This is a genomic window from Kribbella sp. VKM Ac-2571 (assembly GCF_004362255.1).
GTDB classification, from domain to species: Bacteria; Actinomycetota; Actinomycetes; order Propionibacteriales; family Kribbellaceae; genus Kribbella; species Kribbella pratensis.
Window position 1 is genome coordinate 228349 of the sequence record NZ_SNWS01000007.1, and the last position, 115343, is coordinate 343691.

General features: G+C 68.9%; 110 protein-coding genes, 1 tRNA gene, 1 pseudogene and 1 riboswitch (2 of these 113 only partly in view). Of the genes and pseudogenes, 81 read left to right on the plus strand and 31 right to left on the minus strand.

Going from position 1 to position 115343, the window contains the following annotated elements; genetic code table 11:
- On the plus strand, positions 1–1145 hold the 3' portion of the coding sequence (locus tag EV651_RS17725) for a prolyl oligopeptidase family protein (protein ID WP_133786299.1). It extends 913 nt beyond the left edge of the window; the window shows 1145 of its 2058 coding nt (coding positions 914–2058); the start codon falls outside the window, past its left edge; it ends in the stop codon at positions 1143–1145.
- A 10-nt stretch (positions 1146–1155) separates the two neighbouring features.
- Here EV651_RS17725 and EV651_RS17730 read toward each other — a convergent pair whose 3' ends face one another.
- The gene (locus tag EV651_RS17730; protein WP_133786300.1) at positions 1156–2520 is read right to left on the minus strand and encodes an aminotransferase class V-fold PLP-dependent enzyme; all 1365 of its coding nucleotides are present in this window, start codon (positions 2518–2520) and stop codon (positions 1156–1158) included.
- A 17-nt stretch (positions 2521–2537) separates the two neighbouring features.
- Positions 2538–2651: riboswitch (SAM riboswitch) on the minus strand.
- A gap of 96 nt (positions 2652–2747) precedes the next feature.
- Here EV651_RS17730 and EV651_RS17735 point away from each other — a divergent pair.
- The 8 genes from EV651_RS17735 (at position 2748) to pgsA (ending at position 11338) form a co-directional block, all read left to right on the plus strand.
- Positions 2748–3263 (plus strand): DinB family protein, encoded by a 516-nt coding sequence (locus EV651_RS17735; RefSeq protein ID WP_133786301.1) that lies wholly within the window; start codon positions 2748–2750, stop codon positions 3261–3263.
- A gap of 31 nt (positions 3264–3294) precedes the next feature.
- On the plus strand, positions 3295–4083 hold the full coding sequence (locus EV651_RS17740) for a DUF4184 family protein (protein WP_133786302.1): 789 nt from the start codon (positions 3295–3297) through the stop codon (positions 4081–4083).
- 73 nt (positions 4084–4156) lie between these two features.
- A complete protein-coding gene (locus EV651_RS17745) occupies positions 4157–6772 on the plus strand; it encodes a DNA translocase FtsK (protein WP_202870373.1) in 2616 nt (871 codons plus the stop codon).
- 4 nt (positions 6773–6776) lie between these two features.
- On the plus strand, positions 6777–7343 hold the full coding sequence (locus tag EV651_RS17750) for a hypothetical protein (protein WP_133786303.1): 567 nt from the start codon (positions 6777–6779) through the stop codon (positions 7341–7343).
- 117 nt (positions 7344–7460) lie between these two features.
- Positions 7461–8225 (plus strand): helix-turn-helix domain-containing protein, encoded by a 765-nt coding sequence (locus EV651_RS17755; protein WP_238156994.1) that lies wholly within the window; start codon positions 7461–7463, stop codon positions 8223–8225.
- Between the two features lie 147 nt (positions 8226–8372).
- The gene (locus EV651_RS41880) at positions 8373–8615 is read left to right on the plus strand and encodes a hypothetical protein (protein ID WP_202870374.1); all 243 of its coding nucleotides are present in this window, start codon (positions 8373–8375) and stop codon (positions 8613–8615) included.
- Positions 8616–9044: 429 nt separating this feature from the next.
- Positions 9045–10718, plus strand: a complete 1674-nt coding sequence (gene rimO / locus EV651_RS17765) for a 30S ribosomal protein S12 methylthiotransferase RimO (RefSeq protein ID WP_133786304.1) — start codon at positions 9045–9047, stop codon at positions 10716–10718.
- Complete coding sequence (gene pgsA / locus EV651_RS17770) at positions 10715–11338, plus strand: CDP-diacylglycerol--glycerol-3-phosphate 3-phosphatidyltransferase (RefSeq protein ID WP_133786305.1); 624 nt, start codon at positions 10715–10717, stop codon at positions 11336–11338. Before rimO ends, pgsA begins: the two co-directional genes overlap by 4 nt.
- On the opposite strand, the gene EV651_RS17775 is transcribed toward pgsA, so the two are convergent.
- Both EV651_RS17775 and EV651_RS17780 read right to left on the minus strand, forming a co-directional pair.
- Complete coding sequence (locus tag EV651_RS17775; protein WP_133786306.1) at positions 11339–12544, minus strand: DUF2332 domain-containing protein; 1206 nt, start codon at positions 12542–12544, stop codon at positions 11339–11341.
- Between the two features lie 260 nt (positions 12545–12804).
- Positions 12805–13590 (minus strand): hypothetical protein, encoded by a 786-nt coding sequence (locus EV651_RS17780; RefSeq protein ID WP_238156996.1) that lies wholly within the window; start codon positions 13588–13590, stop codon positions 12805–12807.
- Positions 13591–13730: 140 nt separating this feature from the next.
- Between EV651_RS17780 and EV651_RS17785 the strand changes: the two genes are divergently transcribed.
- The 6 genes from EV651_RS17785 to EV651_RS17810 all read left to right on the plus strand — a co-directional run bounded on the left by EV651_RS17785 (position 13731) and on the right by EV651_RS17810 (position 16636).
- Positions 13731–14168: an Hsp20/alpha crystallin family protein gene (locus EV651_RS17785; protein ID WP_370352863.1), complete on the plus strand. Its 438-nt coding sequence runs from the start codon at positions 13731–13733 to the stop codon at positions 14166–14168.
- A gap of 54 nt (positions 14169–14222) precedes the next feature.
- Positions 14223–14510, plus strand: a complete 288-nt coding sequence (locus EV651_RS17790; protein WP_133786308.1) for a hypothetical protein — start codon at positions 14223–14225, stop codon at positions 14508–14510.
- Between the two features lie 339 nt (positions 14511–14849).
- Positions 14850–15269: a J domain-containing protein gene (locus tag EV651_RS43270; RefSeq protein WP_133786309.1), complete on the plus strand. Its 420-nt coding sequence runs from the start codon at positions 14850–14852 to the stop codon at positions 15267–15269.
- Positions 15259–15483, plus strand: coding sequence for a DUF2188 domain-containing protein (locus EV651_RS17800; RefSeq protein ID WP_133786310.1), 225 nt, complete (start codon positions 15259–15261; stop codon positions 15481–15483). Before EV651_RS43270 ends, EV651_RS17800 begins: the two co-directional genes overlap by 11 nt.
- 204 nt (positions 15484–15687) lie before the next feature.
- Positions 15688–16185, plus strand: coding sequence for a CinA family protein (locus tag EV651_RS17805; protein ID WP_133786311.1), 498 nt, complete (start codon positions 15688–15690; stop codon positions 16183–16185).
- Between the two features lie 163 nt (positions 16186–16348).
- A complete protein-coding gene (locus tag EV651_RS17810) occupies positions 16349–16636 on the plus strand; it encodes a helix-turn-helix domain-containing protein (protein WP_133786312.1) in 288 nt (95 codons plus the stop codon).
- Between the two features lie 8 nt (positions 16637–16644).
- Here the strand turns inward: EV651_RS17810 and EV651_RS17815 are convergent, their stop codons facing one another.
- From EV651_RS17815 to EV651_RS17825, 3 genes are all read right to left on the minus strand, one after another.
- Positions 16645–17106, minus strand: coding sequence for a DUF4262 domain-containing protein (locus EV651_RS17815; protein ID WP_133786313.1), 462 nt, complete (start codon positions 17104–17106; stop codon positions 16645–16647).
- A 124-nt stretch (positions 17107–17230) separates the two neighbouring features.
- A complete protein-coding gene (locus tag EV651_RS17820) occupies positions 17231–18016 on the minus strand; it encodes an Fpg/Nei family DNA glycosylase (RefSeq protein WP_133786314.1) in 786 nt (261 codons plus the stop codon).
- Positions 18017–18027: 11 nt separating this feature from the next.
- Complete coding sequence (locus tag EV651_RS17825; RefSeq protein ID WP_133786315.1) at positions 18028–22680, minus strand: ATP-dependent helicase; 4653 nt, start codon at positions 22678–22680, stop codon at positions 18028–18030.
- A 109-nt stretch (positions 22681–22789) separates the two neighbouring features.
- Between EV651_RS17825 and EV651_RS17830 the strand changes: the two genes are divergently transcribed.
- Positions 22790–23917 carry a hypothetical protein gene (locus EV651_RS17830; RefSeq protein WP_133786316.1) on the plus strand — a complete coding sequence of 376 codons (1128 nt, stop codon included), beginning with the start codon at positions 22790–22792 and terminating at the stop codon, positions 23915–23917.
- The gene (locus EV651_RS17835) at positions 23914–24108 is read left to right on the plus strand and encodes a DUF3046 domain-containing protein (RefSeq protein WP_133786317.1); all 195 of its coding nucleotides are present in this window, start codon (positions 23914–23916) and stop codon (positions 24106–24108) included. Before EV651_RS17830 ends, EV651_RS17835 begins: the two co-directional genes overlap by 4 nt.
- Here EV651_RS17835 and EV651_RS17840 read toward each other — a convergent pair whose 3' ends face one another.
- From EV651_RS17840 to EV651_RS17850, 3 genes are all read right to left on the minus strand, one after another.
- A complete protein-coding gene (locus EV651_RS17840) occupies positions 24109–26223 on the minus strand; it encodes an MMPL family transporter (RefSeq protein ID WP_133786318.1) in 2115 nt (704 codons plus the stop codon).
- A 129-nt stretch (positions 26224–26352) separates the two neighbouring features.
- Positions 26353–26913 carry a GrpB family protein gene (locus EV651_RS17845; protein ID WP_133786319.1) on the minus strand — a complete coding sequence of 187 codons (561 nt, stop codon included), beginning with the start codon at positions 26911–26913 and terminating at the stop codon, positions 26353–26355.
- A 40-nt stretch (positions 26914–26953) separates the two neighbouring features.
- Positions 26954–27745: a hypothetical protein gene (locus EV651_RS17850; protein ID WP_133786320.1), complete on the minus strand. Its 792-nt coding sequence runs from the start codon at positions 27743–27745 to the stop codon at positions 26954–26956.
- Between the two features lie 249 nt (positions 27746–27994).
- On the opposite strand from EV651_RS17850, the gene recA reads away from it, so the two are divergent.
- The 6 genes from recA (at position 27995) to EV651_RS17885 (ending at position 35716) form a co-directional block, all read left to right on the plus strand.
- Positions 27995–29065 carry a recombinase RecA gene (recA, locus tag EV651_RS17855; RefSeq protein WP_133786321.1) on the plus strand — a complete coding sequence of 357 codons (1071 nt, stop codon included), beginning with the start codon at positions 27995–27997 and terminating at the stop codon, positions 29063–29065.
- A 1708-nt stretch (positions 29066–30773) separates the two neighbouring features.
- The gene (locus EV651_RS17865) at positions 30774–31241 is read left to right on the plus strand and encodes a regulatory protein RecX (protein ID WP_238157000.1); all 468 of its coding nucleotides are present in this window, start codon (positions 30774–30776) and stop codon (positions 31239–31241) included.
- A 32-nt stretch (positions 31242–31273) separates the two neighbouring features.
- Positions 31274–31657, plus strand: a complete 384-nt coding sequence (locus tag EV651_RS17870; protein ID WP_238157002.1) for an MmcQ/YjbR family DNA-binding protein — start codon at positions 31274–31276, stop codon at positions 31655–31657.
- Positions 31658–32180: 523 nt separating this feature from the next.
- Complete coding sequence (locus EV651_RS41885; protein ID WP_202870375.1) at positions 32181–32645, plus strand: antitoxin; 465 nt, start codon at positions 32181–32183, stop codon at positions 32643–32645.
- A gap of 852 nt (positions 32646–33497) precedes the next feature.
- Positions 33498–35225, plus strand: a complete 1728-nt coding sequence (rny, locus tag EV651_RS17880; RefSeq protein ID WP_238157005.1) for a ribonuclease Y — start codon at positions 33498–33500, stop codon at positions 35223–35225.
- Between the two features lie 35 nt (positions 35226–35260).
- Positions 35261–35716 carry a GNAT family N-acetyltransferase gene (locus EV651_RS17885; protein WP_255512203.1) on the plus strand — a complete coding sequence of 152 codons (456 nt, stop codon included), beginning with the start codon at positions 35261–35263 and terminating at the stop codon, positions 35714–35716.
- A 3-nt stretch (positions 35717–35719) separates the two neighbouring features.
- On the opposite strand, the gene EV651_RS17890 is transcribed toward EV651_RS17885, so the two are convergent.
- From EV651_RS17890 to EV651_RS17900, 3 genes are read right to left on the minus strand one after another with little or no spacing between them, the layout of a single operon-like run.
- Entirely contained in the window at positions 35720–36883 is a 1164-nt protein-coding gene (locus tag EV651_RS17890) for an acyl-CoA dehydrogenase family protein (protein WP_133786323.1), read from the minus strand.
- 55 nt (positions 36884–36938) lie between these two features.
- Entirely contained in the window at positions 36939–37514 is a 576-nt protein-coding gene (locus tag EV651_RS17895) for a DUF1707 domain-containing protein (protein ID WP_133786324.1), read from the minus strand.
- A 21-nt stretch (positions 37515–37535) separates the two neighbouring features.
- The gene (locus tag EV651_RS17900) at positions 37536–38240 is read right to left on the minus strand and encodes a type 1 glutamine amidotransferase (protein ID WP_166658641.1); all 705 of its coding nucleotides are present in this window, start codon (positions 38238–38240) and stop codon (positions 37536–37538) included.
- Between the two features lie 108 nt (positions 38241–38348).
- Here EV651_RS17900 and EV651_RS17905 point away from each other — a divergent pair, with 108 nt between their 5' ends.
- The 8 genes from EV651_RS17905 (at position 38349) to EV651_RS17940 (ending at position 45323) form a co-directional block, all read left to right on the plus strand.
- On the plus strand, positions 38349–39182 hold the full coding sequence (locus tag EV651_RS17905) for an FHA domain-containing protein (protein WP_166658642.1): 834 nt from the start codon (positions 38349–38351) through the stop codon (positions 39180–39182).
- A gap of 29 nt (positions 39183–39211) precedes the next feature.
- Positions 39212–40438 (plus strand): 1-deoxy-D-xylulose-5-phosphate reductoisomerase, encoded by a 1227-nt coding sequence (gene dxr, locus EV651_RS17910; protein WP_133786327.1) that lies wholly within the window; start codon positions 39212–39214, stop codon positions 40436–40438.
- On the plus strand, positions 40435–41751 hold the full coding sequence (locus EV651_RS17915) for an RIP metalloprotease (protein WP_133786328.1): 1317 nt from the start codon (positions 40435–40437) through the stop codon (positions 41749–41751). The genes dxr and EV651_RS17915 overlap by 4 nt, the downstream gene beginning before the upstream one ends.
- A 5-nt stretch (positions 41752–41756) precedes the next feature.
- Complete coding sequence (gene ispG / locus EV651_RS17920) at positions 41757–42908, plus strand: flavodoxin-dependent (E)-4-hydroxy-3-methylbut-2-enyl-diphosphate synthase (protein WP_133786329.1); 1152 nt, start codon at positions 41757–41759, stop codon at positions 42906–42908.
- 87 nt (positions 42909–42995) lie between these two features.
- On the plus strand, positions 42996–43250 hold the full coding sequence (locus EV651_RS17925; RefSeq protein WP_133786330.1) for a DUF2191 domain-containing protein: 255 nt from the start codon (positions 42996–42998) through the stop codon (positions 43248–43250).
- Complete coding sequence (locus EV651_RS17930) at positions 43247–43669, plus strand: PIN domain nuclease (RefSeq protein WP_133786331.1); 423 nt, start codon at positions 43247–43249, stop codon at positions 43667–43669. The genes EV651_RS17925 and EV651_RS17930 overlap by 4 nt, the downstream gene beginning before the upstream one ends.
- Before the next feature lie 183 nt (positions 43670–43852).
- Positions 43853–44734: a trypsin-like serine protease gene (locus EV651_RS17935; protein WP_133786332.1), complete on the plus strand. Its 882-nt coding sequence runs from the start codon at positions 43853–43855 to the stop codon at positions 44732–44734.
- A 40-nt stretch (positions 44735–44774) separates the two neighbouring features.
- Positions 44775–45323 carry a nucleosidase gene (locus EV651_RS17940; protein ID WP_133786333.1) on the plus strand — a complete coding sequence of 183 codons (549 nt, stop codon included), beginning with the start codon at positions 44775–44777 and terminating at the stop codon, positions 45321–45323.
- Here the strand turns inward: EV651_RS17940 and EV651_RS17945 are convergent.
- Complete coding sequence (locus EV651_RS17945; RefSeq protein ID WP_133786334.1) at positions 45304–45810, minus strand: NUDIX domain-containing protein; 507 nt, start codon at positions 45808–45810, stop codon at positions 45304–45306. The genes EV651_RS17940 and EV651_RS17945 overlap by 20 nt on opposite strands.
- Before the next feature lie 64 nt (positions 45811–45874).
- Here EV651_RS17945 and EV651_RS17950 point away from each other — a divergent pair, with 64 nt between their 5' ends.
- Positions 45875–46237: a MerR family transcriptional regulator gene (locus EV651_RS17950; RefSeq protein ID WP_130379618.1), complete on the plus strand. Its 363-nt coding sequence runs from the start codon at positions 45875–45877 to the stop codon at positions 46235–46237.
- Positions 46234–46569, plus strand: a complete 336-nt coding sequence (trxA, locus tag EV651_RS17955; RefSeq protein WP_133786335.1) for a thioredoxin — start codon at positions 46234–46236, stop codon at positions 46567–46569. Before EV651_RS17950 ends, trxA begins: the two co-directional genes overlap by 4 nt.
- A gap of 91 nt (positions 46570–46660) precedes the next feature.
- Here trxA and EV651_RS17960 read toward each other — a convergent pair whose 3' ends face one another.
- Positions 46661–47023: a VOC family protein gene (locus tag EV651_RS17960; RefSeq protein ID WP_133786336.1), complete on the minus strand. Its 363-nt coding sequence runs from the start codon at positions 47021–47023 to the stop codon at positions 46661–46663.
- A gap of 55 nt (positions 47024–47078) precedes the next feature.
- Here EV651_RS17960 and EV651_RS17965 point away from each other — a divergent pair, with 55 nt between their 5' ends.
- From EV651_RS17965 to EV651_RS17990, 6 genes are all read left to right on the plus strand, one after another.
- Positions 47079–47243 carry a CopG family transcriptional regulator gene (locus EV651_RS17965; RefSeq protein ID WP_202870376.1) on the plus strand — a complete coding sequence of 55 codons (165 nt, stop codon included), beginning with the start codon at positions 47079–47081 and terminating at the stop codon, positions 47241–47243.
- On the plus strand, positions 47240–47884 hold the full coding sequence (locus EV651_RS17970) for a VOC family protein (protein WP_133786337.1): 645 nt from the start codon (positions 47240–47242) through the stop codon (positions 47882–47884). The genes EV651_RS17965 and EV651_RS17970 overlap by 4 nt, the downstream gene beginning before the upstream one ends.
- A 49-nt stretch (positions 47885–47933) precedes the next feature.
- The gene (locus EV651_RS17975) at positions 47934–49190 is read left to right on the plus strand and encodes an MFS transporter (protein WP_166658643.1); all 1257 of its coding nucleotides are present in this window, start codon (positions 47934–47936) and stop codon (positions 49188–49190) included.
- Between the two features lie 61 nt (positions 49191–49251).
- A complete protein-coding gene (locus EV651_RS17980; protein WP_133786339.1) occupies positions 49252–50076 on the plus strand; it encodes a GNAT family N-acetyltransferase in 825 nt (274 codons plus the stop codon).
- Between the two features lie 113 nt (positions 50077–50189).
- Complete coding sequence (locus EV651_RS17985) at positions 50190–51953, plus strand: proline--tRNA ligase (RefSeq protein ID WP_133786340.1); 1764 nt, start codon at positions 50190–50192, stop codon at positions 51951–51953.
- Positions 51954–52097: 144 nt separating this feature from the next.
- Positions 52098–53456 carry an FAD-binding oxidoreductase gene (locus EV651_RS17990; protein ID WP_166658644.1) on the plus strand — a complete coding sequence of 453 codons (1359 nt, stop codon included), beginning with the start codon at positions 52098–52100 and terminating at the stop codon, positions 53454–53456.
- Between the two features lie 162 nt (positions 53457–53618).
- Here the strand turns inward: EV651_RS17990 and EV651_RS17995 are convergent, their stop codons facing one another.
- Positions 53619–54833 (minus strand): RNA polymerase sigma factor, encoded by a 1215-nt coding sequence (locus EV651_RS17995; protein ID WP_133786342.1) that lies wholly within the window; start codon positions 54831–54833, stop codon positions 53619–53621.
- A 49-nt stretch (positions 54834–54882) separates the two neighbouring features.
- Positions 54883–55272 carry a YciI family protein gene (locus EV651_RS18000; protein WP_166658645.1) on the minus strand — a complete coding sequence of 130 codons (390 nt, stop codon included), beginning with the start codon at positions 55270–55272 and terminating at the stop codon, positions 54883–54885.
- A 105-nt stretch (positions 55273–55377) separates the two neighbouring features.
- On the opposite strand from EV651_RS18000, the gene EV651_RS18005 reads away from it, so the two are divergent.
- The 3 genes from EV651_RS18005 to EV651_RS18015 all read left to right on the plus strand — a co-directional run bounded on the left by EV651_RS18005 (position 55378) and on the right by EV651_RS18015 (position 58064).
- Positions 55378–56154, plus strand: a complete 777-nt coding sequence (locus tag EV651_RS18005; protein ID WP_133786344.1) for a TSUP family transporter — start codon at positions 55378–55380, stop codon at positions 56152–56154.
- A 42-nt stretch (positions 56155–56196) separates the two neighbouring features.
- Complete coding sequence (locus EV651_RS18010; protein WP_133786345.1) at positions 56197–56646, plus strand: hypothetical protein; 450 nt, start codon at positions 56197–56199, stop codon at positions 56644–56646.
- Positions 56647–57305: 659 nt separating this feature from the next.
- Positions 57306–58064: a class I SAM-dependent methyltransferase gene (locus EV651_RS18015; protein WP_133786346.1), complete on the plus strand. Its 759-nt coding sequence runs from the start codon at positions 57306–57308 to the stop codon at positions 58062–58064.
- On the opposite strand, the gene EV651_RS18020 is transcribed toward EV651_RS18015, so the two are convergent.
- Positions 58048–59160 (minus strand): cytochrome P450, encoded by a 1113-nt coding sequence (locus EV651_RS18020; RefSeq protein ID WP_133786347.1) that lies wholly within the window; start codon positions 59158–59160, stop codon positions 58048–58050. The two genes, EV651_RS18015 and EV651_RS18020, sit on opposite strands and share 17 nt — an antisense overlap.
- Positions 59161–59280: 120 nt before the next feature.
- Here EV651_RS18020 and priA point away from each other — a divergent pair, with 120 nt between their 5' ends.
- The 9 genes from priA (at position 59281) to EV651_RS18065 (ending at position 69692) form a co-directional block, all read left to right on the plus strand.
- Complete coding sequence (priA, locus tag EV651_RS18025) at positions 59281–60018, plus strand: bifunctional 1-(5-phosphoribosyl)-5-((5-phosphoribosylamino)methylideneamino)imidazole-4-carboxamide isomerase/phosphoribosylanthranilate isomerase PriA (protein WP_133786348.1); 738 nt, start codon at positions 59281–59283, stop codon at positions 60016–60018.
- Positions 60015–62324 carry an HAD-IB family hydrolase gene (locus EV651_RS18030; protein ID WP_238157007.1) on the plus strand — a complete coding sequence of 770 codons (2310 nt, stop codon included), beginning with the start codon at positions 60015–60017 and terminating at the stop codon, positions 62322–62324. Before priA ends, EV651_RS18030 begins: the two co-directional genes overlap by 4 nt.
- Entirely contained in the window at positions 62321–63520 is a 1200-nt protein-coding gene (locus EV651_RS18035; protein WP_133786349.1) for a zinc-binding dehydrogenase, read from the plus strand. Before EV651_RS18030 ends, EV651_RS18035 begins: the two co-directional genes overlap by 4 nt.
- Before the next feature lie 33 nt (positions 63521–63553).
- Positions 63554–65134, plus strand: a complete 1581-nt coding sequence (locus EV651_RS18040) for a lactate racemase domain-containing protein (RefSeq protein WP_133786350.1) — start codon at positions 63554–63556, stop codon at positions 65132–65134.
- Positions 65134–66066 (plus strand): lysophospholipid acyltransferase family protein, encoded by a 933-nt coding sequence (locus EV651_RS18045; RefSeq protein WP_133786351.1) that lies wholly within the window; start codon positions 65134–65136, stop codon positions 66064–66066. Before EV651_RS18040 ends, EV651_RS18045 begins: the two co-directional genes overlap by 1 nt.
- Positions 66067–66248: 182 nt before the next feature.
- Positions 66249–67010, plus strand: coding sequence for an imidazole glycerol phosphate synthase subunit HisF (gene hisF / locus EV651_RS18050; RefSeq protein ID WP_133786352.1), 762 nt, complete (start codon positions 66249–66251; stop codon positions 67008–67010).
- Positions 67007–67522 carry a MarR family winged helix-turn-helix transcriptional regulator gene (locus EV651_RS18055; protein WP_238157008.1) on the plus strand — a complete coding sequence of 172 codons (516 nt, stop codon included), beginning with the start codon at positions 67007–67009 and terminating at the stop codon, positions 67520–67522. The genes hisF and EV651_RS18055 overlap by 4 nt, the downstream gene beginning before the upstream one ends.
- Positions 67523–67602: 80 nt before the next feature.
- A complete protein-coding gene (locus EV651_RS18060) occupies positions 67603–68109 on the plus strand; it encodes a MarR family winged helix-turn-helix transcriptional regulator (protein ID WP_133786353.1) in 507 nt (168 codons plus the stop codon).
- Positions 68109–69692, plus strand: coding sequence for an MDR family MFS transporter (locus tag EV651_RS18065; RefSeq protein ID WP_133786354.1), 1584 nt, complete (start codon positions 68109–68111; stop codon positions 69690–69692). The genes EV651_RS18060 and EV651_RS18065 overlap by 1 nt, the downstream gene beginning before the upstream one ends.
- Here EV651_RS18065 and EV651_RS18070 read toward each other — a convergent pair.
- From EV651_RS18070 to dacB, 5 genes are all read right to left on the minus strand, one after another.
- Positions 69689–70945 carry an MFS transporter gene (locus EV651_RS18070; protein ID WP_133786355.1) on the minus strand — a complete coding sequence of 419 codons (1257 nt, stop codon included), beginning with the start codon at positions 70943–70945 and terminating at the stop codon, positions 69689–69691. The two genes, EV651_RS18065 and EV651_RS18070, sit on opposite strands and share 4 nt — an antisense overlap.
- Before the next feature lies 1 nt (position 70946).
- Positions 70947–71534 carry a helix-turn-helix transcriptional regulator gene (locus EV651_RS18075; protein WP_133786356.1) on the minus strand — a complete coding sequence of 196 codons (588 nt, stop codon included), beginning with the start codon at positions 71532–71534 and terminating at the stop codon, positions 70947–70949.
- A gap of 135 nt (positions 71535–71669) precedes the next feature.
- Positions 71670–72614: a GNAT family N-acetyltransferase gene (locus EV651_RS18080; RefSeq protein WP_133786357.1), complete on the minus strand. Its 945-nt coding sequence runs from the start codon at positions 72612–72614 to the stop codon at positions 71670–71672.
- Positions 72611–73564 carry a GNAT family N-acetyltransferase gene (locus EV651_RS18085; RefSeq protein WP_133786358.1) on the minus strand — a complete coding sequence of 318 codons (954 nt, stop codon included), beginning with the start codon at positions 73562–73564 and terminating at the stop codon, positions 72611–72613. Before EV651_RS18085 ends, EV651_RS18080 begins: the two co-directional genes overlap by 4 nt.
- A 62-nt stretch (positions 73565–73626) precedes the next feature.
- Positions 73627–75180, minus strand: a complete 1554-nt coding sequence (gene dacB / locus EV651_RS18090) for a D-alanyl-D-alanine carboxypeptidase/D-alanyl-D-alanine-endopeptidase (RefSeq protein WP_238157010.1) — start codon at positions 75178–75180, stop codon at positions 73627–73629.
- A 148-nt stretch (positions 75181–75328) separates the two neighbouring features.
- Here dacB and EV651_RS18095 point away from each other — a divergent pair, with 148 nt between their 5' ends.
- The 5 genes from EV651_RS18095 (at position 75329) to EV651_RS18110 (ending at position 80158) form a co-directional block, all read left to right on the plus strand.
- Positions 75329–76276, plus strand: a complete 948-nt coding sequence (locus EV651_RS18095) for a glycoside hydrolase family 43 protein (RefSeq protein ID WP_238157011.1) — start codon at positions 75329–75331, stop codon at positions 76274–76276.
- Positions 76225–76611, plus strand: a complete 387-nt coding sequence (locus EV651_RS42400) for a CBM35 domain-containing protein (RefSeq protein ID WP_238157012.1) — start codon at positions 76225–76227, stop codon at positions 76609–76611. Before EV651_RS18095 ends, EV651_RS42400 begins: the two co-directional genes overlap by 52 nt.
- A gap of 68 nt (positions 76612–76679) precedes the next feature.
- On the plus strand, positions 76680–78779 hold the full coding sequence (locus EV651_RS18100; RefSeq protein ID WP_133786359.1) for a phage holin family protein: 2100 nt from the start codon (positions 76680–76682) through the stop codon (positions 78777–78779).
- 36 nt (positions 78780–78815) lie between these two features.
- Positions 78816–79580: an MBL fold metallo-hydrolase gene (locus EV651_RS18105; RefSeq protein WP_133786360.1), complete on the plus strand. Its 765-nt coding sequence runs from the start codon at positions 78816–78818 to the stop codon at positions 79578–79580.
- On the plus strand, positions 79577–80158 hold the full coding sequence (locus EV651_RS18110; protein WP_133786361.1) for a DedA family protein: 582 nt from the start codon (positions 79577–79579) through the stop codon (positions 80156–80158). Before EV651_RS18105 ends, EV651_RS18110 begins: the two co-directional genes overlap by 4 nt.
- On the opposite strand, the gene EV651_RS18115 is transcribed toward EV651_RS18110, so the two are convergent.
- Positions 80144–80785, minus strand: a complete 642-nt coding sequence (locus tag EV651_RS18115; RefSeq protein WP_133786362.1) for a TIGR03085 family metal-binding protein — start codon at positions 80783–80785, stop codon at positions 80144–80146. The genes EV651_RS18110 and EV651_RS18115 overlap by 15 nt on opposite strands.
- Positions 80786–80885: 100 nt before the next feature.
- Here EV651_RS18115 and EV651_RS18120 point away from each other — a divergent pair, with 100 nt between their 5' ends.
- Both EV651_RS18120 and EV651_RS18125 read left to right on the plus strand, forming a co-directional pair.
- The gene (locus EV651_RS18120; RefSeq protein WP_370352885.1) at positions 80886–82739 is read left to right on the plus strand and encodes an ABC transporter ATP-binding protein; all 1854 of its coding nucleotides are present in this window, start codon (positions 80886–80888) and stop codon (positions 82737–82739) included.
- Positions 82736–84532 (plus strand): ABC transporter ATP-binding protein, encoded by a 1797-nt coding sequence (locus EV651_RS18125; RefSeq protein WP_133786364.1) that lies wholly within the window; start codon positions 82736–82738, stop codon positions 84530–84532. Before EV651_RS18120 ends, EV651_RS18125 begins: the two co-directional genes overlap by 4 nt.
- Before the next feature lie 119 nt (positions 84533–84651).
- Here the strand turns inward: EV651_RS18125 and EV651_RS18130 are convergent, their stop codons facing one another.
- Both EV651_RS18130 and EV651_RS41395 read right to left on the minus strand, forming a co-directional pair.
- Positions 84652–84966, minus strand: a complete 315-nt coding sequence (locus tag EV651_RS18130; protein WP_133786365.1) for a Fe-S cluster assembly protein HesB — start codon at positions 84964–84966, stop codon at positions 84652–84654.
- Between the two features lie 223 nt (positions 84967–85189).
- Positions 85190–86149: a hypothetical protein gene (locus EV651_RS41395; protein ID WP_166658647.1), complete on the minus strand. Its 960-nt coding sequence runs from the start codon at positions 86147–86149 to the stop codon at positions 85190–85192.
- 238 nt (positions 86150–86387) lie between these two features.
- Between EV651_RS41395 and EV651_RS18145 the strand changes: the two genes are divergently transcribed.
- Positions 86388–87254, plus strand: a complete 867-nt coding sequence (locus EV651_RS18145; protein WP_238157013.1) for an N-acetyltransferase — start codon at positions 86388–86390, stop codon at positions 87252–87254.
- An 18-nt stretch (positions 87255–87272) separates the two neighbouring features.
- On the opposite strand, the gene EV651_RS18150 is transcribed toward EV651_RS18145, so the two are convergent.
- Positions 87273–88379: a dipeptidase gene (locus EV651_RS18150; RefSeq protein ID WP_133786368.1), complete on the minus strand. Its 1107-nt coding sequence runs from the start codon at positions 88377–88379 to the stop codon at positions 87273–87275.
- A gap of 64 nt (positions 88380–88443) precedes the next feature.
- Between EV651_RS18150 and hisI the strand changes: the two genes are divergently transcribed.
- The 12 genes from hisI to EV651_RS18210 all read left to right on the plus strand — a co-directional run bounded on the left by hisI (position 88444) and on the right by EV651_RS18210 (position 97661).
- Positions 88444–88773 (plus strand): phosphoribosyl-AMP cyclohydrolase, encoded by a 330-nt coding sequence (gene hisI / locus EV651_RS18155; RefSeq protein ID WP_133786369.1) that lies wholly within the window; start codon positions 88444–88446, stop codon positions 88771–88773.
- Complete coding sequence (locus EV651_RS18160; protein WP_133786370.1) at positions 88770–90272, plus strand: anthranilate synthase component I; 1503 nt, start codon at positions 88770–88772, stop codon at positions 90270–90272. The genes hisI and EV651_RS18160 overlap by 4 nt, the downstream gene beginning before the upstream one ends.
- Complete coding sequence (locus EV651_RS18165) at positions 90269–90811, plus strand: Trp biosynthesis-associated membrane protein (protein ID WP_133786371.1); 543 nt, start codon at positions 90269–90271, stop codon at positions 90809–90811. Before EV651_RS18160 ends, EV651_RS18165 begins: the two co-directional genes overlap by 4 nt.
- A gap of 56 nt (positions 90812–90867) precedes the next feature.
- Complete coding sequence (locus EV651_RS18170) at positions 90868–91122, plus strand: HGxxPAAW family protein (RefSeq protein WP_133786372.1); 255 nt, start codon at positions 90868–90870, stop codon at positions 91120–91122.
- Positions 91123–91135: 13 nt separating this feature from the next.
- Positions 91136–91942, plus strand: a complete 807-nt coding sequence (gene trpC, locus EV651_RS18175) for an indole-3-glycerol phosphate synthase TrpC (RefSeq protein ID WP_133786373.1) — start codon at positions 91136–91138, stop codon at positions 91940–91942.
- Positions 91943–92017: 75 nt separating this feature from the next.
- Positions 92018–93220 carry a tryptophan synthase subunit beta gene (gene trpB / locus EV651_RS18180; RefSeq protein WP_133786374.1) on the plus strand — a complete coding sequence of 401 codons (1203 nt, stop codon included), beginning with the start codon at positions 92018–92020 and terminating at the stop codon, positions 93218–93220.
- Positions 93213–94037, plus strand: a complete 825-nt coding sequence (gene trpA / locus EV651_RS18185; RefSeq protein WP_202870377.1) for a tryptophan synthase subunit alpha — start codon at positions 93213–93215, stop codon at positions 94035–94037. Before trpB ends, trpA begins: the two co-directional genes overlap by 8 nt.
- Before the next feature lie 7 nt (positions 94038–94044).
- Entirely contained in the window at positions 94045–94701 is a 657-nt protein-coding gene (locus tag EV651_RS18190; protein ID WP_133786375.1) for an SCO family protein, read from the plus strand.
- Positions 94698–95204 carry a DoxX family protein gene (locus EV651_RS18195; RefSeq protein WP_133786376.1) on the plus strand — a complete coding sequence of 169 codons (507 nt, stop codon included), beginning with the start codon at positions 94698–94700 and terminating at the stop codon, positions 95202–95204. The genes EV651_RS18190 and EV651_RS18195 overlap by 4 nt, the downstream gene beginning before the upstream one ends.
- Positions 95201–95905 (plus strand): thioredoxin domain-containing protein, encoded by a 705-nt coding sequence (locus EV651_RS18200; RefSeq protein WP_133786377.1) that lies wholly within the window; start codon positions 95201–95203, stop codon positions 95903–95905. The genes EV651_RS18195 and EV651_RS18200 overlap by 4 nt, the downstream gene beginning before the upstream one ends.
- 51 nt (positions 95906–95956) lie before the next feature.
- Entirely contained in the window at positions 95957–96943 is a 987-nt protein-coding gene (gene lgt, locus EV651_RS18205; RefSeq protein WP_202870378.1) for a prolipoprotein diacylglyceryl transferase, read from the plus strand.
- Entirely contained in the window at positions 96936–97661 is a 726-nt protein-coding gene (locus EV651_RS18210) for a VIT1/CCC1 transporter family protein (RefSeq protein ID WP_238157014.1), read from the plus strand. The genes lgt and EV651_RS18210 overlap by 8 nt, the downstream gene beginning before the upstream one ends.
- On the opposite strand, the gene EV651_RS18215 is transcribed toward EV651_RS18210, so the two are convergent.
- From EV651_RS18215 to EV651_RS18225, 3 genes are all read right to left on the minus strand, one after another.
- Positions 97622–98671: a 1-aminocyclopropane-1-carboxylate deaminase gene (locus EV651_RS18215; RefSeq protein ID WP_133786378.1), complete on the minus strand. Its 1050-nt coding sequence runs from the start codon at positions 98669–98671 to the stop codon at positions 97622–97624. The two genes, EV651_RS18210 and EV651_RS18215, sit on opposite strands and share 40 nt — an antisense overlap.
- A 126-nt stretch (positions 98672–98797) precedes the next feature.
- The gene (locus tag EV651_RS18220) at positions 98798–99616 is read right to left on the minus strand and encodes an aminoglycoside phosphotransferase family protein (protein ID WP_166658649.1); all 819 of its coding nucleotides are present in this window, start codon (positions 99614–99616) and stop codon (positions 98798–98800) included.
- A 51-nt stretch (positions 99617–99667) separates the two neighbouring features.
- Positions 99668–100516, minus strand: coding sequence for a phosphotransferase (locus EV651_RS18225; protein WP_133786380.1), 849 nt, complete (start codon positions 100514–100516; stop codon positions 99668–99670).
- A 252-nt stretch (positions 100517–100768) separates the two neighbouring features.
- Between EV651_RS18225 and gltB the strand changes: the two genes are divergently transcribed.
- From gltB to pyk, 4 genes are all read left to right on the plus strand, one after another.
- Entirely contained in the window at positions 100769–105307 is a 4539-nt protein-coding gene (gene gltB, locus EV651_RS18230; protein WP_133786381.1) for a glutamate synthase large subunit, read from the plus strand.
- Positions 105307–106773, plus strand: a complete 1467-nt coding sequence (locus EV651_RS18235) for a glutamate synthase subunit beta (RefSeq protein ID WP_133786382.1) — start codon at positions 105307–105309, stop codon at positions 106771–106773. Before gltB ends, EV651_RS18235 begins: the two co-directional genes overlap by 1 nt.
- Before the next feature lie 86 nt (positions 106774–106859).
- A complete protein-coding gene (locus EV651_RS18240) occupies positions 106860–108416 on the plus strand; it encodes a metallophosphoesterase (RefSeq protein ID WP_238157015.1) in 1557 nt (518 codons plus the stop codon).
- A 99-nt stretch (positions 108417–108515) separates the two neighbouring features.
- The gene (gene pyk, locus EV651_RS18245) at positions 108516–109967 is read left to right on the plus strand and encodes a pyruvate kinase (RefSeq protein ID WP_133786383.1); all 1452 of its coding nucleotides are present in this window, start codon (positions 108516–108518) and stop codon (positions 109965–109967) included.
- A gap of 62 nt (positions 109968–110029) precedes the next feature.
- Here pyk and EV651_RS18250 read toward each other — a convergent pair whose 3' ends face one another.
- Together EV651_RS18250 and EV651_RS18255 are read right to left on the minus strand one after the other, a co-directional pair.
- Entirely contained in the window at positions 110030–110779 is a 750-nt protein-coding gene (locus EV651_RS18250) for a transcriptional regulator (protein WP_133786384.1), read from the minus strand.
- Between the two features lie 36 nt (positions 110780–110815).
- Positions 110816–110889: transfer RNA gene (locus EV651_RS18255), tRNA-Leu, on the minus strand.
- A gap of 176 nt (positions 110890–111065) precedes the next feature.
- Between EV651_RS18255 and EV651_RS18260 the strand changes: the two genes are divergently transcribed.
- The 6 genes and pseudogenes from EV651_RS18260 to EV651_RS18285 form a co-directional block, all read left to right on the plus strand.
- Positions 111066–111407, plus strand: coding sequence for a hypothetical protein (locus EV651_RS18260; RefSeq protein ID WP_202870379.1), 342 nt, complete (start codon positions 111066–111068; stop codon positions 111405–111407).
- Positions 111408–111422: 15 nt separating this feature from the next.
- Positions 111423–112010, plus strand: coding sequence for a response regulator (locus EV651_RS18265; protein WP_133786385.1), 588 nt, complete (start codon positions 111423–111425; stop codon positions 112008–112010).
- Between the two features lie 353 nt (positions 112011–112363).
- Positions 112364–113593 carry a branched-chain amino acid ABC transporter substrate-binding protein gene (locus tag EV651_RS18270; protein WP_133786386.1) on the plus strand — a complete coding sequence of 410 codons (1230 nt, stop codon included), beginning with the start codon at positions 112364–112366 and terminating at the stop codon, positions 113591–113593.
- Between the two features lie 84 nt (positions 113594–113677).
- Positions 113678–114031, plus strand: a pseudogene (locus EV651_RS43275) (branched-chain amino acid ABC transporter permease); the annotation flags it as partial.
- A gap of 30 nt (positions 114032–114061) precedes the next feature.
- Positions 114062–114994: a branched-chain amino acid ABC transporter permease gene (locus tag EV651_RS18280; protein WP_370352910.1), complete on the plus strand. Its 933-nt coding sequence runs from the start codon at positions 114062–114064 to the stop codon at positions 114992–114994.
- Positions 114991–115343 carry the 5' end (the start) of a branched-chain amino acid ABC transporter permease gene (locus EV651_RS18285; RefSeq protein ID WP_133786387.1) on the plus strand. Its footprint extends 1363 nt past the window's final position, so 353 of the gene's 1716 nt are visible here — the first part of the coding sequence; its start codon is at positions 114991–114993; its stop codon lies beyond the right edge, outside the window. The genes EV651_RS18280 and EV651_RS18285 overlap by 4 nt, the downstream gene beginning before the upstream one ends.

The window sequence follows — 115343 nt, forward strand, 5'->3', positions numbered from 1 at the left end:
GCATGGTGCTCTCCACGCTGGACGGCGAATTCACCGACCTCATCCCGGAGGGAGAGTCGACACTGCAGGCAGTCCGCGGTACGGCGGACGGCCTGGCAACGCTGACGCTCGTCGACGCACAGCCCGTGCTGACGCTCTACGCGTTGGACGGGTCGGGCCGGCGTGTGATCGACGTACCTGGCGGGGGAGTGGTCGGCCTCAACGCCGGGGCCGAGTACGACGAGCTCTTCATCGGGCTGTCGACGACAACCGACCCCACGCTGTCGTACGCCGTTTCCACCGGGTCAGGCGACGTACGCGCACTGCCGGAGCTGGTCCGTGGCTCCGGCGGATTCACGTCGCCGCAGGTCACCGTGACGCGCCGGATGGCTCCTGGCCGCGACGTGCCGTACTTCCTGATCACCCGGTCCGACCTGGACTTCGAGGCGCCGCGTCCGACGCTTATGTGGGGGTACGGCGGATTCCGCATCCCGGTCGAGGCCGACTACCGTCCCGGCTGGCCGGCGTGGCTTGCCGCAGGCGGCGTACTGGTCATCACGAACCTGCGGGGTGGCGGTGAGTACGGGGCCGAGTGGCACGACGCAGGGCGGCTCAAGAACAAGCAGAACGTGTTTGACGACTTCATCGCGGTCGCTGAACACCTGCGGGACACCGGCGTGACCACACCGGAGCAGCTGGCCATTCACGGTCGCAGCAACGGCGGACTGCTCGTAGGCGCGGTCATGACGCAACGGCCGGACCTGTTCGCAGTCGCACTGCCCGGCGTGGGCGTCATGGACATGCTGCGGTTCCACCTGTTCACCGTGGGAGCGGCGTGGGCGTCCGACTTCGGTCTGCCGGACGATCCGGAGCAGTTCGAGGACCTGTTGGCGTACTCGCCACTGCATCGCATCAGCGACGGTACGGCGTACCCGGCGACTCTCGTGGTCACCGGTGACCACGACGACCGCGTAGTTCCGTTGCACAGCCACAAGTTCATCGCCGCGCTGCAGCATGCCCAGTCCGGGCCGCGGCCTGTCTTGACCCGGGTTGAGGTCAACACCGGCCATGGCTTCGGAAAGCCCGCTGCGATGGTCGCGGCGGAGTGGGCGGACCTACTGGCGTTCGCTGCTCACCATGTAGGTCTCGTACCTCCCGAGCAGTAGGAGGGCTGCTTCACCAGATGCGGGGTGCTTGGAGATCGCGCGGGTCGTCGGCCGGCTGACAGCCGTGCGCGCTCTCCGTGTACTCCGTGCGCGGGCCGCTCGTGGCGAGCGTGCGCACGGCGTCGACGAGCCGGTCCACGTGCTCACGGGTCGTCCCGAGGCCGAGGCTGGCGCGGACCGCCGTACCGTGCTCGGGGGAGCCGGCCAGGAGGTGGCCGACCAGCGGGTGTGCGCAGAACTTGCCGTCCCGGACACCGATGCCGTACTCCGCGCTCAGCGCCGCGGACACCAGCGTCGAGGTCAGACCGGCGACCGTGAAACAGACGGTGCCGACCCGGTCCGCGTCCTCGCCGAAGATCGAGTACGTCGTGACGTTGTCGATCTGAGCAAGCCCGGCGCGCAAGCGGGCCAGCAGGCTGCGCTCGTGCTGCTCGATGGCGTCGCGGTGCTTGCTGATCGCGGCACACGCACTCGCCAGGGCAATGGCGCCGATGACGTTCGGGGAGCCGCCCTCGTGGCGGGCCGAACCGGTCGTCCACACCACGGTGTCGCTCGTGACGGCGTGGGTCGCTCCGCCGCCGTGCAGGTACGGGTCGGCGGCGTCGAGCCAGTCGGAGCGGCCGATCAGCGCACCCGCGCCGTACGGCGCGTAGAGCTTGTGACCGGACAGGGCGACCCAGTCGACGTCCAGGGTGGCGATGTCGACCGGACGGTGCGGGGCGAGCTGCGCGGCATCCAAACAGACGCGTGCACCGTGTGCCTTGGCCACCTTGGCGATTTCGGCGATCGGGAAGATCTCGCCGGTGACGTTGGACGCGCCGGTGATCACCACGAGCCGCGGTCCCTCGGGCGCCTGACGGAGCGCGTCGGCGACATGGGTCACGGCCTCGGCCGGGCTCGCCGGCGCGGCCAGGCGAACGGTCCGCTCGGCCGGCCAGGGCAGCAGCGCCGCGTGGTGCTCGGACTCGAACACGATCACGGTCGTGTCCGCCGGCACCGCGCGGGCCAGCAGGTTCAGGGCGTCGGTGGTCTGCCGGGTGAAGATCACCTGGTCGTCGGCACGCGCCCCGACGAAGGCGTGCACCTCGGCGCGCGCCCGCTCGTACCACTGGGTGGTGATCCGCGAGGCGTACCCGTTGCCGCGGTGCACCGACGCGTACGACGGCAGTGCGGCCTCGACACTGGCCCGCACGGACTCCAGACACGGCGCGCTCGCACCGTGGTCGAAGTTCGCGTAATCGGTGACCCGGCCGTCGGCGAGCGGGACCAGGAGGTCCGATCCGACCGTGGCGGGGATGCTGCCGGTCGCGAGCCGGGCGATCGCCGGCCGCGGGGTCGTCGTACTGGCCGGCTCGAGAATGGACAGGATCGACATGATGCTGCTCCCAGGGAAGTCCGCACTTGCCGAACGGGGTATCCGCACGGCCTGGTCTTCACCCGGGGCACCCCACCGCGGAGGAGGGTTGCCGGCCAGCTAGCCGGGGCTTGTCGCTGACACTCATGACCTGCCGAGAACGGTAACGAAGGGGACACGGTGACCGCCAGTGGCTATCTCATGTGATGAGATGGGCGAACACATCGTGGGACAACGTGAGGAAGTCGATGACCTGGAGAGCACCTGCCGTCGAGCGACCGGACGGCTCGCTGACCGCACCCGAAGCGGAACTGCTGCACGGCTACCTGCAGTTCTACCGCACCACGCTGCTCTTCAAGTGCGCGGGGCTGACCGCCGAGCAACTGGCCGAACGGCCGTCGCCGCCGTCCAACCTGTCGCTGCTGGGCCTGATCAGGCATCTCACGAAGGTCGAGCGGATCTGGTTCCGCATCCACTTCGCCGACGAGCCCGCCGAGCCGCTGTTCGCGCCGGAGCTCGGCAAGGACGCGGACTTCGAGTTGATCGACCCTGCTGACGCGCAGGCGGCGTACGACGGTCTAGTCGCCGAGTGGAAGCTCTCGGACGACGCTGCCGCCGGTCACTCGCTGGACGACCGCTTCACGTTCAACGGCACGGAGTCGACGCTGCGGATGATCTACATTCACCTGATCGGCGAATACGGTCGCCACTGCGGCCACGCCGACCTCTTGCGGGAGCAACTCGACGGCACCACAGGCGCGTAACGACGACCTTGAGGGCTTCGAAGGTGCGGGGGTGCCGTTCACCCTCGCCCACCCCGCGGTAGTCCTCCCGCTGGTCCGTCGCCCCTTCGTGGCGTCGGCTCTGGTGGCTGGTGCGGTGGCACCCGACCTGCTGTACGTCGGTCCGATCTACCGGATCGCCACACAGCAGATCAACGGCAACTTCACACTGACCCTCACCCACGAGCTCACCTCTGCTTTGTGGCTGGACCCGCTGCAGGCTCTGTTGCTGCTCGCTGTCTTCAACCTGGGCCTCAAGCGACCCCTGATGGCTCTCGCGTCATCTGCGCTCGCTGGCCGGTTGAAGCCTTCACGCTTTCGCCTCCCCAGCGTCGCCGTCGTGCTCTGGACGGTCGCATCAGCCGTCGTCGGCGCGGTCACTCACGTCGTCTGGGACTCGTTCACCCACGGTGACGGCTACTTCGTCCGCCAGTTCCCCGGGATCTTCCGGGCTCAGGTGACAGGAGCGTGGGACGTCAACCGCATCCTCCAGTACGTCAGCACACTGGGCGGCTGCCTCGTTCTCGCGGTGTGGCTCTATCGCTGGTACCGCCGTACGGCACCGCAGCCTGTCGACGAGCGCATGCCGACCTGGCTGCGATACCTCGTTTATGTCGCGGCCATCGGTCTGGCGGTCGGGGGAGCGGTCGTGGAACTCGGCAGGGTCGACGGCGGGTTCAGCGGCGAAATCGGCGTACGGACGGTGCTCACAGGCCTCATGTCCGGCGGTCTGATCGCTGTCGGTGCGTACGTCGTCGTGTGGCACCTCGAGCGGTTACGACGACGAACACACGTTTCGTGACGCTACGGATGGGGCAGCGTGACCGGCGTGTGACACGTGGGACTCAAGGGGTAGTCGGGGTAGCCTGATCGATATGGCGACCCGCACGTCTTCCCCGGCGCGGGCGCAGAAGTCGGCAGCTAAACGGCCGAGCACGGCCCGTTCGGCTGCCGGTGGACGCCCCCGTCCGTCAGGCGCCCAGAAGCGTGGGCAGACCACGAAGCGCAGCGGTGGATCCACCGCCGCGCGGACCAGTACGCCCAAAAACAGCGGACCGGGCCCGTTCGCGGCCGCCATGCTCGCGCTCTGCCGCGGGGTGGTGAAGGTCTGGATCGGTATCGCGCACCTGCTCGGCAGCATGGTGCGGGGCATCGGCCACAGCGCCCGTGACCTGGAGCCGGAGCATCGCCGTGACGGCGCCGGCCTGCTCCTGATCGGCCTGGCGGTCGTCGTGGCCGCCGCCATCTGGTGGGACCTCCCGGGCTCGGTCGGCGACGGCGTACGGACGGTGGTCGGCGGCAGCATCGGCATGCTCGGCTGGGCCCTGCCGTTGATGCTGGTGGTCATCGCGATCCGCACGCTGCGTCACCCCGACCGCAACGGCCCGGCCGGCCGTCAGGTCATCGGGTGGACCGCGGTGAGTCTCGGCGTACTGGGCCTGATCCACATCGCCAACGGTCTGCCGCGGCCGAGCAACCCGGCCGACGGACCGCTGCGAGACGCCGGCGGCGCGATCGGGTACTTCGTCTCGTCGTTCCTCTCGGACCTGCTCACGCAGTACGTCGCAGCACCGCTGCTGGTGCTGCTGTCGATCTTCGGCGCCCTGGTGATCACCGGGACGCCGGTCTACGCGATCCCGCTGCGGTTCCGGGCGGCGTTCGACGTACTGATGGGGCGGACCGAGTTGCCTGAGGACGCTCCGTCCGTGATGGCGGCTCCGACCGACGACACGGTCCGTCTGACCCGCAAGCAGCGGCGCGCCAAGGCCGAGCTCGAGGAGGACGGCGAGCCGACCATCAAGCCGTACGACTCACCGGTGCTCGAGGAGACCCCGAAGCGCGGGCGCAAGGCGAAGGCGCAGCCGGTGGTCGAGGAGTCCGACGACGTCGACGACGCACCCTCCGCAGCCGCGGTCGAGCCCGCCTTCGAAGCACCCGCCCCGACCAAACCGCCTGCACCGGCGCCCGAGCCGCCGCCGCACACCCCGCTGCCGCAGCGCGTCGAGCAGCTCAGCCTGTCCGGCGACATCACGTACACCCTGCCCGACGGGCAGATGCTCAAGCCGGGTTCGGTGCACAAGGCGCGGACCAAGGCGTCCGATGCGGTGGTCGACCGGCTGACCGAGGTGTTCGAGCAGTTCGGCATCGACGCGCAGATCACCGGCTACACCCGCGGCCCGACAGTCACCCGGTACGAGGTCGAGCTCGGCTCCGCGGTCAAGGTCGAGAAGGTCACCGCGCTGTCCAAGAACATCGCGTACGCCGTCGCGTCGGCCGATGTCCGGATCTTGTCGCCCATCCCCGGCAAGTCCGCGATCGGCATCGAGATCCCGAACACCGACAAGGAGATCGTCAGCCTCGGCGACGTCATCCGGAGTGCAACGGCTCGCAACGATCATCACCCGATGGTGGCCGGCCTCGGCAAGGACGTCGAGGGCGGCTTCGTGGTCGCGAACATGGCGAAGATGCCGCACCTGCTGGTCGCGGGTGCCACCGGTTCGGGTAAGTCGGTGTTCGTCAACTCGCTGATCACCTCGGTCCTGATGCGGGCCACACCGGACGAGGTGCGGATGATCCTGGTCGACCCCAAGCGGGTCGAGCTGAACCACTACGAGGGCATCCCGCACCTGATCACGCCGATCATCACGAACGCCAAGAAGGCGGCGGAGGCGCTGCAGTGGGTCGTGCGCGAGATGGACATGCGGTACGACGACCTTGCGGCGTTCGGGTTCCGGCACGTCGACGACTTCAACAAGGCGGTCCGTAGTGGGAAGGTGAAGCCGCTCCCGGGATCCGAGCGCGTGCTGACGCCGTACCCGTATCTGCTGGTGATCGTCGACGAGCTCGCCGACCTGATGATGGTCGCACCGCGCGACGTCGAGGACTCGATCGTCCGCATCACCCAGCTGGCCCGGGCCGCCGGCATCCACCTGGTCCTCGCCACGCAGCGGCCGTCGGTGGACGTCGTCACCGGTCTGATCAAGGCGAACGTGCCGTCGCGACTGGCGTTCGCGACCTCGTCGCTGGCCGACAGCCGGGTCATCCTCGACCAGCCGGGCGCGGAGAAGCTGGTCGGTCAGGGTGACGGCCTGTTCCTGCCGATGGGCGCGAGCAAGCCGATGCGTATCCAGGGCGCGTGGGTGACGGAGTCCGAGATCCACGGCGTCGTCGAGCACTGCAAGGCGCAACTGGAGCCGACCTACCGCGAGGACGTCACCGCGGCGCCGGGGCCGAGCAAGGACCTCGACGACGAGATCGGCGACGACCTCGACCTGGTGGTGCAGGCAGCGGAGCTGATTGTTTCCACCCAGTTCGGCTCGACGTCGATGCTGCAACGTAAGCTCCGCGTCGGCTTCGCCAAGGCCGGGCGGCTGATGGACATCCTGGAGAGCCGCGGCGTCGTCGGTCCCAGCGAGGGTTCGAAGGCCCGCGACGTCCTGGTCAAGCCCGACGACCTAGAGGACTTCATCACCACCCTCCGAGGAGAGTGAGACCGTGACCGCCGCGAGCGCACTGCCCAGGCACGACAGATTCGACGTCGACCCCGAGCCCGTGCCGTTCACCGTTCGCGCTTCGCAGCGGGTGCACGGCGGACTCGCCGCCGGCGCGGCCCTGGTCGCGATCGGTTTCGCGGCGTCGGCGTCCACGAGCCCGGCCGGCATCCTGCGCTGGATCGTGGCGGCCGCGTTCGCCGTACTCGCCGTGGTGTGCGCCCGAGCGCTGACCGTGGGGGACATGCTGGTCGCCGACGACGTCGGCATCCGGCTGCGCATCGGCAGCGAGTGGGTGGGTACCCGGTGGGAGGACATCGAAGAGGTGACGGTGCTGCAGCGGCGGCATCCGCTCGACGACGGGCGGATCGCCGTACATCTGCAGGATCCTGGGCCCGTCCTCGGTGCGCTGCCGAGTTCGACCCGCAAGACAACCGATGCGAACCGCCGCCTGACCGGATCCTCACTCGCGATACCGTTCGGTCTGACGGCTCGGCCGTCCAACGGGGAAGTGGTGCAGGCACTGCACATGCTGGCCGATGCCAGATGTCCGGTCAGGGAACAGCTCTGACTCGTCCGTGACCCCGACGAACCCAAGCCGTTGAGTTGATGTCGTTGTGTTGAGATCGACGCACCGGCTGTCGATGGTCCGCGCGAACAGATCGGACGAGGAGAGGATGGTGGGGACGTGAGCATCGGCAGCGAGCTCACGGCGGCCCGGATGAGGGCGGACATGACGATCGAGCAACTGAGCGCCGCCACCCGGATCAGATCCGGGCTGCTGATCGCCATGGAGGCCGACGACTTCTCCCGCTGCGGCGGGAACTTCTACGCCCGTGGGCACATCCGGTCGATCGCCCGCGTGGTCAAGGCCGACCCCGCACCGTTGCTCGCCAGCTTCGACGCCGAACATGCCGTCGAGGAGGAGAAGTCCCGGCGCGAGGAACGCGCCGCGGCCAAGGCCCCGACCCTCCGCCCGGCCCGCCCGCGCTGGGCCCTCGTGGTCGGCGCCATCCTGGTGATCCTGATGGGCTGGGGGATGGTGCGGCTCTTCACGCTGCCCAGTGACATCGAGGCCAACGCTTCCAAGACCGCGACCACCACGGCAACGGTCACGACGCCGACCCCGAAGGCATCGCCGCAGCCGACGGTGCGACCCACGAAGAAGCCGACGTCGGCCAAACCACCGGCGCTGCAGACCGCGCTGAGGCTGACGGCGACTGGCGACGGCACCTACCTGACAATCCGGGACCGGAAGGATCGCCGCCTCTTCCAGGGTCGCCTCAGCCCGGGCATCGCGCAGTCCGTCACCAGCGCCGGCGACATCCGCGTGACCGTGGGCAACCCCGGCAACCTCGTCGTCGTCCTCAACGGCAAGCGGATCCCCACCAAGCTCTACAAGTTCACCGCGCACCCGAACGGCACCCTCAGCAAGACCACCGCCAACCAGTAATCGGCCTTCTGAGTTGATATAGGTCGGGTTAGCCCTTCCTAAGCGCCTCCGGAGGTGTCAGAAGGGATCCGTTATGGGGTCCTTGGAGGATCTGGCGTTTGGTAGCGCCGGGGTTCTCTTGACGTTTGCTGGAGGTGGGTTGCGTCTGTGCATGCTGCTCCTGTCACGTCGTCGACGGTCGTGGTTGCGGTGGATGTGGGTAAGAGGTCGGTCGCGTTGTCGGTGACCGATGCTGGGCGTCATCGGGTGCTGGGGCCGGTGGAGTTCGAGATGACGAGATCGGCGTTGGCGTCGGTGGTGGGCCAGGTCCGTGGCGTGCTGCCCGACGCCGGGCGCGTGGGAACGGTCAAGGTGGAGCGCCCGCAGCGCAGCGAGGACGAACGACGTTGACCGCGACGAGCACCGGCGTACAACCCGCAGCGGCGAGGAAGGGCGCGCTCTCACCGTCAACCTCCGCCCGAGCCAAGGAGCAGACCCCTTCACAACTCCAGCCGGTGGGTGCCACGCTGGACGAGACGAAGGGCCGGATCAGACGCCGCATGAGTTATGGCGCACCCCACGGTGACGCCGCATCTAACTTGGCGCCCGGCCCTTCGCCCATCACGACAGCCCGAACGACGCCAGATGACCCCACAGCGAAGGTCGCATACGTCAACGTGGGCGTCCGGCACCCGGACCAGCACCCCACCTTCACCGGTCAAGACCGAACAACAAACCCCGCAACACCCCGCGGAGTCGCTGCCACACGCCCACACGAGAGGTTTGACTGACTTACAGCCAGTTAGGTACGGACGTGCACAGCGCGTCATACTCGTGGGGATGACTACGCCACCCACCACCGTCGCCCTGGTCACGCTGGGCTGTGCCCGTAACGATGTCGACTCCGAGGAACTCGCCGGCCGGCTCGAAGCCGGCGGATTCCAACTGGTCGACGACGCCGCCGAGGCGGACACGGTGGTGGTGAACACCTGCGGTTTCGTCGAGGCCGCGAAGAAGGACTCCGTCGACACGCTGCTCGCGGCAGCCGACTACAAGGACTCCGGCCGCACACAGGCCGTCGTCGCGGTCGGCTGCCTTGCCGAGCGGTACGGCGAGCAGCTCGCGGACGCTCTCCCGGAGACGGACGCCGTACTCAGCTTCGACGACTACACCGACATCTCGGACCGCCTCCGCGCGATCCTCGCCGGCACCAAGCACCAGGCCCACGTACCGCGCGACCGCCGCAAGCTCCTCCCGCTGGCTCCGGCCGATCGCCACACGACTGCCGGTGTCGCAATCCCCGGCCACGGCGACACCACCGCCACCACAGCTGCCGCCGCGGAGATCTCCACCGGAAACACCGAGACTTCCGCAGGCGGCGGGCGGACGGCTGTGCTCGGTGACCACGTCCCGGATGCGCTCCGGCCGGTCGGCTCCTCCGCTCCTGGCGAACTCAAGGGACGTTTCGTCACCGGTGCACCGGAAGAGCTGAAGATCGATGCCCCCGACCTCGCGACCGCCCCCGCCAGCGGCCCCCGCGTCATGCGCCGTCGCCTCGACGGCGGCCCGATGGCCCCGCTGAAACTCGCCTCGGGCTGCGACCGCCGCTGCGCGTTCTGCGCGATCCCGATGTTCCGCGGCGCCTTCATGTCCCGCCGTCCGGCCGAGGTACTCCGCGAAGCCGAGTGGCTCGCCGAGAACGGCGTACGGGAGCTCTTCCTGGTCTCCGAGAACTCCACCTCCTACGGCAAGGACCTCGGCGACCTCCGCCTCCTCGAGACCCTGGTCGGTGAGATCGCCCAGGTCCCCGGCATCACCCGCGTCCGCGTCTCGTACCTGCAGCCCGCCGAGATGCGCCCCACCCTGATCACCGCGATGACCGCCACCCCCGGCGTCGTCCCGTACTTCGACCTGTCCTTCCAGCACGCCTCCGGCCCGCTCCTGCGCCGGATGCGCCGCTTCGGCGACTCCGAGCGCTTCCTCGAACTCATCGCCCAGGTCCGCGCCGCCGCCCCGACCGCCGGCATCCGCAGCAACGTCATCGTCGGCTTCCCCGGCGAGACCCAAGAGGACGTCGACATCCTCTGCGACTTCCTCTCCCGCGCCGGCTTGGACGCGATCGGCGTCTTCGGCTACTCCGACGAGGACGGCACGGAGGCCGAGACGTACGACGGCAAACTCGACGAGGACACCATCGCCGAGCGCCTGGACCGCGTCACCCGCCTCGCCGAAGACCTCACCTCCGCCCGCGCCGAATCCCGTATCGGCGAACTCCTGGAGGTTCTCGTCGAGTCCTTCGACTCGACGGACTCCGGCGAGGCTGAGGGCCGCGCCGCGCACCAAGGCCCCGAGGTGGACGGCATGACGACGGTGACCGGCCTCCCGGAGGGGATCCGGGTCGGGGATCTGGTCTCCGCGAAGGTGGTGTCGAACGACGGTGTCGACCTGATCGCCGAGTTCGCCGCACTCGTGGACACCCCAGACGCCCGCTCGGCAGCTAACCTGACCGCGTGACCAACCCGGAGACGAACCCGGCGCCGCACGCAGCCGGCGGCCATCTCCACGCGCCCAGCGCCTGGAACGTGCCGAACGCGCTCACGGTCCTCCGGCTGGTCCTGGTACCGCTGTTCGTCTGGCTCCTGCTCCGCGACGGCGGCCACGCCACCGGCGACCGGCTCCTCGCGACCGCCGCGTTCGTCGTCGCCATCGTCACCGACCGCTTCGACGGCGACATCGCCCGCCGCTGGAACCTGGTCACGAACTTCGGCAAGATCGCCGACCCGATCGCCGACAAGGCCCTGACGGGCGCCGCGTTCCTCGGCCTCTCGTACCTCGGCGAACTCCCGTGGTGGGTCACCATCGTCGTCATGGTCCGCGAGTGGGGCGTCACAGCCCTCCGCTTCTGGGTCATCCGCCACGGCGTCATGCCCGCCAGCCGAGGCGGCAAGCTGAAGACGGTCCTCCAGGCGGTTGCCCTGGGCCTCTACCTCCTCCCATGGCAACACCTGGCCCTGGTCCACTGGCCCGCAATAGCCATCATGGCCGCCGCCGTCGTGGTAACGCTCGCCACCGGCCTCGACTACCTCTCCCGGGCCCTCCGCCTCAGAGCCGCGGCCAAACGTCCGCTCCCGTAGCTACGAATCGGCCAGCCAGGCAAGCATTTCGCCGCGGAGCCAGCAGCGGCCGACCGCCGTGGCCTGCAGCGAGGCGTGCTCGAACACGCCCAAGCCGATGATGCTGTGCCCTGAAGCCCGTCGATCGCCGAACGTCGGCATCCCCGGCGCGACCCCAACCCCCTCGACCGACACCCACGCCACCGGCCGCCGGGTGGCCGCCTCGTCGAGCCGCTGCAGGAACCGCAACCGCCCCTCGAGATCCAGCCCCGACAAGGCCCAGGTCGTGATCACCACCGGGAGTACGTCGTCAGGCACCGAGGCGATCGCATCCGGCAGTACGTCGACCACGCCACCTCGCACCAGCACCGGAGGAGCCGCCTCCGCCAACGCCAGTTCCGCCTCGAGCCTCGCCAACCGCTGCACCTGATCCGGCGGCACGCACGCCAGCAGCCAGCGCGCCTCGTCCACCTCAATCACATCAATCGGATCAACATCGACCAGAACCCGAGCCGCAACCTCCGGCATCGCATGTAGCGGCACGCGCCCGTCGCCCACAACTGACGCCGACACTTGCACCGCAGAACGCGCGTCACCCAACGACTGCCCGTTGGAGTACGAGATCCCTACCCGATCAACCGTCAGATTCAGCCCAGCCGACCGCCCCACATCGACCAGCCCAACCGAACCCGCCCCGACCCGCCGCGCCACCTCGGCAACAGCCGGAAACAACACCGCGTGCCGCCCACCCTCGTCGCCCCGAACCTTCCGACCAGCACCAACCTCCAAAACCAAGTCCCCCGCCCGCCGAACCACCTCAACCCCCACCGCCCCAACCACATCCAGCCCGCCTCCATCCAGCCCGGCTGCATCCGCCGTGGCAGCGGCTGTGGCTGTGGCAGCGGCTGTGGCTGTGGCGGCTGTGGCGGCGGTGGTGCTGGCGTTGGTGTTGGCATTTGTGGCGGCGATGGCTTCGGCCAGGTCAGGGGCGTGCCCGGACAGCGCGAGATAGTGAAGCGCGGCGAGGATCGCGGTCGGATACCGGCGTCGGGCCGGCGCGCCCTCGATCACTCGTAGCGCATCAGGTGACTCGCTCAGTGCAATCGCCATCCGCGCGTACAGCGGCGAAATCTTCAGCGCCTCGCCTTCACCGAACCGCCGATACACCTGCACGAGAGCACGCCCGCGCACCCCACTCTTCGTGCTCCCACCAGTCACCTCCGGCATTCAAGCGAGTCTAGCCACGCACACCCCACCCTCCAGCCCGCAAACCTGAACCGACCCACGGCCCCCACGGCAGTCCTCGACCCGGAGAGCCACCCGCCCTCGAGACAACCACCGCCCGGCGCGCGGCCCCGCCGCCGGATCGGCATCTGCTCTGACTGGCTCACGCGGCGCCGGAGCTGGCCCGGGGCGGCCGGTGTTGGGGAGGTGGCTGGCGGGTGCTGGGGTTGGGTCTGCGGGGCGGCCGGTGTTGGGGCGGTGGCTCAGCCGGTGCGAGAGTTGGGCCTGCGGCGCAGGCGGTCGGTGGTTCGGCCGATCTCCGCGATCTCCCCGGCCAGGTGCGGGTGGGATTCCTGCAGGTGCGGTTCGGCCTTGACCAGCAGACCGAGGAGGGCCGCGGTGTCCGCGTCGCCGAGAGCATCGAAGACTTGGTCGACGCTGTCCTGGGTGGCGGGGTCGAGGTCTTCCAACGCGGCGATCTGCGCGGCGAGCCGGCGCAGCTCCGCAGCGTTTGCATCGGCCCATCGGGAGACCGCGCGTTGGCCGGCGCGGCGGTCGCGGGCGGCCTGGACCCGTTCCTCACCGGTCATCCCGGCGCGGTCCGCGCTGTGGGGATTCAGGCGTAGGAAGCGGCGCTCGGCCGCCTGGCGGCTGGCCACCCCGAGCACCGGGGCGATCGCTGCCCAACTCGCGCCCTCGGCGCGCGCCGCTCCGATCAGCAGCGGCTCCCAGGCGGCGAGCTGGGTCTGCACCGCATGAAGCTTGGTCAGCGCCGCCAGCAGGTGCTCCGCGCCGGCCCCGTCCGGGCTCGTGGACGCGACGCGCTCGCCGGCGGGAGCGAGTTGTCGCACGGTCCTCTCCACCGCAGCGATATCGGCGGCCGCCGAGGTCTGCGTGTCATCTCTGTCGCCCGTGTCGCCCCGCTCGCCCGTGTCGTCCCGCTCACCCGCGTCGTTCCGCTCCTGCGAGCCGTTCCGCTCGTGCGAGTTGTCTGCGTGGTGCGTGGCGTCTGGATCGTGTGGGTCGTCCGGTGTGTCGGTGCCTCTCACCTGATCACCTCCTTCGGCTCAGTATGTCAGCGATTCGATGACAAATTCTGCTTGTCATCGTTTCGTTGACATGTTATAAGGGAAGTGCGTGTTGACACCACTGTTTAAGCGATCACTCAGGAGGTGCAAGGACGATGTTGATGCGCACTGACCCGTTCCGCGAGCTGGACCGGTTTGCCCAGCAGTTCTTCGGAAGCCAGACGCCGGGCACGTGGTCACGCCCGACCCCGATGCCGATGGATGCCTACCGGCAAGGCGAGCAGTACGTCGTTTCATTCGACCTGCCCGGGGTCGCACCGGACGCGATCGACCTCGACGTCGAGCGCAACGTACTGACGGTGAAGGCCGAGCGCCGGCCGCTCGAGCTCGGCGACAACGTGGAGATGCAGGTCTCCGAACGGCCGCTCGGCGTGTTCTCCCGGCAGCTGTTCCTGGGCGACACCCTCGACGCCGACCGGATCGAGGCGAGCTATGAAGCCGGCGTGCTGACCCTCAAAATTCCGATCGCCGAGAAGGCCAAGCCGCGCAAGATCGCGATCACGGAGACCGGCAGCGACCGCAAGCAGATCGACGCCTGACCAGCAACCTGACACCGCCGTTTCCGGCGGGCACTTGTCGATGAGGTGAGATCGATGAGGGCGACCAGCGCAGAGCGCACACTCGACGAGGCCGACGTCTTCACGGACCTCGTGCTCGGCGACGACGAGCTGGTGCGCGCGGAGTTCGACGCCCTGATCGCTGCCTGCTGGGAAGCACCGTGCGAACCACCCACCCGGCTGCCCGGTCCGGCCGCCGGAGCCTGGGCTTGGCGGCCACCACACCGATGGCCGCGCCGGGTGGGCTTCCGGCACAGTCGCGTGCCACGGCGGCGGCCGCACAGCCGCCAGCGCGGGCCTCCGCGGCAGCGAAGCAACTGCTGACACAGACCTGATCGAAACGGCCCTGTGTACGGAGGAGGTGAGGTTCTCCGACATCGATGGAACCTTGACCCGGTGATGCGGCCGCCCGCCAATCACACCCTCGACCCAGCGGCGTTGACCGACGTTCCGCCGCCTGTCCTTCCTAGGACGTACATCTACGGCGGGTCGCCGCATCACTCGGGTTCGATCCGAACGAGCCGTTCGCCCACTTCGAAGACATTCACCGCCAGCTGGACCTGACCCACGGCGTTCTCACCGTTCACGCAGCCGAGGCCCGCCCGCCCACCCCACGCACAGCGTCGGCCCCGACGACCTCGGCGACTCTGGTGGAGCACAGCCATGACCACCTCACCGACACCCGACCCCTACGCGGTCCTCGGCGTAACCCGCGACGCCACCGACGATGACCTCGACCGCGCCTTCCGCAGCGCCGTCCGCCAACTCCACCCCGACACCCGCACACCATCGGAGCTGGATGCTGACGCCGACCGGCGTCTGCAGGAACTCCTGACCGCCTACGCCACCTTGCGCGATCCGATCCGCCGAGCCGCCTACGAGCGCTCCCGGCCAGCGACCGCAAGCGACGGTGCCACAGTCCGGCCTCGCGTCCGGCACGCACCTCGGGGGCCCGCGGCAGTTCGCGTTGGGGCGGCGCTGCGGGTTGGATCAGTGCATTGGGACCCGCTACCGACCACCACGGACGGGTCGAGCGGAGTGGTGGGCTCGGGCCGTACGAGAGAAGCCCACGATGGCCGTTGACGACGTCGAAACCTACTGCGAGAACGGCGTCTGGAAGACCCGCCGGCGGCACAGCACCAAACCTTTCGCCGTCGGCGGCGAGAAGGAACGCCAGGTCAGCCAAGGCGCCACCGTGGCCAGCTGGTACGGAGTGGACCACATCATCACCAACCCTGACGGCACGATCGCCGAACACAACTCCTACCGCTACCGGCGAGAATCGGACGCCAGCTGACCACACCGCACTGGAGCCGCACGAGATCCACCAACTCGCCACCGATTTCGGGCCCCACGTCGGACGGGTCGGTGCCGTCGGGGGCTGTGCGAGCCTCGTCCTGCTGCCGCCTTCCCGGCCGCCTCGTGGGTGGCGTGTCATGGGCTGGGTGCCGTGGTGGTGTTGGGTGGTGGGTACCGAGTTGGCGCGGGTTGGGAGTGAGAGATGGCCGTGGGCGGTGGAGTTGAGCTGGCGGTTGAGCGGCTGGTGGGGTTGTTGCTGGAGCGTCGCATGACGCTGGCAACTGCTGAGTCGTTGACCGGTGGGATGGTCGCGGCGGTTCTGACGGATGTGCCGGGAGTGTCGGCCGTGTATCGGGGTGGCGTGGTGGTCTACGCGACTGACCTGAAGGCCAAGCTTGCGGGCGTTCCGGAGGAGCTGCTGGCGGCTGTAGGCCCGGTGCACCCGGACACGGCTGCTGCGTTGGCCAGCGGCGTGCGGGAGCGTCTGGAGGCCGACTACGGGCTCGCGACGACCGGTGTGGCCGGACCGGACCCGCAGGCGGGCGTCGAGGCCGGCACGGTGTACGTCGCCGCGGCCGGACCGGGCTCGGTGCAGGTCCGGAAGTTGCAGCTGAGCGGTGATCGGGCAGCCGTGCGCCGGGGGAGTGTGCAGGCCGTCCTGGAACTCGGAGCGGAACTTGTGACGGAAGAACTCGACTGATCGGGGTGTTGGGACCAGCATGGGGACAGGTAAGGCAGACTGGCACGGCGCACCGAAGGTGGACATTGCGAGAAGTAGTGACCCAGCAACAGGTACCGTTGGTTCCTACGGTCGAGCTACCGTGCGAGTAGACGCGACCGGACAGGCGGAAGGGAGAAACCTCATGGTGCTGGTTCGTGGCCTGCTGGGCGACGTGCTGCGGCGTAAGCGGCTGCGCCAGGGGCGCACTCTGCGCGAGGTATCCGCCGACGCACGCGTCAGCCTCGGCTATCTGTCCGAGGTCGAGCGCGGTCAGAAGGAAGCTTCGAGCGAGTTGCTGGCGGCCATCTGCACGGCGCTGGACGTGCCGTTGTCGATGGTGTTCGCCGAGGTCAGCCAAGATCTGGCGCGTGAAGAGGCCCTGGTGCTGGCGCACCCGACGATCGAGCCCGAGGTCGTGGCCGCGGCCTGAGCCGCGGGTCATCGGACACCGCCGTCGGGATTCGAACGACTGCTGGACGGCTGGATCAGCGCGGTCCGGGTCGGCCAGACGAGTTGCAGCGCGGGCAACGGCGGCTGACCGGGCCGCCGGAACATCGTGTTCGCCGTGTACAGGTGGTGGGCCGAGTCGGGAAATCGCAGGAGCTCGGCGGTGTGCGGAGGCGGGAAGAAGCCGGACAGGTCGTCGCCCTCGTCGAAGGCCGCGCCTTCCAGCACCGCCCAGGCGAGCGGCTTGAGCCCTAGGTAGGCGTAGCAGGGCTCCGGATCGAAGACGATGATCTCCGGATGCCGGTAGAGGCTGAGGCCGAGTGTGTACGCGAAGGCAGGGTTCCGCGCACCGTCGCCCTCGATGAACTGCATCGTCCAGCCGTACGTCTGGATGTTTCGCTCGAGCTGGCGCGAGTACTGCTCGTCGTCCAGGCCGCCGCACTTGTCGCACATCACCGTCTCCTTTCGCTCGAACAGTTGTTCGATGCGTCAGAGAAGGTATCCGTGTTCACGCCTTCCGAAGACGTTGTCCACAGGGCAATTTCGCCAGGAACATCGCCAGGAACATCGCCAGGAATCAGGCTTCGGGCTGGCAGGCCGGGCACCAGTAGGTGACCCGTTCGCGGGTCGGCTCGCCGAGGGTTGACGTGAGGATCGTCGTACCGCATCGGCGGCAGGGCTTGCCTGCGCGCTCGAACACCCAGGAGCGTTGTCCCGGCCGGTTGATGCCTGTGCTGACCTGGGTGCCGTTGCGGACGTTGGCCTTCATCAGCTTGCGACTCAGATCGATCGCCGCGGGGACGTCGACGGCCTCGACGGGGCGCCACGGGTGCAAGCCGAGCAGGAAGCAGACCTCGATGCGGTAGAAGTTGCCGATCCCGGCGAGGTTGCGTTGGTCGAGCAGCGCCTCGCTGATGGTGCGTTCTGGATCGGACTCGACGTTCGAGATCGCGAGGGCGCGGTCGAACGACGGCGACAGGAGATCCGGACCGAGATGCCCGACCACGGTGTCTTCCTTGCCGGTGGCGACGAGGTCGAGCACCGGCAGCCGGTAGCCGACGGCTGTCCATGGTGCGGTTTCGAGGACCACGCGGATCTCGTGGTCGGGTCCGCCGCGCCAACGCTCGCCGGGACGGTACAGATGCCAGCTGCCGTCCATCCGGAAGTGGCTGTGCAGCGTGAGCCCACCGGAGATTCGCATCAGGATGTGCTTGCCGCGCGCAACGACTTCCTGCATTGTCCGCCCGCTCAGATCGGTCGTCGCCAACGAAGGTACCCGGAAGTCCGTGCGAACGAGTTCCTGCCCGGCAAGAGCCTGATTGAGGCGTTGACAGGCTCGCCAGACAGTGTCTCCTTCAGGCATGACCGCCTACTTCAAGCCCGGAGCCGCAGGCCGCGTGGCGTGGCGTGGAAGCCGGCCTTGGCCAAGGCGTCCCCGAACGCGGTATGGCGAACCTGTTCACCGTCGGCCGTCTCCACGCTGAGCTTGCCGAGCTGACCGTCCCGGATCGACAGCGCCAACGCGTCAACGGCCGGCTGCAGCAGATCGGGATCTTCCGTGAAGCTCAGCACGGTCCGCCCGCCACGCTCGACGTACACGATCAACTGTCCGTCGACCATCACGACCAACGCGCCCGCCTTCCGGCCCGGCCGATGACCGCCGGCGCTTTCCCGCTCGGGCCAGGGCAACGCCGCACCGTACGGGTTCGCTGGATCGGAGGCAGCCAGTACGACGGCGCGCGCGGTCAGCTCCTCGTCCTTCCGGCCGCGACCGGCACCGCCCGTCCGTGCACCTCCGGGCCCGAACCGTCCCGGAGGACCGAACGGTCCGTCAGGCTTCGTCGTCGAAGTCGGTAGCTCGGCGAGCGCCCGCAGCCGGTCGACCGCGCCAGGCAGTGCGAACTGGGCAGCCCCAAGTCCTGCGACGAAGTACCCGCGCCGGCACCGTCCGGACTCCTCGAAAGCACTCAGCACCTTGTAGACGGCCGCGAACCCACCGGGCGTCCGCTCGGTGATCACCGAACCTCGCGTCACGATGCCGTAGCGATCGAGCAGGGTCTCGGCCGCCGCATGCGCCCGGCGGGTGGCATCCGAACTTCGGGCCGGAAGCAACGACCACCGCCCGCCGGCCGTCGGCGGACCACTGCGCGACGGCATCGCCGGTCGTCCTGGCCGGGCCGGACGTCCCGGACGCGCTCGTGGAGTCGCACGCCGTGTTCGGTGACTGCCGCGGCCACCACCGACGAGCGATCTGACCGGCGTCAGCGTGTCGTTCGTCAGATACCCGGCCCAGACGAGGTCCCAGAGAACGCCGACCAGCGTCTCGTCGTCGATCGCGCCGGAACTGGACCCGACGACGTCGCTCAACTGCCGGAAGAAGAACGCACCGCCGCCGGACAACGCGTCCAGCACGGCTTGATGGGTTTCGCCGAGCTCGAAAGCCGGATCCGGGTCGGGCAGCGTCAAGTCGCAGTTGTCCGCCAGATGCAGCGACACCCATCCGTCGGTCCCGGGCAGTGAACCCGAGCCGGCCCACACCACTTCACCGGTCGCGGTCAGCTCGTCCAGCATCGACGGCTGGTACCCCGGCACCCGCGACGGCAGCACGATCGACTCCAGCGCCGACGCCGGCACCGCGCATCCCGACAGTTGCTCGACCGCGCCGAGAAGTACGTCGTACCCGCGGCCGCGGCTGCTCGTGATGCCTTGCCAGGCCGGCAGGAATCGCGCCAGCGCGGAGGGATCGACCGGCTCGACCTCCTTCCGCAACGCGGCGAGGGAGCGTCGACGGAGCAGCCGGAGGACCTCGCTTTCACACCACTCGAGCGCGATCCCACCCGGCAGGAACTCGCCTTCGACGACTCGACCGGCCGCACTCAGCCGTCGCAGCGCGTCGGTGACGACTGCGACTCCGATGCCGAGATGGGTCGCGAGATCGATCGCGCGGAACGGTCCGTGCGTCCGCGCATACCGAGACACCAGGTCGCCGAGTGGATCGGCGACAGGCTCCGCATGCGCCTCGGCGACGCCGGGTGGCAGCGGCACGCCGAGCGCGTCGCGCAACCGGGCCACGTCCTCGACGACCGCCCAGCGATGCTCGCCCGCGATCCGCACGCGCACGACGCGCCGCGCGGCCGCGAGCGACGTCAGCCAGGATTCCGCATCCGAACCGTCGACGCACCGTTGCGTTGCTTCCGGCAACGACAGCGGGCCGACGATCCGCAGTACGTCGAACAACCCTTCGGCATCGCGCGCTCGGCGGTCCTCGGCGAGGCGCTGCAGCTCGGCCTCGGTCCGCAGTACGACCTCGGCGTCGAGCAACTCACGGAGCTCGGTCCGCCCGAGCAGCTCCGCCAGCAAGCTCTGGTCCAGGGACAGAGCGGCGGCACGCTTCTCGGCGAGCGGGCTGTCGCCCTCGTACATGAAGGCGCCCACATAGCCGAACAGCAACGACTTCGCGAACGGCGACGCCTCGGGCGTCTCGACCTCGACGACCGAGATCCGGCGCTCGCTGATCCCGGTCAGCAGATCCTTCAACGCCGGCAGGTCGTAGACGTCCTGCAAGACTTCGCGCAGGGTCTCGAGGACGATCGGAAACGACCCGAACTTGCTCGCGACACTCAGCAGCTGCGAGGCGCGCTGGCGCTGCTGCCACAGCGGTGACCGTCGTCCCGGATTGCGTCGCGGCAGCAGCAGGGCCCGCGCCGCGCACTCGCGGAACCGCGCCGCGAACAGTGCCGACCCACCGACCTCGGTGGTCACCAGATCCTCGATGTCCGCCGGGTCGAACAGCACCAGATCCGCGCCCGGCGGCGGCTCGTCCGTCTCCGGCAGGCGCAGCACGATCCCGTCGTCGCCGGACACCGACTGCGCGTCCATCCCGTAGCGATCCCGGAGCCGCGCCGCGATCGCCAGCGCCCACGGACCGTGCACCTGACCGCCGTACGGCGAGTGCACGCACACCCGCCAGTCGCCGAGCTCGTCGCGGAACCGCTCGACCACGATCGTCACGTCGTCGGGCACCCGGCTGGTCGCGTCGCGCTGCTCGGCGAGATACGAGACGAGGTTGTTCGCGGCGTACTCGTCCAGGCCCGCGGTCCGCGCGCGCTCGACCGCCTTGGCCGCGGGCAGCGACGCCATCTTGCGGACGAACGCGCCGGTGGCCGCGCCGAGCTCCGCCGGCCGCCCGACCGCATCGCCCTTCCAGAACGGCAGTCTGCCCGGCTGACCGGGTGCGGGAGAGACGAGCACGCGGTCGTGCGTGATGTCCTCGATCCGCCAGCTCGACGCGCCGAGGGTGAACACGTCGCCGACGCGCGACTCGTAGACCATCTCCTCGTCGAGCTCGCCCACCCGATGGTTCGTCGACTCGCCGACCAGGAACACTCCGAACAGCCCGCGGTCCGGAATCGTCCCGCCGCTCGTCACCGCGAGCCGCTGCGCACCCGGCCGGCCGGAGATCTCACCGCTGACCCGGTCGAACACGATCCGCGGCCGCAGCTCCGCGAACTCGTCCGACGGGTACCGGCCGGACAGCATGTCGAGCACCCCGTCGTACGCCGATCTCGGCAGGGTCGCGAACGGCGCGCAGCGTCGTACCAGGGAAAAGAGCTCGTCGACGTCGATCGAGTCCAGGGCGACGATCGACACGATCTGCTGCGCAAGGACGTCCAGCGGGTTCGCCGGGATGTGCAGGCTCTCGATCAGGCCGTCGCGCATCCGCTGCACGACGACGGCGGTGTCGATCAGATCGCCGCGGAACTTGGGGAACAGCACGCCGCGCGACACCGCTCCGACCTGGTGACCCGCACGACCGACACGCTGCAGCCCACTGGCAACGGACGGCGGCGCCTCGACCTGGATCACGAGATCCACGGCACCCATGTCGATGCCGAGCTCGAGGCTGCTCGTCGCCACCACGCACGGCAGCCGACCGGACTTCAGGTCTGCTTCGATCAGGGCACGCTGCTCCTTGCTGACCGAGCCGTGGTGGGCCCGCGCGATCAGTGGCGGAGCCGCAAGCGAGCCACCGGACTGCGCCATCAGCTGCGCCGGTGAGCCGAGCTCCGGCAGCTCCAGCTCGGCGCGCTCGGCGGCGATTTCGTTCAGCCGGGCGGTCAGGCGCTCGGCCAGGCGGCGCGAGTTCGAGAAGACGATCGTCGAACTGTGCTGACTGATCAGGTCGAAGACGTGCTCCTCGACATGCGGCCAGATCGAGGCATGCTGCTGCGGAGCGGCCGCGGAACCCGAGGTCTCCACCTCGGTCGCGGCCAGCTCGGCCATGTCTTCGACCGGTACGACGACGCTCAGATCCCACTGCTTCGTGAACTTGGGCTGCACGACCGTCACCGGCCGCTCGCCGCCGAGGAACCGCGCGACCTCCTCCACCGGTCGCACGGTCGCCGACAGACCGATGCGCTGCGCCGGCTGCGGCAGCAGTGCGTCGAGCCGCTCGAGGGTCAGCGCGAGATGCGTACCCCGCTTGGTCCCGGCGACCGCGTGCACCTCGTCGACGATCACGGTCTCGACCCCGCGCAGCGATTCCCGGCCCTGCGAGGTCAGCAACAGGAACAGGGACTCCGGCGTCGTGATGAGCACGTCTGACGGGCGCGTGGCGAACCGTCGCCGCTCGTTGGCCGGGGTGTCGCCCGAGCGCACCGCGACCTCGACGTCGATCGGCGCCTCGCCGAGCCTGCGGGCGGTCTCCCGGATGCCGATCAACGGCGCGCGAAGGTTCCGCTCGACGTCGACGGCGAGCGCCTTCAGCGGCGACACGTAGAGCACCCGGCAGCGCAACTTCGGATCGTCCGGCGGCGGTGTCGTGGCCAGCCGGTCCAGAGCCCACAGGAAAGCGGCCAGCGTCTTCCCGGAGCCGGTCGGGGCGACCACCAGCGCGTCCCGGCCCGCGGTGATGGCGTCCCACGCCTCGAGCTGGGCCGGGGTGGCCGCCTCGAAAACGTCGCCGAACCACGCCCGGGTCGCGGGCGAGAACCGGCTCAACGCGCTGGTCTTCTTCACGCCGACCATCTTGCCGGGTCGCGCCGACAGTTTTCACGAGCCGGCCCGTCGCGCACCGTGAGCAGGCCCTTTCCGTCCGGTGCGCCGGTTGTCCCTTTCGTCTGGAATGATCGGCGGCATGATGAACCGCGTACGTGCAGCCCTCGTCGTCGTGGCCTGCCTGGTCGGGCTGACCGGGTGCGTCAAGCTCGACGCCGACCTGAAGGTCGGGTCGAACGAGACGGTCTCGGGGAACATGAAGATCGGGGTGGACAAGCAGCTGCTGCAGTCCAGCGGCCAGTCCCTCGACAAGGTCCGCCAGCAGATCGAGAGCGGCATCAAGGAGTCGGCAACCCAAGGCGTCACCTGCAAGGCGTACGAGGACGACAAGTACGTCGGCTCCAACTGCACGTTCGAGAGTGTGCCGTTCGACAAGATGGGCAGCTCGAGCGGCGACGGCGTCGGCTTCACCAAGGACGGCGACAAGGTCAAGGTGAAGGTCAACGCCGGTGACATGGGCGGCAGCTTGCCGTCCACCGGCGGCCAGCCCCAGGTGAACTTCAAGATCACCATGCCGGGCAAGATCCTCGAGCACGACAGCGGAGCCAAGGTCAGCGGCCGTACGGCGACGTACGACAGTCTCGACAAGCTCGGGAAGATTTCGCTGACCTCCGAGGCCGGTGGCGGGTTCCCGACCTGGGCGCTGATCCTCATCATTGTGCTCGTGCTGCTGGCGATCGGCGCGGCGGTGTTCTTCATCCTGCGGAGCCGCAAGGCGAAGGGGGCGCAGGGCTACGGCCAGCAGTTCCCGGGGCAGTACCCGGGCCAGCCGGGTCAGTACGGCGGACCCGGTCAGTACCCGGGGCAGCCTGGGTTCGGGCAGCAGTACGGCCAGCCGGGTCCCGGCGGGCAGTACCCGGGCCAGCCCGGTCAGTACGGCGGACAGCCGGGGCAGTACCCGGGTCAGCCGGGGCAGCCTGGTCCGCACGGAGGACAGCCGGGGCAGTACCCCGGTCAGCCGCCGCAGGGGCAGCAGCCTGGTCAGCAGCAGTACCCTGGGCAGCCTCAGCAGCCGCCGCAGCAGGGTCCTGGCGGCTGGGGACAGCAGCCTGGTCAGGGACAGCAGCCTGGGCAGCCACAGCAGGGTTATGGTCAGCAGCCTCCGCAGCAGGGCGGTTGGGGCCAGCAGGGTGGTCCGTCGGCGCCTCAGCAGGGGCAGCAGGGCGGTTGGGGACCGCCGCCGAAGGACAACGACGGGCAGGCATGAGACTGACGGAATTCTGGGCACGGATGGATCACCATCTCGGGCCCGCGTATGCACGGACCTGGGCAGAGACCCAGGTGGTCCAGGAGCTCGGCGGCCGCACGGTCGTCGAGGCCCTGGACGACGGTGAGGCCGCCAAGTTCGTCTGGCGAGCCGTGTGGGCGCACCTCAACCTTCCGCCCAGCGAGCGCTGACTAGGTGTTGGTGAGCGTCGGCTCGGGCTCGGGCAGGCTCTCGGGGGCTTCCGGATCACGCTGCCGAGTCAGCGCGCTCGGCCACCAGAGGTGTCGTCCCACGTCGAGGTTCAACGCAGTGACCAGCACCGACCGGACAACGATGGTGTCCAGCAGGACACCGAGCGCGACCGCGATCCCGATCTCCGCGAACGCGACCACCGGCAGCGTCGCCAGCACGGCGAAGGTTCCCGCCAGCACCAGACCGGCCGAAGTGATCACACCACCGGTGGCGGCCACTCCGATCAGCGCGCCGCGCCGGGTGCCGTGGACCTTCGATTCCTCGTGCACCCGGGTCATCAGGAAGATGTTGTAGTCGATGCCCAACGCCACCAAGAACACGAAGACGAAAAGCGGTAGCGACGTGTCGGCACCTTCAAAACCGAGGGCCTTGAACACCAACGAGCTGATCCCGAGCGCCGCTCCGAACGACAGCACCACGGTTGCGACCAGCAACACCGGAGCCACCAGTGCGCGCAGCAGCAGCGCGAGGATCGCCAGCACCACCGCGAGTACGACCGGGATGATGATCTTGTTGTCGTGATCGGACGCCCGCTGGGTGTCGAGCAGGATTGCCGCGCCGCCTCCGGCCAGCGCGTCCGCATCCGGTACGGCGTGCACTGCGGCGCGCACGCGATCCACAGTCTCCTTCGCGGCCTGACTGTCCGCCGCATCCGTCATGGTGCCCTCGAGATACGCCAGGCCGCTCGCCACCCGCGGTTCCCCGACTTCGGCGATGCCTTGCGTCGACGACATCGCCGTACGGACGTCTGCGGCCTTGTCCGCCCTGCTGATCACGACAAGCGGGTTGCCGGCACCGGCTGGGAAGTGGGCCGCCACGACCTTCTCCCCGACCACCGAGTCCGGCGTACCGATAAAGGAGTCCTCGTTCGAGAGTCCGCCGGCGTTCAGCGTCAAGATGCCGAGCGATGCAATTCCCAGCAGTATGGAGGTGGTGATCCATGTCAGTCGCGGCCGTACGGCGATGCGGCGGCCGATACGTCCCCAGACACTCGTCTCGGTGTGGTCGTCCGAGCCGTAGGTCGGACGTAGTGGCCAGAACACCCAGCGGCCGCAGATGACGAGCAGTGCGGGCAGAAGTGTGAGCATGGCGAGCAGCGCGATCACGATGCCGACGGCAGCGACCGGACCGAGTCCGCGAGTCGAGTTCATCGATGCGAAGAGCAGGCAGAGCATGCCTGCGACGACAGTGGAGCCTGATGCGACGATCGCTGGACCGGAGCGGTGCAGCGCGAACGCCATGGCCTCGTGACGGTCCTGATGTCGTCTGAGCTCCTCTCGATAGCGAGCAACGAGCAGGAGTGCATAGTCCGTCCCCGCGCCGAACACCAGGACCGTGAGAATGCCTGCGCTTTGGGCGTTCACGGTCAGGTCGGCTTGGGTTGCCAGGACGTAGACGACTGCCTGGGCGGAGAAAAGTGCGACACCCGCGGAGATCAAGGGCAGCAGCCACAGCACCGGACTGCGGTAGGTCAGCAGCAGGATGATGATGACTACTGCTCCAGCGGAGTACAGGAGCTTGCCGTCGATGCCGGCGAAGGCCTCCTGCGAGTCAGCGGCGAAGCCGCCCGGTCCCGTGACGTGGAACGACAGTCCGTCAGGCCGGTCGCCGGCGATCCGCCTGATGTCGTCGGCTCGTGCACCGATCGTCTCCCAGCCCCCGGAACCGGCGTTGATCGGTACGAGGACCTGCAAAGCCTTGTGATCCTGAGCTGGGATGGGTCCGACGACATCCCGGTCGACGTCCTGCAGCTCGCCGTACTGCGCGATGTGACTCTGGACGGCCTGCTGGTCCGCGGGAGTGATACCGGACGACCGCTCGTACACCAGGACCGCCGGGATCTCGTCCGGCGAGGAGAACTGTTCGGATGCCTTCAGCACCTCGGTCGACTCGGCCTTGCCGGGCAGCCAGGAGACGGCGTCGTTCTCCTGCGCACCGGTCAGCTTTCCTGCGGGGGCGAACGAGGCCGCTATTGCGACGATCCAGAGAGCCAGCACGATCCACTTCGACACCTTGCCGCACGGCAATGCCGCCAGCCCTCCTGCTCCGCCCACCGCAACCACGCCCCCTGACGGGGCGTCCGCCCGCCCGCCGGACCGCTCACAACGCCCCCGGTCCAGCCTGGTGGCTGGGAGGAAGAGGGTCAACGATCGCGGAGTAGTGACCCGGTCACCCTCCGTCGGCTAAGGCGTCCAGCCGGTGCGGGCGGCCCATTCCTCGGCCGGTAGATAGATGAGATCGCAGACCGGGTCCTTCAGGTCGGTGTAGTCGCCGATGTCGAGCCGGAGCGCGGCCGCTTGCTGCTTGAAGACGGCGTACGCGCGTGCCGTTTCCGGGTGGCTGCGCAGATAGTCGCGGAACAGCAGTGCATAGCGCTGGTTGGCCCGCCCTGCGACGCGGATGTGCAGGTTCACGCGGCGCCGGTACATCGGCTCGACCAGCATCCGCTTCACCCACTGGATGTCGTCCGCGGGCAGACCCGGCACCGGGTGGTCGCGCCGCGGCGGGCGGAGCTCCCAGTCCGCGGCGGCCATCCGCTCGGCCACGTCGTCCAGGTCCGGTTCGGTACCGACTGTCACCTGGATGTCGAGGACGTCCTTGGCCGGCAGACCGGGCACCGAGGTGGAGCCGATGTGGTCGATCCGCTGGGCCAGCTCGCCGAGCAACCGGCCGATCACCTGCGCGGTCTTCTGGTACTGCGCCGGCCAGGTGTCGTCCGGCCGCGCGATGACGATCCCAGTCATGCGGAGATCATCCCAGGACCGCGGTGGCAGGTCCCAGCCTTTACACCGGTTTGACCCGGAACGCGCTGGTGGTGAGCAGCTCCGCCGCCTCGTACGCCGCCTTCTTGATGCCCTTGCGCTCGTCGAAGAACCCGCCGACCACGCCGACGCCAGGGAGCTTCCCGACGAACCGGGCACCCAGGCTGCCGCGCGGGCGGTCCTCGAACACCTCGCTGAGTCCGCCGAACAGCTTGCTCAATCGCCAGACCAGTCGGACGCCCTTACGCAGCCCCATGTCCGCCGAGACCTCGCCGAGGCCCAATTGCTCGGAGACATCCTTGCCCGCGATCTCCGGGTCGTCGTACTTGAGGACCTCGTCCGGCGTGATGGGGCGATCGGTGAGTACGCGGATGATGATCGACGTACGGTCGGCGTGCGCCTCCACGCCGTACTCTCGGCAGACCGCGCCGATCACCATCGCCTGCACGGCCGCGCCGAGGGTGTCCTTCATCGGCAGCCGGTCCGCCGCCGCGCCGCTGAGCCGGGGGAGACCGGCGACGACCGCGGCGAACCCGCCGAGGCGCTCGACCCACCAGTCGCAGCGCTTGGCCAGCGGCAGGGTGGGCCATTCCTCGTGGCCGGGCACCTTCATCTGCAGCAGCCGGTCTATCGCGAGGATCAGGCCCTTCTCGGCGAGGTTGGGCTGCTCCTGGGCGGAGTACTCGGCCAGGACGGTGCGGATGCCGAACGGGTCCTGGGAGCGGAGCGCGTCGAGCACGATGTCGATACCGAATTCGACGCGGCTGATCGCGAGGACCACGGCGGAATCGGGTACGTCGGGACGGTCTGTCACGTCCGCAAGGGTAGGGATCATCTGGGTCAGGATGGTTGCCGGAACAGCCTTCGGCGTGTCAGTTGTGATTCGAACACGTGTTCGGGATACTTTGGTGCTCGGAAGGTGGTTGGACGGCCGAGTTGTCCACAGATTCGAAGTCGCGGCGAAAACTGTCGGCGGCAACGAATACCTTCTCTGGCGACAACAAAGTTCCTTCGGGTGGCCGGCGGCGGCCCCGGATTATCAGATGGGTCAGGTGGCAGTCACATGGCGGGTGTAGCGAGTGCGGAGCGCGCGGCGGCCGATCGCGAGAAGGCGCTTGCGACCGCGCTGACGCAGATCGAGCGGCAGTGCGGCAAGGGATCGGTGATGCGGCTGGGCGAGCAGAACCGGCCGCCGATCGAGGTCATCCCGACCGGGTCGATCTCGCTCGACATCGCGCTCGGGATCGGCGGTCTGCCGCGCGGCCGGGTGGTGGAGATCTACGGTCCGGAATCCTCCGGTAAGACGACGGTCGCGCTGCACGCGGTCGCCAACGCTCAGCGGGCCGGGGGAATCGCGGCCTTCATCGACGCCGAGCACGCCCTCGACCCGGAGTACGCGCGGAAGCTGGGCGTCGACACCGACGCGCTGCTGGTCTCGCAACCCGACTCCGGTGAGCAGGCGCTGGAGATCGCCGACATGCTGGTGCGCTCCGGCGCGATCGACATCGTCGTGATCGACTCGGTGGCCGCGCTGGTGCCCCGGGCCGAGATCGAGGGCGAGATGGGCGACAGCCACGTCGGTCTGCAGGCCCGGCTGATGAGCCAGGCGCTGCGGAAGATGACCGGCGCGGTCAGCGGGACGAACACGACCGCGATCTTCATCAACCAGCTGCGCGAGAAGATCGGCGTCATGTTCGGCTCCCCGGAGACGACGACCGGTGGTAAGGCGCTGAAGTTCTACGCGTCGGTGCGGCTGGACGTGCGCCGGATCGAGTCGCTGAAGGACGGCACCGACGTCGTCGGTAACCGGACCCGCGTCAAGGTCGTCAAGAACAAGGTGGCCCCGCCGTTCAAGCAAGCCGAGTTCGACATCATCTACGGCCAGGGCATCAGCCGCGAGGGCAGCCTGCTCGACCTCGGCGTGGACCAGGGCTTCGTCCGCAAGGCCGGCGCCTGGTTCACGTACGAGAGCGACCAGCTCGGCCAGGGCCGGGAGAACGCGCGGAACTTCCTGCGCGACAACCCCGATCTGGCCAACGAGCTGGAGAAGAAGATCAAGGAGAAGATGGGCATCGGCCCGACCCTTGACCAGCCGGCCGATGCGGCCGCGGCCGAGGTCGATGTCGACTTCTGACCGACCCTCCGCGGGCGGCAGCGTCTCCCGGCAGCCATCAGCTGCCGACGACGCTGCCCCCGCGGCGCTGTCTCTACCCCACGACGAACGCCTTGCCCTGGCCCGCAAACTCCTGGCCGAAGGAACAACCGCGCCCGCGACCACCACCGGGTCGCCCAGCACCGGGTCGTCCACTACCGGGTCGTGTGCCACGGGGTCGTCCACCACGGGGTCGTCCACTACGGGGTCGTCCACTACGGAGCCGGTTGCGGCCGAGCGCGGATCGTACCGGCGTACGGCGGCTCGGCGGGTGTCCGCGGAGCGTGACACGTCGCGATCGGCGTCCTCGTCGGGCGATGCTCGGCGAGACAGTGCGTCTGGTGACGGAGACGATTCCTCGGCTGGTTCGAGGCGGGGGAGTCGTACTCGAGGTCGTGGAGTGCGCGCCGCCGACCCCTGGGAGGACCCCGGCGACTTCCTGGACAGCGGGGAGTCGGAGCGGAGTACGACGCGACGTACCGGCTCCATCAGACGAACCGCCGGCACCGTCGACCCCTGGGGCGACGACGACAACCGAACCATCCAGTCCATCGAGAACCAGGCGGCCGCCCGCCGAGCCGAAGCCCAAGCCTTCGCCGACGACGCCCCCACCCCACCCCGCGACGCGCCCGCCCCACTCCGCGATGCCCCCGCCCCACTCCGCGACGCGCCCGCCCCACTCCGCGACGCGCCCGCCCCACTCCGCGATGCCCCCGCCCCACTCCGCGACGCGCCCGCCCCACTCCGCGATGCGCCGCAGCGCACTACCTCGAATCGCAGTGCCTCGAACGGTTCCAGCTTTGAGGCCAGCGGCCCGACGCCTGCGCCGTCAGCAGTTGACAGCGGCGGAGCGGGACAGCATGAAGAGGCCGCGGACACAACGACGACGTCGATCTCGCGCGACGCTTTCGACACAGCCGCCGCTTCCGACCCAGCGGCTGCTTTCGACACAGGCGGCGCATTCGACCCGTGGGCGGACCCAGTCGAGACGCCTCGACCAACGACCGCTGCGGCGCTCTCCTCCGGAGCGACGGCGCCCAGCTCGACGGACGACACGCACCAACCCCCGGTCAACACAGCCGATGCATTCGACCCGTGGGCGGACCCGATTGATGCGCCTCGACCAAGGACCGCTGCGGCACTCTCCCCGGGGGAGACGGAGCCCAGCTCGACGGACGGTGCTGACCAACCTCCGACCGACACAGCCGACGCGTTCGACCCGTGGTCAGACTCAGTTGATGCGCCTCCTCCAGCGACCGTTGCGGCACCGTCCTCCCGAGGGACGGCGCCCAGCTCGACGGACGAGACTGAGCAAGCCCCGACCGACCCACCTCGTCGCCGCTCAGTTGCGAGGCGTCGCGAGGCCGAGGGCGGTGGCACGTCCGGGGACACAGCAGCTAGTGGACCCGGAGCGGAGCACGCGCGGCCGACCGCAGGCGCGTCGAGTGCGGCGTCAGCCAGTACGACGGACGATGGCACCCGGCTTCCCGCCGCAGGCACTGCCCGTGATGGGGGCACCTCGGCTCGGAGTGGGGCCGGGCGGGGGAGTGCGCGGCGGCGGGTCGGTGGGGGATTTGGACGGCGGGGGAAGCGGCCCGCTGGGGAGGAGCCTCAGGGGACGGGAGATCCCGAGCTCGACGGCGCGGCAGCGGATCCGTACTCCGTAGCGCGGACGATTTTGCTGGACAAGTTGACGGGGCAGCCGAGGACCCGGGCCGAGTTGGCCGACGTGCTGGCGGAGCGGGACATTCCGGACGATGTGGCCGATGCGGTGCTGGATCGGTTTACCGACGTCGGGCTGATTGACGACGCCGCGTTCGCGAATGCGTGGGTGGAGTCGCGGCATCGCGGGCGAGGACTCGGTAAGCGGGCGCTGGCGCAGGAGCTACGGCGGCGCGGGGTGGACGACGAGTTGGCGCGGGATGCGCTCGAGGAACTGCAACCCGAGCAGGAAGAGGAGAAGGCCCGCGAGCTCGTACGGCGGAAGCTGCGGTCGATGCGTTCGCTCGAGCGGCAGGTGGCGATGCGGCGACTGCTCGGAATGCTTGCCCGCAAGGGGTATCCGGGCGGTCTCGCGATGACCGTCGTCAAAGAGGAACTCGACGCCGGCCACGAAGAGTTCCCCCTCCTCGACTCCTCCGGTCTCGAACCCGAGTAGTTCCGGGCGGTAGCGTCGGTCGGGTGACGAGCATGGGCGATGTGGAGCGGGTGGTCTTGGGGTTGCCCGGGACGGAGGAGACCACTCGGCACGGGATGCGGACGTGGAAGGTCGCTGGGAAGGCGTATGCGTGGGAGCGGCCGTTCAGCAAGGCGGACCTGAAGCGGTTCGGGGACGAGACGCCGCCGAGTGGGCCGATCGTCGCGCTGGTCGTTGAGGACCTTGCGGACAAGGAAGCAGTGCTGCAGGCGCGGGCAGGGGACGGGTTCTTCACGATTCCGCATTTCAACGGGTACGCCGCGGTGCTGGTTCAGCTGGACGAGGTGTCTGAGGACGTCCTCGAGGAAGCGTTGCTCGACGCTTGGTTGGTGCACGCACCGGCGGACGTCGCCAAAGCACACCTGGGGAACAGATAGTCCGCGCTCCGGCTCACCGGCCCCGGATGCCCGGAGTTCCGGGGTGCCGTGATCCGCCTCACCAGCCCCGGAGTCCCGGAGCCCGAAGCCCGAAGCCCGAAGCCCGAAGCCCGGGACTCCCGGAGCCGGGAGCCCCGAGTCCGGAGTTCCGGAGCCGGGAGCCCGGAGCCCGGAGCTGGGAGTCCCGGAGTCCCGGAGTCCCGAGTCCGGAGTCCCGGAGTCCCGAGTCCCGGAGCCCGGAGTCCCGGAGCCCGGAGCCCGGAGCCCGGAGTCCCGGAGCCCGGAGTCCCGGAGCCCGCCTGGTGGGTGTGGTCGGTGGTGTCGCTCGAGGTTGGGGGCTGCTGATCGGGGCTTCGGCGGGGTGGGGGTTACGGAGGGTGACGTGGGTTCGGGGGGAGGGGTGCGGCGAGGGGCGTTGACGGGTGCGCCGTGACGGTGTGTTATCCGAGGTAGGGCCGGTATTTGTTCCGGTCCGTAGGCTGGGATTTTCCGTCGATCCGCCCCAGACACCGCGGAGGGTGCAATGAACGATTTCCAGGAACAGGCGAAGAACTGGCTCCGGAATGTCGTCAAGCAGAACCCGGACAAGATCAAGGCCGGCGTCGAGAAGGCAGGCGACCTGATCGACAAGCAGACCGGCGGGAAGTACGCGGAGAAGGTCGACGCAGTCCGGCAGAAGGTCGGCGGCTTCGTCGACAAGCAGAACTCCGCCGAGACCCCGAACCAGACGGGAGCAGGATCAACACCTGAGCCCACCGAGGCAACCACCTCCGGGCCTGTCACCTCCGGGCCTGCCACCTCCGGGCCTGCCGCGTCCGAGCGTGCTGCGTCCGAGCCGGGTCCGGCCGGGTCCGAGTCCGCCGTGGCGGGTTCTGAATCCACCGCCGGGGCATCGGCAGGTACGGCCGAAGCGGCGCCCGGTGAGTCGGCAGGTGAAACCGCGTCGGACGAGCGGGCCGGCTCCCAGGGCAGCGGCACAAACAGCTAGCCGACCAGCTACACGCGACGGTCAGCTCGACAGGACTGGGTCTGGTCGAGCTCACCTGGCACGTCTGAGGGCTGCACGCGGGTCGGCTCCATCTGCCCGCACCGGCTCTCAGGGCAGCGGCACAAACAGCTAGCCCCACCAGCCACACGCGACGGTCAGCTCGACAGGACTGGGGTCTGGTCGGGGTGGCTTGGCGGGTCTGGTGGCTGCAGGCGGATCGGGCTCCTCAGCCCGTACCGGCGGTGACGGGGGATCTGGAGTAGACCACGTTGGCGGGTGGTCTTGTGAGGATCGGCGGTGGCGGCGATGAGTGTCCGTCTTGACCGGGTGGTGGGGCGCGCCTAGCCTCGGCATCAGGAAGGGATGAATCCACCGCAACGGTGGCGGATATGAGGAACGGCGGGTTGGTGAAACTACCGACCGGCCGGGAAAACGCAACCACGCTCGACCGAGCTGAAGGAAGGACGACGGCGTCGTGAACGCTGTCGGATAGACGGCGCCGCGCGTAATACCTGAACGGCAGCAGCCCGACAGGACACGAGCGGGGCCATCGTGGTCTCCGAGGGTTCAACCGGCGACGCACGGTGAGCAAGCAACGCTGGGCGGCCGCTGATGTGGCGTCCCTGCAGTCGGCGGACGGGGGTTCGCGGACCGCGAGCACGCTGGGCAGCACATCAGCAGCGAGTGCGCAGCAGCACCGTTTGCATCGCTGGAAGCGGCAGCACCGGTACCGCCTCAGTGGAGGTGGCGCCGGCACCGCCGTACCTCGGTGACCCCTTACCGAAAGGCCGGCTGGCTCATCCCTTCGACCGATGGCCACAGTTCCCGCGTGGGACTCGAAGGAGAGGGGAGATGCCGATGACCGCGATGTCGGTTGGCCTGGCCCTGATCGGATTGCTGATCGCCGGACTACTGGCTTGGATCGGCCTCACCCTCTCCCGCCGGAAGGCTGTGGGTATCGCGACCTCCCAGCAGGAGGCCTCCCGGCTCGAGACCGCGCAGCTCGAGGCTGCCCAACTCGAGGCTGCCCAACTCGAGGCCGCGCAGCTCACCGCCGGCGCGAAGTCGGCGGCGGAGCTGGTACGTCGGCAGGCCGAGGAGGACGCCGCCGTACTGCGGACACGTGCCGAGGCAGCTGAGCAACGTGCCGAGGAGATCCGCCGCGCCGCGGAGGACCGGGCGTCCGAGGTACGGCGTGATGCCGAGCAGCGGGCGTCCGACGTACGCCGGGAGGCCGAGGCGGAGGCGCAATCCATTCGGGACGACCTGCGGGAGCAGCGGCTGGAGATGGAGCGCCGCGACCACCGGCTGACCGAACGCGAGGAGCGGCTCGACGAGCAGCACCGCGGCATCGAGGAACGTCACGCCGAGCTGACCGCGCAGCTGGCCGAGCTGGAGCAGCGCAAGCAGGAGATCAAGGACCTCGAGGACGAACGCCGCCGGATCCTGGAAGGCGTCGCGAACCTGACGACCGAGCAGGCGAAGGCCGAGTTGGTCGCGGCGATCGAGGACGAGGCGAAGCGGCACGCGCACACCATCGTCCGCGACATCGAGCGGCAGGCGCTCGACGAGGGTGAGACGAAGGCGCGCAAGATCATCACCGGCGCGGTGCAGCGGCTGGCTTCGGAGCAGACCAGCGAGTCGGTCGTGTCCGTCGTCCACCTGCCGAGCGACGACATGAAGGGCCGGATCATCGGGCGCGAGGGCCGCAACATCCGGTCGTTCGAGCAGACCACCGGCGTGAACCTGATCATCGACGACACTCCGGAAGCGGTGCTGCTGTCCTGCTTCGATCCGGTCCGGCGGGAGACCGCGCGGCTGACGCTGGACTCGCTGGTGCTCGACGGCCGGATCCACCCGAGCCGGATCGAGGAGATCTACGAGCGCAGCAAGGGCGAGGTAGCCGAGCTGTGCCAGCGGGCGGCCGAGGACGCAATGGCCGACGTCGGGATCACCGATCTGCATCCGGAGCTGGTCCGGACGATGGGGCTGCTGCGCTACCGGACGTCGTACGGGCAGAACGTGCTGAAGCACCTGATCGAATCGGCGCACATCGCCGGGATGATGGCGGCCGAGCTCGGGCTGGATCCGAAGCTGTGCAAGCGAGGCGCGTTCTTGCACGACATCGGGAAGGCGCTCACGCACGAGTCCGAGGGCAGCCACGCGATCGTCGGTGCGGACCTGGCGCGCAAGTACGGCGAGAACGACGACGTCGTGCACTGCATCGAGGCGCACCACAACGAGGTCGAGGTCCGCACCGTCGAGGCCGTGCTGACGCAGGCGGCGGACGCGGTCAGCGGCGGGCGGCCGGGTGCGCGGCGCGAGTCGCTGGAGGCGTACGTGCAGCGGCTCGAACGGCTCGAGGAGATCGCGATGCACCACGAGGGTGTGGAGAAGGTGTTCGCGATGCAGGCCGGCCGGGAGATCCGCGTGATGGTGCTGCCGGACGCGGTCGACGACATCGCAGCGCAGGTGATGGCGCGCGACATCGCGAAGCAGGTCGAGGAGGAGCTCACATATCCGGGTCAGATCCGCGTGACCGTCGTACGGGAGTCCCGCGCGACGGAGGTCGCGAAGTAGTCGTCAGGCCCGCCACTCGCGGCGACGTCGACCGGTTGGTCGGCGCGCTGGCGCGGGAGCCGGCGGCGCAGCACCACATTCGGGGTCGTTGGGACGTCCAACAGTCCGATGGCGGGGTGTATCTGATCGCGGAGCGCGACGGGGAGATCGTCGGCCAGACGGTGCTGCTCCGGCGTTCGAAGTACGGCGAAGTGCGCGCCGACGTGGACCCGGCCGAGATCAACGGGCTGCAGGCGTACGTCCGGCGGCAGGGCATCGGTACGGCGATCATTCGCGCGGCCGAGGCGATCGCTGCGGGGGAGTGGAACCGATCGGCGATCGGGCTCGCCGTTGGACTCGACAACGATCCGGCTCGGGCTCTGTACGAGCGTCTCGGGTACGAGCCGTGGTCGGGTCCGCAGCTGCTGGACCACTGGACCGAGCAGGCGGCTGACGGAAGCGTCGTACGCACGCACAGCGATCCCTGCCAGTACTTGCTCAAGCCCTTCTAGCCGTCAGCGGAACGCGGACTGGCCGGTCAGGGCCTGACCGATCACGAGTTGGTGGACCTCGGACGTGCCCTCGTAGGTGAGGACGGACTCGAGGTTGTTGGCGTGCCGCATGATCGGGTACTCGCCGCTGATGCCGTTCGCGGCGAGGATCGTGCGGCACTCGCGCGCGATCGCGATCGCCTCGCGGACGTTGTTCAGCTTGCCGACCGACACCTGCTCCGGACGCAGCGCGCCCTTCTCCTTCAGCCGGCCGAGGTGCACAGCGAGCAGGATGCCCTTGTTCAGCTCGACCGCCATGTCGGCCAGTTTCGCCTGCGTCAGCTGGTACGCCGTCAGCGGCTTGTCGAACACGATCCGCTCGCCGGCGTACGCGATCGCGGTCTCCAGACAGTCCCGCGCCGCGCCCATCGCGCCGAAGATGATGCCGAACCGGGCCTCGTTCAGGCAGCCGAGCGGGCCGGACAGACCACGTGCCTCGGGCAGCATCGCGGACGCCGGCAGCCGTACGTCGTCCAGCACCAGCTCGGACGTGACGGATGCACGCAGCGACATCTTCTGCTTGATCTCCGGCGCCGAGAAGCCGGGCGTCGACGTCGGTACGACGAAGCCGCGGACGCCGTCGTCGGTCCGCGCCCAGACCACCGCGACGTCGGCGATCGAGCCGTTGGTGATCCACATCTTCGAGCCGTTCAGAATCCAGCCATCACCATCGCGGCGCGCGTTGGTGCGCATGCCGGCCGGGTTCGAGCCGAAGTCCGGTTCGGTCAGTCCGAAGCAGCCGATCGCCTCACCCGCGGCCATCCGGGGGAGCCACTCGGCCTTCTGCTCCTCGCTGCCGTACTTCCAGATCGCGTACATCGCCAGCGAACCCTGCACCGACACCAGCGACCGCATCCCCGAGTCGGCCGCCTCGATCTCGAGACAGGCCAGCCCGTATGCGACCGGTCCGAGCCCGGCGCACCCGTACCCGGTCAGGTGCATCCCGAGGAACCCGAGCGCGCCGAGCTCCTTGGCCAGCTCCCGCGCCGGAATCGCCCCCGCCTCGAACCATTCCGGCAAGGACGGCCGCAACCGCTCGTCCGCAAACCGCCGCGCGGCCCCACGAACATCAACCTCCTCCGAGCTCAGCAAGGAGTCGACATCCACCAGATCCAACGAAGCGCTCATGCCCAAACGCTAACGGCAATCCGGCCGGCCGCGGAGGAGGCCCGGCAAAGTACTGTCACTTGCGGTACCAGGGCCACCACCAGTGGCGTTTGCGGGCGTGGCGGACTACGACGCTGGCGTGGTGGGCCTTGCCGGTGACGTGGAGGCGGACGCCGCCGGGGCGCGGGGCCACGGCCTTGTTCTTTGCGCTGCTGTGATTGGCCTCGACCTGGTCGATGTCGACACTCCAGCCCTCGGGGATGACCATCACCACCGAGCTGTGGATGGCCTGGGCGTCGACGTGGATGTCGGACCAGTGCACGACGGCGTCGGTGAAGTCGAGCTTGACCGAGGAGTGTTCCGCGATCGCGGTCAGTCGCTCGGGGACGACCCAGGCACCCTCACGCTTCTGCGCGCTGTGCCGGGCCCGGAGCGTCAGCTCCTGGGAGCCGCCGTGAGCGACCGGCACCAGGTCCGCGGTCGCGTTGCGAAGCTCGAGCTGGGTCTTGGCCGAGTAGATCTGGGTCAGCCGCTCGTCGAGTTCCTCGAAGTCCAGCCGCCCGTCGGTGTGCGCCTCCTGGACCACGGCGGCGGCACGCTCACGGTCGTTGTCGGATGCCCGATGGTTGGGCGGCGGCTGCTCCAGACTCATGCCCCATAAGGTAGCGCCGCATCAGCCGACGAGGGTCAGGAATCGGCCCACGACGATGGACCACGTCTTCTCCAGTTCGACGGCGTACCGTTGCGCATCCGCCACCACGGTGTCCGGGTCGAACCCGAGCGACCGCAGTCGTGCCGGCTCCCAGCGCCGTACCCGCTCTGCCTCCACCTCGGGATGGAACTGCACACCCCAGCTCTGCCCGATGCGCAGCATCTGGTTCGTGCACCGCTCACTGGACATCAGCAGCACCGCATCCTCCGGCAGCCGCGTGATCTGGTCCTGGTGGCTCTCCACTGCCCGCAGCGTCGACGGCATCCCTGCCAGCAGTACGTCGTCCGCACCGGCCGGCAGCACCCTCAACGAGGTCACACCCTTCTCGGGCTGCCCGTACTTCCCCTGCACCGCACCGCCGAACGTATGCGCCAGCAACTGCGCACCCAGGCAGATCCCGAGTACCGGCACCCGTCCGTGCGCGTCGCGCAGCAGCGAACGCTCTGCCGGCAGCCACGGCGATCGCTCGTCCTCGTCCGGCAGCATGCCTCCGCCGAGCATGATCAGCGCCGCATACCCGTCCATGCTCGCGGGTACGGGCTCACCGTCCCAGGCCCGCACGACGACCGGAGGGAGCCCATGCTCGTCCAGCCAGTCGAGCAGCCGGCCAGGTCCGCTGTCCCGGTCGTTCTCGATGATGAGCACAGAAGCTCGCGGTGCGGTCACCGGGCAACGGTACGGCGGCACACCATGACACACCAGGACACACCTGACACGCAGCACACCGCCGTACCGGAGTGGCGATTCCGGGATACTGATGCACTGGGGGTGTCGATGGAACCTGTCAGCGGATTCGTGCGGGCTGTTGTCGGAGATGTGGCCTTCATCTTCAGCAAGGGCATGGTCCCCGCGTACCTGCTCGCCCGCCGCAACGGGTGGCCGCGACCGCAGCTCGACGTACTGGTCCGGTCACACGGTCAGTACGTCCCCCTGTCGATTCCGACCGGCACCGTGCCCGCCGTGGACCGCCTGGTCGGGCTGGACGAGTTCCGGCCGGCCCCGATGATCACTGTCGAGTTCACCCCGGGTGACACCGGCGCCGAGGCACATCTCACGGCCAACAGCCCCGTCCTCGTCACGATCACCGACGTCAGTCACCGCGAGTACGACGCTGTAGTACTGACCACGTCCCTCGGCGCAGCGGCGTACGCACAGCTGCCGCCGGGGTACTACCACGTCTCCGCTGTCGTCATCGACGAGTACGGCGACCTGCTGCAGGGGTACGGCGCTCAGCACAACCTGTACGTGGACAAGGGCGACGACCTGATCGTCTCGCTGTCGATCCGCACCGCGGGCGTGACGGAGATCGCAGCCGCCCTGGAAACCGGACCGCAGCCCGCACTGGTCGGGCCGGACGGCGACGTCGTACCGCTGCTCGACCTGGCCCGGATCGGCCGCGCACCGGAATGTGACCTGATCCTCGACCGCCCGGAGGTCAGCCGGCACCACGCCGAGCTCCTGCGGATCGACGCGACCAGCTACGAGCTGCGGGACCTGGGGTCGACCAACGCGACGATGGTGAACGGCGTACCGATCAAGACCGCGATGGTCACCCACGGGGACGAGATCCGGCTCGGAGCGCTCCCGTTCCGGCTACTGCTCGCCTGACCTGTGCCCTGACCTGGAACAATGGCGCCGTGAACCCGCGTAGCGTCGTCATCCTCGGCTCGACCGGCTCGATCGGCACCCAGGCGCTCGAGCTGATCGGACGGAACCGGGACCGCTTCCACGTCCTGGCCCTGTCCGCCGGCGGCGACAACGTCGCGGTGCTCGCTGAGCAGGCGCTCGAGTTCGGGGTCGAGGTCGTGGCGGTGGCCAAGGCCACGGTGGCGCAGGACCTGCAGCTGGCGTTCTACGCCGAGGCGCAGCGGAAGGGATACGCGCAGGGCGAGTTCCGGATCCCGAAGATCGTCACCGGGCCGGACGCCTCCAGCGAGCTCGCGGCGATGCCGTGTGACGTCGTACTCAACGGCATCAACGGCTCGGTCGGCCTGCACGCGACGCTGGCCGCGCTGGACGCCGGGAACACGCTGGCGCTCGCCAACAAGGAGTCGCTGGTGATCGGCGGCCCGATCGTCACGCGGCGCGCGAAACCGGGGCAGATCGTCCCGGTCGACTCCGAGCACAGCGCGATCGCCCAGTGTCTGCGCGGCGGTACGCCGGACGAGGTCCGCAAACTGCTCCTGACCGCGAGCGGAGGCCCGTTCCTCGGCCGGCCGCGCAGCGAGCTGGAGGACGTGACCGTCGAGCAGGCCCTGGACCACCCGAACTTCGCGATGGGGCCGGTCGTCACGATCAACTCGGCCACGCTGGTCAACAAGGGCCTCGAGCTGATCGAGGCGCACCTGCTGTTCGGGATCCCGATGGACCGGATCGACGTGGTCGTGCACCGGCAGCAGGCGATCCACTCGATGGTCGAGTTCTTCGACGGCTCCACGATCGCGCAGGTCGGCGTACCGACGATGACGGTGCCGATCGCGCTCGCGCTCGGCTGGCCCGACCGGATACCGGACGCTTCGCCGCCGTGGAACTGGGCCGAGGCGAGCACCTGGACGTTCCAGCCGGTCGACGGCACCGCGTTCCCGTCGGTGCAGCTGGCCCGGGAGGCGGGGACCCGCGGCGGGACCGCCCCGGCCGTGTTCAACGCGGCGAACGAGGTCTGTGTGCAGGCGTTCCGCGACGGGCGGCTACCGTTCGTGGCGATCGTCGACACAGTGGCGCGGGTCGTGACCGATCACGACGTACCCTCGTATGAGGAACTGTCCGTCGACGACGTGCTCGCCGCGGACGCGTGGGCGCGGCAGCGGGCCCGTGAGATCACTGCCAACGCAACCGACGACAGCCAGGAGAACCAGCAGGCATGAGTGTGCTTCTCACCATTCTCGGCATCGTGCTGTTCGTCGCCGGGGTGCTGATCTCGGTCGCGCTGCACGAGATGGGTCACATGCTCCCGGCGAAGGCGTTCGGGATGAAGGTCACGCAGTTCTTCGTCGGCTTCGGGCGGACCGTCTGGTCGGTGAAGCGCGGCGAGACGGAGTACGGCATCAAGGCGATCCCGGCCGGCGGTTTCGTCCGGATCATCGGCATGATGCCGCCGGCCAAGGGCCAGGACCCTGCTCAGCCGCTACGGGTGCGCAAGGCCAACACCGGCCCGATCCAGTCGATGGTCGAGAACGCCCGTACGGCGGAGTACGAGACGATCTCGCCGGAGGACAACGGCCGGCTCTTCTACCAGAAGGTGTGGTGGAAGAAGCTGATCGTGATGGCGTCCGGGCCGCTGGTCAACGTGCTGATCGCGGTCGTGCTCTTCACCGGGCTGTTCACGATCTACGGCGACAGCGTCGCGCAGACCACCATTTCGACGGTGACCGACTGTGTGATCCCCGCCGACCAGGCGAAGCCGGACCGCAAGTGCCAGGACGGCGACAAGGTCTCGCCGGCCAAGCAGGCCGGGTTCCAGGTCGGCGACAAGATCGTCGCGTTCAACGGGACCACGATCACCAGCTGGGACCAGCTGACGCCGCTGATCCGGGCGAACACCGACAAGCCCGCCACGATCGTTGTCGAGCGCAACGGTCAGCAGCTGACCCTGCACACGAGCACGATCGTCAACCAGGTCCTGGACAAGCCCGGGTCGGACAAGTACGTCTCGGTCGGGTTCCTCGGGGTTTCGCCGGAGAGCAAGATCGAGCGGCAGAGCGTCGGTTACGCGCTCGACAAGATGGGCGGCTACACGGTCAGCACCGTCCAGGCCCTCGGCCGGTTCCCGGAGAAGCTGGTCGGCGTCGCCAAGTCGATCGTCGGCGGCGAGCGGGACCAGGACAGCCCGATGAGCGTCGTCGGCGCCAGCCGGGTCGCGGGCGAGATCGCCTCCAGCGACCTGAACGTCGGCGCGAAGGCGGCCACCCTGATCCTGCTGCTCGCCTCGCTGAACCTGTTCCTCGCCCTGTTCAACTTCATCCCGCTGCTGCCGCTGGACGGCGGTCACATGATCGGCGCGATCTGGGAAGGCATCCGGCGCGGCTTCGCGAAGCTGTTCGGCCGGCCGGACCCCGGGTACGTCGACGTGGCCAAGCTGCTCCCGATCGCGTACGTCGCGGCGAGTGTGATCGTGGTGATGGGCGTGCTGCTCGTCATCGCGGACATCGTGAACCCCATCAAGCTGTTCAACGGATAGGACAAATGAGCATCAACCTGGGCATGCCCGCACTGCCACCCCCGACTCTGGCGCCGCGTCGGAAGACCCGCCAGATCAAGGTGGGCAGCGTGCTGGTCGGCGGTGACGCGCCGATCTCGGTGCAGTCGATGACGACCACGCCGACCCACGACGTCAACAAGACGCTGCAGCAGATCGCCGAGCTGACTGCCGCGGGCTGCGACATCGTCCGGGTCGCGTGCCCGCGTCAGGAGGACGCCGACGCGTTGGCGGAGATCGCGCAGCACTCGCAGATCCCGGTGATCGCCGACATCCACTTCCAGCCGGGCTACGTGTTCGCGGCGATCGAGGCCGGGTGCGCCGCCGTACGGGTGAATCCGGGCAACATCCGCAAGTTCGACGACCAGGTCAAGGAGATCGCGCAGGCCGCGAAGGACCACGGTACGTCGCTGCGCATCGGCGTGAACGCGGGATCACTGGACAAGCGGCTGCTGGAGAAGTACGGCAAGGCGACGCCCGAGGCGCTCGTCGAGTCGGCCGTCTGGGAGGCGTCGCTGTTCGAGGAGCACGACTTCCACGACTTCAAGATCTCGGTCAAGCACAACGACCCGGTCGTGATGGTGCAGGCGTACGAGATGCTCGCCGAGCGCGGCGACTGGCCGCTGCACCTCGGGGTCACCGAGGCCGGGCCGGCGTTCCAGGGCACGATCAAGTCGTCGGTCGCGTTCGGCGCGCTGTTGTCCAAGGGCATCGGCGACACGATCCGGGTCTCGCTGTCCGCGCCGCCGGTCGAGGAGGTCAAGGTCGGCCTGCAGATCCTGCAGTCGCTCAACCTGCGCGAGCGCAAGCTCGAAATCGTCTCCTGCCCGTCCTGCGGCCGCGCCCAGGTGGACGTCTACACGCTGGCCGAGCAGGTCACCGCCGGCCTCGAGGGCATGGAGGTCCCGCTCCGCGTCGCCGTCATGGGCTGCGTCGTGAACGGCCCCGGCGAGGCCCGCGAGGCCGATCTCGGCGTCGCCTCCGGCAACGGCAAGGGCCAGATCTTCGTCAAGGGCGAGGTCATCAAGACGGTCCCGGAATCCGCCATCGTCGAAACCCTCATCGAAGAAGCGATGCGCATCGCCGAAACGATGGAATCCACCGGCGACGCCGGCGAACCCACCGTCACCGTCAGCTGAACTGCACCAACACGGCATTCTTCTTGGTGCACGATCGCACCAAGATGCGCACCACATTGTGTCCTCGTCCGGTGTATCTTTAGTTACATGACGCGCATCTCAGTAGACGTGAACGACGAGTGGCTGGACGCCGCTCGCGCCGAGTTGGGCACGGACAGCAAGGTGGAGACGATCAACGCTGCCTTGCACGAGTTCGCGCGGCGTAAGCGGGCAAAGGACCTCATCGCGACGCTGGACGCCGTCGAACTCGATGTCAGCGCGTCGGCCGACGCCTGGCGGTATGGGGGCGGCCGTGATCTGAGCAAGCTGGAGGAGGATGCGCGAGAGGCGCGCACCGCATGATGGCTGGGGCCGCCTACTTGGTGGATACGTCGGTTGTCGTGCTCCGTGGCCGGCACGCCTCGGTCAAGCATCGCTTCGACACCCTGCTGGTTGAAGGTCGGTTGGCGCTGTGTCAGATGACCTTGCTCGAATGTCTCAACAATGCACCTGATCCAGCAACGTACGAGCGAATGTGGTCAGACCTCCAGGGACAGCGCTGGGAAGACGTGACCACCGACGTCATGGACAGGGCTTTGGGCGTTCACCGAGCACTTGCCGCGAGGAGTCAGCATCGAGGCTTCAAATTGCCGGATCTCATCATTGCAGCGACCGCCGAGTTGGCCGGACTGACTGTGCTGCACTACGACGAGGACTACGACCGGATCGCGAAGGTGACCGGGCAGCCTGTCGAGTGGGTTGTGCCGAAGGGATCGCTTTGAGGATTACCGGCTCTGGGGCGGGAGAACCCTGCGATTCCACCGTGAGCTGACCCAACCCGGGCGAAGGGTTTTGGCCCACGTTGTGAAGGGTTCCCTCTGACGTGGGGCGGTGGGGTCTTCAGGGGTTCTCCGGGGGCAGGGGGCGGCGTAGTGTGCCGCTGTTCGTGCCCTCTGGGAGGTTCCATGCGCAAGAAGATCCTGACCCTGCTCGCGATCGGTGCGGCGGTGTGTGCGTCGACCGTGCCGGCGGCGGCCATCAACTCGTACAACGCGACGCCGGCGCCGGAGCGGACCGAGGTGGGGGCGTTCCTCGCGTTGTGGGACAACACCGGTGACGGCGTACCCGATCGGTTCGACTGGGTGTGCAGCGGCACGATGGTTGACCGCGACACCTACCTGACGGCTGCGCACTGCACCGACGACTGGCCGGCGGGGACCAAGTTCTACGTGTCGCTCGACCAGGACGTGCAGACGCTCCTGGACAACGCCGCTGCGCACGGCCTGACCGCCGCGCAGACCGCCGCCTCGTTCGTCACGAACCATCACGCGGTAGAGGGCGACACCCACCAGGACCCGGCGTACCCGGGGACCTCGGCCGACGCGCACGACATCGGAGTGATCGACTTCGCGAACCGCGCGACCGATCCCGCCGACGTCTGGAGCTTCACGCCGGCAACGCTGCCGAGTGCGGGTCAGCTGGACAAACTGGGCAGTCGGGCGCTCGATGCCGCGTCCTGGCTGGTCGTTGGCTACGGCACCCAAGAAGCAGTCAACGGTCCGGGTGGCCAGACGCACCCGGGCGGCGGTGTCCGGATGAAGGCGCCGGTGGACTTCAACGCGTTGAACAAGACCTGGGTCCGGTTGGCCATGACGGAGCCGCAGGGCAACGGCGGCGCCTGCTACGGCGACTCGGGCGGCCCGAACTTCGTCACCCTCAACGGCAAACGCGTCCTCGCGGCAACCACCATCACCGGCGACACCCCCTGCTACGCAACGAACGTCGTCTATCGAACCGACACCCCGTCGGCGCGGTCGTTCCTCGCGTCGTACGTCAAGCTCCCCTGATCTCCGCAGAGCTGGTCACCCGCCGACTACGCTTCGGCAGGTGACCAGTTATCTGATCGTCAGCGCCATCCGCGCAGAGGCGCGTTACGTCCCGGACGAACTGCCCGTCGTCGTCACCGGGGTCGGGAAGACGGCGGCTGCGGTGGCGGTCAGTCGGGCCTTGGCGGGGCGGGACACCACTGATCTTGTCGTGCTCAACGTCGGTACCACTGGGGCGTTGCGGGATGCGTTGTCCGGGTTGTTCCTGCCGAGTGTCGTGATCAACCACGACGTGAACGCGGAGGCGGTCCGGGCGATCGGGTTGGATCCGCGGGACGAGTTGGCTGTCGAGGGCGGGGACGGGACGGTGCTGGCGTCGGGGGACGTGTTCGTGACGGATCCCGCCGTACGGGCGCGGTTGGCGGAGCGAGCGCACTTGGTGGACATGGAGGCGTACGGCGTCGTGTACGCGTGCCAGGAGTACGGCGTACCTGTGCGCGTCGTGAAGCACGTGTCGGACTCGGCGGACGAGGCCGCGCTCGACTGGCCGGCGTTGGTCGACGCGAGCGCGAAGGTGCTGGGGGAGTGGGTCAGCGAGAACGCTCGCTGAGCCATTCCAGTACGGCGATCTCACGCACCAGCCAACGCATCACACCGACCCCGCTCGCCAGCACGCTGCGGTTGGCGGCCAACGCCGCCTCGACAGTCACCCAAGAAGGCGTGAGCTCCAGCTCCGCTTCGTATCCCTCGAGGTGCTGCTCGCCGAGAGGTGCCCCGCCCGAGCACTCGAAGTAGTACGACGTCATCCCGAACACGTCGTACTCCGCGTCGATCGCCGCGACCTCCTCGCGGGTTGTGGCGAGTTCAGGGCCGACGAGAATCTCGCCGTACCCGCACTCCTCGCGGAACTCGCGGTGCAGTGCCTGCTCGAAGGACTCGCCGGGTTCGAGGCCGCCGCCGGGGAACTTGTAGTCGCCGTGTCGTGAGCTGAGGAGCAGCAGCTCGGGGCCGCGGATGAGTACGCCGCGGGCGGCGGTGCGGGTGATCGTCCGGCCGCCGGGGCTCAGGGTGGGATCGCGGAAGGTGGCGAGGTGCATCGGATTATCCTGGCTTGACCTTGACCCTGGGGGCAAGGTTTAGCGTCGGGGTGAAGGAGGCGGGATGCGGATCAGTGATCTGGCGGCCGAGGCCGGCGTGACGGTCAAGGCGGTGCGGTACTACGAGTCGCAGGGACTGCTCAAGCCGCGGCGGGAGGCCAACGGGTACCGGTCGTACGAGCCGGACGACGTGGTCGTCGTGCGTGAGGTGAAGGCGTTGCTGAGCCTCGGGCTGACCGCGGAGCAGACGTACCCGTTCATCGAGTGCCTGCGGGCCGGCAATGCGCGCGCGGACGTGTGTCCCGCGTCGCTGACGGCGTACCGGACCCGGATCGAGGAAGTGGACCGGCGGATCGCCGAACTGACCGATCTGCGGGCGCGGCTGACCGACCTCCTGACCGATGCCGAGAACTGGAGGACGAGATGAGCGATCTGCGAAGTGTCGACGAGGCCACCTTCGACGAGGTGGTGCTGCGGTCCGAGAAGCCGGTGCTGGTGGACTTCTGGGCGCAGTGGTGCCCGCCGTGCCACCAGATCGCCCCGGTCCTCGCCCAGATCGGTGCCGAACGCAACGAAAAGCTGACCGTCGTGAAACTGAACTCCGACGAGAACCCGGCGATCTCCGCCCGCTACCGGGTGATGGCGCTGCCGACCCTGATCCTCTTCCACCGCGGCGAGATGATCTGGTCCGTCGTCGGCGCCCGCCCGAAGGCGAAGCTGCTCAAGGAACTCGACGACGCGCTGCTGACTGCGGTGTGACCGAACCCCCAGGCCATCACAATCGCCCGCAGCCGACGCGCCTGAGCATGGCGCGTCCGCGGCGCGCCGATTGTGATGGCCTGGAGATCCGCTAGCGCGAGGTGCAGAGCTCGACCAGTACGCCGTGCGGGCCGGCGACGTAGGCGATCGTGCCCCAGTCGGCTTCGGTGGGTTCGAGGGCGATCTTGCCGCCGCGGGTGCGGATCTCCTCGACGTCGGCGCGAACGTCGTCGCTGCTGAACTGCAGGAGCGTCCCGCCGTGGGGCCCGAAGTCGTCGATCATCGCGCCGGTGTGCAGGGCGATCGTCATCACGCCGGCCTTCACCTCGGCGTACCCCTCGCCGGCGTTGCCGGAGACTTCCAGGCCGAGTACACGGGTGAAGAAGTCGGCGATGTCCTGGTTCTTCTCGCGGCTGTCCGTCAGTAGGCCGAGGTGGTCGAAGCGGAGATTCATTGTCGGACTCCCTGAGGATTGACGGTTGGCTTTCTAGGATGCTAGCAATGTAGCCATGGCGGATGTGGGTGACAAGAAGGTGCAGTTCAACGTGTATCTGCCGCCGGAGTTGGTACGGCGGGTGAAGCACAAGGCGATCGACGACGCGGCGAGTCTGTCCGCCCTCGTCGAGCAGGCACTGGCTGAGTACCTCGACAACCATGGGGAGGCCCGGGGATGAACGACCTCGAGAACGCGGTGATCAGGCCGCTGCGGTTCACGGCGGACGTGGAGGCGATGCGGGCGTTCCTGGAGAGGCTGGGGCTGCGGTCGCGGATCGAGTCCGAGCGCGGGGGATGGGTCGACATGCTGACCGGTCGCGGGATGGTCGCGTTGCACGATGCGGCCTCGAGTTCGACGGGCGGGCAGCCGGGGCAGACGACGCTGTCGTTCGAGGCGGACAAGCTCGACGAGTTGAAGGACCGGCTGGAGCAGGTGGGGTTCGCCGACGCGACGGTCTTCGACGAGGCGTACGGGCGGGTGCTGTCGGTCAGTGGGCCCGGGGGCGTGGTGATCTGGGTCGACGAGCGCAGCGACGATCTGTACGGGTACAAGCTGCACGACGCAGCCCCGGACGATCGCTGGTCGGTCACGCCGTACCTGACCGGAGCGGACGAAGCGCCCTGGCAGCGGTTCCTCGGCGCGCTCGGCGTGCAGACGGTGGTCCGCTTCGGTCCGGCCGACGGCGACTTCGCCGTACGACTCGACCTGACCACGACCGAGGACCTCGACGACGTGCGGGACCGCGTCGGCGGGTCCCGTACCGAGGCCGGCCTGGAGATCGTCGACCCCGACGGTCAGCTCGTGGTAGTCCACGGATGACGCCTGATGTCTTGACCTCGACCGGACCTGAAGTTGCAGGATGCGGGTCATGACGACGGTGGCGCCTGACAGGCTGCGGGACGATCCGGACTTCCGGCGGTACTGGTCGGCTCGCGCCTTGTCGATCACCGGGTCGATGGTGACGGCGATCGCGTTGCCGGTGCTCGTCTACCGGCTCAGCGGGTCGACGGTGCTGACCGCAGTGGTGACCGCGCTCGAGTCCGCGCCGTACCTGCTGGCCGGTCTCTTCGCCGGCGCGCTCGCGGACCGTTGGAACCGGCGCCGCACGATGGTGACCGCGGACGCCATCAACGCGGTCCTGGTGGGTTCCGTGCCGGTCGCGCATCTGCTCGGTGTGCTGACCGTCGTGCAGGTGCTGGTCGTCGCGTTCACCGTGCAGGCCGTCTACACGTTCTTCGACGGCGCGAACTTCGGCGCGCTGCCCGTCCTCGTCGGCCGCGCCCGCGTGGCCCAGGCGAACTCCGCGGTCTGGACGGCGTCGAGTCTGATCGAGTTGCTCGTCCCGCCGGCGACCGGTCTGCTGCTCGCCGTACTCGATCCGGCCAGTCTGCTCACGCTCGACGCCCTGAGCTTCGCGGCGTCCGCGTTCGCCGTCCGCGGGATCGTGCGGGCGATGTCCGAGTCCCGCGACGGGCAGCCGCCGTTGCGGCCGAAGGTCGTGCTGAACGACATCGGTGACGGCCTGCGCTTCCTGATCCGGCACGCGGGCGTTCGCACGATGACGATCATCGGCAGCGTGCAGTCGTTCGCGGGCGGCGGGTTCATGGCGCTGATCGTGGTGTGGTGCGACCGTGTCCTGGACATCGGTACGTCGGGAGTCCGCTTCGGACTGGTGTGGGGAGTCTGGGGGATCGGCGGGCTGATCGCCGCGCTCAGCCTCCCGCGGTTGCTGAAGCGGATGCCGCCCGCGGCGATCACGCTGTACGCGCTGCCCGTGTCGGCGCTGCTCGGAGTGCTCTCGCCGTTGTCGCCGAACTGGATCGTGGCCGCGCTGGCATTGCTGGTCTGGGGTTCGGCGTACGTGCTGGTGATCGTGAACGCGGTGTCGTACCGGCAGCAGGTCACGCCGGAGAACCTGCTCGGCCGGGTGAACACGGCGGGCCGGATGCTGTCCTGGGGTGTCGGGTGGACGATCGGATCGGTCGTCGGCGGGCTGCTCGGCAACGCGTTCGGGCCGCGGACCGGGATGGTGCTGATGGGTCTGTTCGGTTGCGCGGGCGTGGTGTTCGCGTGGACGTCGCCGCTGCGCCGGATCGCCGCGGACCACGAGCTGGAGGACGGCTGACGCGGCCCCGTTGCAGCCCCCGTTGCATACGGAGGTGTCGACCATCCGCTAGGTTCTGCGCGTGGGCGTACGGGTTCTCGGTCCTCGCGACCTCGCGGCGGCGCGCGCGGTCATTGCTCGCGATCCGGTCATCAACGTGTTCGTCGACAGCCTCGTGCAGGCGTCCGGACTCGACCCGCGGCGCGGTGCGGAGGTCTGGGGGTACGTCGAGAAAGGCGCGCTCGAGGCCCTGTGCCACGCGGGCGGGAACATGGTTCCGGTCGGCGCCGACGACGCTGCCCTCCGGGCGTTCGCGGCGTACGCGATGCGGCGGGGGCGGAACTGTTTCCAGATCCTGGGGCAGGCCCGCGCGGTCGAGCAGCTGTGGCACAGTCTCGAGCCGCACTGGGGACCCGCCCGCGAGGTGCGCGACGACCAGCCGTTCATGGTGATCGAGGGGCCGCCGGCGATCGCACCGGATCCGCTGGTCAGGGCGGTCGAGCCGGTCGAGCTGCCGATCCTGTACCCGGCGTGTGTGGCGATGTACACCGAGGAGGTCGGCGTACCGCCCCAGACCGGGCCGGACGGCACGTTCTACCGTTCGCGGGTCGCGGAGCTGATCCGGGCCGGGCGCGCGTTCGCGCGGATCGAGGACGGGCGGGTCGTGTTCAAGGCCGAGGTCGGTTCGGTCGGGTCGGGCGTGTGCCAGATCCAGGGCGTTTGGGTGGATCCGGAGTACCGCGGCCGCGGGCTGGCCGCGCCCGGGATGGCGGCCGTGGTCGAGTTGGCCCGGCAGATCAGCCCGGTGGTGACCCTTTATGTGAACGCCTTCAACCTGCCCGCACGGGCGGCGTACGAGCGCGTCGGGTTCCGCACGATCGAGACGTTCGCGACGATTCTGTTCTGAGACCGCGGGCCGGAGCCGGTGTGAGCCTGTGGATAACGTGGTGAGAGCATGTCCGCCGGACCGATATTCTCTGTGACGTCCGGTCATCTACTTTTGCACGCTGGGAGACTCCCGTGATTTTGCGTATGTCGTCGTTGTTCCTCCGCACCCTTCGCGAGGACCCGGCGGACGCGGAGGTCCCGAGCCACAAGCTGCTCGTCCGCGCCGGGTACATCCGGCGGGCCGCGCCCGGTATCTACACCTGGCTGCCGCTCGGCCTGCGCGTGCTGCGGAACGTCGAGCGGATCGTCCGTGAGGAGATGGACGCGATCGGCGCGCAGGAGCTGGTGTTCCCGGCGCTGCTGCCCCGCGAGCCCTACGAGGCCACCGGCCGCTGGACGGAGTACGGGCCGAACATCTTCCGGCTGAAGGACCGCAAGGGCGCCGACATGCTGCTCGGCCCCACGCACGAGGAGATGTTCACGCTGGTGGTGAAGGACCTGTACTCGTCGTACAAGGACCTTCCGCTGTCGATCTACCAGATCCAGAACAAGTACCGCGACGAGGCGCGGCCGCGGGCCGGCGTCCTGCGCGGGCGCGAGTTCGTGATGAAGGACTCGTACTCGTTCGATGTCGACGACGACGGCCTCGCCGCGTCGTACGAGCAGCACCGCGAGGCGTACATCAAGATCTTCGACCGGCTCGGCTTCGACTACGTGATCGTGCAGGCCATGTCCGGCGCGATGGGCGGTTCGCGGTCCGAGGAGTTCCTGGCGATCGCGGAGAACGGCGAGGACACCTTCGTCCGCTCGCCGGGCGGGTACGCCGCCAACGTCGAGGCGGTCGTGGTGCCGCAGTCGCCGCCCGTCGACGCGTCCGGCGTACCGGCCGCCGAGGTCGTGGACACCCCGGACACGCCGACCATCGACACGCTCGTGGACGCGATGAACGCGAAGCACGCGCGGACCGACGGCCGCGAGTGGACCGCCGCGGACACGTTGAAGAACGTGCTCGTGATGCTGGTGCACCCGGACGGCACCCGCGAGCCGCTCGCGATCGGCGTCCCCGGGGACCGCGCGATCGATGAGAAGCGGCTCGGCGCCCAGGTGGAGCCGGCCGAGGTGGTCGCCTTCGAGGAGGCCGACTTCGAGAAGTACCCGTCGCTGGCGAAGGGCTACATCGGTCCGGGCGTGCTCGGCAAGGACAACACCTCCGGCATCCGGTACCTGCTCGACCCGCGGGTGGCCGAGGGGTCCGCGTGGGTGACCGGTGCGGACAAGACCGGGTTCCACGTCGTCAACCTGGTGCACGGCCGGGACTTCACCGCCGACGGGACGATCCAGGCCGCCGAGGTCCGCGACGGCGACGAGGCGCCGGACGGTTCGGGTGTGCTGGAGACCGCGCGCGGGATCGAGATGGGCCACATCTTCCAGCTCGGCCGCAAGTACGCCGACGCGCTGGACCTGAAGGTCCTCGACCAGAACGGCAAGCTCGTCACGGTCACCATGGGTTCGTACGGCGTCGGCGTCACCCGCGCGGTGGCGGCGATCGCGGAGGGCAACCACGACGAGCTCGGCCTGGTCTGGCCGCGCGAGATCGCACCCGCCGACGTGCACCTGGTTGCCACCGGCAAGGACAAGGAACTCTTCGCGAAGGCCGCCGAGCTGGCCGCGGAGCTGGAGTCCCGGGGCCTGACGGTGATCTACGACGACCGCGAGAAGGTGTCGCCCGGCGTGAAGTTCAAGGACGCCGAGCTGATCGGCGTACCGACCATCGCCGTGGTCGGCAAGGGTCTCGCCGACGGCACCATCGAGGTCAAGAACCGCCGCACCGGCGACCGCGAAGACGTCCCGCTCGCCGACGTCGTAGACCACCTGGTCACCACGGTCCGCAGCTGACACTTCCGGCCCGTTCCCCCACGAGGGAGCGGGCCGGATCATTTCCCGCACATTTTTCTCGGCAAATGATGTCGAGGAATGTCGGTCGGCTCCGATCCCGGGGTGTGGCGCCTGAGGGGGCGTCCGGGAGACAGGGAGTTGGCGATGAGGGAATCTGTGCTGGATGGGCGGGGGATCGACGGGCTGCGCCAGGCCGTTGCGGGCGACGTGCTCGTGGACGGGGACGCGGGGTACCCGGACGCCGGGCGGGTGATGACGGCCGAGGGGCGGCCGCAGGTGATCGTGCGGTGTGCGGGCGCGAACGACGTGGTGGCGGCGTTGAAGTACGCCGAGACGCACGACCTGCCGATCGCGGTCCGCAGCGGCGGGCACCATGCGGCCGGGTTCGGCACCAACGACGGCGGCGTCGTGATCGACGTACGGCCGATGGACCAGGTCCGGTTGCTGCCGGACGACGTCGTCCGGGTCGGTACCGGCGCCACCTGGGGCCGCGTCGCCGAGCGGCTCGGCAAGGTCGGTCTGGCGATCTCGTCCGGTGACACGGCGAGTGTTGGTGTCGGCGGTTTGATGGCCGGTGGCGGCATCGGGTGGATGGTCCGCAAGCACGGGCTGGCGATCGACAACGTGGTGTCCGCCGAGGTGGTCACCGCGGACGGTTCGGTACGCCGGGTCGACGCCGCCACGGACCAGGAGTTGTTCTGGGGACTCCGCGGTGCAGCGGGCAGCCTCGGCGTGGTCACGTCGTACGACATCAGCGCCGTACGCCGACCGACCGTCCACTTCGGCACCCTGCTGTACCCGTGGACGCAGGCGGAGCAGGTGCTCGAGGGCTGGTCGGAGTACGCCGCGGACGCGCCCGAGGAGCTGACGTCGTCGCTGCAACTGGCGCCGACGATGATGGCCGACGGGCAGGTTCCGGTCGCGATCATGGTGTGTGTGACCGGTGACGTGGACGCGGCACTGGAACCGCTGCGTCACCTCGGCTCGATGATCACCGAGAAGGTGTCCGAGGTCCCGTACGCCGACGTGTTCTCCGACATGTCCATGCCGGCGGACTGGCGGCCGCGGATCCGCAACGGCTTCTACAACACCTGGTCGCCGAACCTGAGCCAGAAACTGCTGGAGGCCCGCCCGCGGATCCCGGGACTCGCGATCGAGATCCGGTCTCTCGGTGGTGCGTACGGCGCGATGCCCGCGGACGCGACCGCGTTCGCGCACCGTGACGCGCGGTTCCTGGTCAACTCCGTGCTGATGGGATCGCTCGAACAGCAGGGAACCCAGCAGCCCAAGGACTTGGACAACCTGTGGCGGTCCATGGAGCCGAACGGCGCGTACCAGAACTTCATCTCCGACCCGACCGACGCGGATCTCGACAGCTGCTTCCCGGAGCAGCACCGCGCCCGGCTGGCCGCACTCAAGCAGTCGGTCGACCCGGGTCACGTGTTCCGCAGTCCTTTGAGCGTGCCACCGCGTCCAGAGTGGACGGGCGGGCGTCGTCACTAAGGGCATGGCTCCCAGCCCCACGCCTACTGCGCGGCACTCGGCACGGCACCTCGCCGCACGGGTGCAAAGGCCACGATGCTCCGCATCGAGACCTTCGCCCCCGCGCGCCGATGCACCGCACCGAGCACCTGCTCGCTACGGCGTGGGACTGAGAGCCATGCCCTAGATGAGGTGGGCGATGCGGTCGCGGAGATAGTTCTGCTCGGCCGTGTTCCGGGTCCGCTCCAGTGCCGCGAGGTAGTTGGTGCGGGCCAGGTCCGGGCGGCCGGCGAGCTCGTGGAGGTGCGCGAGGACGGACAGCCGGCGGTGGTGGTTGCCGAGGTGCCGGTCGTCGGCGAGGCCTTCGACGACCGCGATGCCGGCGTCCGGGCCTTCGGTCATCGCGACCGCGACGGCGGACCCGAGGGTCACCATCGGGCTCGGGTCGATCTTCTCGAGGATCCGGTAGAGCCCGGCGATCTGTTCCCAGTCGGTGGTTTCGACGGAGTCGGCCTCGCTGTGCACGGCCGCGATCGCCGCCTCCAGCTGGTACGGGCCGAGGGGACCGGTGCGCAGTGTCTCCTCGACGATGCGGATGCCCTGGGCGATCTCGTCGGCATACCAGCGGGATCGGTCCTGTCGATCGGCCGGGATCAGGTTGCCACCAGGGCCGGTCCGCGCGTCCCGGCGGGCATGGATGAGGATCATCAACGCCAGCAGGCCGGCGACCTCTCCGGCCTCGCCGGTGGCCTGACAGAGCAGGCGAGTGATCCGGAGCGCCTCCTCGGCCAGATCTACGCGCTGCAACGAGTCGCCGGCGCTGGCGGTATGCCCTTCGTTGAATATCAGGTAGAGCACCTGCAGTACGGCGCGCATCCGCACGTCGTACTCCTCGGCCGTCGGCAGCTCGAAACGTGCGTCCTTGAGCTGCCGCTTCGCGCGGCTGATGCGTTGGGCGACGGTGGTCTCGCTGACGAGCAGAGCGGCAGCCACCTCGGCCGTGGTCAGGCCGCCAACCGAGCGCAACGTCAGCGCGATCTGCGATGCGGGTGTCAGCTCCGGGTGGCAGCACAGCACGAGGAGCCGGACCGTGTCGTCGGCGTCCTCGCGGTAGTCGTCCGGGTCGTATAGATCGTCCGGCGCTCGCAGGTAATCGTTCAGCTCGCGCTGCCGGCGCGCGTTGTCCCGCCGCCAGCCGTCCATCATCCGCCGCGACGCGACACTGATCAGCCAGCCGATCGGCTGTTCCGGTACGCCGTTCGCACGCCACTGCACGAACGCCTCGAGCAGCGCCTCCTGTACGGCGTCCTCGCACTGGTCGAACACGCCGTACCGCCGGACCAGCGCGGCCAGCGCCCGCGGCGCCGCTGCCCTGATCGCCAGCTCCAGCCTGCTCATGAGTTACAGCCCCATGAGCTGCCGCGACGGAGTCGCGGCCATGACACGGTCACAGCTCGTCGAGCTGAGCGAGGAAGTCGGACTCGTCGAGCCGGATCTCCCGCACCTCGACGCGGCGGAATTGCGCCAGCGGGATCAGCGCCGCGAGCTCGAGCGCCCGTTCGACCGACTCACAGTGCAGCACGATCGCACCGGCGAGGTACTCCTTCGTCTCCAGCAGCGGCCGGTCGGAGATGACCGGCGTACCGGCGACCAACTGGATGTCCTTGGATCCGTTGGGCTCCTGCAGCGCGAGCACCGAGACCATTTCGCCCGAGGTCAGCAGCTCGCGGGCGAGCGTCGCGACGTGATCCCGTCCGCCGGACAACTCGGTCAGCTGCTGTTCGGTGAACCCTTTGAGCGCCTCGGCGTTGTTGTGGATCAGCAGTAGGAACTTCACCCGGCCCATTCTCCCGGATCGGGTGTCATAGGTCTCACCGGCCGGTGTAAAGGTTGAGCGGTACTACGCCCTTACCGGATCATCGGGGCGTGAGGACTCGCCGCTGTGCCTGATGTTTCGTTGCTGACGTTGCTGTTCCTGGTGATCGCCGCCTTCGCGGCCGGCTGGATCGATGCGGTGGTCGGCGGTGGCGGGTTGCTGCAGCTGCCCGCGATGCTGCTCGGGCTGCCGAACGCGTCGCCGGCGCAGATCCTGTCGACCAACAAGATCTCGTCGCTGTTCGGTACGACGACCAGTGCGGTCACGTTCGGCGTGAAGGTGCGTCCGGACCGTAAGACCGTGCTCCCGATGGCGATCCTGGCCGGACTCGGGGCAGCCGCCGGCGCCCTGGTGGCGACCAGGATCCCGATGTCGTGGTTCAAGCCGATCGTCCTGGTCTTGCTGGTGGCGGTTGCGATCTACACGGCGATGAAGCCGTCCCTCGGCGCCCGCACCGCGCTGCGGTTCGACGGCCGCGATCACTACCTCGCGGCGAGCGGCGTCGGCGTACTGATCGGCTTCTACGACGGCGCGGTCGGGCCGGGGACCGGTTCCTTCCTGATCTTCGCGCTGGTCGGCCTGCTCGGGTACAACTTCCTGCAGGCGAGCGCGAAGGCGAAGATCGCCAACGTGGCCACGAACCTGGGTGCGATCGCGGTGTTCGCGCTGAACGGCGCACCGCTGTGGAAGCTCGGCCTGATCATGGGGGCCGCCAACATGCTCGGCGGTCTGCTCGGCGCCCGGACGGCGGTCGCGCGCGGCAGCAAGTTCGTGCGGGTGGTCTTCCTGGTCGTGGTCTCGGCGCTGATCCTGCGGCTCGCGTACGACGTCTTCTTCGCCTGACCCCGCGTCTGTACCGTTGCTGACGGGGAAAGTGGGGGAACCGTGCAACGGGACAACGTCGCTCTCTGGTCGTTCATCGGGTTGGTCGCCTTCGGCCTCGCGGCGGTGATCGCCGCGAACCGCCGTCGCGGCGGGTCGTGGGTGAATCCGTCGACTACCGACGGGCCGCTCTGGGTGCCGGCGGCCCCGGCGGCCGTTCTGCTCGCGATGTCCACGCCGCTGGTGATCTGGGCTGCCTTCACGACGATGTACGACCTCGCGTACTCGGACCCGTGGTTCGACGCGCCCGGCTTTCTGCTCCAACCCATACCGGGCCTCCTGGTCGGCATCGCTGCATTGCGCTGTGCCCACGCGGTCCGCCAGGAGTCACGTGACCGGCCCAGCGGCCGCACCCTTGCGCTGTCCACGACGATCCTGGCGTACGCCGCCGCGGTCCTAGCACTGCTAGCGGCACTCGTGTCCTTCGCGGCAATGCTCGGTCAAGGCGGATAACGGCTCTGGTGACGCATGTGTGCGTGAGTTGGGCCGATCGATCCAGCGGCTCCTCGAGCGAAGGTGGCGCAGGCGCCGGTGTTTGTCGCGTCGTGGGTTTGGCGGTCTCCCGGAGGGCGACCTGTCGCGTCGGCCTGCGTGAGCTCTCGTGATGGGAAAGAAATCGTCGCCATGTGCAACTTTGTTTCCCAGTTCTTCTGGCTTGGCCCGGAGCGGGCAGGAGAGCGAAATCCCAGGCATCCACCCACCACTTCCTGGGGCGCAGGCCTCCCCAGTCCCGGCAGGTGATCCTCCCCGAACCAGTTTGGGGTGGATCACCTGCCGTTTCCGGGGTGCGGGGCTCCCCAGTCCCGGACGGAATGGTCCCCAAACTGGTTTGGGGACCGACAGCAGCCAGGGGTTGGGGGTGGTCAGCTGGACAGGTAGAGCACCGGCGAGACGCTGTACGCAGGACCACAATCACGCTCAGGTGCACTACCCCGCCCGCCGATACCTCCTGTCCAAAATGCACGCGCCCCTTCGCTGCGCCACCTCAATCACCCACATCAGTCACAAGAGCCGGAGGGCGATGTCCCAATCCCTCACGTCCTGCCCCACATCCCCTGGACCGAGCGACCATCACCCACACGTCGGACAGAAGAGCCGGATAACCTCTGGTTATGGTCGACTACAACGGTCGGATGGGCAGTGTGTACGTCGCGGGCCGCGGCATCTCGTCCGCTGAGGTAGAGCGTTGGACCAGCGCCTTCGCGACGTACCTCCCGCAGCGGCGCCCGTTGGACGTCCTCGACCTGGGCAGCGGGACCGGTCGGCTCACCCCGGGTCTGGCCGCGCGGTTCCAGGGTCAGGTGTACGGCGTGGAGCCGTCGGACCGGATGCGTGCCGCGGCCGAGGAGGCGCCGCATCCGGGGGTGACCTACCTGAAGGGCGCCGCGGAGGACATTCCGTTGCCTGAGGCATCGGTCGATGCGGTGCTGATGTTCCTGTCGTTCCATCACTTCCCGGATCCGTTGCAGGGACTGCGTGAGGTACGCCGGGTGCTGCGGCCCGGGGGAGTGGCGTTGCTGCGCACCCAGTTCGCGGACCTGATGCCGGACCTGTTCTGGTACGAGTACTTTCCGTCCGCGCGGGAGGTCGACGCCGCGATGTACATCTCGCTGTCCGCGGCGCAGGCGCTCGCGGTCCAGGCCGGGCTGACGCCGGGCGACGACGTCGTCGAGATCACCGCCGAGGAGCCGCGCACCTTGCAGGAGCGGTACGAGCGGCTCAGCCATCGTGCGCTGTCGACGTTCGAGCATCTGCCGGCGGACGAGATCGAGGCCGGGTTCGCCAGGTTCGCCGAGGACGCGGAGCGGGATCCGGACCGGGCGATGCCGGTCTACTCCGCGACGATGCTCGTGCTCACGCGTCCCAGCTGACACGCAACGCCGACGGCTTGCGGAAGACCAGCCCGCGCGGCGGAGGCGAGTCCGCGGCCAGGCGGAGCCCGGGGAGCTTGAGGACGGCCTCCAGGGCGACGAGCGTTTCCAGGCGGGTCAGGTGCATGCCGAGACAGATGTGCGGTCCGCTCGCGAAGGCGAGATGGCGACGGGCGTTGGCCCGCCGTACGTCGAAGTCGTCCGGCGACTCGAACACCTCGGGATCACGACCGGCACCCGCCAGCGACACCGTCACCATGTCGCCGCGGCGGATCTGCCGGCCCTCGAGTTCGATGTCGCGGGTGGCGTACCGGTCGACGACGGCAGCGGCCGGTTCGAGGCGCAGCGACTCCTCCATCGCGTTCGGCAGCAGCGAGGGGTCGGCCCGCACCAGGTCGAGCTGGTCCGGATGCGTCAGGAGGTGCCAGAGCGCATTGGTGATCATGCCCTCGGTCGTCTCGATCCCGCCGAACATGAGGACGGCGGCATTGGCGACGACCTCGTCCACGCCGAGCCCGGCGTGCGCGGCCGTGGCGACCAGGGAGTCCGACGAGTCGATGCCTGCGGCAACATGTTTGTGCAGCTCGGCGAAGGCGGCGGCTCCTTCGGCGGTGACCGGGCGACCGGCGGAGACGCCGGACACGGAGGCAGAGATCGCGGTGTACCAGTCGAGCACCGTCGAGGCCGATGCCGGCGGCAGGCCGAGCGACATCGCGACCACCGCGACCGACAGCGGTCCCGCGAGCGCGGTGCGAAGATCGGCCGGCGATTCCAGAGCAGACACAAGTTCGTCGACCGTTTGCTGCACCGGTTGCAGGAAGCGACGACGCGTCTCGGCCAGACCGAAAGGTGACTCGAAGGGGTCGCGGTGGGCCTTGTGCTGCCCGCCGTCCAGCGACAGCATCGAGGGGCCGACCACCTGGGCTGTGGAGAACCGCGGATCGTCGACCGTGAACGTCTCCGGATTGCGCAGGACCGTCAGCACGAGCGCTCGCGACGTGACGACCCAGCTGTTCAGCGCCTCGATCCATCCGATCGGCCGGATCCTCGCCAGGGTCGGATGCGGATCGGTCTCCAGTTCTTCGACGGTCGCCACCCGACCAGCCTAGTGATAAGACCACTAAGCACACTGGTATTGCTGAGACAGATCGGATTTAAACGACTCAGGAGGCCTCCGGGTTACGAATCTTTCCGCATCGCCCTCTAGGGTGTGGCCATGTCTGAGAACCTGGTGCTGCTGCCTGCCGTCGATGTGGCGGACGGTCAGGCGGTTCGGCTGGTGCAGGGCGAGGCCGGCAGTGAGACGTCGTACGGCGACCCGCTCGCGGCGGCGATGGCCTGGCAGGACGCCGGGGCGGAGTGGATCCACCTGGTCGACCTGGACGCGGCGTTCGGCCGCGGCAGCAACCGTGAGCTGCTCGCCGAGGTGACCGGCAAGCTCGACGTACAGGTCGAACTGTCCGGCGGCATCCGCGACGACGACTCCCTGGAGGCCGCGCTGGCGACCGGCGCGCGCCGGGTGAACATCGGCACCGCCGCGCTCGAGGACCCCGAGTGGTGCGACCGGATCATCCAGCAGTACGGCGACCGCGTCGCGATCGGTCTGGACGTCCGCGGCCGCACGCTGGCCGCCCGCGGCTGGACCAAGGAAGGCGGCGACCTGTACGAGGTGCTCGCCCGGCTGGAGACGGCCGGCTGCGAGCGCTACGTGGTCACCGACGTCACCAAGGACGGCATGCTCCAGGGCCCGAACCTGGACCTGTACCGCGACCTGTGCGCACGCACCGACAAGCCGATCATCGCCTCCGGCGGCGTCTCGAGCCTGGACGACCTGCGGGCGCTGAGCACGCTGGTCGCCGACGGCGTCGAGGGCGTCATCGTCGGCAAGGCGCTGTACGCCGGTGCGTTCACCCTGACCGAGGCACTCGAGCTCACGCGTGGAGGCGACAAGTGAGTGTGGGCGGCAAGCTCAAGGACAAGCTCAAGGACAAGAAGGTCCTGGTCACCGGTGTCACCGGCTTCGTCGGTGAGGCGCTGCTGCACCGGATCATCGGCGAGCTTCCCGGCACCACCGTGGTCGCGATCATCCGGCCGAAGGGCTCGATGACCGGCACCGACCGGATGGCGCAGCTGCTCCGGAAGGACATCTTCAAGCCGTTCTACGGCGAGGGCACGGAGTACGCCGACGCCGAGGCGCTGTCGGCCGCCCGGATCCAGGTGATCGACGGCGACCTGTCCGACGTGCCGGAGCTGCCGAAGGATCTCGACATCGTCGTGCACTGCGCCGGCGACGTGAGCTTCGACCCGCCGATCCACGAGGCGTTCACGACCAACGTGCTCGGCACCAAGAGCCTGCTCGAGCGGATCGTCGAAACGGGCCGGCAGGTCCACTACGTGCACATCTCCACCGCCTACACCGCCGGCCGCCGGCGCGGTGCGATCCCGGAGGCCCCGGTCGACCACTTCGTCGACTGGCGGACCGAGGCCGAGGCCGGGATGGCGATGAAGTCCCGGATCGAGGAGCAGTCCCGGTCCGCGCCGATGCTGGCGAGGTTCCGCAAGGACGCCGAGAAGCTGCACCGGCGCGCCGGTCACCTGACGGCCGCGGCCGACACCGAGCGACGGCGTACCGAATGGGTCGCGAAGCGGCTGGTCGAGACCGGCACCGAGCGCGCCCGCAGCCTCGGCTGGACCGACTGCTACACGTTCACCAAGGCGCTCGGCGAGCGCGTGGTGGAGGAGTTCTCCGGCAAGCTGCCGACGTCGATCGTCCGGCCGGCCATCATCGAGTCCGCGCTGCAGAGTCCGCACCCGGGCTGGATCGAGGGCTTCAAGATGGCCGAGCCGCTGATCCTGGCCTACGGCCGCGGCGAGCTGCCCGAGTTCCCGGCATCGCCGGACTCGGTGATCGAGATCATCCCGGTCGACCACGTCGTCGGCGCGATCTGCGCGGTGATGGCGACCGAGCCCGAGCTGAGCAAGCCGGAGTACTACCACATCGGTTCCGGCGCCCGGAACCCGCTGACGTTCGAGCAGCTGTACGCCGGCGTCCGCGCGTACTTCTCCAAGCACCCCTTCGACCTCGGCGAGCGCGGCGCGGTCCGGCTGCCGGTGTGGAAGTTCCCCGGCGGCGACTCGGTCGAGAGCATGCTCAGGTACGGCGAGCGCGCGCACAAGATCGCCGACAAGATCATCACCACCGTCCCGCGGGGTGAGCGGACCCGGAAGTACGCCCGCGAGCTCGACGTCCAGAAGCGCCGCCTCGACTTCCTGCGCCGCTACATGGACCTGTACTCCGAGTACGCGCAGGCGGAGCTGCAGTTCATCGACGACAACGTGCTCGCGCTGCACAACGCGCTCGAAGGTGACGACAAGGAGAAGTTCGCCTGCGACACGGCGGTCGTCGACTGGCAGTACTACCTGCAGGAGCTGCACTGCCCGAGCGTCACCGAGTCGATGCGTCGGCTGGACGTCGTCCGCAAGAAGCGGAACAAGGCGCTCGCCGAGTCCGCGGGCGTGCTGAAGAAGGTCGAGCCGTCCTCGGCTGACACGGCGAAGGTCGTGGCGGCGTTCGACATGGACGGCACGCTGCTGTCGTCGAACGTGATCGAGACCTATCTGTGGATGCGGCTGCCCGAGCTGGACGGCCCGCAGCGGGCCGGCGAGATCGGCGCGATGCTCCGCAAGCTCCCGAAGCTGATCGCCGCCGAGCGCAAGGACCGGGGCACGTTCCTCCGCACGATCTACCGCCGGTACGCCGGTGCGGATCTGGAGGAGCTGAACCAGATCGTCGACGAGATCCTCGCCGAGCACGTGCTCGAACGGTTGAGTGGCGCGGCCGTACGACGGATTCGCGAGCACCGCGCCGCGGGGCACAAGACGATCCTGATCACCGGCGCCGTCCGGCCGCTGACCCGTCCGCTGGAGCCGTTGTTCGACGAGATCGTCGCCGCCGAGCTGGCCGTCGACGACCGCGGCCGCTGCACCGGCTTCCTGTCCGGCCCGCCGCTGGTCGGTGAGTCGCGGGCCGCGTGGCTGAAGCACCACGCGCGGCAGACCAACATCGACCTGTCCAAGTCGTACGCCTACGCCGACAGCCACTCGGACCTGCCGATGCTGTCAGCGGTCGGCAACCCGGTCGCGGTCTCGCCGGACGTGTCGCTGTTCCGGGCCGCCCGGGCCGCGCGCTGGCAGATCGTCGATTGGAAGACCCCGTCCACGTCGTCCCGTCTGGAGCTCCCAGGGGTGAACGCCCGATGATGCTCGCTCTAGAGATGTACCGGTCGCCGGCGAAGTACCTGGCGGCCAAGGCGGTCGGCGGCCGTATCCCCGGCATCCTGACCGGACCGGCCGCGCCGCTGCGCCTCGTCACCATCAACGAGCCGAAGGCCGAGCGGGAGGGCTGGGCGCGGATCCGGCCGATCCTGTCCGGCATCTGCGGCTCGGACCTCGGCATGGTCACCGGCGCCACGAAGCTGTACTTCTCCGCGGTTGTGTCGCTGCCGTTCGTTCCGGGCCACGAGATCGTCGGCGAGCTGCTCGACGACTGCGAGGACCTGCCGAAGGGCACCCGCGTGGTGATGGACAGCGTCCTGACCTGCGCGGCGCGCGGCGTCGAGCCGTGCGAGGGCTGCGTGTCCGGAAACACCAACAGGTGCGACCGGATCACGGTCGGCCATGTCGCGCCGGGTCTGCAGACCGGGTTCTGCCGCGACACCGGTGGCGGCTGGGGCAACGTGATGGTCGCGCATCGCAGCCAGTTGTACGCCGTACCGGACGGGATGTCCGACGAGCGCGCCGTACTGGTCGAGCCGTTGGCGGGTGCGGTACACGCTGCGCTGCGGGCCAAGGTTCAGCCGGGACAGTCCGTGCTGGTCAGCGGCGCCGGTGCGGTCGGGCTGTTCGCGACGCTCGCGTTGCGTGAGCTGACGCAGGCCGGGCGGATCACCGTGGTCGCCAAGCACGCGAAGCAGCGTGAGCTGGCGCGCGCGTTCGGGGCCAGCGATGTCGTGGCGCCGGACGAGGTGTTCCGCGGCGTACGGCGGGCGACCGGGGCGTTCCGGCTGAAGCAGGACTTCAGCGGGGGCGAGTTCCTGCTCGGCGGCGTCGACGTCGCCGTCGACGCGGTCGGCAGCAAGGACTCGATAGACACCGTGCTGCGGGTCACCAAGGCCGGCGGCCGGGTGGTGCTGTCCGGGATGCCGGCCAGCGGCGCCGACCTGTCGCCGGTGTGGTTCCGCGAGCTCGAGGTCACCGGCACGTACGCCTCCGCACGGGAGGAGCCGAACGGCCGCCCGGCGTTCGAGACCGCGCTGGAACTCGCCGGCCGCGCCCCGCTGGACGGGATCGTCGGGGCCCGCTACCCGCTGTACCGCTGGCGCGAGGCGCTCGACCACGCGCACTCCGCCGGCCGACTGGGAACAGTCAAGGTTGCTTTCGATGTGAGGGCCTCATGAGGGCGCTGAACGTACGACGAGAGAGGTTCTGACATGTCTCGGCCAGGTTTCGTGCTTGAGGTGGACGACCGGACGCCGCCGCTGCTCGTGCACAACGGCGAGGGCTTCCTGCTGGAGCGGTTCCCGCAGGGCACCCGGGTGGTGTACCCGCCGGAGGCGCTGCCGCCGGTCCGCGACGTCGACGAGGCGATCCAGAACGCGCTGCTGAACCCGATCGACTCCGAGCCGCTGCCGGAGCTGCTGCGCGCCGGGATGCGGCTGACGATCGCGTTCGACGACATCTCGCTGCCGCTGCCCCCGATGAAGAAGCCGGACATCCGGCAGCGCGTCATCGAGGCGGTGCTGGAGCTGGCCGCACAGGCCGGTGTCGACGACGTCGAGCTGATCTCCGCGAATGCGCTGCACCGCCGGCTGACCCCGAACGAGCTGCGCGAGATTGTCGGCGAGCGGGTCTTCCGGTCGTTCTTCCCGGACGGGAAGCTCTACAACTTCGACGCCGAGGACCGCGACAACCTGACCCACCTGGGCCAGACCCGGCACGGCGAGGATGTCGAGATCTCCAAGCGGGCGGCCGAGTCCGACCTGCTGGTCTACGTGAACGTGAACCTGGTGGCGATGGACGGCGGGCACAAGTCGACGTCGATCGGGCTGGCGTCGTACAAGTCGCTGAAGCACCACCACAACAGCCACACGATGATCCACTCGCGGTCGTTCATGGACCACAAGGCCTCGAAGATGCACCACTCCGCCTGGCGGATGGGCGAGGTGCTGACCAGCCACGTCAAGGTCTTCCAGATCGAGACGACGCTGAACAACGACATCTTCGGCGGGCCGATCGAGTTCCTGCAGAAGCGCGAGTGGGAGTGGTCGATCAAGGACCAGGCCTCGATGCTCGGCACCAAGCGCGCGCTGGCCGCCGCGCCGGCCAAGGTCCGGCACAAGATCTTCACCGACGTCCGGTCGAACTACGGCCTGACCGGGATCAACGCCGGGGCGATCGAGCCGGTGCACGAGAAGACGATCGAGGCCGTGCACCGCCAGCACCTGGTCGAGGTCCAGGGCCAGTCCGACGTCGCGATCATGGGCGTGCCGTTCGTCGGCCCGTACAACGTGAACTCGGTGATGAACCCGATCCTGGCCGCCTGCATGGGCCTGGGTTACTACTTCAACTCGTACCGGGGCAACCCTGTCGTCCGCAAGGACGGCGCGGTGATCCTTTACCACCCGGTCGACTACGAGTTCAGCCAGTTGCACCACCCGTCGTACGTCGACTTCTTCGAGGAGGTGCTGTCGGAGTCGACCGACCCGGCGACGATCGAGGCGAAGTTCGAGAAGCAGTACGCCGAGGACCCGTGGTACATCCACCTGTACCGGACGTCGTACGCGTACCACGGCGTACACCCGTTCTACATGTGGTACTGGATCTCCCACGCGCTGGACCACTGCGGTGACATCGTCTGGGTCGGCGCGAACCGCAAGACCGTCGAGCGGATGGGCTTCCGGTCCGCGTCGACGCTGCAGGACGCACTCGAGATGGTCAGCCACTCGGTCGGCCGGTCGCCGTCGATCACGTACCTGCACAACCCGCCGCACCTGCTCGCGGACGTGCGCTGATGGGCGCGAGTCTGGTGAAGTTCGGCAAGGACACCGCGCGCGACGTGAAGCAGGTCGCGCGCGGGTGGCGCTGGGGCCGGCGGCCGCAGGTACCGCGGTCCGCCGAGCCGTACGTGATCCCGAAGGAGTCCGCGGTCTTCCCGACCAAGTGGGCCCGGACGCCGGCCGCGATCGCGATCCGCGACCTGCTCCAGAAGGGTCCGCTGAACGCCGTCCTGAACTTCGAGGTGAGCCCGCGGGTCAGCGGCCTGGACTCGCTGCTCAAGCTCGACGGCCCGGCGATCATCGTGGCGAACCACTCGTCGCACCTGGACACCCCGTTGCTGCTGCTGTCGCTGCCGGACGCGATGCGCCGCAAGACGGCGTTCGCGGCCGCGGCGGACTACTTCTTCGACACCTGGTGGCGGGCGGCCGGGTCGGCGATCGTGTTCAACACCTTCCCGATCGAGCGCCGCGGCGGCAAGATGAGCTCCACGCCGGGCGACCTGCTCGCGGACGGCTGGAACGTCGTGGTCTTCCCGGAGGGCACGCGCTCGCCGGACGGCTGGATCCAGCGGTTCCGGATGGGCGCGGCGTACCTGGCCGTCGAGCACGACGTGCCGGTGATCCCGGTCGGCATCAAGGGCTCGTTCGCCGCGATGCCGCGCGGCCGCGGCTGGCCGATCCCCGGCCGACCCGCGGTGCACGTCCGGTACGGCGACCCGTTGAAGCCTGCCGAGGGTGAGAGTGCTCGCGACTTCGCGCCCCGGATCGCGGCCGCGGTCTCGGCTCTCCTCGACGAGGAGTCCACCACCTGGTACGAGGCCCGCCGCCGCGCCGCCATCGGCGCCTCACCCCCGCAGACCGGCCCCGAAGCAGCCCGCTGGCGCCGCGTCTGGGAGTCCACCCGCCCCATGAAGTCCACCGACAACCGCCGCCGCGCCTGGAAGTAACCGCCGCCTGGCGCGGGCGGCCGTCGGGTGTAGACCGGCGTGCCGGGGGCTGTGAACAAGTTATTGCCTGTTCACAGCCCCCGTCGCATCTCCACACCCCCGCTGCCTGCCCACACGCGTGGCGCCTGTCCACGCCGCCGCTGTTGCACTGGTTGGTTCAGGCCGAACGCTAGGCTTGCGTCGTGAGTCTTGCTGTGCGGGTGATTCCCTGTCTGGACGTTGATGCCGGACGGGTGGTGAAGGGCGTCAACTTCGCGGATCTGCGGGACGCCGGGGATCCGGTCGAGATGGCGCAGGTGTACGACGCGGAGGGTGCGGACGAGCTGACCTTTCTCGACATCACCGCGTCGTCGGGGTCGCGCGAGACGACGTACGACGTTGTCCGGCGTACCGCCGAGCAGGTGTTCATCCCGCTGACCGTGGGCGGCGGGGTCCGCGAGGTGGGCGACGTGGACCGGCTGCTGCGGGCCGGTGCGGACAAGGTCGGGATCAACACCGGCGCGATCGCGCGGCCGGACGTGATCCACGAGATCGCGCACCGCTTCGGCAACCAGGTGCTGGTGCTGTCCCTCGACGTACGACGGGCCGCGGAGCAGCCGAGCGGGTTCGAGGTCACCACGCACGGCGGCCGGAAGTCGGCCGGGCTGGACGCGATCGAGTGGGCGCAGCGCGGTTGTGAGCTGGGCGCGGGGGAGATCCTGCTCAACTCGATGGACGCCGACGGGACGAAACAGGGGTTCGACCTCGAGCTGATCAAGGCGGTTCGCGCGGTGGTCGACGTACCGCTGATCGCCAGCGGGGGAGCAGGGGCGCCGGAACACTTCCCGCCCGCGGTCCAGGCCGGCGCGGACGCCGTACTCGCCGCGAGCGTGTTCCACTTCGGCGACTTCCGGATCGCCGACGTGAAGAAGGCGCTGCGCGACGCCGGGATCGTGGTCCGGTGAGCACACCCGCCGAGGTCGACCACTCGAACCAGGCGGCCCAGCCGGACCAGCCGGCCCCGTCTGCTGAGCGGTCGGAGCAGATGGTCGCGGCGATCGAGCAGGAACTGTCGGCGCTGTTCCGCCGGTCACGGTCGGCCTCGCTGCGGCTCGCTCGCCGCGTGCACCCGGAGATGGACGCGGCCGGCTACGCGCTGATCTCCCAGATCGAGATGGGCACCGGCAGCAGCGCCGGCGTGCGCGCCTCGGACGTCGCCCAGGTGCTCGGCCTCGACAAGTCCACCGTCAGCCGCGGCATCACCCAGCTGGAGAACCTCGGCCTGATCGAACGCGTCGGCGACCCGGACGACGGCCGCGCCCGCCTGCTGCGCCTGACGACCACCGGCGCCGAACGCTACGAGGCGATGCGCACCCAGCGCCGGACCGAGTTCCGCGCCATCCTCGACCGCTGGAACCCCACCGACCTGGCCGACCTCGGCCGCCTGCTCGGCCGCCTCAACGCCGACCTCGGCTGAGAGCTCACCACTCGTAACCAGTTTTCCACAGCCTGTGCATATGGTTGTGGAAACCAACTACTTAGGTATATAGTTGGGTTATGCAACTAGCTCAGCAACCCCTTGTCCCGGGGGTAGAGCGGGATGCGGCCGCGCAGGAGCTGCTCGAAGGAGTCAGCTCCCTGGTGCGCGCCGTGCGGTGTATCGAGCACCGGCACCTGGCCGGCGACGGCGGACTCCGTCGTTCCGACGCGAGTGTGCTCAAGGTGCTGATGAAGGACGGCGAGCAGCGCGGCGGCGAGATCGCCGCCAAGCTCGGCGTCGACGCGTCGGTGGTGAGTCGGCAGCTGACCGCGCTCGAGGCCGACGGACTGGTGAGCCGTCGGCCTGACCCGGCCGATGCCCGCGTGGGGCTGGTCAGCCTCTCGTCCCAGGGCAAGGCCCAGCTCGAGGCGCTCTATTCGTCCTACACCCAGCAACTGAGAACCGCCCTTGCGGACCTCGACGACGAAGCGATGACCGCGGCCGCGGCCACTATGCAGCGGGTCGCCACCGCCATTGTCGAGGCCAACAAGGTCGTGAGGCGTAACCCCAAGACTGGAGACTGATGACTGTCACCGAGACCCGGCGCCAACTGCCCAGTGCGCCGGAACTCACCCACCGCGAGATCCTCGAGATCCTGATCGGCCTGCTCGCCGCGCTGTTCACGGCGATGCTGAGCTCGACGATCGTCAGCAATGCGCTGCCGACGATCATCGCCGAGCTCGAGGGTTCCCAGACGCAGTACACCTGGGTCCTCACCGCGAGCCTGCTGGCCACCACGGTGTCCACCCCGATCTGGGGCAAGCTCTCGGACCTGATGAGCAAGAAACTGCTGGTCCAGCTGGCGATCTCGCTCTTCGTGGTCGGTTCGGCGCTGGCCGGCCTGTCCCACAACGTGCCGTTCCTGATCGGCGCCCGGGTGCTGCAGGGCCTCGCGATGGGCGGACTGATGGCGCTCGCCCAGGCCATCATCGGCGCCGCGATCCCACCCCGCTCGCGCGGCCGGTACTCCGGTTACATGGGCGCCGTGATGGCGGTCGCGACCGTCAGCGGCCCGCTCATCGGCGGCGTCATCGTCGACACCTCGTGGCTCGGCTGGCGCTGGTGCTTCTACGTGTGCGTCCCGCTGGCCGTGGTCAGCCTGGTGATCCTGCAGAAGTACCTGCATCTGCCGCTGTTGAAGCGTGAGGTCCGGATCGACTACCTCGGCGCGGTGCTGATCAGCATCACGGCCAGCCTGCCGCTGCTCTGGGTCACCTTCGCCGGCTCGGACTTCGCCTGGATGTCGTGGCAGTCCGCGCTGTTCGTCGGCGGCACCTTGCTGTTCGGCTTCCTCGCCGTGATGGTGGAGAGCCGGGTGGCCGAGCCGCTGGTCCCGCTGAAGGTCGTCCGGGAGCGGACCACGGCGCTGGCGATCGTCGCCAGCCTCGCGGTCGGCGTCGCGATGTTCGGCAGTGCGCTCTTCCTCGGTCAGTACTTCCAGATCGCCCGCGGCTACAGCCCGACCGAGGCCGGCCTGCTGACGATCCCGATGATGCTCGGTTCGTTCGTCGGCTCGGCGGGCTCCGGTCAGCTGATCACCCGCTACGGCAAGTGGAAGCGGTACCTGGTTGCCGGCGGCATCCTGCTGCTCGGCGGTCTGCTGATCCTCGGCACGATCGACCACACCTCGCCGTACTGGTTCGTCGGGCTCGGCATGCTGGCGATGGGTCTGGGCATGGGCATGACCATGCAGAACCTGGTCCTCGCTGTGCAGAACACCGTGGACGTCACCCAGATCGGTGCCTCGAGCGCGACGGTGGCATTCTTCCGCAGCCTGGGTGGTGCGGTCGGTGTCTCCGCACTGGGCGCCGTCCTCGCCGTCCGGGTGAAGGACCTGATCGTCCACGGTCTGCTGGCCAGTGGCCCGGGTGGTGCCGAGGCCGCGAGGAAGTTGCAGGAGGGTGGTTCCGGCGGCACGAGTCTGCTGGACGTCAACCACCTGCCGCCGCAGCTGGCCGAGTTGGTGCGGCACGCGTACGGCGACGCGACCGGACGGATCTTCCTGATCGCGGCCGCCTGTGCGGTGGTCAGCCTGATCGCGGTCGCCTTCATCAAGGAGGTCCCGCTCCGCACGACCGTCGCCAAGGTCGACGTGATCGAGGACTAGAGCTCCGGTGGCTCCAGGCCGGTGAGTTCGCGAGTGCGGATGATCGGGGAGCCGACCAGCCACAGTACGGCGAGCAGGCCGCCGGCGGCGGAGACGAGGAGGGTTTCGCGGACACCGATCCAGGTGCCGAGGAACCCTCCGACGACCGCGCCGAGCGGCCTGATGCCGTAGTTGATGCTGCTGAACGCACCCGCGACGCGGCTGCGCATGTGGTCGTGGATGACGGCGGCCTGCAGGGAGTTCAGCGGTACGTCGAAGCACATCACCGCGAACGCTCCGATGAACTCGGCGACCGCGAGCGCGACCGCCTTGAGCCACGTCGGCCCGTCCGCGAGCGCGGCGATCGCGATCGAGCCCGGGAAGATGACCGCGCCGGCCGCGATCACCGGACCGGCGCCGAACCGGCGACTGAGCGGTGACGCGGTGACTGCGCCGAGCAGGCCGCCGGACGCGCCGACCCCGAACGCCACGCCGATGACACCCGCGGACAACCCGAGGATGCGGCTCGCGAACAGCACGAGCAGCGCCATGCTCATCAGGTTGAAGAAGTTCACCGTGGTCGCGCAGCCCAGGCTGCGGCTGAGGTAGGGATGCTTGAGCACGTACCGCATCCCGGCGGCGGCCCGGCGGAGCAGCGGCTCGTCCGACTGCTCGGACGCCGCCGGCTCGACCTTCAGCCGGCTGATCTGAAGAGCCGAGAACACGAACGTCAACGCATCGACGACGATCGCGACCGGCGCCGTCAGCCACTGGACGAGCAGGCCGCCCACGGCCGGCCCGGCCATGAACGAGATCGAGCGCGTCGCGGACAGCTTGCTGTTCGCCTCGAGGAACTGGTCCCGCTCGACGATCCGGACGAAGAACGAGGCGTACGCCGTACCGAACACGACATGCGCCGTGCCGGCCAGGATCGCGATCGCGTACAAGTGACCGAGGGTCAGCAGATCCAACCAGTAGGCGATCGGCAAGGTCAGCAGCAGGACCGTCCGGGCCAGGTCGGCGGCGATCATCAGCGGTCGTTTGTCGCGCCGGTGGTCGACCCAGGTGCCGATGAACAGCGACGCGAGGTTCGGCAGCCACACCGCCGCGGTCAGGAAGCCGACCTGGCTGGGGGAGGCGTCGAGCATGGTGACGGCGATCAGCGGCAGTGCCAGCTCGGTGATCCGATCCCCGAACTCGGAGACGCCCTGCGCGGACCAGAAGGTCCGGAATCGTTGGTCACGCCAAAGGCTGGTGGCGGGCAGCGTCTTCATGTCACTCCGTTGCTTCAGGCAAGCAGATGCGGACGTACCGCACCGGGCGAGCGTCGTCGGGGGACTCGCCGGCGTCGCGACGCTGGACGTACGGCGCCATCAGTTGCTCGATCGCGGACTCCATGGCCTCGGCCTCGGCGGGTGTGAGGGTCAGCAGGGTGTTCGACGTACCGGCCAGCCGGCTCCACTCGGGGTCCAGGTTCGGCTCGGTCTCTGTCAGCCAGTGCTGGGTCGACTCGAGTGCTTGGTTCATCAGCTCGGTCCGCAGCAGCCGGCCGGCCTCGGCGCCTTCCGCGGTGTCGGGCATCTCGAACCGGAAGCCACGGGCGGCCGCATGCCACCAGCGCTGCCGCCGGTCCGACCCGCTCGGCGGCGGGCCGTCCACGACCAGCCCGAAGCCCGCCAAGTGCCGCAGGTGCCAACTGGTCACCGAGGGAGAGGCACCGACGTGCTCGGACAGTTGTGTCGCCGTCGCCGGGCCGTTCTTCTGCAGATAGCTGAGCGCAGCGAGCCGCACCGGGTGCGCCAGCGCGCGCATCGCCTGCGGGTCGGTGATCTCGAAATCGCCGTACGGATTCCTGAGAGACATGTTTCGAGAGTAATCTCTCACATCTCTCGAGAGCAAGAGGTGGACCCGCTAACGACAGGAGGTAGTTGCTCGGAGCGGGCTCTGGAGCGGGCGTTCAGGCGGGGACGGCCGGGTGAGGAGGCGTCGAGGGCGCGACTACCTCCTGTCGTTGCGGAGGGTCTTGGTCCAGATGTCGCTGGTGATGTCTGGGTGCATGCCGGCGCCTGTGTAGAGGGCGACGGCCGGGGTTGGGTTGCCGGCGTCTACGTGCAGGATCGTGCCGGTGCGGCCGGCGGCGGCGTCGACCGCGAACGCGTTCTGCAGGAGGAACTTGGCCAGACCGCGGCCGCGGGCGGACGGTACGACGCCCAGTCGTCCGACGTACCCGCAGTTGTCGGTGCTGAGGAAGTTGTGGTTGCACTCGGTCATCCCGACGGCCCGGCCGTCGACCTCGACGACCGTCACCTGCGACCAGTCGAACGTCGATCGGCTCTCGCGCGACGCGGCCCAGTCCTCGAACGGTCGCGGCTGGGTCCCGGGCTGGTCGGCGAAAGCTTCCATCAGTACGCCGTGGGCCGCCCGGCGGCTCGCCTCGTCCGGAGCGCCGCGCCGTACGACGACGCCCTCCGGTACGGCGGGTGGCGGCACCGGGCCGTCGAAGGTGATGCGCATCCGGTGCGTCGACGTACCGACCGTGAAACCGTGCGCGGCAAGAACCTTGGGGAGTTTCTCGTCCTGCCGGATCGCACCCACTCGGAGGATCACCTCGTCCCGGCCGAGCTCGCGGGCGCGGCACTCCGACTGGTCGAGCAGCCAGTCGAGGACAGCCGGGTTCTCACTGAGAATGTCGAGATTCAGATGGCTGCCGCCGGTGATCGGAACGGCGGTGGCCGAGCCGGCGAAGTCGCCGTCCGGGTCGAGCACTACCCAGGCGTCGGTCGCCAGGTCGATGCCGGGATCCCGGAGGTAGTTGGCGACGTCCTCCGGGCTGTGTTTGGGGAAGCCGAGCAGCGCCGACGTGTAGACCCCGGACCGCTCCGCGATCAGCGCGGCGTCCTCCTGCCGCATCGTCCGAACGGTGTAACCGGGCGGCAGACTCATGCGGCGGGCACCTCGCGTCGCCAGACCTCCATCACGAGGGTGGCCTGCATGCCGACCGACAGGTACACGCCGAGTGCCGGAGTCGGGTTGTTGGTGTCGACGTGCAGGATCGTGCCGGTTCGTCCGGCCGCCGCGTCGAGCGCGAACTGGTCGCGCAGCAGGAACTTCGCGAGGCCTTTCCCGCGAGCCTTCTCCAGTACGCCGAGCCGCCCGATGTAGCCGCAGTTCTCGTCCTCGACGAACTGGTCGTTGCACAGCCGCATCGCGACCACCTCGCCGTCCAGTTCCAGCAGCGTCTGCTGGGACCAGTCGAAGGCCGAGAAGTTCTCCAGCGAGGCATGCCATTCCTCGTACGAGCGCGGCGAGAACCCGAACTGCCCCGCGAAGCTGGCATTCAGTACGTCGTGCGCGGCCCGACGGCTCGCCTCGTCCGGCGCGCCCCGCCGTACCGTGACTCCGTCCGGAACCGCGAGGGCCGGCACCGCCCCGTCGTGGTCGATCCGCAACCGGTGGAAGATCGTGCCGCGCTCGAATCCGTAGCCGGCCAGCCGTTCCTCGCGGGCCTTGTCGGCTTGGTAGTTGACGATGTCGACCAGCACTGCCGGGTGCCCGTACTCCGTGGCGAGCTCGGCTGCGCGGCGCTCGACCCGGTCGAGCAGAAAACGCTCCACGACGGGGTCGGTGGTCACGACGTCGAGGTCGAGCTGGCGATGATCGCCCTTGCCGAAGACCGAGCCGTACCCGACCAGCCGGCCGTCGTCGAACACCAGCCAGCCGTCGGTTGCTGGGTCGAAGCCGGGCTCGGAGAGCTCGTCCTGGGCGTCGTCGAGGGTGTAGTCGGCGAAACCGACCACCGAGGTGTTGTAGTCGGACACCAGCTCGAGCAACGCCTGCGCGTCCTCCAGCGTCGGCGGACGGACGGTGCAGGCGTCTGGCAGTACGGCGGTCATCCCCACATGGTGATGAACGACCGCCGTACTGTCCAAGGCATTAAAGAGCCATTAAAGGGGCACTAACAGGCCTTGTCCCACTCCAGCTCACAGGTCGTCTGAGCGGTCCTCAAGGTGGACACGGTCGCGGGAGGCGCCTGGTCTGACCAGGACGCGAGCGTGACGCCGACGGCGTCCTCGATCGAGCGCGGGCTGACCAGATAGTTGTTGCTGATCATCGAGAACACCAGCTTCCGGCCGTCCTTGTTCGTCACGTACCCGGACAGCGAGGTGACGCCGGTGAGCGATCCGGTCTTGCCGTGCAGGTTGTTGGCGGCCGGCGTGTTCTGCATCCGGCTGCGCAGCGTGCCGCCGACGAACCGATCCGGGTTGCCCGCGATCGGCAGAGCGTCGTACCACTGCTTCCACCAGGACTCTTTCTGCGCACCGATCAGTACGTCAGTGATCGAGTCCGCGGTCACGTTCACCTTGCGCGACAGGCCGGAGCCGTCGGAGAGCCGGATCCGGCTGGTGTCGACGCCGATGCTCTTCGCGTAGTCGGTGACGACGCCCAGCCCGGACGACCAGGAGCCGTCCGCCTCCACGACGGCACCCATCGCCTTGACCAGGGTCTCGGCGTGCATGTTGTTCGAGAGCTTCAGGAACGGCGTCATCAGTTCGCCGACGGTCATCGACTCGTCCCGCGCCAGACGCGTCGCGCTCGCCGGAGTGGCCGCGTTCTTGATCCGGCCGCTGACCGATATGCCCTGGGCGGACAGCGCGCGCCGGAACACGTCGGCGGCGTACAGCTCGGGCTCCCAGACGGTCACCCATTCCTGGTCGACCGAGGCGCCCAGCGGCAGCGAGCCGCTGACCCGGACGACGTTGGTGCCGTGGTCGCGCTCGACGTTCAGCGTGTTCGAGGAACCGGCCGCGCCGGTCGTCGCGGTGTTGACGATCGTGAGTACGCCGTTCGCCGGGACCATGGCCAGCTGCACCGGTGCGCCGACGGTCGCACCGGGGCGGCTCTCGACGATCGCCGTACCGGAGTCGTAGTCCGTGTTCGGGGCGAGCGTCAGTGCGGAGATCTGCGCGTTGTAGTAGAACGGCTCGTCGTCCCAGGCCCAGCTGTCACCGAGACGGACGTGGTCGAAGTACGTGTCGTCGGCGATCAGGTCGCCGTACACCCGCCGTACGCCGGCGGTCTTGAGCTGCTTGGCCAGTGCCGCGTAATCCGACTCGAGTGCGGTCGGGTCGCCGTACCCCTTCAGATAGAGGTTGCCGAGCAGCTGTCCGCCGCGGACGGGCGCGCCGGCGAGTACGTCGGTGTGGAAGCGGTACGACGGGCCGAGGACGTGCATCGCGGCGGTCGAGCTGAACAGCTTGGTGTTCGACGCGGGCAGCATCCGCTGGCCGCCGTTGCGGTCGTACAGCGTCTCACCGGTGGTCGCGTCGCGGACCACGAGCGCGACCTGCGAACCGTCGTACCGGCTGTCGTTCAGCAGCCCGTCGAGCCGCTGCTGGAGAGCTGTTGTCTGTACGGCGGTGGGCGCCGCGACCGATTGCGTGACGACCCCACCCACAGCGGCTGCGACCGCGGCAACCGCGGCGATCATCCCTCTCGGTAAACGACTCACGAGACCCTCCCTCAAACCAGGCGGAAACCAACTAGCGGGAGTCAACACCTCGCAGACCTCGGGGTCCAGGGATTGAGCTCTCGTGTTTCAGGTGAATCGATGGAAAAGTTTGTCCCACAGGTATCCGCCCCCACCTGAGGAGTCACACATGAGACGACTTCTGGCGGCCGCTCTGGCCGTCTTCAGCCTCTCCGCCTTCCTGTCACCGACGGTCCACGCCGCGACCACACCGGCGGTCTTCCCGAGCGAGATCATCGGCGAGAACTTCCCCGACCCGGATGTCTTCCAGCAGAACGGCACCTGGTACGCCTACGCGACCAACGGCAGTCGCGGCACCCTTCCGGTCGCGACCGCCCCGAGCGCGAACGGGCCCTGGACGGTCCGCGGCGACGCGATGCCCGGCGGCCCGTCCAGCGCCTGGGCCCAGCCCGGCCGCACCTGGGCGCCGGACGTCTACCCGAACTCCGACGGCACCTACACCCTGACCTACACCGCCTGGCACAAGGCCTCCGGCCGCCAGTGCATCGGCGTGGCCACCGCCACGAATCCGCTCGGCCCGTTCCAGCCGGTCGGTACGGCGCCGTTGATCTGCCCGCTCGACCTGGGCGGCGCGATCGACGCGAACACGTTCGTCGCGAACGACGGCACCCGGTATCTCGTCTGGAAGAACGACGGCAACGCCATCAGCCGGCCGTCGACGCTCTGGCTGACCCGTACGGCGAACAACGGTCGGAGTCTCGTCGGCGGCAATACCGCGATGCTCACGTCGAGCGGCGTGATCGAGGCGCCGGATCTCGTCCAGCGCGGCAGCCAGTACGTCCTGTTCTTCTCCGGCGGCGGCTACAACGACTGCAACTACCTGACGTCGTACGCGACCTCGACGAGTCTGAGCGGCCCGTGGACCACGGCGTACCGGCCGTTGATGACGACGGCGACGTTCGACAACCACATCTGCGGGCCGGGTGGCGCGGACGTCGTCGGGAACAAGGTGTTCGTCCACGGCTGGGTGAACGGCGGACGGCACCTGTACGTCGCTGACGTCGGGTGGGCGAACGACTACCCGGTGGTGCGCGGGAGCCGGGGCGCGGCACGCTGAACCACTGCGTCGTACGGTCGAACGCGGCCGGCGCGTCGGACGGGAAGGTGGTCGCGTACATCGACTACGCCGACTCGTGGGTGGAGAACACGGTGTTCGCGCCGGTCGCCGGCGGCTACACATTGCATGTCGGCTACGCGAACGGATCGGCCTCCACGGCGAGCCACGGTCTCGTTGTCAATGGCAACAATGCCGGTGCGGTCAGCTATCCGGTCACCGGCTGGGACAACTGGCAGCAGAGCTCGGTCTCCGTCACGCTCAACGCCGGCTGGAACACGATCCGGCTGACCAAGGGCACGCTCTACACGGAAGTCGACTACCTCGAGGTGCAGTAAATCCGTCTGCGTGACCCCGTACTCTCGTACCTGCATGGCTAGACGGGACGGGGAGCAAGAAGCAGGCGATGGCGAAACCACCAGAACAGGTGTCGAAGAACAGGCGTGGACGTCCGGTGTGGCTGGACCTGCGCCGCACCGGACGCGGCCTGCAGGCGATGCTCGTCGGCGGCCTGCTGTCCTTGATCTCGCTGATCATCACGTTCTGGACGCTGCCGCAGATCAGCAGCGACGGCCGGCTGCCGATCCTCCGGCTGGTCGTCCTGCTGGCGGTGTTCTCGGTGCTGGTGCGCTGGGTGCTGGCCGGGATCGCGGTGCTGATCGGCTCGCTCGGGGTGCTGATCGGCGGGCTGCTGTCACAGTTCGGAGTCGTCTACCTCGCTATCACCGTCGATCCCGGGGTGAGCCTGCACGGCGGGGTGGAGGCACCGCTGCTGGTGTCGATCTGGATGTCGTCGGTGAGTGCCTTCGTCGGCTGGGTCGCGTACGCGGGCAGTGACGACGCGTACGTCGCGGAGGTGATGCGGGTCGTGCACCGCCGTGCCCGGCGGATCCAGCCCGCGGCGAAGACCGGGATGCTGATCATCCAGATCGACGGCCTGTCCGCCCCGCTGCTGAACTGGATGGTCCTGGCCGGCAACCTGCCGAACCTCGGCGGCTGGATCCGGGACGGCAAGCACTCGATGCTCGCCTGGCACACCGGCGTACCGGCCACGACCCCGGCGAGCCAGGCCGGGATCCTGCACGGCGGCTCGCGGCACATCCCGGCGTTCCGGTGGTACGAGAAGGAGACCGGCCGGGTGATGGTCACCAACCGCGGCCGGGACGCGGCGGAGATCGAGGCCCGGATGTCCACCGGCCGCGGCCTGCTCGCGGACGGCGGCGTCAGTATCAGCAACAACTGGTCCGGCGACGCGGACAAGTGCGAGCTGGTGTTCAGCCGGGCCTCCCTGCCGAACAGCCGCAGCCGCGGCTACGTGCGGTTCTTCTCCAGCCCGCAGGGCGCCGCGCGGGGCCTGGTGCTGTGCGTGGCCGAGATGATCAAGGAACTGCACCAGGCCCGCCGGCAGCGTGTCCGGCACCTGGTCCCGCGGGTGAAGCGCGGCGGCGGGTACATCTTCCTGCGCGCGATCACCAATGTCCTGCTCCGCGACCTGAACGTCTCGCTGATCACCGACGAACTGGTGAAGGGCACACCGGTCGTCTACTGCGACTTCGTCGACTACGACGAGGTCGCGCACCACGCCGGCCCGACCCGCGCCGAGTCGCTGCAGACCCTCGAAGGTCTCGACCGGGTGCTCGGCGCGCTGCAGCGGATCATCGAGATCCTCCCGCACTCGTACGAGATCGTCGTGCTGTCGGACCACGGCCAGAGTCAGGGCGCGACGTTCCTGCAGCGCTACGGCCGGACGCTCGCCGAGGTGGTCGACGACCTCGTCGACACCACCAAGGAACCGGTCGCGGCGGTCGGCAAGTCCGAGGGCTGGGGCCCGGTGAACGCGTTCCTCACCGAGCTGAGCATGCGCCGCAGCGTGGCCGGGTCCGTGACCCGGAGGGCGCTGCACGTCAAGACCGGCGAGGTCGAGCTCGGCCCGAAGGACTGCGAGCCGCTGATCGCCGCGGACGAGCAGGTGGTCGTGACCGCGTCCGGCAATCTGGCGCTGATCTACCTGGCGACGACGCCCGGCCGGGTGCCGCTGGAGGAGATCGAGCTGCTGCACCCGAAGCTGATCCCGGGTCTCGCGACCCATCCCGGGATCGGGTTCGTCGTGGTCGACTCGCTCGCCGAGGGACCGGTCGCGATCGGACGGGCCGGGGTCCGGGTCCTGCGGTCCGGCCGGGTGGAGGGGGAGGACCCGCTGGCGGCGTACGGCGAGCTTGCGGCGCCGTCGTTGCTCCACCAGGCGGAGATGCCGCACAACGGTGACCTGGTGGTGGTCAGCCGGCTGGACGAGTACACCCACGAGGTGGCGGCGTTCGAGGAACTGGTTGGATGTCACGGCGGGATCGGCGGCTGGCAGACCGAGGCGGTTCTGGTGCACCCGAGTCGCTGGGTGCTGACCGAGCCTCCCGTAGGCTCCGACGCGGTCCACGAGGTGCTGATCGACTGGCTGGAGAAGCTGGGGCAGCGCAAGGACGTACCGGTCGAGTCGAAGGTGGAGGCCTGAAGCGTGCGGGTGACATGCGAGTGACATGCGAGTGACATGCGAGTGACGTGGTGGGGGCATGCCACCACCACGATCGAGGCGAACGGCACGCGGCTCCTCACCGACCCGGTGCTGACCTCGCGGATCGCGCACCTGCGCCGCCGTCGCGGCCCGACGCCGACCGCTGAGGCGGGCAAGTGTGACGCGGTCCTGATCTCGCATCTGCATGCCGACCACCTGCATCTCACGTCGTTGCCGTTCATCGCGCCGGACGCCGCGCTGATCGTGCCGCGCGGTGCGGCCAGGCTCATCCACGCCGACAGCGGGCCGAGGTACTCGGACCGCTGCATCGAGGTTGCGCCCGGCAATCAAGTCCGGATCGGGTCGCTCGAGATCACCGCCGTCACGGCCCACCACGACCAGCGGCGGCTGCCGTGGTCGTCGTACGCCGCCCAGCCGCTGGGGTACCGGGTCGACGGCTCGGCGAGTGTCTGGTTCGCGGGGGACACCGATCTGTACGACGATCTCGCGGCCGAGACCGGTGCGATCGATCTCGCGCTGGTGCCCGTGGGTGGCTGGGGACCTTCGCTCGGGCCGGGGCACCTGGACCCGATCCGTGCGGCCGAGGCGGTGCGGCGGGTCGGTGCGTCGACGGCGGTGCCGGTACATTTCGGGACGTTCTGGCCGATCGGTCTCGACTGGGTCAAACCGGAGCTGTTCCTGCCACCGGGGGACAGGTTCAAGGCTGCGATGACCGAGGTGGATCCCGCTGTGAAGGTGGAGGTTCTGGTGCCGGGCGAGTCGATCGAGGTGCCTACGTGACAGGCGATACCACGTTCGATCTCTGGTACTTGTTCGCGTTGGCCGGCGCGGTCCTGATCGGGGCGGTGCTGCCCGTGTTGCCGACCGGCGCCGCGGTGTCGGCGGGCGCGGTACTGGCGTCGCACAGCAATCCGATCGGGCTGGTCGGCGTACTGATCGCGGGCGCGGCCGGAGCGTACGCCGGGGACCTGATCGTGTACGCCGGATGCCGGTTCGGCGGCGAACGGCTGGCGAAGCGGATCGGGTGGTTGCGCGACAACGCGTCGCTGGACGCGCTCCGGGAGCGGCTGGCCGAGCACGAGATCAGCGTCCTGCTCACGTCCCGGCTGATCCCGGGCGGCCGGGTCCCGGTGCTGCTCGCGGCCGGGCTCGCCGGCTACAAGTGGGAGCGGTTCGCGCTCGTCGACCTGCTCGCGTCATCGCTGTGGGCGGCGGTCTACATGGCGATCGGCCTGCTCGGCTACGCGCTCTTCGACGAGCCGTGGCAGGGCGTGCTGGCAGCGATCGTGCTGGTCATCCTGACCACCGTCGTGAGCAGTCTGATCCAGCGCACCCGGCGTAAATCACACGCCGAATGATGCGTTGCGGAGCCGCTCGACCGTCTCCGCGTCGCCGTCCAGCTGTACGTCGGCCACCTGCTGACGCCCGAAGCAGAACAGGACCAGCTCGCCGGGCTCGCCCGTCACGGTGACGGAACCGTTGTCGTTCGGCCGCTTCGCGACGGCCGTCGTACCGTCGGGCCGCTTGAGCACCAGGCCGCTCGGCGCCTTGCGCATCATCGTCTTCGCCGCCAGCCGGACCGCCTTCCACAGCGCGTCCTGCTGCTCGGCGGGAAGGTCGCGGACGTCGTACGACGGCTGGGCGCGGCGGACGTCCTCGTGGTGGACGAAGTACTCGGTGGTGTTGAGCTGGTGCCCGAGCTTCGGCAGCGCGTAGATCGAGACCGGCGGCGGGCCGTTGCGTACCTTGCCGACGACCTCCGCGAAGCCGTAGCGCTCCTTGGCCCGCTGCATCCGTCTCTCGGTGGTGTCCGCGAGCGCCGGGATCATGATCCCGGGGCCTGCCATCGGGTCGGCTTCCCGGACGTACAGGTGGACTGCGAGGTCGTAGGCGTCCCAGCCGTCACACAGCGTCGGAGCGGCGGGACCGACCTCCTCGAACAGGTCACACAGAGCGAGTCGTTCTATCCGGCTGTAGTCGGTCACATATCCGATCGTAGTTGGGTGGGGCGGGTGGCAGAATGTCATTCGTTGTCATGCCTGTGTCCCACGTATGCACCTGACTGTCCTGGAGTGTGTCTTGCCTGTGCCGAAAGTCCCAGACAAGGGCAGCGTCACTCGAAGAGGTTTCGGAGTGCTGCGGGTCGCGATCTGGGAGCAGCCGGGGGTCTTCGCGCTGTCCGTGCTCGCCAGCATGCTGTACGGCGCTATGACGGTGGCCGGCGGCTGGGCGCTCGGCTGGTCCACCGACCACCTGATCCGCCCGTCGTTCGAGCGCGGTGACACCACCGGCGGCACGATCGCGGCGCTGATCTCGCTGTTCATGGGGATCGCGATCCTGAACGCGATCGGGGTCGTCGGACGGCGGCTCGGGGCCGGTGTGATGCAGTTCCGCCTGCAGGCGACGTACCGCCGCCGGGTCACCCGGCAGTACCTGAAGCTGCCGCTGGAGTGGCACCACCAGCACTCGACCGGCATGTTGCTGTCGAACGCCAACGCCGACGTGGAGTCGACCTGGTTCGTGATCGCGCCGCTGCCGATGGCGATCGGCGTCATCGCGATGCTGGTGTTCGCGACCATCGCTATGTTCGCGGCCGACGTCTGGCTCGCGCTGGTGGGGTGCCTGGTGTTCCCGCTGGTGTTCGTCGCGAACGTGATCTTCCAGCGCTACCTGCAGCCGCTCGCGACCCGGGCGCAGCAGCTCCGCGCGGACGTCTCCGAGGTCGCCCACGAGTCGTTCGACGGCGCGCTGGTGGTGAAGACGCTGGGCCGCGAGGCCGCCGAGACGGAGCGGTTCCGCGCGCCGACGTACGCGCTGCGTGACGCCAACATCGCGGTGAACAAGGCTCGCGGCATGTTCGACCCGGTGATCGACGGCCTGCCCAGACTCGGCGTACTCGCGGTGCTGCTGGTCGGCGTCGGGCGGGTGCGCTCCGGCGGCGCGGACGCGGGCGACGTGGTCCAGGTGGCGTTCCTGTTCACGCTGATCGGCTTCCCGATCCGGGCGCTCGGCTGGGTGCTCGGTGAGCTTCCGCGGTCGGTCGTCGGGTGGGACCGCGTGCAGCGGGTGCTGACGGCCGAGGGCGGGACGGAGTACGGCGAGGCGCGGCTGACGTCGACGAAGGCGGCCCGGCTGCAGGTCGCCGGCGTCCGGTTCGGGTACCTGCCGGAGCGCGACGTACTCGCCGGGGTGGACTTCACGGTCGAGCCCGGCCGGACCGTCGCGGTCGTCGGGCCGACGGGAGCCGGGAAGTCGACGCTGACGACGCTGCTGACCCGGCTCGTCGACCCGGAGCAGGGTGCGGTGAAGATCGACGGGATCGACCTGCGCGATCTCGCCCGCGACGAGCTGGCCGGGTCGGTCGCGCTGGTCGCGCAGACCGCGTTCCTGTTCGACGACACGATCCGCGGCAACATCACGCTCGGCGGGGACTACAGCGACGACGACGTGTGGGACGCGCTGCGGATCGCGCAGGGCGACGGCTTCGTGAAAGCCCTGCCGGACGGGCTGGACACCAAGGTCGGCGAGCGCGGGACGACGCTGTCCGGCGGGCAGCGGCAGCGGATCGCGCTGGCGCGGGCGCTGGTACGGCGGCCGCGGCTGCTGATCCTGGACGACGCGACGAGCGCGGTCGACCCGCAGGTCGAGGCCAGGATTCTGGCCGGACTGCGATCCGCGGTGCAATCGTCGGGACAGGGGGACTCCGGTGCGGCGACGACCGTGCTGGTGATCGCGTATCGCAAGGCGACGATCTCGCTTGCCGACGAGGTGCTGTTCCTCGACGAAGGCCGGATCCAGGCCCACGGGACGCACACCGAGCTGCAGGCTTCGACGCCGGCCTACCGGGACCTGGTCGACGCGTACGAGAAGGACACCGAGCGCCGCCTCGAAGAGGCCCAAGAGGATACACAGCTTGATTCGGAAGGGGTTTCAGCGTGAGCGCGGCGGAAGCTTCGCGGCTCGACCACGGCGACAACGCGGGCGGATTGCAGACCCTCAAGGACGGTCTGAAGGTCTCGCCCGAGCTCGCGCGCGGGTGGTGGCTGACCGGACTCCTCGCGCTGACGATGACGGCCGGGCGGATCGTCGTACCGATCGCCGTGCAGCAGACCATCGACAAGGGCCTGTCCGGCCCGGGCGGTCCGGACACGTCGTATGTCGCCTGGATGTGCCTGATCTGCGCGGTGGGCGTGATCCTCACCGCGGGAGCGTCGTACCTGACGACCGTGCGGCTCGCGGTCAACTCGGAGCACGGGCTGGCGACGATGCGAATCAAGGCGTTCCGGCACGTGCACGACCTGCCGGTGCTGACCCAGAGCACCGAGCGGCGCGGGGCGCTGGTGAGCCGGGTCACGTCGGACGTGGACACGGTGTCGCAGTTCCTGCAGTTCGGCGGGTTCATCTTCCTGGTCAGCCTCGGGCAGATGCTGCTCGCGACGATCGTGATGTTCGTCTACTCGTGGCAGCTCGCGCTGGTCGTGCTGGCCTGCTTCATCCCGCTGTTCGCCAGCCTGAAGTACCTGCAGCGCGCGATGTCGAAGGCGTACGGCGTAGTGCGGGCGAAGGTCGGCGAGATGCTGTCCGCGATCGCGGAGCCGGTGGTCGGCGCGCAGGTGGTCCGCTCGTACGCGATCGAGCAGCGCACACAGGACCGGATCGACGCGTCGATCGAGGACTATCGCCATACGGCGACGAGGGCGCAGGCGCTCACCGGTCTGACGTTCTCGATCGGCGGTCTGGCCGCCGGTTTCGCGAACGCCGGCGTACTGACGGTCGGCGTACTGCTCGGGATCCACAAGCAGGCGACCCTCGGGGAGCTGCTTGCCTTCATGTTCCTGGTGGCCCTGTTCTCGGACCCGGTGCAGATCGCCACGCAGGTGCTGACGGATGCGCAGAGTGCGTTCGCCGGCTGGCGGCGGGTGCTCGGCGTGATCGCGACGCCGGCCGATGTCGCAGACCCGGGCGAGGACGGCGTGAAGCAGGCGCGCGGGCCGATCACGGTCGAGTTCGACGACGTCGATTTCGCTTACCCGGAAGGCGAATTGGTGCTGCGTGACGTCGACGTACGGATCGAACCGCACCGGCGAGTCGCAGTGGTCGGGGAGACCGGGTCCGGCAAGACGACGTTCGCGAAGTTGCTCACCCGATTGATGGATCCGACATCCGGGGCGGTGCGGCTGGACGGGGTGGACGCCCGCGAGATCTCCTTCGAGTCGCTGCGGGAGCGGGTCGTGATGGTGCCGCAGGACGGGTACCTGTTCGACGCGTCGCTGGCCGAGAACGTGCGGTTCGGGCGGCCCGAGGTGACGGACGCGGAGCTGGTCACGGCGTTCGAGTCGCTCGGTCTGACGGACTGGCTGGAGTCGCTGCCGGACGGGCTGCAGTCGCCTGTCGGTCAGCGCGGCGAGTCGCTGTCGGCGGGGGAGCGGCAGCTGGTGGCCCTAGTCCGCGCGAACATCGCCGACCCGGACCTGCTCGTGCTCGACGAAGCGACCTCAGCGGTCGACCCCGGCACCGAGGTGCGGGTGAACGCGGCACTGGAGCGTTTGATGTCCGGCCGTACGTCGGTCACCATCGCGCACCGCCTGTCGACGGCCGAGGCAGCCGACGAGGTCCTGGTCTTCGACGAGGGCAAGATCGTGGAACGCGGCTCACACGCCGAGCTTGTCGGCGCCGGCGGGGTCTACACCCGCCTGCACGACAGCTGGATCGCTCAGCGCAGCGCGCTCTGACGGCGTACCGAAGAACGGGACGTCCCCGCCCGCCGGGCTTGTGGTCACGCTCAGTGTGACCTGCCGGCGGGCGGGGACGTCACCCACTACCCGTTCGTCGGTACGTACCGACGTGTTGCTCAGGGGGTCGGGGCCGTGCCGTTGCTCGCGCCCGGCTGCGGGACCAGCAGGAACTCGACACCGCCCTTGCCGTCGACCGCCGCGTCCAGGATCTTGTCGTCGAGCGCGTTCGCGGCGTTCTGCTCGAGGAAGACCCGGGCACCCGCGTCCTCGACGACCTGGTCACCCGGTTGCGGAGCCTCGGTCGTGGTCACCGCGAGTGCCGGATCCGCCGGGTTGTCCTGCGAGATCCGCACCCCGGCCCCGTCCGGCGCGCCTTCGACCCCGGTGATGCTCTTGATCACCAGCGTCGCGTTCTCAGTCAGGGTCAGCACAGCCACTCCATCCGTCGATTGTCACTAGCCCACGCCCCGTGCCCGACCACCAAAACCTCAAACCCAGCCCCCGCCACCCCCCGCCACCCCCCGCCCCCGCCCCCGCCCCCGCCCCCGAAGGCTCGACTTTGTGCATGACATCCGTGCGACAGCCAGACAAAACTACGGATACCGTGCACAAAGTGGCGGGCAGGAGAGCTCGCGGGGTCCGGCGCCCGGTGGGTTAGGCGGCGGGGCGGGTTGTTTGTGGCGCGGCGGCGCGCCAGGTGGGGACGGGGCCGGTACGGCGGGAGCCGCGCTCGAACGCGCCGCGAAACCGGCGGACGAGATCGCCCGGGTGGAGAACCGCATCCTCCCACCCGAAATGAACTACCTCGAGACCGCAATCGGAGAGTTGCTGGTCACGCTCGAACGACCGGCGAAGCGACCGGCGGCGTTCACTCGGCGTCGCCGCCTCGAACTTCTCCAGGCCGTCTGCTTCCCCGACGGTGCGGAACTCGGGCCACCAGAAGTCGACACGAAGTGCCAGCCAGCGATACCCGTCCCAGAACTCGACTTGAAGTACAGGCGTCGGAAGGCCGCCGTCCGCGAACACCATGCGCGCGTACGACTCCAGGGCCGACTCGGAGCGAGGATCGCCCAAGGCAACAGCCGCTCGGGCCTTCCGTACGCCGGGCCACCGGTACTGACGCTCCAGGACCGCCTCGAGTTCGGCGAGCGAGACTGATCCGGACAACGCGTGATCGACGGTCACGGCGGCCTCGCGGAGTGGTAACTCGCGCGCGATGTCGACTGTTGTCCGAGCGTCCGAAGTGAGCCACAGCCCCTGGTACAGCTGCAGGTCTCGTGCGGTTAGGCCCGCTCGGTGCAGTACGACGTCGGTGCGCTTCAGGTTGCGGCGGCTCCCTGGTTCGCAGCTGAGCCAGATCGGGTTCGCGGCCGTCTGTCGGTCGCGGCCGGTCCACACCCGGAGGCCGGTGAGGTGCGCTGCCGTGAAATGGCTGATGACCGACCTCGGATGTGCTGCCTGCGCGCACGCGGCGCGGGCGAGGGGTTCGTCGAGACTCCCGTCGACGTACCGGCCGTACGCGTGCTGCAGCCGTCCATTGCGCAGCAACCGTTCGACGTCGTACTTCTGCAGGCCCAGCTCCATCAGGTCGACATGCCGCAGAGGCCGGCCCATCCGGTGAGCTAGCCGCCTCCGCACCCCGTCGCCAAGCCGTTCCACCCACCCAATCCTCCAACAAACCCCGCCCCGCTGCCGTCCGCCGCCCGACTGCCTGTGGACAACTCGACTTTGTGCACCGGATCCGCATTTGCAGGCTTCGGACGTACGGATCCGGTGCACAAAGTCGACCTTCGGCGGGCGTGGGGCGGGAAGTCGGGTGCGGTGGGTGGGGTCGATGGTGTGTGATCGGGGGATGGGTATTGAGATGGTTACGGCGGGGGCCGGGGAGTTGGGCGACGTTGTGGGGGTGCTGCGGGAGTGGCAGCGGGAGGGGGTGGCGTCGCAGTTGCATCCGGGGGATCTCGGGTGGTTCTGGCGGTTCGGGGAGGAGCGGACGGCGGCGGCGACCCGGATCTGGCGGCGGGGCGGGGAGATCGTCGCGATCGGGATGCTCGACGAGCCGGACTGGCTGCGGATGGCGATCGAGCCGGACCTCCAGCGTGACGAGGAGCTCGCGCAGCGGATCGCCGAGGACGTGTCGGAGCCCGCGAGGGGCGTGCTGATCGAGGGCAAGGTGTACGTCGAGACGCCGATGGGAGCGCTCGTCCAGGACCTGCTGTTCAAGGACGGCTGGAACGCGGACGTGCCGTGGGTCCCGGTGTGGCGCGACCTGACCGACCCGGTGCCGGATCCGGGTGTACGGATCGATGTGGTCGGCCCGGAGGAGGCTCACGAGCGGACCGGCGTACAGCGGGCGTCGTTCGACGGGTCGACGTTCACCGACGACCGCTGGTTCGCGATGGCCGACGGCCTGCCGTACGCCGACGCACGCGATCTCGTGCTCCGCAACGAGCTCGGCGAATCCGTTGCCGCCGCCACCGTCTGGTCGGCCGGCGAGGGACGCCCCGGCTACATCGAGCCGATGGGCGTCCACCGCCTGCACCGCGGCCGCGGGTACGGCACCGCGATGGTCCTCGGTTGCGCTCGCACGCTCCAGGAGATGGGCGCGTCCAGCGTCTACACGGTCACCCCGGCAACGAACGTCGGCGCGGTCGCGACGTACCAGGCCGCCGGGCTCGAGCCGCAGGACGAGATCCGCTCCCAGTACCGGGACGCTTGAGCAGTACCTAAGCAGTACCTAAGCACTAGCCACGTCGTCCGCGGCCCGGAGCACGCGCAGGATGTTGCCTCCGGCAAGTTTGCCGAGCTCCTCGTCGCTCCAGCCGCGGTCGGCCAGCGCGCTGAACAGCACCGGGTACGACGCCACGTCCGGCAGCTCTACCGGGAACTCCGGGCAGCCGTCGTAGTCGCCGCCGAGACCGATGTGGTCGACACCCGCGACCTCGCGGACGTGTTCGACATGCTCGACCACGTCCGCGAGCGTGATCTCCGGCCGCGGCACGCCGTACATCGCCTCGACCTTCTCGCGGTGTTCGCGTGCCTCGAGGCCGTGCTCCTTCGCCAGTGCGTGCATCCCGTCGAGCCAGTCGACGTACGCCTGCGAGGTGAAGTACGGCACGAACGTCACCATGCAGACGCCGTCGTTGCCGGTCAGCGTCTCGAGAACGTCGTCCGGCGCGTTCCGCGGTACGTCGCACACCGCGCGTGCCGACGAGTGGCTGAAGATCACCGGCGCACTCGTCACCCGCAGCGCGTGCCGCATGGTGTGGGCGGAGACGTGCGAGAGGTCGACCAGCATGCCGATCCGATTCATCTCCCGTACGACGTCCTCGCCGAACTCGCTCAGCCCGCCGAGCACCGGCTCGTCGGTCGCCGAGTCGGCCCAGGACACGTTGTTGTTGTGGGTCAGCGTCATGTACCGCACGCCGAGCGCCCGCATCACCCGCAGCACGCCGAGCGACTCACCGATCGAGTGGCCGCCCTCCATCCCCATCAGCGACGCGACCCGGCCGGCCTTGATCACTGCCTCCACCTCGTCGGCGGTATCGGCCAGTTGGAGGTCGGACGGGAACCGCTCGACGAGTCGCCGGACGAAGTCGAGCTGCTCGAACGTACGCCGTACCGCGTGCTCGTCCTGCGGCACCCACAGGGACCAGAACTGCGCACCCACGTGGCCTTCGCGGAGCCGCGGCAGGTCCGTGTGGAGCTGCGGGACCGAACCGGCCAGGTCGTACGCGTCCAGGTCGTACCCGCACAGCTCGTAGAACGCGATCGGCAGGTCGTTGTGCCCGTCGATCACCGGATGCTCCGCCAGCAACTGCTCGATCCGCGCCTCACCAGTCATCGGGCCATCCTCGCAGTTCGGGACCGTGGTCAGAAGGCAACCCCGGATCGGGGACAATGGGTGGGTGATTATCGACGAGTTGACCTTCGACGCGGCCGGTCTGATCCCGGCAGTGGTGCAGCAGTACGACACGCGCGAGGTCCTGATGGTGGGCTGGATGAACGCCGAGGCGGTGCGCCGTACCGCGGAGAGCGGGCGGAGCACGTTCTGGTCGCGCAGTCGGCAGCAGTACTGGGTGAAGGGCGAAACCAGCGGCCACCGTCAGCACGTCAAGCAGATCCTCGTCGACTGCGACGCCGACACCCTGCTGGTCCTCGTCGACCAGGAAGGTCCCGCCTGTCACACCGGGACCCGCAGCTGCTTCGAGCACGGCGAGATCGAGGTGAAGGCGTGAACAGCCCCAGCCTTGAGACGTTTCGCGAGTACGCGAAGGACCGCCGCGTCATCCCCGTGACGCGGCGGCTGCTGGCCGACGCGGAGACCCCGATCGGCGTGTACGGCAAGCTCGCGGCCGAACGGGAAGGCACGTTCCTGCTGGAGTCGGCGGAGAACGGCGGCGTCTGGTCCAGGTACTCGTTCATCGGCGTCCGCTCGTCCGCGACGCTGACCGAACGCAACGGCGAGGCCGTCTGGACCGGCAACCCGCCCGTAGGCCTGCCGCAGACCGGCGACCCGTTGAAGGCGCTGCGCGAGACGCTCGAGATCCTGCACACGCCGCGACTGCCGGACCTGCCGCCGCTGACCGGCGGCATGGTCGGCTTCCTCGGGTACGACGCCGTACGCCGCCTCGAGCGCCTGCCGGACACGACCACCGACGACCTCGGCCTGCCCGAGCTGACGTTCCTGTTCGCCACCGACCTGGCCGCGCTCGACCACGAGACCGGTGAGATCTGGCTGATCGCGAACGCGGTCAACTGGGACGACTCCGACGAGCGCGTCGACGAGGCCTACGCCGACGCCGTACGCCGCCTGGACGCCATGGAGCGCGACCTCGCCCGGCCCACCCCGTCGTACGTCGTGCACGCGGACCGGCAGGCCCAGCCGGACCCGCACCGGCAGCGCTCCAGCGCCGAGTACCGCCAGGCGGTCGAGGACGCGAAGGAGGAGATCCGCGCGGGCGAGGCGTTCCAGATCGTCGTCTCGCAGCGGTTCGAACTGCAGAGCAGCGCCTCCGCGCTCGACATCTACCGGGTGCTGCGGCGGTCGAACCCCAGCCCGTACATGTACCTGGTCCGTCTGGACGGCTTCGACATCGTCGGCTCCAGCCCGGAGGCACTGGTCAAGGTCACCGAGAACAAGGTGATCCTGCACCCGATCGCCGGCACCCGCCGCCGCGGCGCGACGCCGGAGGAGGACCATGCGCTGGAGGAGGAGCTGCGCGCGGACGCGAAGGAACGCGCCGAGCACCTGATGCTCGTGGACCTCGGCCGCAACGACGTCGGCAAGGTCTGCGCGCCCGGCACGGTCGAGGTCGTCGACTTCATGGACGTCCGCCGCTACAGCCATGTGATGCACCTGGAGTCCACGGTCACCGGGCAGCTCAAGGCCGGCATGACGGCCTTCGACGCGCTCACCGCCGCGTTCCCCGCGGGCACGTTGTCGGGGGCACCGAAACCGCGCGCGATGGAGATCATCGACAAGCTCGAGGTCACCCGGCGCGGCGTGTACGGCGGTGTGGTCGGCTACCTGGACTTCGCCGGCGATGCCGACACCGCGATCGCGATCCGCACCGCGGTGCTGCGCGGCGGTACGGCGTACGTCCAGGCCGGGGCCGGGATCGTCGCGGACTCGGATCCGGCCGCGGAGGACGCCGAGTGCCGGACGAAGGCAGCCGCCGTACTCAACGCGATCGCGGTCGCGGGAACGTTCAGCGACGTCCTGGCGGACGGATGAAGCCGCAACGGCTGGTGGACCTGCTCACCCTGGTGGCGGTCGTTCTGCTCGGCCTCTCGGCGTACCTGACCTGGGTGTCGGTCAACCCGGGCACCGGCCGCGTTGACGAGGTGTTCAACGGCTACACGATCACCAAGGCCCCGGTCGCGCTGGCGCTCGCGTCGCTGGTGGCGGTGGTGATCACCAAACTCGCCGGTACGGCGCTGCGCCGTCTGCTCGGTGCTCTTGTCGTGGTGCTGGGTGCGATCGCGGTCGCCGTCGCGCTGCTGGTGCGGCCCGACGGCGCCGAGTTGAGCCGCATCCGGCCGGTGCTCAGCGCCGTACTGACCGATCAGGTCGTCCAGACCGGAGGCCCGGCGCCGTGGTTCGCCCTGGGCGGCGGAATCGTGCTCGTCGCGGCCGGTCTGCTCACCGTCCTGACGGCGCACCGCTGGCGCAGCGCGACCCAGCGTTACGAGCGTGATCCGGCCGCTGCCAGGTCGGATCACGGGGCGGATCAGTGGAAGGCGATCGACGCCGGGGAGGACCCGACTCTCTGATGTCGGCGGGCTACCGCCACAATAGGACGGGACGACGAGGAGGAGTGGCGCCAACTATGGACAATACGGTGGCGGATCAAGGGGCCAGTCGGATCGAGGAAGCTCCGCACGAACTGCACGGCAACAGCCCGGCTGCGTGGACGGCGGTGGCGATCGTGCTGGTCGCGTTCACGGTCGGCGCCATCGCCATGGTGCTGGGGCCGAACTGGGTGCTGTTCTGGATCTCCGTCGGGATCGCGGTGCTGGGTGCGCTGGCCGGCAAGGTGCTGCAGCTGCTCGGCTTCGGGGTCCCGGCCGACGGCGACCACTGAGGGGCGGACGGACATGACTGTGCTTGACGACATTCTCGCGGGGGTCCGGGAGGACCTCGCGGAGCGCCAGGCGCTGGTCAGCCTGGACGACCTGAAGCTCGAGGCCCAGCGCAAGCCCGACGCCAAGGACCCGATGCCGGTGTTCCGCGGCGAGGGCATCGCGATCATCGCCGAGGTGAAGCGCTCCAGCCCGTCCAAGGGCGAGCTGGCCGAGATCACCGACCCTGCCGCGCTGGCCGGTGAGTACGAGCAGGGCGGCGCCGCGGCGATCTCGGTGCTGACCGAGGAGCGCCGGTTCAACGGGAGCCTCGACGACCTGCGGGCGGTCCGCGGCCGGGTCGACGTACCTGTGCTGCGCAAGGACTTCATCGTCTCGTCGTACCAGCTCTGGGAGGCGCGGGCGGCCGGCGCCGACATGGTGCTGCTGATCGCGGCGGCGCTGGAGCAGGAGGCGCTGGTCTCGCTGATCGAGCGGGCCCATTCGATCGGCCTGTGCCCGCTGGTCGAGGTGCACGACGAGGAGGAGACCCGGCGTGCGGTGGACGCCGGCGCCCAGCTCATCGGCGTGAACAACCGGAACCTGAAGACCCTCGAGGTCGACCGGGACACCTTCGCCCGGGTCGCGCCGACGATCCCGACCGAGCTCGTCCGGGTGGCCGAGTCCGGCGTCCGCGGTCCGCGTGATGTAATCGAGTTCGCGCGCGCCGGGGCCGATGTCGTCCTCGTCGGTGAAACCCTGGTGACCGGCCGCGATCCCCGCGCCTCGGTCGCCGATCTCGTCGCCGCCGGATCGCACCCCGCCATCCAGCAGCGGCACTAGCCCTTCCCGGCCGGTCCAAACGGCACGGGACAGCAACTCTCCCGTGCCACAAGGCCGGGTTGGAAGGTTTGTCGGATGTCTACTGTGCTGCCCGACCAGTTCGGGCACTTCGGCCGCTTCGGCGGCAGGTTCATGCCGGAGGCGCTGATCGCGCCGCTCGACGAACTCACCCAGGCCTGGCGGGACGCCATGGCCGACCCGGAGTTCACCGGCGAGTTCGAGCGGATGCTGCGCGAGTACATCGGCGCCCCGAGCCTGCTGTACGACGCGACCCGGCTGTCGGACGTCGCCGGTGCGCGGATCCTGCTGAAGCGCGAGGACCTGAACCACACCGGCGCGCACAAGATCCGGAACGCGATCGGCCAGGCGCTGCTGACCAAGCGGATGGGCAAGCCGCGGGTGATCGCGGAGACCGGCGCCGGGCAGCACGGCGTCGCCACCGCGACCGCGTGCGCGTACCTCGGCCTGGAGTGCGTGGTCTACATGGGCGAGGTCGACACCGAGCGCCAGGCGCTGAACGTGGCCAGGATGCGGCTGCTCGGCGCCGAGGTGATCTCGGTGAAGACCGGCAGCCGGACACTCAAGGACGCGATCAACGAGGCGCTGCGCGATTGGGTCGCCAGCGTCGACAAGACGCACTACATCCTCGGTACGGCGGCCGGTTCGCACCCCTTCCCGGCGATGGTCCGCGACTTCGTGCGCGGGATCGGCGACGAGGCGCGGGAGCAGTCGCTCGCTCTGCTGGGCAAACTGCCGGACGCCGCCGTCGCGTCGGTCGGCGGCGGGTCGAACGCGATCGGTCTGTTCACCGCGTTCATCGGTGACGAAGACGTGAAGCTGTACGGCATCGAGCCGGGCGGCGACGGGTTCGAGACCGGGCGGCACGCGGCGACGATCACCGCCGGGCAGGTCGGCGTACTGCACGGTGCGCGGTCGTTCCTGCTGCAGGACGACGACGGGCAGACGATCGAGTCGCACTCGATCTCCGCGGGACTGGACTACCCGGGTGTCGGACCGGAGCACGCGTGGCTCGCGGAGACCGGGCGGGCGACGTACCGGCCGATCACCGACGCCGAGGCGATGGAGGCGTTCCGGTTGCTGTCCAAGACCGAGGGCATCATCCCGGCGATCGAGTCCGCGCACGCTGTCGCCGGCGCGCTCGACATCGCCAAGGAACTGGGGCCTGAGGCATCCATCTTGGTGAACCTGTCCGGTCGCGGCGACAAGGACATGGACACGGCCGCGACGTGGTTCGGCCTGGGGGGTTCTGATGAGTGATGTGGTTGCCCTGGGCAAGGCCGGGGTCGCGATCCGGAAGGCGAACGACGCGGGCCGCGCTGCCCTGATCGGGTACCTGCCGGCCGGCTTCCCGTCGTACGACGGCGGCGTGGACGGGATCAAGGCGCTCATCGACGGCGGTGTCGACGTCGTCGAGATCGGGCTGCCGTACAGCGACCCGGTGATGGACGGTGTCACGATCCAGCGGGCGACCGAGGTCGCGCTGGCCGGAGGGCTGCGGACCCGCGACGTGCTCAGCACGGTCGAGAAGGTCGCGGCGTACTCCGACGTACCGCTGCTCGTGATGACGTACTGGAACCCGGTCGAGCGGTACGGCGTGGACCGGTTCGCGGCCGATTTCGCCGCCGCCGGGGGAGCGGGGCTGATCACGCCCGACCTGATCCCGGACGAGGGCGCGGAGTGGATCGCGGCTGCCGACAAGAACGAGCTGGACAAGGTGTTCCTGGTCTCGCCGTCGTCGACGGACGAGCGGATCGCGATGACGACGGCCAACTGCCGCGGTTTCGTCTACGCGACCGCTGTGATGGGTGTCACCGGTGCGCGGGACAAGCCGTCGGATCTCGCGGCGCCGTTGGTGGCCCGGGTGAAGTCGGCGACCGGCCTGCCGGTCGGCGTCGGTCTCGGCATCTCGAACGGTGACCAGGCGGCCGGTGTGGCGGCGTTCGCGGATGCGGCGATCGTTGGTGCGGCCCTCGTCAAGGCGCTCCAGGACGGCGGCCCCGCGGGTGTTCGCAAGCTCACAGAGGCCCTGGCCGAAGGCGTCCGCCGGGAACCCCGCGCGCCCGCCGGACGTTAGAACCGCCGTGAGTCGATCGAGGAACGCTGTCCTGCTCCTGGCGGCGGTGGCTCTGCTCGCCCTCGCGGGCTGCAGTGGCAAGGACGAGAAGCCGGACAACCCCGGCGGCGCGATCATCCGCAGCAGCCAGGACCCGAACGGGTTGCGCGGTGCCACCCTCGACCGGCCGTACACGATGCCCGCGGCCACCTTGACCGACACCGCCGGGAACCCGTTCAACCTGGTCACCTCCACCAAGAAGCCGGTCACGCTGGTGTTCTTCGGGTACACGAACTGCCCGGACGTGTGCCCGACCGTGATGGCCGACGTGGCGTCCGCGCTCACCAAGCTCGACGACCAGGTGCAGGACCAGATCCAGATGCTGTTCATCACCACCGACCCGGCGCGCGACACCGGGCCGGTGATCCGCAAGTACCTGGACCGGTTCGACCCGTCGTTCGTCGGGCTGACCGGGTCACTGACGTCGATCAAGGACATCGCCAAGGCCGTCGGCGTACCGGTGGAAGGGATGCAGAAGCTTCCGTCCGGTGGGTACGAGGTCGGTCACGGAGCGCAGGTGATCGGCTTCGGGAAGAACGACAAGGCGAACGTGCTCTGGTTGTCGAACGCCGCCATCGGCGACCTCGCGCACGACTTCGGGAAGCTGGTGGAGGACAACCGGTGAAGCCGTGGATTCCCTGGCTCTCCTTGGTGGCGCGGCTGCTCCTCGGTGGCGTGATGCTGGTCGCCGGCGCGCTGAAGGTGACCGATCCGGAGACCGCCGCCCAGGCGGTCCGCGCCTACGAGCTGCTCCCGTCGGCCCTGGTGGAGCCGGTCGGCTGGGGGCTGCCGTTCCTGGAGATCGCGATCGGGTTGCTGTTGATCATCGGCTTCGGTGTCCGCGCCTCCGCGGTGGCCGCGGGTGTTTTCCTGGTCGTCTTCATCGCCGCGGTGTCGTCCGCCTGGGCCCGCGGCCTGTCGATCGACTGCGGCTGCTTCGGCGGCGGAGGTGAGGTCGCCCCGGGACAAACGAAGTACCTGCAGGAGATCCTCCGCGATCTCGGCCTGCTGGTGCTGGCCGCCTGGCTGTGGTTGAAGCCGATCAGTAAGTTCGCAGTCGTATCAGAGCCGGACACCGAACCGGACACCGAACCGGACACAGGACCGCAAGGAGTCACCGCGTCGTGAGCAAGACCAATTCCCCTGGGAATCCGCTGCTGCAGCCCAAGCGCCGGATCTCACCCGGGATCATCGTGGTGATCGTCCTGGTGCTGGCCCTCGGCGCCGGTGTCGGTGTGCAGTACTACCGCGGCCACTCCAAGGTCGAGGTGAGCTCCAACGGGCGCCCGGAGCCCACGGTCGTCACCGGTCCGGGCACGTCCGGCAAGGGCGTCACGGTCGGCAAGTCCGGCGCGAAGGTCAACATCGACCTGTACCTCGACTTCCGCTGCCCGCACTGCGCGGAGTTCGAGGAAGCCAGCGGCGCAGTAGTGGACAAGCTCGTCCAGGACGGTACGGCGACGCTCACGTACTGGCCGCTGCAGTTCGTGAACCCGGACGCCTCACCGCGGCTCGCGAACGCGTTCGCCGCGGCGGCCGCGAACGGCAAGGCGCTGAGCTTCGTCGACGAGCTGTACGGCGACTTCTCGAAGTCCTGGACCACCGACCAGCTGCTGGAGCTCGGCAAGCAGCTCGGGGTCGGCGACGCCAAGTTCCAGCAGGCCGTGCGGGACAACACGTACGCGGGCTGGCTGGAGTCCGTCGGCAAGTCGGCCGACGACCGGGGCGTGACCGGTACGCCGACCGTCTACGTCAACGGCAAGCAACTCGAGACCGACCAGCTCACCGCCGAGGGCCTGCAGAAGGCCGTCGATGCGATCGCATCGTGACCCGGGGTTTGTGGCCGTGGTCTGACGGGTCGAGTAGCGTTCCCCTTTGCCATGTCTAGTCTGAGTCTCGCCGTGACAGTGCCGGCGTTCATCCCCAGCCCGAGCCAGGGTGTCTGGCACGTCCTCGGTCTGCCGATCCGCGCGTACGCGCTGTGCATCCTGGCCGGCATCTTCGTCGGCTACTGGCTCGGTCGCCGGCGCTGGGTGGCGCGCGGCGGCTCGGCGCCGGTGCTCGCCGACATCATGTTCTGGGCGATCCCGTTCGGGCTGGTCGGTGCGCGGATCTACCACGTGATCACCGACGCCGAGCTGTACTTCGGCGAGGGCAAGCACCCGATCGACGCGCTGAAGATCTGGCACGGCGGGCTCGGCATCTGGGGTGCGGTCGGTTTCGGCGCGCTCGGCGCCTGGATCGCCTGCCGGCGGGCCAAGGTGCCGTTCCTGGCGGTCGCGGACGCGATGGCGCCGGGGATCGCGCTGGCGCAGATCTTCGGCCGGTTCGGGAACTACTTCAACCAGGAACTGTTCGGCGGTCCGACGACCAAGCCGTGGGGCCTGGAGATCTCGACGGACCACCGGCCGGCCGGGTACGCCGACTTCGCGACGTTCCACCCGACGTTCCTCTACGAAGCGGTCTGGAACCTCGGTGTGGTCGCGCTCATCCTGCTCGTCGACCGCCGGTTCAAACTCGGTCACGGACGGGCGTTCTTCCTGTACGTCGCGGCGTACACCGCCGGCCGTGCGTGGATCGAGAACATGCGCATCGACACCGTGAACCACTTCCTCGGCCTGCGGCTGAACGTGTGGACCGCGATCATCCTGTTCGTCCTGGCCGTCGCCGCCTTCGTCGTCAGCGCCCGCACGCGCCCCGGCCAGGAGGACATCGCCACCGGCCCCGCCGCCGGCGAAACCGAGAAGTCCGAGGCCACCGCTGACGAATCCGACGCGGCAGCAAAGTCCGACGACGCTGATGAGGCGGCACCGGCGAAGGCTGGGAGCACCAACGGGTCCGAGTCCGACGACGGATCTCGTGACTGAGACGCCGGAGGTTTCGGCCGAGCATCACGGGGACCACACGCACCGTGATGTGAACGGCGGCTGGCTGCGCCCGGCCGTGTTCGGCGCGATGGACGGCCTGGTGTCGAACTTCGCGCTGATCGCCGGCATGGACGGCGGCACCAGCTCCGGCTCGAAGTTCATCGTGCTGGCCGGCCTCGCGGGTCTGGCCGCCGGCGCGTTCTCGATGGCGGCGGGGGAGTACACGTCGGTCGCCTCCCAGCGCGAGCTCGCCCACGCGGAGATCGAGGTCGAGCGTGCGGAGATCAAGAAGCACCCGCTCGACGAGGAGATCGAGCTCGCCGAGACCTACCGGGCGAAGGGCCTCGACCCCGACCTGGCCAGCAAGGTCGCGAAGCAGTTCCACGCCGACCCGGACCAGGCGCTCGAGGAGCACGTCCGCGAGGAGCTGGGCATCGACCCCGGCGACCTCCCGAACCCGGTGATCGCGGCCGCCTCGTCGTTCATCTGCTTCGCCATCGGCGCCTTGATCCCGCTGGCGCCGTACCTGTTCGGCGCGGACTCCGTCGTACCCTCCTTGATCCTGTCTCTGACCGCCCTGTTCGTATGCGGCGCCGTCGTCTCCCGCGTCACCAGCCGCTCCTGGTGGTACTCCGGCCTCCGCCAACTCCTCCTGGGCGCTGCCGCGGCCGGCCTCACCTACTTCGTCGGCACGCTCGTGGGCCCCGGCATCGGCTGAGTGTGCGTGAACAGGCTGCTGTACGCGTTCAGAGCGGGTTGGCCGCCGAGGTGGGCGTAGAGAACGGTTGAGTCCTTGGGGATGTCGCCGGTGCTGATCAGGTCGATCAGGCCGGCCATGGACTTTCCTTCGTAGACCGGGTCGATGATCATCCCCTCCAGCTGACCGGTCAGCCGGATCGCGTCGAGCGTGGACTGCACGGGTACGCCGTACTCGTCGCCGGCCCAGCCCGCCAGGACAGTGATCTCGTCGGCGCGGAGGTCCCGGCCGAGGCCGATCAGCTCCGCGGTGGCGCGGGCGATCCGCTCGACCTGGTCGCGGGTCTCCTGGAGCTTGGCGCTCGCGTCGATCCCGATCACCCGCCGCGGACGGTCCTGCCCCGCGAACCCGGCGATCATCCCGGCGTGCGTCGATCCGGTCACCGAGCAGACCACGATCGTGTCGAAGAACACCCCGAGCTCCCGCTCCTGCTGCTCCACCTCGTACGCCCATTGCGCGAACCCGAGTCCGCCGAGCCGATGGTCCGAAGCGCCGGCCGGGATCGCGTACGGCGTACCTCCGCGGGCCTCGACGTCCGCGAGCGCCTGCTTCCAGCTGTCCTTGAACCCGATCCCGAACCCGGCCGGGTCGAGGCGTACCTCCGCGCCCATGATCCGGCTCAGCAGGATGTTCCCGACCCGGTCGTTGAGGGCGTCCGGCCAGTTCACCCAGTTCTCCTGGACCAGCACCGCCTTGAGCCCGACCTTCGCCGCGACGGCGGCCACCTGGCGGGTGTGGTTCGACTGGTACCCGCCGATCGACACCAGCGTGTCGGCGCCCTGCGCGAGCGCGTCCGGGATCAGGTACTCCAGCTTCCGGGTCTTGTTCCCGCCGTACGCGAGCCCCGAGTTGCAGTCCTCCCGCTTCGCCCACACCTTCGCCCCACCGAGGTACGCGCTCAGGCGTTCGAGCGGGTGCACCGGACTCGGCCCGAACAACAACGGGTACCGCGGAAAATCACTGAGCCCCATCAGTTCCTCCCACTACGATCGGCGGATGTTCCCCGGCGAGATCGACATCCCTCCGGCCACGTACCTCGAGCACCTAGGCACCATCTTCACCCGCTTCGACCCCCAGGCCTCCGGCCACCTCTCGTTCTACGAGAGGTGGGTGACCGCTTCGTCTACGACCGCCGACAGTGTCACCGACCGCTCTAGGTGCACGCCGGGGTCGGGTTGACGGAGCGCCCACGCCGCGCGGGCGACCAGGGTGACGGCAGCGATCAGTACGGCGCCTCGCCGTACTGAATCGGTCGGCCACCTAGCTGCGCTGCCGGCCTGGAAGGCGGCTACCAGATCCGCGATCGGTGTCGGCGTGAACTGTAAGAGGTATCCGAGGTCGAAGCCCAAGGGGCCGACGCCGAATTGATCCCAGTCCACTGCGATGACGTCGTCGCCGTCCGGCCGGAGCAGATTGGGCGGATGTGCGTCGCCGTGGACGACCTGCTGTGGCAATCGATCGAGCTCGGCCATCACTGCGGCCCGGTGCGTCCACAGGTGATGGCCGGACCGCCGTACGTCGGCGGGCAGAACCTCGGCCGTTTCGAGCGCGGCCCAGCCACCCTGCTGCTGATCATCGGCCAGTCGGTCGCGCAGGATCCGCCGCGCGAACCAGTCGGCAGGCTCCAGCCGGTTCAAGGCGAACCGCCCGAGCGCGGCCGCCGCGTCGGACGAGGCGAGCGGAGTCGGCTGGACTGCATCGGTCCAGAGCGTGATGCCGTCCGGATCGCTGTCGACCTTCACGCATCGGGGTGCGCGCAGCCCGACCGTCAGCTCGAGCAGACCACTGGCGGCGGCATCGGCCTGGCGGCGCCAGTACGCGTAGTGGCCCGGCCGCTCCTCGCCGGGCACCAGGCGCTTGGCGACGAACCCCTCGGGCGTGCTCCACACGCCGCCGTCCGCCGGTCCGTTGCCCACGCTGAGTAGCGTCCAGTCACGCTCCGGTTGCCAAACCATCGCGCAGATTTATCACCCGATCGGTCCACTCCACCCACAGATCTGGCCGGCAGCTTCTTCCACAACTGCGGACAGGTCGAGCATGTGCCTCACGTGATCGCCGGGATGCGGCTGGGTGAGTGACCAGGCCGCGCGTGAAACGACGGTGTACGCCGCAGTCAGCACAGCTCCACGTCGTACGGCAGCCATGTCGCCGCCATGCGCCGCCACCAGGTCGTCCAGGGGTACGGCGACGGCCAGGAGCAAGTAGCCGAGGTCGAAGCCGATCGGGCCCAGGCCGAACTGCTCCCAGTCGATCGCGACCACGTCGTCACCCGCGCGGCCGAGCAGGTTCATCGGATGTGCGTCACCATGCGTTGGCACCCGAGGTAGCTCATCCAGCACTGCTAGCGCGCCGTCCCGCAGCCTCCACAGCTCGTTGGTTGCGGGCGACGCGACCCCCGCGCGGTTCAGCGACGCCCAGCCTCCGCGCCGCTCCACGGTCGCCAGGCGGTCGCGTAGTACGTCGCGAGCGCCCCAGGCGGGCTCTGCCAAGGAGGAGGCCGCAAACCGCCCCAGTGCCCCGGCCAGCGCCTCGGGAGCCCACTCGGCGGGAGGCGTGTACGCCATCCGCAGCGTGATCCCGTCAGGATCCCGCTCGACACCGAGGCAGGCGGGTGCCCGAACCCCCGGCGTACCAGCAACCACACCGGACTCGGCCACCAGCGCCTGCCGTTCCCAGTAGGCGTGGTGACGTGGGTCCCGTACGCCGGGGACCAGGCGCTTCACCACCTCGCCGTCGGAGGTTCGCCAGACCCCGCCAGTGGCTTGGCCTGTGCCGGAAGTCAGCGGTTGCCAGTCGGGGGACGGGTGCCAGGCCATAGGACTGGCCTATCAGGATCCGGTCGGTCTCAGCAGGTGAATTTCGAGCGGCTGAGGGTGGCTGTGACGGAGGTGGGCTGGGATGATGTGAGGCTAGTAGTGAGCGCATGCTTACTGAGGGTCATCAAGGCGTGGCGCAGTGGACATGAAGTCCAACTGGCGGGCGTCATGAGGTAGTCTCGGGACTCCCGGCTTGGGCCAGTGTTGTCCCGCGGCCAGTTGTGTTGACCGTAGGACGACGGGAGCTCCTGAATGTTTGGTGTCCCCCCTGCCCAAAACCGGCACCGCCCCAGCGAGGGCCTGTACGACGGAAACCATGAGCACGACGCTTGTGGAGTCGCTTTCGTCGCGACCCTGACCGGTGTACCGAGCCACGACATCGTGGCCAAGGCGTTGACCGCCCTGCGGAACCTCGAGCACCGTGGCGCGTCCGGTGCCGAGCCCGACTCCGGCGACGGCGCCGGCATCCTGATCCAGGTCCCGGACGCCTTCTACCGCAAGGTGTGCGAGTTCGAGCTGCCCGCGCCGCACAGCTACGCGGCCGGTATCGCCTTCCTGCCCGCCGATCCCGACGACGCCGCGAAGGCGATCGCGCGGATCGAGGAGCTGGCGGCCGAGGAGGACCTGGCCGTGGTCGGCTGGCGCGACGTGCCGACCAACCCCGACCTGCTCGGCGCCACCGCACGCTCGGTGATGCCCACCTTCAAGCAGCTCTTCGTGACGGCGAAGGCGGGCCGCGTGCTCGGCCTGGCGCTGGAGCGGATGGCCTTCCGGCTGCGTAAGCGCGCCGAGAAGGAGACCGAGACGTACTTCCCGTCGCTGTCCGGCCGGACCATCACCTACAAGGGGATGGTGACCACCGACCAGCTGGACAAGTTCTTCCCCGAGCTGACCGACCCCGAGCTCGCCTCCGCGATCGGGATCGTGCACTCGCGGTTCTCCACGAACACGTTCCCGTCCTGGCCGCTGGCCCACCCGTACCGGTACATCGCCCACAACGGTGAGATCAACACCGTCCAGGGCAACCGGAACTGGATGCGCGCCCGTGAAGCGCTGCTCGCCAGCGACCTGATCCCGGGCGACCTCGAGCAGCTCTACCCGATCTGTACGCCGAGTGCCTCGGACTCGGCGTCGTTCGACGAGGTTCTCGAGCTCCTGCACCTCGGCGGCCGCTCGCTGCCGCACGCGATGCTGATGATGATCCCGGAGGCGTGGGAGAACGCCACCACGATGGACCCGAAGCGGCGCGCGTTCTACGAGTTCCACTCGACGCTGATGGAGCCGTGGGACGGCCCGGCGTCGGTCGTCTTCTCCGACGGCACCAAGGTCGGCGCGGTCCTGGACCGCAACGGCCTGCGGCCCTCGCGGTACTGGGTGACCGACGACGGTCTCGTCGTACTCGCCTCCGAGGCCGGCGTCCTGGACATCGACCCGGCCACTGTGACCGAGAAGGGCCGGCTGGAGCCGGGCCGGATCTTCCTGGTCGACGTCGACGCGCACCGGATCATCACCGACGCCGAGGTGAAGAACGCGCTCGCAGGAGAGCACCCGTACGACGAGTGGCTGCACGCCGGCCTGATCCGGTTCGAGGACCTGCACGAGCGCGAGCACGTCGTCCACAGCCACGCGTCGGTGACCCGGCGCCAGCAGGTCTTCGGGTACACCGAGGAGGAGCTGCGCGTCATCCTCACCCCGATGGCGAAGGCCGGCGCGGAGCCGATCGGCTCGATGGGCACCGACACGCCGATCGCCGTCCTGAGCGACCGTCCGCGGCTCCTGTTCGACTACTTCGCGCAGCTGTTCGCCCAGGTCACGAACCCGCCGCTGGACGCGATCCGCGAGGAGCTGGTGACCTCGCTGTCGTCCAGCCTCGGCCCGGAGTCCAACCTGCTCAACCCGAGCCCGGCGTCCTGCCGGCAGGTGGTGATCCCGTTCCCGGTGATCACCAACGACGAGCTGGCCAAGCTCCGGCACATCAACCTCGACGGCGACATGCCCGGCCTGGCCACCACGGTCCTGCGCGGTGTGTACGACGTCGAAGGCGGCGGCGAGGCGCTGAAGGCCCGCCTCGACGAGTTGTGCGCCGAGGCGAGCGCCGCGATCCAGGACGGCGCCCGCATCCTGGTGCTGTCCGACCGGCACTCGAACGCCGACATGGCGCCGATCCCGTCGCTGCTGCTGACCTCGGCCGTTCACCACCACCTGGTACGCGAGAAGACCCGTACGCAGGTCGGTCTCGTCGTGGAGGCCGGCGACGTCCGCGAGGTCCACCACGTCGCGCTCCTGATGGGGTACGGCGCGGCGGCGATCAACCCGTACCTGGCGCTGGAGTCCGTCGAGGACCTGTGCCGCCAGGGCACATACCTGCCGGGCGTCGAGCCCGAGCAGGCGATCCGCAACGTGGTGAAGTCGCTCGGCAAGGGCGTCCTCAAGGTGATGTCGAAGATGGGTGTCTCGACGGTCGCGTCGTACACGGGTGCCCAGATCTTCGAGGCGAACGGGCTGGCGCCGGAGCTGGTCGACCGGTACTTCACCGGTACGGCGTCCAAGCTCGGCGGCATCGGCCTGGACACCATCGCCGAGGAGGTACGCCGCCGGCACCTGCGCGCGTACCCGGCCGACGGCATCCTGCCCGCGCACCGCAAGCTCGAGATCGGCGGTGAGTACCAGTGGCGCCGCGAGGGCGAGCCGCACCTGTTCGACCCGGAGACGGTCTTCCGGCTGCAGCACAGCACCCGGACCGGGCGGTACGACATCTTCAAGCAGTACACGTCCCGCGTCGACGAGCAGTCCGAGCGGCTGATGACGCTGCGCGGCCTGTTCGGGTTCAAGAGCGACCGGCAGCCGATTCCGCTCGACGAGGTCGAGCCCGCGAGCGCGATCGTCAGGCGGTTCTCCACCGGTGCGATGAGCTACGGCTCGATCAGCGCCGAGGCGCACACCACGCTGGCGATCGCGATGAACCAGCTCGGCGGCAAGTCGAACACCGGTGAGGGTGGCGAGGACGCCGACCGGTTGTACGACCCGGCCCGGCGGAGCTCGATCAAGCAGGTCGCGTCCGGTCGCTTCGGCGTCACCGCGGAGTACCTGACGAACTCCGACGACATCCAGATCAAGATGGCGCAGGGTGCGAAGCCTGGTGAGGGCGGGCAGTTGCCCGGCCCGAAGGTGTACCCGTGGGTGGCCAGCACCCGGCACTCGACGCCGGGCGTCGGCCTGATCTCGCCGCCGCCGCACCACGACATCTACTCGATCGAGGACCTGGCGCAGCTGATCCACGACCTGAAGAACGCGAACCCGCGGGCGCGGATCCACGTGAAGCTGGTCTCCGAGGTCGGCGTCGGCACGATCGCGGCCGGTGTCTCCAAGGCCCACGCGGACGTCGTACTGATCTCCGGCCACGACGGCGGTACCGGTGCGGCGCCGCTGACCTCGCTGAAGCACGCGGGCGGCCCGTGGGAGCTCGGTCTCGCCGAGACGCAGCAGACCCTGCTGCTGAACGGTTTGCGGGACCGCATCGTCGTACAGACCGACGGTCAGTTGAAGACCGGTCGGGACGTGATCGTCGCGGCGTTGCTCGGCGCGGAGGAGTACGGTTTCGCGACCGCTCCGCTGGTGGTGTCGGGCTGCATCATGATGCGGGTCTGCCACCTGGACACCTGTCCGGTGGGGGTCGCGACCCAGAACCCGGTGCTGCGGGAGCGGTTCAGCGGCAAGCCCGAGTTCGTCGTGAACTTCTTCGAGTTCATCGCCGAGGAGGTCCGCGAGTACCTGGCGGAGCTCGGGTTCCGGACGCTGGACGAGGCGATCGGGCACGCCGAAGTACTCGACATCGAGCGCGCCGTCGACCACTGGAAGGCCGACGGGCTCGACCTGTCGCCGATCCTGCACGTGCCGGCGCTGCCCGAGGGCGCGTCGCTGCACCAGACCATCGAGCAGAACCACGGTCTGGACAAGGCCCTCGACAACGAGCTGATCCGGATCTGCCAGCCGGCGCTGGACAACGGCGAGCCGGTCCGGGCGCAGCTCGCGATCCGCAACGTCAACCGGACCGTCGGCACGATGCTCGGCCACGAGATCACCAAGCGGTACCGCGCGGCCGGGCTGCCCGACGGCACCATCGACCTGACCTTCACCGGGTCGGCCGGCAACTCGTTCGCCGCCTTCGTGCCGCGCGGAGTCACCCTGCGTCTCGAGGGTGACGCCAACGACTACGTCGGCAAGGGCCTGTCCGGCGGCCGGGTCGTCATCCGGCCCGACCGGCGCGCCCGGTTCGACGCCGCCGACCAGATCATCGCCGGCAACGTGATCGCGTACGGCGCGACGTCCGGCGAACTGTTCATCAGCGGCGGCGCCGGCCAGCGGTTCTGCGTCCGGAACTCCGGCGCGACCGCGATCGTCGAGTCGGTCGGCGACCACGCGTGCGAGTACATGACCGGTGGGCGCGTCGTCGTGCTCGGCGCCGTCGGCCGGAACTTCGCGGCGGGCATGTCGGGCGGCGTGGCCCACGTGCTCGACCTGGACCACACCCTGGTGAACCCGGAGCTGGTGGATCTGCACCCGGTCACCACGGACGAGTCCGAACTGCTGCACGACCTGGTCCGCAGGCACTTCGAGGAGACCGGTTCGGAACGGGCGGCCAAGCTGCTCGCCGACTGGCCGGCCGCTGCTGCCAGGTTCACCACGGTGATGCCCCGCGACTACGCCCGGGTGCTGGCGGCCAAGGCGGCCGCCGAGCGCGACGGGCTGGACGAGGACGCCACCACGCGAGCGATGATGGAGGCCATCTGATGGCTGACCCCAAGGGATTCCTGACCACACCGCGGGAGGTCGCCGACCGGCGGCCGGTCGAGGAGCGGGTCAAGGACTGGAAAGAGGTCTACCCCGGCGGTCCCGGCAAGGCGCTGCTGCCGATCATCACCAAGCAGGCCGGCCGCTGCATGGACTGCGGTATCCCGTTCTGCCACAGCGGCTGCCCGCTGGGCAACCTGATCCCGGAGTGGAACGACCTGGTCTGGCGCGACGACTGGTCGAGTGCGATCGAGCGGTTGCACGCGACCAACAACTTCCCGGAGTTCACCGGCCGGCTCTGCCCGGCGCCGTGCGAGACGTCCTGCGTCCTGGGCATCAACCAGGACCCGGTGACGATCAAGAACGTCGAGGTCGCGATCATCGACAAGGCATGGGAGACCGGTGACGTCAAGCCGCAGCCCCCGGAGTGGCTGACCGGCAAGACGATCGCGGTCGTCGGGTCCGGTCCGGCCGGACTGGCCGCCGCGCAGCAGCTGACCCGCGCCGGGCACACGGTCGCGGTGTACGAGCGCGCCGACGCCCCGGGCGGCCTGTTGCGGTACGGCATTCCCGAGTTCAAGATGGAAAAGATCCAGGTCGACCGGCGCATCCAGCAGATGAAGGAGGAGGGTACGGTCTTCCGCTCCGGCGTCAACGTCGGCGTGGACGTCACCGGCACCCAGCTCAAGCAGCGGTACGACGCGGTGGTGATCGCGACCGGGGCTACGGCGGCACGTGACCTGCCGGTGCCGGGCCGTGAGTACGGCGGCATCCACCAGGCGATGGAGTACCTGCCGCAGTCCAACCGGGCCGCGCTCGGGCAGACCGTCGAGAACCAGATCGTCGCGACCGGCAAGGACGTGGTGATCATCGGCGGCGGCGACACCGGCGCGGACTGCCTCGGTACGGCGCACCGGCAGGGTGCGCGGTCGGTGACCCAGCTGGAGATCATGCCGCGACCGGGCGACGACCGGCCGGGCCACCAGCCGTGGCCGACGTACCCGATGATCTACCGGGTCGCCTCCGCGCACGAGGAGGGCGGCGACCGGGTGTACGCCGTCTCCACGGTGAACTTCGAGGCCGATGCCGACGGCAACGTCTCGGGGCTGAACCTGGTCGAGGTGGAGTTCAAGGACGGGAAGTTCACCCCGGTCGAGGGCTCCGAGCGGACCATCCCGGCGCAGCTCGTGCTGCTGGCGATGGGCTTCGTCGGCCCGGAGCGCGAGGGCTTCCTCGAGCAGCTCGGGGTCGAGCTCGACGAGCGCGGCAACGTGAAGCGCGACAACCGGTACCAGACCTCGGTCGAGGGTGTCTTCGCCTGCGGTGACGCCGGCCGCGGCCAGTCGCTGATCGTGTGGGCCATCGCCGAAGGCCGGTCCTGTGCCGGCGGCGTCGACGCCCACCTCACCGGATCGTCGACGCTCCCGACACCGATCCCGCCCACCGCCCGCCCGCTCGCAGTCTGACAGCAGCCCCACCTTGGGCCCAGGCAACCAAAACCCGTTAGGGGAAACGGTGGTCGGTGCTCGAGGTGGGGCTTCTCGGTAGGTTGGTGAGTGTGGTGGTACGGCTGGTGACGAAGGAGCGGCTGCGGACGGTTGCGCCGTGGGCCGGGTTGGGCCTGCTGTTCGTACTGACGTCGGTCCTGGTGGGACTGTTCGGGTTCGTGAACGACTCCGAGCGGGTCACGATCGGTGCCCACGCGGCGACGGTGTCGCCGACGTTCGACGGGCACGCGACCCTCGACCTCGGCGCCGTACTGCCGCGGTTGCGGATCCCCACGAACGCGCCCGGCGGCATCGGCGTCAACGTCGACGTCCAGGAGACCGACGCCGGCAACCTCACCGAGCTGCTCACCCGCGACACCCTGATCGCCTCCCAGCCCGACGGTGAGATCGGGCGGATCCAGCAGGTCGTCCAGGAGATGGCGGTCGACAACGCGGTCGCCGGGGCCGGGTCCGGCCTGCTCGTCGTGGTGGTCGTCGCGACCCTGTGGACGGCTCTCGGAGCACGGCGCCGGAGCGAGTTGTGGCACCTGGTGCATCGGCACGAACGCCGGACCGAGCACCGGATGATCGTCATCCTGGTCGCGATGCTGATCACGATCGCGTCGATCTACGGACCGGGACGGATGCGGCAGCCCGACGTACCGCCGACGCAGTGGCAGCCGTTGTTCAAGCTGCTGCCCGAGATGTCGTTCGACGACCGGCTGAAGACGGTCGAGGTCGCGTCCGGTTTCTCCACCACCGGCGGGGTCGGCGTGATCCGGACGCTGGTCGAGACGTACCGCAAGTCCACCGAGCTGTACGGCAGGCTCAAGGACCGGGTCGCCGACGTCGCACCGCAACTGCACCAGCCGAACGAGAACGAGAAGGTCGCCCTGCTGGTCTCGGACCGGCACGACAACATCGGCATCGACGCCTTCGCGGCCGCGGTGGCCAAGGCGGGCGGCGCCAAGCTGCTCATCGACGCGGGGGACGACACCTCGTCCGGGCAGAGCTGGGAAGCGTTCAGCATCAACTCGCTGCGGCAGCACTTCAAGGACTTCAAGGTGGTCGCGGTGGCCGGCAACCACGACGCCGGCGGTCACATCGAGGGGTCCATGCGCAAGGCCGGGTTCACCGTGCTCGACAGCAAGCCGGTCGAGGTCGAGGGGATCCGGTTCCTCGGGGACAGCGACCCTACGAGCACCGGGCTCGGCAGCGCGGACAGCCCGGGCGACGAGACCATCGAGCACCAGTCGCAGCGGCTCGCGGACGTCGCCTGCGACCAGCCGGACGACAAGCGGATCTCGACGATGGTGGTGCACGACCCGTCGTCGTTCGCCGACACCGCCGCGCGGGGGTGCGCGACGTTGCTGTTGTCCGGTCATTTGCATCGCCAGGTGGGGCCCGAACACCGAGTGGTCGACAACCGCGCGGTCACGACGTACACGAACGGGACGACCGGGGGAGCGGCGTACGCCTTCGCGCTGGGCTACACACTGCGCAAACCCGGTGAGGTCACCCTGATCACGTACCAGAAAGGCCTTCCGGTCGGTCTGCAGGCGGTCACCGCCCAGCCGAGCGGCGACGTGACCGTCGGGCCCTACACCCCCTTGGGTTCTTGACGATTCAGGCGATGCGGCCGCTCGTCTTCTACTGTTAACTGCCCAGTAACGGGGGCGGACCAGCGGGCCCAGTGGTTTGCAGGAGTAGGGTTTTGTGACGTGCGTCGCGCAAAGATCGTTTGTACGCTCGGCCCGGCTACGGCCGCCCCGGAGCGCATCACAGAACTCGTCCAAGCAGGTATGGACGTCGCAAGGCTCAACCTGAGCCACGGCGCCCACGCCGAGCATGAGCGCATCTATCAGCGGATCCGCACCGCTGCGGCGGAGACCGGGGCCAATGTCGGCATCCTGGTCGACCTGCAGGGGCCGAAGATCCGGCTGGCCGAGTTCGCCGAGGGCAAGGCAACGTTGACCTACGGCGAGCGCTTCACGATCACCACCCGGGAGGTGCCTGGTGACCAGACCATCTGCGGTACGACGTACGACGGTCTGCCGGGTGACGTGCATCCGGGCGACCAGCTGCTGATCGACGACGGCCGGATCGCGCTCGTCGCCGAGGAGGTGACCGAGACCGACGTGGTCTGCCGGGTCACCGTCGGCGGGCCGGTCTCCAACCACAAGGGCATCAACCTGCCCGGCGTGTCGGTCAGCGTGCCCGCGCTGTCGGAGAAGGACGCCGAGGACCTGCGCTGGGCGCTGCACCTGCCGGCCGACATGATCGCGCTGTCGTTCGTCCGGGACGCCGCCGACATCCAGCTGGTGCACAAAATCATGGACGAGGAGGGTCTGCGGATCCCGGTCGTCGCGAAGATCGAGAAGCCGCAGGCGGTCGCCAACCTGGACGAGATCATCGAGGCGTTCGACGGGTTCATGGTGGCCCGCGGCGACCTCGGCGTGGAGCTCCCCCTCGAGGAGGTCCCGCTGGTCCAGAAGCTGATCATCGACCAGGCCCGGCTGAACGCGAAGCCGGTGATCGTCGCCACCCAGATGCTGGAGTCGATGATCTCCGCGCCGCGGCCGACCCGGGCCGAGGCCTCCGACGTCGCGAACGCCGTACTCGACGGCGCGGACGCGGTCATGCTGTCCGGTGAGACCAGCGTCGGCCGGTTCCCGATCGAGACCGTCAAGACGATGGCCCGGATCGTGGAGTCGACCGAGGAGCACGGTCTCGGCCGGATCCAGGAGATCGAATGGGAGCCGAAGACCAAGGGCGGCGTGATCGCCCGCGCGGCCGCGGACGTCGCGGAGCGGCTGGAGGCGAAGTACCTGATCGCATTCACCCAGTCCGGTGACACCGCGCTCCGCCTCGCCCGCTATCGCACCGACGTCCCGCTCCTCGCGTTCACACCTGTCCCGTCGGTCAGCTCCTGGCTGAGCGTGGTGTGGGGCATCACCACCCACATCGTCCCGACCGTCGACCACACCGACGAAATGGTCCGCCAGGTGGACCAGCGCCTTCTCGAACTCGGCATCCTCAACAAGGGCGACCTGGTAGTGATCGTCGCCGGCTCCCCACCCAGCATCCCCGGCTCCACCAACGCCCTCCGAGTCCACCGCATGGGCGACGCCATAGAAGGCAACGCCCCCGCCTACCGAAGCCCCAACCCGTAACCACGGGCTGACAAGACGTGTGCTCGAAGCGGGCGGTCAACCGACCGTCCGCCTCAGCCGTCTCAGGACTTCGGCCCGATGAAGCTGTCGAGGGTGGCCACGGCTTCCCGCCGGGCTACGGAGAGGGCGTTGGGGCGGGGCATGCGCCAGGACACCTGCAGCAGGTCGAGCGCCCATTGGCAGAAGTGCATGATGTCGGCTGACTCGTTCGAGAACATGTAGCGTGGGTATTCGTAGCGCTTCGCTTGGCCGGCGACTGTTCGAGTTGTCCAGTTGGTGATGCGGCAGCCATCCGAGTTGAAGAGGCCGCGTAGGAAAAGTTGGGGGAACTCGGCAACGATCTCCTGCTGCCAGCCTGCGAGCGCGATCGTACGCCGGTGCTTCGGCCCGGGACCGTGCTGCGGGAACAGGCACGGCCAGTGCTTCCAGTACGAAACCACTGACGTGTAGCCGACCGCCTGGACCCGGTGCACCGGCCGGCTCGGGTGGACCGCGCTCATCGCGGCGGCCGCTTCGTCGATGAGCCGCGGATAGAGGTCATCACAGGCGATCCTCAGCGCATAGACGTCACGCCGGTGCCTGGACAGACAGCCGTCCCCTAGATACAGCCCCAGAAGATGCGCGTACGACGTATCATCGAGCTTCTCGCTTCCACACCGCGGGCAGCTACTCGGAGGCATTCGACGTACCGTGCCGTCCCGCCACTCCCGAAGCGCCGCCCGACTGACCCCAAGCCGCTTGCTGATCGAGTTGAGACTCTCACCGGCGGCCATCGCGATGCGCGCGGTCTGCCGGGTCTCCTCGTCGTACACAACGGCTAGATTTCCAGCCGCAACCGACAATTTCTGTGCCCTGGGTGGGATTCGAACCCACACTGTATGGTGTTTGAGACCATCTTCTCTGCCGGTTGGAATACCAGGGCATCTGTGTCCCAGAATCCTAGCCCATAGGGTCGGTCGATCAGCAAAACTGTCGGGGGTCGTCGGCAGCCTGGTGGCGTGGGTCACTTCAGGTCGCGGGAGACGGTTGAGTCCGCGCCGGATCCGCGCAGGTTCTCGAGGAACTCCGTGGCGATAGCGCGTTGGAAGCACTGGCCGTGTGTTCCCGCAGCATGGTCCGGGGCGGAAGCATCTGCGGAAGATCGAGTTGACCGACTGGCAGCGGGAGATTGTTGCCAAGTACCCCGAACAGCTCCTGCGCGGGCTGTTCCACTCGGACGGGTGCCGGTTCGTGAACTGGGCCAGCAAGCCCGGCCGCGACAAGCGGTACTACTACGTGCGCTATCTGTTCTCGAACAAGTCCGACGACATCCGGAACATACTCACTGATGCGCTGGATCTGTTGGGCATCGCTTGGCGGCGGCCGCGCTGGGATCACATCGCTGTGAGCCGTAAGGACGCGGTTGGGGTGCTTGACGGGTTTGTGGGGCCGAAGAGCTGACGTGGGGTCGCTAGGGTGTGCGGTGTGACTGCTAAGCGTGTGGTGATTGCTGAGGATGAGGCCCTGATTCGGATGGATCTGGCTGAGATGCTCGCGGAAGAGGGGTATGACGTCGTCGGGCAGGCGGGGGACGGCGAGGAGGCCATTCGGCTGGCGATCGAGCAGCGGCCGGATCTGGTGATTCTCGACGTGAAGATGCCGAAGCTGGACGGGCTGAGCGCGGCCGAGAAGATCGCGGGGGAGCGGATCGCCCCGGTGCTGATGCTGACCGCGTTCTCGCAGCGGGAGCTGGTCGAGCGGGCGCGGGACGCCGGCGCGATGGCGTACCTGGTGAAGCCGTTCTCCAAGGCCGACCTGCTGCCCGCGATCGAGATCGCCGCGTCCCGGTACGTCGAGCTCGCCGAGCTGGAGCGGGAGGTCGCCGACCTGGCCGAGCGGCTGGAGACCCGCAAGCTGGTCGACCGGGCGAAATCGATCCTGCAGACCAAGTTCGGGCTGTCCGAGCCGGACTCGTTCCGGTGGATCCAGAAGACCGCGATGGACAAGCGGGTCTCGATGCGCCAGGTGGCCGAGCTGGTCGTCAACGAAGCCGGGGATTCCTGATCGGGGCAAGGTCATCGGCCTGTCCATGCGCAACTCGCCGTGATCTGCTCGCCACACCGGCGTGTCGTAACCGTGAGGTGAACCTGCACGGACCTTGGTGACAAACCGTGGCGGAGGCGCCAGCTCGCGTTCAGCGGATCTCACCGAGAAAGTCTGCTCACTGACTCTACGTCACCACTATTACCCACCGGACAGTAATCAGGTCATAAGACGATGCTTACCGGGGTAACGACCTCACAACACAGCCTGTGCGCTGTTCGCTTGGAACACCCGCTGGGTCTAACCTGCGGATGCTCGCGGCAAATGCGCGAGAGTCCCGGTTTCGCTGGGACTATCCAGACATTGGAGGAACAGTGCACCAGCGTTCCGTAGTACGGGTCGGCGCGTCGCTGATCGTTGCGTCGTTGGCCCTGACTGCCTGCGGCTCACGCAGTGGCAACGACTCTGGGGGGAGCTCCGGAGGCTCGACCAAGACCGCGAAGATCGGCGTCATCGCGCCGCTGTCCGGAGACTTGTCGGCCCTGGGTCTGGGTATCCAGCACTCCGTCGAGCTGGCGGTGAAGCAGGCCAACGACTCCGGCGCGATCCCGGGCTGGAAGCTCGAGGTCGTGCCGAAGGACGACGAGGCGAAGCCTGACCCCGGCAAGAACGCGGCCACCGCGCTGTCCAGCGACAAGGACGTGATCGGTGTCGTCGGCACGCTGAACACCAGCGTCAGCCAGCAGGTGCAGCCGGTCCTCGCCTCGGCGAAGATCGTCCAGGTCTCGCCGGCCAACACCGGTCCCGGCCTGACCCAGGGCGCCAAGTGGCAGACCGACCCGAAGCGGCCGTACCCGACGTACTTCCGGACCTGCACCACGGACGCGGTCCAGGGTCCGTTCGCCGCCCGGTACCTGTACGAGACCGCGAAGATCACCAAGGTCGCCACGATCCACGACAAGAAGGCCTACGGCCAGGGTCTGGTCGGCACCTTCACCGAGGAGTTCAAGAAGCTGGGCGGCACGATCGTCGCGGCCCAGACCATCAACCCGGAAGACGCGAACTACCAGGCCGCGCTGACCGCGATCAAGCCGTCGAACCCGCAGGCCATCTACTACGGCGGCGAGTACCCGCAGGCCGGTCCGCTCTCGCAGCAGGCGAAGGCCGCCGGCCTCAACGTCCCGCTGATGGGCGGCGACGGTATCTACGACCCGAAGTACATCACCCTGGCCGGTAAGACCAGCGACAACGACCTGGCCACCTCGGTCGGCGCTCCGGTGGACTCGCTGGACTCGGCGAAGAAGTTCGTCGCGGACTACAACGCGGCCGGCTTCAAGGAGCCCTACGCGGCGTACGGCGGTTACTCCTACGACGCGGCGAACGCCATCATCGCCGCACTGAAGACCTCCCTGAAGGACGCCAAGGACGTCGAGTCCGCGCGGCAGGCGACGGTCGATGCCATGAGCAAGGTCGCCTTCGACGGCGTGACCGGGAAGGTGGCGTTCGACCAGTACGGCGACACCACGTCCAAGGTCCTCACCGTCTACAAGGTTGCCGGTGGCAAGTGGACCACCGTCGAGACCAAGGCGTTCGAGGAAAAGTAAGCAGGGTCGACCTCATGTCAGGGGGGTGGGAGTGATCCTCCCACCCCCCTGGCGTGTCACAACCGAGGCAGATGGGAGGTCGACGTGGACCAGTTCTTGCAGCAACTCGTCAACGGGCTGACCTTGGGCTCGCTGTACGCCCTGATCGCGGTCGGGTACACGGTCGTGTACGGCATCGTGCAGCTCATCAACTTCGCCCACGGCGAGGTGTTCATGATCGGCGCGTTCGGCGCGCTGACGACGTACCTGTTGTTCTTCAACGGTCAGACCAGCGTCTGGATCCTGCCGGTGATGATCGTCGGCGCGATGCTCGCGTCGGTCAGTACCGCGGTGCTGATGGAACGTGTCGCGTACCGTCCCCTGCGGAACGCGCCACGACTGGCACCGCTGATCACGGCGATCGGTATCTCCGTGTTCCTGCAGGAGTTCATCCGGCTGTTCTACGAACGCCCGGCCTGGACCGTGGTGGTGTTCGCCGGACTCGCGATCGCGGCCGGCTACCTCGCCGGTAACCGGCAGACCGAGGGGAACCTCGACAACCCTGTCAGCAAGTGGCACGACCGGGCCCCGCTGCTCGGCGGCGCAGCTGGTGCGGTGGCACTCTGGATCGTCGTACTGCTGATCAGCACCGACATCTCCGCGCTGTACGTCGTGGTTGCGATCGTCGGCGGTGCGCTCGTGGGTACGGCGGTGGGCATGACGGCCGGCGCGGCGACGAAGTCGCATGCGCGGGTCCGGACCGGCGTCCGCGCCGTCGCCGTGAGCGCCGGGGTGGCCGCGGTCACCGCGGAGGTCGGCTGGATCCTGTTCAAGGAGCTGATCAACAAGGTCGAGTGGCCGAGCGCGAAGGCGCGCATCCCGTTCCCACAGCTCGACGTGGTGACCGGCAAGGCGCTGCAGGTCGGCGGGGTGACCATCCAGCGGTCGGCGATCTTCACGGTCGCGGCGCTCGCGGTCTGCGCCGTACTGCTGTGGTTCTTCATCAACCGGACCCGGCTGGGCCGCGGTATGCAGGCGGTGTCGCAGGACCCGGACACCGCTCGGCTGATGGGTATCAACGTGGACCGGATCATCGTGGTCGCGTTCGCCCTCGGCGCGGTGCTGGCGTCGATCGCCGGTGTCTCGCAGGGCCTGCAGAACAACAACATCGACTTCCGGATGGGCTTCCTGGCCGGTCTGAAGGCGTTCACCGCCGCGGTCCTGGGCGGTATCGGCAACGTGTACGGCGCGGTCGTCGGCGGTCTGGTCCTCGGCGTGGTCGAGGCGATGGCCACGCAGTACATCCCGGGCCAGTTCGGCGGTAGCACCTGGAAGGACGTCTGGGCGTTCGTGATCCTGATTCTGGTTCTGGTCTTCAGGCCGCAGGGCCTGCTCGGCGCGAGGGTGGTGGACCGGGCATGACGCATGTGAAATCGCTTGTGGACGAGGCCTCGGAGTCCCCGGTGGCGAAGCCGGGCAGGCCGATCGCGTGGCCGATGGGCATCGCCGGTGTAGCGCTGCTGATCGTCGGGTCGTTCCTGTCCTGGAGCTACGACGGCCAGATCCTGAACGATCTGTCGATCAACTTCTACCCCGGTGGTCTGCAGATCCTCGCGATCATCGGTGCGGTGCTGGCCCTGGTGCTGCTGCTGGCCGAGAAGGGCCCGCTGACCAAGCTGGGTTCCTGGCTGGACGCCACGCTCGGTATCCGGGCGCTCGGCGCCGGCCTGTCGCTCTACATGGTGCTGATCCTGGTCGCGATCGGCACGGA

Excerpts from the sequence above, each read along its gene's own strand:
- EV651_RS18015 (WP_133786346.1), top strand. The coding sequence starts at position 57,306 with ATGGTCGACTACAACGGTCGGATGGGCAGTGTGTACGTCGCGGGCCGC.
- EV651_RS18080 (WP_133786357.1), bottom strand. The coding sequence starts at position 72,614 with ATGAGTCTGCCGCCCGGTTACACCGTTCGGACGATGCGGCAGGAGGAC.
- EV651_RS18215 (WP_133786378.1), bottom strand. The coding sequence starts at position 98,671 with ATGGGGCTCAGTGATTTTCCGCGGTACCCGTTGTTGTTCGGGCCGAGT.
- EV651_RS41885 (WP_202870375.1), top strand. The coding sequence starts at position 32,181 with ATGAACGATTTCCAGGAACAGGCGAAGAACTGGCTCCGGAATGTCGTC.
- gltB (WP_133786381.1), top strand. The coding sequence starts at position 100,769 with ATGTTTGGTGTCCCCCCTGCCCAAAACCGGCACCGCCCCAGCGAGGGC.
- EV651_RS17890 (WP_133786323.1), bottom strand. The coding sequence starts at position 36,883 with ATGAGCGCTTCGTTGGATCTGGTGGATGTCGACTCCTTGCTGAGCTCG.
- EV651_RS17945 (WP_133786334.1), bottom strand. The coding sequence starts at position 45,810 with ATGCACCTCGCCACCTTCCGCGATCCCACCCTGAGCCCCGGCGGCCGG.
- EV651_RS17995 (WP_133786342.1), bottom strand. The coding sequence starts at position 54,833 with ATGAGCAGGCTGGAGCTGGCGATCAGGGCAGCGGCGCCGCGGGCGCTG.
- EV651_RS18060 (WP_133786353.1), top strand. The coding sequence starts at position 67,603 with ATGCAACTAGCTCAGCAACCCCTTGTCCCGGGGGTAGAGCGGGATGCG.
- EV651_RS18045 (WP_133786351.1), top strand. The coding sequence starts at position 65,134 with ATGGGCGCGAGTCTGGTGAAGTTCGGCAAGGACACCGCGCGCGACGTG.
- EV651_RS17960 (WP_133786336.1), bottom strand. The coding sequence starts at position 47,023 with ATGAATCTCCGCTTCGACCACCTCGGCCTACTGACGGACAGCCGCGAG.
- EV651_RS18035 (WP_133786349.1), top strand. The coding sequence starts at position 62,321 with ATGATGCTCGCTCTAGAGATGTACCGGTCGCCGGCGAAGTACCTGGCG.
- EV651_RS17905 (WP_166658642.1), top strand. The coding sequence starts at position 38,349 with ATGGAACCTGTCAGCGGATTCGTGCGGGCTGTTGTCGGAGATGTGGCC.
- EV651_RS17735 (WP_133786301.1), top strand. The coding sequence starts at position 2,748 with ATGACCTGGAGAGCACCTGCCGTCGAGCGACCGGACGGCTCGCTGACC.
- EV651_RS18075 (WP_133786356.1), bottom strand. The coding sequence starts at position 71,534 with ATGTCTCTCAGGAATCCGTACGGCGATTTCGAGATCACCGACCCGCAG.
- EV651_RS17820 (WP_133786314.1), bottom strand. The coding sequence starts at position 18,016 with ATGCCTGAAGGAGACACTGTCTGGCGAGCCTGTCAACGCCTCAATCAG.
- EV651_RS18225 (WP_133786380.1), bottom strand. The coding sequence starts at position 100,516 with ATGGCCTGGCACCCGTCCCCCGACTGGCAACCGCTGACTTCCGGCACA.
- ispG (WP_133786329.1), top strand. The coding sequence starts at position 41,757 with ATGAGCATCAACCTGGGCATGCCCGCACTGCCACCCCCGACTCTGGCG.
- EV651_RS41395 (WP_166658647.1), bottom strand. The coding sequence starts at position 86,149 with ATGGGCCGGCCTCTGCGGCATGTCGACCTGATGGAGCTGGGCCTGCAG.
- EV651_RS18040 (WP_133786350.1), top strand. The coding sequence starts at position 63,554 with ATGTCTCGGCCAGGTTTCGTGCTTGAGGTGGACGACCGGACGCCGCCG.
- EV651_RS17775 (WP_133786306.1), bottom strand. The coding sequence starts at position 12,544 with ATGCCGGAGGTGACTGGTGGGAGCACGAAGAGTGGGGTGCGCGGGCGT.
- EV651_RS17790 (WP_133786308.1), top strand. The coding sequence starts at position 14,223 with ATGAGGGCGACCAGCGCAGAGCGCACACTCGACGAGGCCGACGTCTTC.
- rimO (WP_133786304.1), top strand. The coding sequence starts at position 9,045 with ATGACTACGCCACCCACCACCGTCGCCCTGGTCACGCTGGGCTGTGCC.
- EV651_RS17930 (WP_133786331.1), top strand. The coding sequence starts at position 43,247 with ATGATGGCTGGGGCCGCCTACTTGGTGGATACGTCGGTTGTCGTGCTC.
- EV651_RS17925 (WP_133786330.1), top strand. The coding sequence starts at position 42,996 with ATGACGCGCATCTCAGTAGACGTGAACGACGAGTGGCTGGACGCCGCT.
- EV651_RS18145 (WP_238157013.1), top strand. The coding sequence starts at position 86,388 with ATGGGTATTGAGATGGTTACGGCGGGGGCCGGGGAGTTGGGCGACGTT.
- EV651_RS17965 (WP_202870376.1), top strand. The coding sequence starts at position 47,079 with ATGGCGGATGTGGGTGACAAGAAGGTGCAGTTCAACGTGTATCTGCCG.
- EV651_RS17975 (WP_166658643.1), top strand. The coding sequence starts at position 47,934 with ATGACGACGGTGGCGCCTGACAGGCTGCGGGACGATCCGGACTTCCGG.
- EV651_RS17785 (WP_370352863.1), top strand. The coding sequence starts at position 13,731 with ATGCGCACTGACCCGTTCCGCGAGCTGGACCGGTTTGCCCAGCAGTTC.
- EV651_RS17830 (WP_133786316.1), top strand. The coding sequence starts at position 22,790 with ATGATGAACCGCGTACGTGCAGCCCTCGTCGTCGTGGCCTGCCTGGTC.
- lgt (WP_202870378.1), top strand. The coding sequence starts at position 95,957 with ATGTCTAGTCTGAGTCTCGCCGTGACAGTGCCGGCGTTCATCCCCAGC.
- EV651_RS18235 (WP_133786382.1), top strand. The coding sequence starts at position 105,307 with ATGGCTGACCCCAAGGGATTCCTGACCACACCGCGGGAGGTCGCCGAC.
- EV651_RS18165 (WP_133786371.1), top strand. The coding sequence starts at position 90,269 with ATGAAGCCGCAACGGCTGGTGGACCTGCTCACCCTGGTGGCGGTCGTT.
- EV651_RS18100 (WP_133786359.1), top strand. The coding sequence starts at position 76,680 with ATGGCGAAACCACCAGAACAGGTGTCGAAGAACAGGCGTGGACGTCCG.
- EV651_RS18170 (WP_133786372.1), top strand. The coding sequence starts at position 90,868 with ATGGACAATACGGTGGCGGATCAAGGGGCCAGTCGGATCGAGGAAGCT.
- EV651_RS17970 (WP_133786337.1), top strand. The coding sequence starts at position 47,240 with ATGAACGACCTCGAGAACGCGGTGATCAGGCCGCTGCGGTTCACGGCG.
- EV651_RS17825 (WP_133786315.1), bottom strand. The coding sequence starts at position 22,680 with ATGGTCGGCGTGAAGAAGACCAGCGCGTTGAGCCGGTTCTCGCCCGCG.
- EV651_RS17935 (WP_133786332.1), top strand. The coding sequence starts at position 43,853 with ATGCGCAAGAAGATCCTGACCCTGCTCGCGATCGGTGCGGCGGTGTGT.
- rny (WP_238157005.1), top strand. The coding sequence starts at position 33,498 with ATGCCGATGACCGCGATGTCGGTTGGCCTGGCCCTGATCGGATTGCTG.
- EV651_RS18085 (WP_133786358.1), bottom strand. The coding sequence starts at position 73,564 with ATGACCGCCGTACTGCCAGACGCCTGCACCGTCCGTCCGCCGACGCTG.
- EV651_RS17950 (WP_130379618.1), top strand. The coding sequence starts at position 45,875 with ATGCGGATCAGTGATCTGGCGGCCGAGGCCGGCGTGACGGTCAAGGCG.
- EV651_RS17805 (WP_133786311.1), top strand. The coding sequence starts at position 15,688 with ATGGCCGTGGGCGGTGGAGTTGAGCTGGCGGTTGAGCGGCTGGTGGGG.
- EV651_RS18105 (WP_133786360.1), top strand. The coding sequence starts at position 78,816 with ATGCGAGTGACGTGGTGGGGGCATGCCACCACCACGATCGAGGCGAAC.
- EV651_RS17915 (WP_133786328.1), top strand. The coding sequence starts at position 40,435 with ATGAGTGTGCTTCTCACCATTCTCGGCATCGTGCTGTTCGTCGCCGGG.
- EV651_RS17835 (WP_133786317.1), top strand. The coding sequence starts at position 23,914 with ATGAGACTGACGGAATTCTGGGCACGGATGGATCACCATCTCGGGCCC.
- EV651_RS17815 (WP_133786313.1), bottom strand. The coding sequence starts at position 17,106 with ATGTGCGACAAGTGCGGCGGCCTGGACGACGAGCAGTACTCGCGCCAG.
- EV651_RS17730 (WP_133786300.1), bottom strand. The coding sequence starts at position 2,520 with ATGTCGATCCTGTCCATTCTCGAGCCGGCCAGTACGACGACCCCGCGG.
- EV651_RS18070 (WP_133786355.1), bottom strand. The coding sequence starts at position 70,945 with ATGAAGACGCTGCCCGCCACCAGCCTTTGGCGTGACCAACGATTCCGG.
- EV651_RS17800 (WP_133786310.1), top strand. The coding sequence starts at position 15,259 with ATGGCCGTTGACGACGTCGAAACCTACTGCGAGAACGGCGTCTGGAAG.
- trpB (WP_133786374.1), top strand. The coding sequence starts at position 92,018 with ATGTCTACTGTGCTGCCCGACCAGTTCGGGCACTTCGGCCGCTTCGGC.
- trpC (WP_133786373.1), top strand. The coding sequence starts at position 91,136 with ATGACTGTGCTTGACGACATTCTCGCGGGGGTCCGGGAGGACCTCGCG.
- EV651_RS18150 (WP_133786368.1), bottom strand. The coding sequence starts at position 88,379 with ATGACTGGTGAGGCGCGGATCGAGCAGTTGCTGGCGGAGCATCCGGTG.
- priA (WP_133786348.1), top strand. The coding sequence starts at position 59,281 with ATGTCTGAGAACCTGGTGCTGCTGCCTGCCGTCGATGTGGCGGACGGT.
- EV651_RS17845 (WP_133786319.1), bottom strand. The coding sequence starts at position 26,913 with ATGACTGGGATCGTCATCGCGCGGCCGGACGACACCTGGCCGGCGCAG.
- EV651_RS17745 (WP_202870373.1), top strand. The coding sequence starts at position 4,157 with ATGGCGACCCGCACGTCTTCCCCGGCGCGGGCGCAGAAGTCGGCAGCT.
- trpA (WP_202870377.1), top strand. The coding sequence starts at position 93,213 with ATGAGTGATGTGGTTGCCCTGGGCAAGGCCGGGGTCGCGATCCGGAAG.
- EV651_RS17870 (WP_238157002.1), top strand. The coding sequence starts at position 31,274 with ATGGGCGATGTGGAGCGGGTGGTCTTGGGGTTGCCCGGGACGGAGGAG.
- trxA (WP_133786335.1), top strand. The coding sequence starts at position 46,234 with ATGAGCGATCTGCGAAGTGTCGACGAGGCCACCTTCGACGAGGTGGTG.
- EV651_RS17810 (WP_133786312.1), top strand. The coding sequence starts at position 16,349 with ATGGTGCTGGTTCGTGGCCTGCTGGGCGACGTGCTGCGGCGTAAGCGG.
- EV651_RS18095 (WP_238157011.1), top strand. The coding sequence starts at position 75,329 with ATGAGACGACTTCTGGCGGCCGCTCTGGCCGTCTTCAGCCTCTCCGCC.
- EV651_RS17895 (WP_133786324.1), bottom strand. The coding sequence starts at position 37,514 with ATGAGTCTGGAGCAGCCGCCGCCCAACCATCGGGCATCCGACAACGAC.
- EV651_RS17990 (WP_166658644.1), top strand. The coding sequence starts at position 52,098 with ATGAGGGAATCTGTGCTGGATGGGCGGGGGATCGACGGGCTGCGCCAG.
- EV651_RS43270 (WP_133786309.1), top strand. The coding sequence starts at position 14,850 with ATGACCACCTCACCGACACCCGACCCCTACGCGGTCCTCGGCGTAACC.
- EV651_RS18065 (WP_133786354.1), top strand. The coding sequence starts at position 68,109 with ATGACTGTCACCGAGACCCGGCGCCAACTGCCCAGTGCGCCGGAACTC.
- recA (WP_133786321.1), top strand. The coding sequence starts at position 27,995 with ATGGCGGGTGTAGCGAGTGCGGAGCGCGCGGCGGCCGATCGCGAGAAG.